The organism is Amycolatopsis sp. ATCC 39116 (assembly GCF_000231075.2).
Classification (GTDB): domain Bacteria; phylum Actinomycetota; class Actinomycetes; order Mycobacteriales; family Pseudonocardiaceae; genus Amycolatopsis_E; species Amycolatopsis_E tucumanensis.
Genome location: NZ_AFWY03000005.1, coordinates 1 through 113,457 on the forward strand (window position 1 = coordinate 1; position 113,457 = coordinate 113,457).

108 protein-coding genes (1 of these 108 only partly in view) are annotated in these 113,457 nt (G+C 72.0%); 41 read left to right on the forward strand and 67 right to left on the reverse strand.

Annotated features, from left to right (window positions below):
- Positions 1-212: 212 nt before the first annotated feature.
- The 3 genes from AMY39116_RS0307630 to AMY39116_RS42370 are packed head-to-tail and all read right to left on the reverse strand — an operon-like array spanning position 213 to position 3,183.
- Positions 213-1,862 carry an amidohydrolase gene (locus tag AMY39116_RS0307630; protein WP_020417094.1) on the reverse strand — a complete coding sequence of 550 codons (1,650 nt, stop codon included), beginning with the start codon at positions 1,860-1,862 and terminating at the stop codon, positions 213-215.
- A 14-nt stretch (positions 1,863-1,876) separates the two neighbouring features.
- Positions 1,877-2,266: a hypothetical protein gene (locus AMY39116_RS47090; RefSeq protein WP_020417095.1), complete on the reverse strand. Its 390-nt coding sequence runs from the start codon at positions 2,264-2,266 to the stop codon at positions 1,877-1,879.
- A complete protein-coding gene (locus AMY39116_RS42370) occupies positions 2,266-3,183 on the reverse strand; it encodes an MFS transporter (protein WP_020417096.1) in 918 nt (305 codons plus the stop codon). The genes AMY39116_RS47090 and AMY39116_RS42370 overlap by 1 nt, the downstream gene beginning before the upstream one ends.
- Before the next feature lie 114 nt (positions 3,184-3,297).
- Here AMY39116_RS42370 and AMY39116_RS42375 point away from each other — a divergent pair, with 114 nt between their 5' ends.
- The 3 genes from AMY39116_RS42375 to AMY39116_RS0307650 all read left to right on the forward strand — a co-directional run bounded on the left by AMY39116_RS42375 (position 3,298) and on the right by AMY39116_RS0307650 (position 6,398).
- Entirely contained in the window at positions 3,298-4,209 is a 912-nt protein-coding gene (locus tag AMY39116_RS42375) for a LysR family transcriptional regulator (protein ID WP_235716086.1), read from the forward strand.
- Positions 4,210-4,298: 89 nt separating this feature from the next.
- Positions 4,299-5,441 carry an NAD(P)/FAD-dependent oxidoreductase gene (locus AMY39116_RS0307645; RefSeq protein WP_020417098.1) on the forward strand — a complete coding sequence of 381 codons (1,143 nt, stop codon included), beginning with the start codon at positions 4,299-4,301 and terminating at the stop codon, positions 5,439-5,441.
- Positions 5,442-5,522: 81 nt separating this feature from the next.
- Positions 5,523-6,398 (forward strand): DUF5829 family protein, encoded by an 876-nt coding sequence (locus AMY39116_RS0307650; RefSeq protein ID WP_020417099.1) that lies wholly within the window; start codon positions 5,523-5,525, stop codon positions 6,396-6,398.
- 15 nt (positions 6,399-6,413) lie between these two features.
- On the opposite strand, the gene AMY39116_RS0307655 is transcribed toward AMY39116_RS0307650, so the two are convergent.
- Entirely contained in the window at positions 6,414-6,995 is a 582-nt protein-coding gene (locus tag AMY39116_RS0307655; RefSeq protein ID WP_020417100.1) for a TetR/AcrR family transcriptional regulator, read from the reverse strand.
- Between the two features lie 84 nt (positions 6,996-7,079).
- On the opposite strand from AMY39116_RS0307655, the gene AMY39116_RS0307660 reads away from it, so the two are divergent.
- Positions 7,080-8,066, forward strand: coding sequence for an NADP-dependent oxidoreductase (locus AMY39116_RS0307660; RefSeq protein WP_020417101.1), 987 nt, complete (start codon positions 7,080-7,082; stop codon positions 8,064-8,066).
- Between the two features lie 47 nt (positions 8,067-8,113).
- Here AMY39116_RS0307660 and AMY39116_RS42380 read toward each other — a convergent pair whose 3' ends face one another.
- The 12 genes from AMY39116_RS42380 to AMY39116_RS0307720 form a co-directional block, all read right to left on the reverse strand.
- Positions 8,114-9,763: a DUF11 domain-containing protein gene (locus AMY39116_RS42380; protein ID WP_157358471.1), complete on the reverse strand. Its 1,650-nt coding sequence runs from the start codon at positions 9,761-9,763 to the stop codon at positions 8,114-8,116.
- Between the two features lie 196 nt (positions 9,764-9,959).
- Entirely contained in the window at positions 9,960-10,649 is a 690-nt protein-coding gene (locus tag AMY39116_RS42385; protein ID WP_020417103.1) for a class E sortase, read from the reverse strand.
- A gap of 25 nt (positions 10,650-10,674) precedes the next feature.
- Positions 10,675-12,342 (reverse strand): hypothetical protein, encoded by a 1,668-nt coding sequence (locus tag AMY39116_RS0307675; RefSeq protein WP_020417104.1) that lies wholly within the window; start codon positions 12,340-12,342, stop codon positions 10,675-10,677.
- Positions 12,339-13,178 carry a septum formation family protein gene (locus AMY39116_RS0307680; RefSeq protein ID WP_020417105.1) on the reverse strand — a complete coding sequence of 280 codons (840 nt, stop codon included), beginning with the start codon at positions 13,176-13,178 and terminating at the stop codon, positions 12,339-12,341. Before AMY39116_RS0307680 ends, AMY39116_RS0307675 begins: the two co-directional genes overlap by 4 nt.
- 53 nt (positions 13,179-13,231) lie before the next feature.
- A complete protein-coding gene (locus AMY39116_RS0307685; RefSeq protein WP_020417106.1) occupies positions 13,232-14,602 on the reverse strand; it encodes a glycosyltransferase family 2 protein in 1,371 nt (456 codons plus the stop codon).
- Positions 14,599-15,183, reverse strand: a complete 585-nt coding sequence (locus AMY39116_RS0307690) for an archaeosortase/exosortase family protein (RefSeq protein WP_020417107.1) — start codon at positions 15,181-15,183, stop codon at positions 14,599-14,601. Before AMY39116_RS0307690 ends, AMY39116_RS0307685 begins: the two co-directional genes overlap by 4 nt.
- Positions 15,184-15,331: 148 nt before the next feature.
- Positions 15,332-15,544 (reverse strand): hypothetical protein, encoded by a 213-nt coding sequence (locus AMY39116_RS0307695; RefSeq protein WP_020417108.1) that lies wholly within the window; start codon positions 15,542-15,544, stop codon positions 15,332-15,334.
- A 125-nt stretch (positions 15,545-15,669) separates the two neighbouring features.
- On the reverse strand, positions 15,670-16,518 hold the full coding sequence (locus AMY39116_RS0307700; protein WP_157358472.1) for a DUF11 domain-containing protein: 849 nt from the start codon (positions 16,516-16,518) through the stop codon (positions 15,670-15,672).
- Positions 16,519-16,720: 202 nt separating this feature from the next.
- Positions 16,721-17,851 (reverse strand): non-hydrolyzing UDP-N-acetylglucosamine 2-epimerase, encoded by a 1,131-nt coding sequence (gene wecB, locus AMY39116_RS0307705; protein WP_020417110.1) that lies wholly within the window; start codon positions 17,849-17,851, stop codon positions 16,721-16,723.
- Positions 17,852-18,011: 160 nt separating this feature from the next.
- A complete protein-coding gene (locus tag AMY39116_RS42390; protein ID WP_051123491.1) occupies positions 18,012-19,058 on the reverse strand; it encodes a lytic transglycosylase domain-containing protein in 1,047 nt (348 codons plus the stop codon).
- Between the two features lie 278 nt (positions 19,059-19,336).
- Complete coding sequence (locus AMY39116_RS0307715) at positions 19,337-20,377, reverse strand: PAS domain S-box protein (protein ID WP_020417112.1); 1,041 nt, start codon at positions 20,375-20,377, stop codon at positions 19,337-19,339.
- Between the two features lie 54 nt (positions 20,378-20,431).
- Positions 20,432-22,825, reverse strand: coding sequence for an FdhF/YdeP family oxidoreductase (locus tag AMY39116_RS0307720; RefSeq protein ID WP_051123492.1), 2,394 nt, complete (start codon positions 22,823-22,825; stop codon positions 20,432-20,434).
- Positions 22,826-23,060: 235 nt separating this feature from the next.
- Between AMY39116_RS0307720 and AMY39116_RS0307725 the strand changes: the two genes are divergently transcribed.
- Positions 23,061-23,471, forward strand: a complete 411-nt coding sequence (locus tag AMY39116_RS0307725) for a hypothetical protein (protein WP_157358473.1) — start codon at positions 23,061-23,063, stop codon at positions 23,469-23,471.
- A 22-nt stretch (positions 23,472-23,493) separates the two neighbouring features.
- Here the strand turns inward: AMY39116_RS0307725 and AMY39116_RS0307730 are convergent, their stop codons facing one another.
- From AMY39116_RS0307730 to AMY39116_RS46565, 3 genes are read right to left on the reverse strand one after another with little or no spacing between them, the layout of a single operon-like run.
- Complete coding sequence (locus AMY39116_RS0307730) at positions 23,494-23,982, reverse strand: PaaI family thioesterase (RefSeq protein ID WP_020417115.1); 489 nt, start codon at positions 23,980-23,982, stop codon at positions 23,494-23,496.
- 36 nt (positions 23,983-24,018) lie between these two features.
- Positions 24,019-25,239, reverse strand: coding sequence for a beta-ketoacyl synthase (locus AMY39116_RS0307735; protein WP_027935736.1), 1,221 nt, complete (start codon positions 25,237-25,239; stop codon positions 24,019-24,021).
- A complete protein-coding gene (locus AMY39116_RS46565; RefSeq protein WP_162146030.1) occupies positions 25,236-25,616 on the reverse strand; it encodes a helix-turn-helix domain-containing protein in 381 nt (126 codons plus the stop codon). The genes AMY39116_RS0307735 and AMY39116_RS46565 overlap by 4 nt, the downstream gene beginning before the upstream one ends.
- Before the next feature lie 88 nt (positions 25,617-25,704).
- Here AMY39116_RS46565 and AMY39116_RS0307745 point away from each other — a divergent pair, with 88 nt between their 5' ends.
- Positions 25,705-28,476 carry a LuxR family transcriptional regulator gene (locus AMY39116_RS0307745; RefSeq protein WP_020417118.1) on the forward strand — a complete coding sequence of 924 codons (2,772 nt, stop codon included), beginning with the start codon at positions 25,705-25,707 and terminating at the stop codon, positions 28,474-28,476.
- A gap of 90 nt (positions 28,477-28,566) precedes the next feature.
- Here AMY39116_RS0307745 and AMY39116_RS0307750 read toward each other — a convergent pair whose 3' ends face one another.
- A complete protein-coding gene (locus AMY39116_RS0307750; protein WP_235716079.1) occupies positions 28,567-29,769 on the reverse strand; it encodes a DUF4331 family protein in 1,203 nt (400 codons plus the stop codon).
- A gap of 98 nt (positions 29,770-29,867) precedes the next feature.
- Between AMY39116_RS0307750 and AMY39116_RS0307755 the strand changes: the two genes are divergently transcribed.
- Positions 29,868-31,085 (forward strand): MFS transporter, encoded by a 1,218-nt coding sequence (locus AMY39116_RS0307755; RefSeq protein WP_027935738.1) that lies wholly within the window; start codon positions 29,868-29,870, stop codon positions 31,083-31,085.
- 235 nt (positions 31,086-31,320) lie between these two features.
- Here the strand turns inward: AMY39116_RS0307755 and AMY39116_RS0307760 are convergent, their stop codons facing one another.
- Entirely contained in the window at positions 31,321-32,313 is a 993-nt protein-coding gene (locus AMY39116_RS0307760; protein ID WP_020417121.1) for a YafY family protein, read from the reverse strand.
- 115 nt (positions 32,314-32,428) lie between these two features.
- Between AMY39116_RS0307760 and AMY39116_RS0307765 the strand changes: the two genes are divergently transcribed.
- The 4 genes from AMY39116_RS0307765 (at position 32,429) to AMY39116_RS0307780 (ending at position 35,533) form a co-directional block, all read left to right on the forward strand.
- The gene (locus AMY39116_RS0307765; protein ID WP_020417122.1) at positions 32,429-32,890 is read left to right on the forward strand and encodes a VOC family protein; all 462 of its coding nucleotides are present in this window, start codon (positions 32,429-32,431) and stop codon (positions 32,888-32,890) included.
- Positions 32,891-32,957: 67 nt separating this feature from the next.
- Positions 32,958-34,019, forward strand: coding sequence for an aldo/keto reductase (locus AMY39116_RS0307770; RefSeq protein ID WP_020417123.1), 1,062 nt, complete (start codon positions 32,958-32,960; stop codon positions 34,017-34,019).
- Complete coding sequence (locus AMY39116_RS0307775) at positions 34,003-34,722, forward strand: hypothetical protein (RefSeq protein ID WP_157358474.1); 720 nt, start codon at positions 34,003-34,005, stop codon at positions 34,720-34,722. Before AMY39116_RS0307770 ends, AMY39116_RS0307775 begins: the two co-directional genes overlap by 17 nt.
- Positions 34,723-34,762: 40 nt before the next feature.
- Entirely contained in the window at positions 34,763-35,533 is a 771-nt protein-coding gene (locus AMY39116_RS0307780) for an alpha/beta fold hydrolase (RefSeq protein WP_020417125.1), read from the forward strand.
- On the opposite strand, the gene AMY39116_RS0307785 is transcribed toward AMY39116_RS0307780, so the two are convergent.
- The 4 genes from AMY39116_RS0307785 to AMY39116_RS0307800 form a co-directional block, all read right to left on the reverse strand.
- The gene (locus AMY39116_RS0307785; protein WP_020417126.1) at positions 35,530-36,414 is read right to left on the reverse strand and encodes an alpha/beta fold hydrolase; all 885 of its coding nucleotides are present in this window, start codon (positions 36,412-36,414) and stop codon (positions 35,530-35,532) included. The genes AMY39116_RS0307780 and AMY39116_RS0307785 overlap by 4 nt on opposite strands.
- 111 nt (positions 36,415-36,525) lie before the next feature.
- A complete protein-coding gene (locus AMY39116_RS0307790) occupies positions 36,526-37,176 on the reverse strand; it encodes a response regulator transcription factor (protein WP_020417127.1) in 651 nt (216 codons plus the stop codon).
- Complete coding sequence (locus AMY39116_RS0307795; protein WP_020417128.1) at positions 37,173-38,297, reverse strand: sensor histidine kinase; 1,125 nt, start codon at positions 38,295-38,297, stop codon at positions 37,173-37,175. Before AMY39116_RS0307795 ends, AMY39116_RS0307790 begins: the two co-directional genes overlap by 4 nt.
- 34 nt (positions 38,298-38,331) lie before the next feature.
- A complete protein-coding gene (locus AMY39116_RS0307800) occupies positions 38,332-38,559 on the reverse strand; it encodes a hypothetical protein (protein WP_020417129.1) in 228 nt (75 codons plus the stop codon).
- Positions 38,560-38,777: 218 nt separating this feature from the next.
- On the opposite strand from AMY39116_RS0307800, the gene AMY39116_RS0307805 reads away from it, so the two are divergent.
- Positions 38,778-39,638, forward strand: a complete 861-nt coding sequence (locus tag AMY39116_RS0307805; protein WP_020417130.1) for an NAD(P)-dependent oxidoreductase — start codon at positions 38,778-38,780, stop codon at positions 39,636-39,638.
- A 49-nt stretch (positions 39,639-39,687) separates the two neighbouring features.
- On the opposite strand, the gene AMY39116_RS0307810 is transcribed toward AMY39116_RS0307805, so the two are convergent.
- Positions 39,688-40,089: a nuclear transport factor 2 family protein gene (locus AMY39116_RS0307810; protein ID WP_020417131.1), complete on the reverse strand. Its 402-nt coding sequence runs from the start codon at positions 40,087-40,089 to the stop codon at positions 39,688-39,690.
- A 202-nt stretch (positions 40,090-40,291) separates the two neighbouring features.
- Here AMY39116_RS0307810 and AMY39116_RS42400 point away from each other — a divergent pair, with 202 nt between their 5' ends.
- Positions 40,292-41,971, forward strand: coding sequence for an enoyl-CoA hydratase-related protein (locus AMY39116_RS42400; protein WP_020417132.1), 1,680 nt, complete (start codon positions 40,292-40,294; stop codon positions 41,969-41,971).
- Between the two features lie 54 nt (positions 41,972-42,025).
- On the opposite strand, the gene AMY39116_RS42405 is transcribed toward AMY39116_RS42400, so the two are convergent.
- Both AMY39116_RS42405 and AMY39116_RS42410 read right to left on the reverse strand, forming a co-directional pair.
- On the reverse strand, positions 42,026-42,646 hold the full coding sequence (locus tag AMY39116_RS42405) for a 3,4-dihydroxy-2-butanone-4-phosphate synthase (RefSeq protein WP_020417133.1): 621 nt from the start codon (positions 42,644-42,646) through the stop codon (positions 42,026-42,028).
- Positions 42,643-43,158: a flavin reductase family protein gene (locus tag AMY39116_RS42410; protein WP_157358475.1), complete on the reverse strand. Its 516-nt coding sequence runs from the start codon at positions 43,156-43,158 to the stop codon at positions 42,643-42,645. The genes AMY39116_RS42405 and AMY39116_RS42410 overlap by 4 nt, the downstream gene beginning before the upstream one ends.
- 197 nt (positions 43,159-43,355) lie before the next feature.
- On the opposite strand from AMY39116_RS42410, the gene AMY39116_RS0307830 reads away from it, so the two are divergent.
- From AMY39116_RS0307830 to AMY39116_RS0307855, 6 genes are read left to right on the forward strand one after another with little or no spacing between them, the layout of a single operon-like run.
- Positions 43,356-44,279 (forward strand): alpha/beta fold hydrolase, encoded by a 924-nt coding sequence (locus AMY39116_RS0307830; protein ID WP_020417135.1) that lies wholly within the window; start codon positions 43,356-43,358, stop codon positions 44,277-44,279.
- Entirely contained in the window at positions 44,276-44,992 is a 717-nt protein-coding gene (locus AMY39116_RS0307835) for a Crp/Fnr family transcriptional regulator (RefSeq protein WP_020417136.1), read from the forward strand. Before AMY39116_RS0307830 ends, AMY39116_RS0307835 begins: the two co-directional genes overlap by 4 nt.
- The gene (locus tag AMY39116_RS42415) at positions 44,989-45,963 is read left to right on the forward strand and encodes an alpha/beta hydrolase (protein ID WP_235716080.1); all 975 of its coding nucleotides are present in this window, start codon (positions 44,989-44,991) and stop codon (positions 45,961-45,963) included. Before AMY39116_RS0307835 ends, AMY39116_RS42415 begins: the two co-directional genes overlap by 4 nt.
- Entirely contained in the window at positions 45,956-47,185 is a 1,230-nt protein-coding gene (locus AMY39116_RS0307845) for a CaiB/BaiF CoA-transferase family protein (protein ID WP_063710140.1), read from the forward strand. The genes AMY39116_RS42415 and AMY39116_RS0307845 overlap by 8 nt, the downstream gene beginning before the upstream one ends.
- Positions 47,186-47,199: 14 nt before the next feature.
- Positions 47,200-47,841 (forward strand): enoyl-CoA hydratase/isomerase family protein, encoded by a 642-nt coding sequence (locus AMY39116_RS0307850; protein ID WP_020417139.1) that lies wholly within the window; start codon positions 47,200-47,202, stop codon positions 47,839-47,841.
- 11 nt (positions 47,842-47,852) lie between these two features.
- A complete protein-coding gene (locus tag AMY39116_RS0307855; protein WP_020417140.1) occupies positions 47,853-48,656 on the forward strand; it encodes an SDR family oxidoreductase in 804 nt (267 codons plus the stop codon).
- A gap of 495 nt (positions 48,657-49,151) precedes the next feature.
- On the opposite strand, the gene AMY39116_RS0307860 is transcribed toward AMY39116_RS0307855, so the two are convergent.
- The 13 genes from AMY39116_RS0307860 to AMY39116_RS42420 all read right to left on the reverse strand — a co-directional run bounded on the left by AMY39116_RS0307860 (position 49,152) and on the right by AMY39116_RS42420 (position 61,938).
- Entirely contained in the window at positions 49,152-49,946 is a 795-nt protein-coding gene (locus AMY39116_RS0307860; RefSeq protein ID WP_020417141.1) for an MBL fold metallo-hydrolase, read from the reverse strand.
- Positions 49,947-49,968: 22 nt separating this feature from the next.
- Complete coding sequence (locus AMY39116_RS0307865) at positions 49,969-51,582, reverse strand: long-chain-fatty-acid--CoA ligase (protein WP_020417142.1); 1,614 nt, start codon at positions 51,580-51,582, stop codon at positions 49,969-49,971.
- Positions 51,583-51,597: 15 nt separating this feature from the next.
- The gene (locus AMY39116_RS0307870; RefSeq protein ID WP_027935740.1) at positions 51,598-52,575 is read right to left on the reverse strand and encodes an NADPH:quinone reductase; all 978 of its coding nucleotides are present in this window, start codon (positions 52,573-52,575) and stop codon (positions 51,598-51,600) included.
- A 19-nt stretch (positions 52,576-52,594) separates the two neighbouring features.
- On the reverse strand, positions 52,595-53,557 hold the full coding sequence (locus AMY39116_RS0307875; protein WP_020417144.1) for an NAD(P)-dependent oxidoreductase: 963 nt from the start codon (positions 53,555-53,557) through the stop codon (positions 52,595-52,597).
- A 10-nt stretch (positions 53,558-53,567) separates the two neighbouring features.
- The gene (locus tag AMY39116_RS0307880) at positions 53,568-54,380 is read right to left on the reverse strand and encodes an SDR family NAD(P)-dependent oxidoreductase (RefSeq protein WP_020417145.1); all 813 of its coding nucleotides are present in this window, start codon (positions 54,378-54,380) and stop codon (positions 53,568-53,570) included.
- 3 nt (positions 54,381-54,383) lie between these two features.
- A complete protein-coding gene (locus tag AMY39116_RS0307885) occupies positions 54,384-55,640 on the reverse strand; it encodes an MFS transporter (protein ID WP_020417146.1) in 1,257 nt (418 codons plus the stop codon).
- A gap of 100 nt (positions 55,641-55,740) precedes the next feature.
- Positions 55,741-56,928, reverse strand: coding sequence for an LLM class flavin-dependent oxidoreductase (locus tag AMY39116_RS0307890; RefSeq protein ID WP_020417147.1), 1,188 nt, complete (start codon positions 56,926-56,928; stop codon positions 55,741-55,743).
- Positions 56,929-56,957: 29 nt separating this feature from the next.
- The gene (locus AMY39116_RS0307895) at positions 56,958-57,755 is read right to left on the reverse strand and encodes an alpha/beta fold hydrolase (RefSeq protein WP_020417148.1); all 798 of its coding nucleotides are present in this window, start codon (positions 57,753-57,755) and stop codon (positions 56,958-56,960) included.
- Between the two features lie 101 nt (positions 57,756-57,856).
- Positions 57,857-59,104 carry an acyl-CoA dehydrogenase family protein gene (locus AMY39116_RS0307900; protein ID WP_020417149.1) on the reverse strand — a complete coding sequence of 416 codons (1,248 nt, stop codon included), beginning with the start codon at positions 59,102-59,104 and terminating at the stop codon, positions 57,857-57,859.
- Complete coding sequence (locus tag AMY39116_RS0307905) at positions 59,104-60,126, reverse strand: phosphotransferase family protein (RefSeq protein ID WP_020417150.1); 1,023 nt, start codon at positions 60,124-60,126, stop codon at positions 59,104-59,106. Before AMY39116_RS0307905 ends, AMY39116_RS0307900 begins: the two co-directional genes overlap by 1 nt.
- Positions 60,123-60,896 carry an SDR family oxidoreductase gene (locus AMY39116_RS0307910; protein WP_020417151.1) on the reverse strand — a complete coding sequence of 258 codons (774 nt, stop codon included), beginning with the start codon at positions 60,894-60,896 and terminating at the stop codon, positions 60,123-60,125. Before AMY39116_RS0307910 ends, AMY39116_RS0307905 begins: the two co-directional genes overlap by 4 nt.
- The gene (locus AMY39116_RS0307915) at positions 60,893-61,651 is read right to left on the reverse strand and encodes an SDR family oxidoreductase (protein ID WP_027935741.1); all 759 of its coding nucleotides are present in this window, start codon (positions 61,649-61,651) and stop codon (positions 60,893-60,895) included. The genes AMY39116_RS0307910 and AMY39116_RS0307915 overlap by 4 nt, the downstream gene beginning before the upstream one ends.
- A 2-nt stretch (positions 61,652-61,653) precedes the next feature.
- Positions 61,654-61,938 carry a hypothetical protein gene (locus AMY39116_RS42420; RefSeq protein ID WP_020417153.1) on the reverse strand — a complete coding sequence of 95 codons (285 nt, stop codon included), beginning with the start codon at positions 61,936-61,938 and terminating at the stop codon, positions 61,654-61,656.
- A gap of 233 nt (positions 61,939-62,171) precedes the next feature.
- On the opposite strand from AMY39116_RS42420, the gene AMY39116_RS0307925 reads away from it, so the two are divergent.
- Complete coding sequence (locus AMY39116_RS0307925; RefSeq protein WP_051123494.1) at positions 62,172-62,768, forward strand: QsdR family transcriptional regulator; 597 nt, start codon at positions 62,172-62,174, stop codon at positions 62,766-62,768.
- A gap of 3 nt (positions 62,769-62,771) precedes the next feature.
- On the opposite strand, the gene AMY39116_RS0307930 is transcribed toward AMY39116_RS0307925, so the two are convergent.
- Positions 62,772-63,539, reverse strand: a complete 768-nt coding sequence (locus AMY39116_RS0307930; RefSeq protein ID WP_020417155.1) for an alpha/beta fold hydrolase — start codon at positions 63,537-63,539, stop codon at positions 62,772-62,774.
- Between the two features lie 93 nt (positions 63,540-63,632).
- On the opposite strand from AMY39116_RS0307930, the gene AMY39116_RS0307935 reads away from it, so the two are divergent.
- The gene (locus AMY39116_RS0307935) at positions 63,633-64,652 is read left to right on the forward strand and encodes an NADP-dependent oxidoreductase (RefSeq protein WP_027935743.1); all 1,020 of its coding nucleotides are present in this window, start codon (positions 63,633-63,635) and stop codon (positions 64,650-64,652) included.
- A gap of 23 nt (positions 64,653-64,675) precedes the next feature.
- On the forward strand, positions 64,676-65,551 hold the full coding sequence (locus AMY39116_RS0307940) for an alpha/beta fold hydrolase (RefSeq protein ID WP_020417157.1): 876 nt from the start codon (positions 64,676-64,678) through the stop codon (positions 65,549-65,551).
- Between the two features lie 46 nt (positions 65,552-65,597).
- Here the strand turns inward: AMY39116_RS0307940 and AMY39116_RS0307945 are convergent, their stop codons facing one another.
- From AMY39116_RS0307945 to AMY39116_RS0307960, 4 genes are all read right to left on the reverse strand, one after another.
- Positions 65,598-67,136 carry a long-chain fatty acid--CoA ligase gene (locus AMY39116_RS0307945; protein WP_020417158.1) on the reverse strand — a complete coding sequence of 513 codons (1,539 nt, stop codon included), beginning with the start codon at positions 67,134-67,136 and terminating at the stop codon, positions 65,598-65,600.
- Positions 67,137-67,264: 128 nt separating this feature from the next.
- Positions 67,265-68,794, reverse strand: a complete 1,530-nt coding sequence (locus tag AMY39116_RS0307950) for an aldehyde dehydrogenase (NADP(+)) (RefSeq protein ID WP_020417159.1) — start codon at positions 68,792-68,794, stop codon at positions 67,265-67,267.
- Entirely contained in the window at positions 68,791-69,747 is a 957-nt protein-coding gene (locus AMY39116_RS0307955) for a C-terminal binding protein (protein ID WP_020417160.1), read from the reverse strand. Before AMY39116_RS0307955 ends, AMY39116_RS0307950 begins: the two co-directional genes overlap by 4 nt.
- Positions 69,744-70,937, reverse strand: a complete 1,194-nt coding sequence (locus tag AMY39116_RS0307960) for a fumarylacetoacetate hydrolase family protein (protein WP_020417161.1) — start codon at positions 70,935-70,937, stop codon at positions 69,744-69,746. Before AMY39116_RS0307960 ends, AMY39116_RS0307955 begins: the two co-directional genes overlap by 4 nt.
- Positions 70,938-71,080: 143 nt before the next feature.
- Here AMY39116_RS0307960 and AMY39116_RS0307965 point away from each other — a divergent pair, with 143 nt between their 5' ends.
- From AMY39116_RS0307965 to AMY39116_RS0307995, 7 genes are all read left to right on the forward strand, one after another.
- Positions 71,081-71,800 carry a FadR/GntR family transcriptional regulator gene (locus tag AMY39116_RS0307965; RefSeq protein ID WP_020417162.1) on the forward strand — a complete coding sequence of 240 codons (720 nt, stop codon included), beginning with the start codon at positions 71,081-71,083 and terminating at the stop codon, positions 71,798-71,800.
- A gap of 113 nt (positions 71,801-71,913) precedes the next feature.
- Complete coding sequence (locus tag AMY39116_RS0307970) at positions 71,914-73,359, forward strand: aldehyde dehydrogenase (protein ID WP_020417163.1); 1,446 nt, start codon at positions 71,914-71,916, stop codon at positions 73,357-73,359.
- Positions 73,360-73,399: 40 nt separating this feature from the next.
- Positions 73,400-74,905, forward strand: a complete 1,506-nt coding sequence (gene xylB / locus AMY39116_RS0307975; RefSeq protein ID WP_020417164.1) for a xylulokinase — start codon at positions 73,400-73,402, stop codon at positions 74,903-74,905.
- The gene (locus tag AMY39116_RS42425) at positions 74,902-75,558 is read left to right on the forward strand and encodes an HAD family hydrolase (protein ID WP_063710142.1); all 657 of its coding nucleotides are present in this window, start codon (positions 74,902-74,904) and stop codon (positions 75,556-75,558) included. Before xylB ends, AMY39116_RS42425 begins: the two co-directional genes overlap by 4 nt.
- A complete protein-coding gene (rpiA, locus tag AMY39116_RS0307985) occupies positions 75,542-76,303 on the forward strand; it encodes a ribose-5-phosphate isomerase RpiA (RefSeq protein ID WP_020417166.1) in 762 nt (253 codons plus the stop codon). Before AMY39116_RS42425 ends, rpiA begins: the two co-directional genes overlap by 17 nt.
- The gene (locus AMY39116_RS0307990; protein WP_020417167.1) at positions 76,300-77,073 is read left to right on the forward strand and encodes an SDR family NAD(P)-dependent oxidoreductase; all 774 of its coding nucleotides are present in this window, start codon (positions 76,300-76,302) and stop codon (positions 77,071-77,073) included. The genes rpiA and AMY39116_RS0307990 overlap by 4 nt, the downstream gene beginning before the upstream one ends.
- Before the next feature lie 101 nt (positions 77,074-77,174).
- Positions 77,175-77,903: an MIP/aquaporin family protein gene (locus tag AMY39116_RS0307995; protein ID WP_020417168.1), complete on the forward strand. Its 729-nt coding sequence runs from the start codon at positions 77,175-77,177 to the stop codon at positions 77,901-77,903.
- Between the two features lie 293 nt (positions 77,904-78,196).
- On the opposite strand, the gene AMY39116_RS0308000 is transcribed toward AMY39116_RS0307995, so the two are convergent.
- Positions 78,197-79,141 carry an MBL fold metallo-hydrolase gene (locus AMY39116_RS0308000; protein WP_020417169.1) on the reverse strand — a complete coding sequence of 315 codons (945 nt, stop codon included), beginning with the start codon at positions 79,139-79,141 and terminating at the stop codon, positions 78,197-78,199.
- A gap of 96 nt (positions 79,142-79,237) precedes the next feature.
- Here AMY39116_RS0308000 and AMY39116_RS0308005 point away from each other — a divergent pair, with 96 nt between their 5' ends.
- A complete protein-coding gene (locus tag AMY39116_RS0308005; protein ID WP_020417170.1) occupies positions 79,238-80,143 on the forward strand; it encodes an AraC family transcriptional regulator in 906 nt (301 codons plus the stop codon).
- On the opposite strand, the gene AMY39116_RS0308010 is transcribed toward AMY39116_RS0308005, so the two are convergent.
- Positions 80,144-82,525 (reverse strand): bifunctional salicylyl-CoA 5-hydroxylase/oxidoreductase, encoded by a 2,382-nt coding sequence (locus tag AMY39116_RS0308010; protein WP_020417171.1) that lies wholly within the window; start codon positions 82,523-82,525, stop codon positions 80,144-80,146. It abuts the gene before it with no gap.
- Between the two features lie 10 nt (positions 82,526-82,535).
- On the reverse strand, positions 82,536-84,167 hold the full coding sequence (locus tag AMY39116_RS0308015) for an AMP-binding protein (protein ID WP_020417172.1): 1,632 nt from the start codon (positions 84,165-84,167) through the stop codon (positions 82,536-82,538).
- A gap of 74 nt (positions 84,168-84,241) precedes the next feature.
- Between AMY39116_RS0308015 and AMY39116_RS0308020 the strand changes: the two genes are divergently transcribed.
- Positions 84,242-85,075, forward strand: coding sequence for a PaaX family transcriptional regulator C-terminal domain-containing protein (locus AMY39116_RS0308020; protein ID WP_020417173.1), 834 nt, complete (start codon positions 84,242-84,244; stop codon positions 85,073-85,075).
- Between the two features lie 5 nt (positions 85,076-85,080).
- Here the strand turns inward: AMY39116_RS0308020 and AMY39116_RS0308025 are convergent, their stop codons facing one another.
- The 5 genes from AMY39116_RS0308025 to AMY39116_RS0308045 all read right to left on the reverse strand — a co-directional run bounded on the left by AMY39116_RS0308025 (position 85,081) and on the right by AMY39116_RS0308045 (position 88,965).
- Positions 85,081-85,467, reverse strand: a complete 387-nt coding sequence (locus AMY39116_RS0308025) for a RidA family protein (RefSeq protein WP_026153142.1) — start codon at positions 85,465-85,467, stop codon at positions 85,081-85,083.
- A 2-nt stretch (positions 85,468-85,469) separates the two neighbouring features.
- A complete protein-coding gene (locus tag AMY39116_RS0308030) occupies positions 85,470-86,216 on the reverse strand; it encodes an SDR family NAD(P)-dependent oxidoreductase (RefSeq protein WP_020417174.1) in 747 nt (248 codons plus the stop codon).
- On the reverse strand, positions 86,213-87,043 hold the full coding sequence (locus tag AMY39116_RS0308035) for an enoyl-CoA hydratase family protein (protein ID WP_020417175.1): 831 nt from the start codon (positions 87,041-87,043) through the stop codon (positions 86,213-86,215). The genes AMY39116_RS0308030 and AMY39116_RS0308035 overlap by 4 nt, the downstream gene beginning before the upstream one ends.
- Positions 87,040-88,188, reverse strand: coding sequence for an acyl-CoA dehydrogenase family protein (locus tag AMY39116_RS0308040; protein ID WP_020417176.1), 1,149 nt, complete (start codon positions 88,186-88,188; stop codon positions 87,040-87,042). Before AMY39116_RS0308040 ends, AMY39116_RS0308035 begins: the two co-directional genes overlap by 4 nt.
- A gap of 255 nt (positions 88,189-88,443) precedes the next feature.
- Positions 88,444-88,965, reverse strand: coding sequence for a MarR family winged helix-turn-helix transcriptional regulator (locus tag AMY39116_RS0308045; RefSeq protein WP_157358478.1), 522 nt, complete (start codon positions 88,963-88,965; stop codon positions 88,444-88,446).
- 78 nt (positions 88,966-89,043) lie between these two features.
- On the opposite strand from AMY39116_RS0308045, the gene AMY39116_RS42430 reads away from it, so the two are divergent.
- From AMY39116_RS42430 to AMY39116_RS0308090, 9 genes are read left to right on the forward strand one after another with little or no spacing between them, the layout of a single operon-like run.
- On the forward strand, positions 89,044-89,532 hold the full coding sequence (locus tag AMY39116_RS42430) for a flavin reductase family protein (protein WP_020417178.1): 489 nt from the start codon (positions 89,044-89,046) through the stop codon (positions 89,530-89,532).
- 36 nt (positions 89,533-89,568) lie between these two features.
- Entirely contained in the window at positions 89,569-90,855 is a 1,287-nt protein-coding gene (locus tag AMY39116_RS0308055; protein WP_020417179.1) for an MFS transporter, read from the forward strand.
- Complete coding sequence (locus tag AMY39116_RS0308060; RefSeq protein ID WP_020417180.1) at positions 90,852-91,847, forward strand: Ldh family oxidoreductase; 996 nt, start codon at positions 90,852-90,854, stop codon at positions 91,845-91,847. The genes AMY39116_RS0308055 and AMY39116_RS0308060 overlap by 4 nt, the downstream gene beginning before the upstream one ends.
- On the forward strand, positions 91,837-92,304 hold the full coding sequence (locus tag AMY39116_RS0308065; protein WP_020417181.1) for a PaaI family thioesterase: 468 nt from the start codon (positions 91,837-91,839) through the stop codon (positions 92,302-92,304). The genes AMY39116_RS0308060 and AMY39116_RS0308065 overlap by 11 nt, the downstream gene beginning before the upstream one ends.
- A complete protein-coding gene (locus AMY39116_RS0308070; protein ID WP_020417182.1) occupies positions 92,304-93,326 on the forward strand; it encodes an LLM class flavin-dependent oxidoreductase in 1,023 nt (340 codons plus the stop codon). The genes AMY39116_RS0308065 and AMY39116_RS0308070 overlap by 1 nt, the downstream gene beginning before the upstream one ends.
- Positions 93,323-94,945 carry an AMP-binding protein gene (locus AMY39116_RS0308075; RefSeq protein ID WP_020417183.1) on the forward strand — a complete coding sequence of 541 codons (1,623 nt, stop codon included), beginning with the start codon at positions 93,323-93,325 and terminating at the stop codon, positions 94,943-94,945. The genes AMY39116_RS0308070 and AMY39116_RS0308075 overlap by 4 nt, the downstream gene beginning before the upstream one ends.
- Positions 94,938-95,867: a pyruvate carboxyltransferase gene (locus tag AMY39116_RS0308080; RefSeq protein WP_039791302.1), complete on the forward strand. Its 930-nt coding sequence runs from the start codon at positions 94,938-94,940 to the stop codon at positions 95,865-95,867. Before AMY39116_RS0308075 ends, AMY39116_RS0308080 begins: the two co-directional genes overlap by 8 nt.
- Positions 95,868-95,881: 14 nt before the next feature.
- Complete coding sequence (tcuA, locus tag AMY39116_RS0308085; RefSeq protein WP_020417185.1) at positions 95,882-97,327, forward strand: FAD-dependent tricarballylate dehydrogenase TcuA; 1,446 nt, start codon at positions 95,882-95,884, stop codon at positions 97,325-97,327.
- On the forward strand, positions 97,317-97,931 hold the full coding sequence (locus AMY39116_RS0308090; protein WP_020417186.1) for an NIPSNAP family protein: 615 nt from the start codon (positions 97,317-97,319) through the stop codon (positions 97,929-97,931). Before tcuA ends, AMY39116_RS0308090 begins: the two co-directional genes overlap by 11 nt.
- Positions 97,932-97,965: 34 nt before the next feature.
- On the opposite strand, the gene AMY39116_RS0308095 is transcribed toward AMY39116_RS0308090, so the two are convergent.
- The 13 genes from AMY39116_RS0308095 to AMY39116_RS0308155 all read right to left on the reverse strand — a co-directional run bounded on the left by AMY39116_RS0308095 (position 97,966) and on the right by AMY39116_RS0308155 (position 112,397).
- Positions 97,966-98,373, reverse strand: coding sequence for an aconitase X swivel domain-containing protein (locus AMY39116_RS0308095; RefSeq protein WP_020417187.1), 408 nt, complete (start codon positions 98,371-98,373; stop codon positions 97,966-97,968).
- A complete protein-coding gene (locus AMY39116_RS0308100; protein WP_020417188.1) occupies positions 98,370-99,647 on the reverse strand; it encodes an aconitase X catalytic domain-containing protein in 1,278 nt (425 codons plus the stop codon). The genes AMY39116_RS0308095 and AMY39116_RS0308100 overlap by 4 nt, the downstream gene beginning before the upstream one ends.
- Positions 99,644-100,981, reverse strand: a complete 1,338-nt coding sequence (locus tag AMY39116_RS0308105) for an MFS transporter (RefSeq protein ID WP_020417189.1) — start codon at positions 100,979-100,981, stop codon at positions 99,644-99,646. Before AMY39116_RS0308105 ends, AMY39116_RS0308100 begins: the two co-directional genes overlap by 4 nt.
- A gap of 23 nt (positions 100,982-101,004) precedes the next feature.
- Positions 101,005-102,651 carry a dihydroxy-acid dehydratase gene (locus AMY39116_RS0308110; RefSeq protein WP_027935748.1) on the reverse strand — a complete coding sequence of 549 codons (1,647 nt, stop codon included), beginning with the start codon at positions 102,649-102,651 and terminating at the stop codon, positions 101,005-101,007.
- A gap of 9 nt (positions 102,652-102,660) precedes the next feature.
- Positions 102,661-103,950 carry an FAD-dependent oxidoreductase gene (locus AMY39116_RS0308115; protein WP_020417191.1) on the reverse strand — a complete coding sequence of 430 codons (1,290 nt, stop codon included), beginning with the start codon at positions 103,948-103,950 and terminating at the stop codon, positions 102,661-102,663.
- Positions 103,951-104,031: 81 nt separating this feature from the next.
- Positions 104,032-104,976 (reverse strand): LysR family transcriptional regulator, encoded by a 945-nt coding sequence (locus AMY39116_RS0308120; protein WP_020417192.1) that lies wholly within the window; start codon positions 104,974-104,976, stop codon positions 104,032-104,034.
- Positions 104,977-105,036: 60 nt separating this feature from the next.
- Positions 105,037-106,014, reverse strand: a complete 978-nt coding sequence (locus tag AMY39116_RS0308125; protein ID WP_020417193.1) for an L-threonylcarbamoyladenylate synthase — start codon at positions 106,012-106,014, stop codon at positions 105,037-105,039.
- 96 nt (positions 106,015-106,110) lie between these two features.
- Positions 106,111-106,350, reverse strand: a complete 240-nt coding sequence (locus AMY39116_RS0308130) for a plasmid stabilization protein (RefSeq protein ID WP_027935750.1) — start codon at positions 106,348-106,350, stop codon at positions 106,111-106,113.
- Between the two features lie 50 nt (positions 106,351-106,400).
- Positions 106,401-107,396, reverse strand: coding sequence for a lipoyl synthase (gene lipA / locus AMY39116_RS0308135; RefSeq protein ID WP_020417195.1), 996 nt, complete (start codon positions 107,394-107,396; stop codon positions 106,401-106,403).
- A 76-nt stretch (positions 107,397-107,472) separates the two neighbouring features.
- On the reverse strand, positions 107,473-108,870 hold the full coding sequence (gene lpdA, locus AMY39116_RS0308140; RefSeq protein WP_020417196.1) for a dihydrolipoyl dehydrogenase: 1,398 nt from the start codon (positions 108,868-108,870) through the stop codon (positions 107,473-107,475).
- 10 nt (positions 108,871-108,880) lie between these two features.
- A complete protein-coding gene (locus AMY39116_RS0308145; protein WP_020417197.1) occupies positions 108,881-110,383 on the reverse strand; it encodes a 2-oxo acid dehydrogenase subunit E2 in 1,503 nt (500 codons plus the stop codon).
- Positions 110,384-110,385: 2 nt separating this feature from the next.
- Positions 110,386-111,417 carry an alpha-ketoacid dehydrogenase subunit beta gene (locus AMY39116_RS0308150; RefSeq protein WP_020417198.1) on the reverse strand — a complete coding sequence of 344 codons (1,032 nt, stop codon included), beginning with the start codon at positions 111,415-111,417 and terminating at the stop codon, positions 110,386-110,388.
- Positions 111,418-111,431: 14 nt separating this feature from the next.
- Positions 111,432-112,397 (reverse strand): thiamine pyrophosphate-dependent dehydrogenase E1 component subunit alpha, encoded by a 966-nt coding sequence (locus AMY39116_RS0308155; RefSeq protein WP_027935751.1) that lies wholly within the window; start codon positions 112,395-112,397, stop codon positions 111,432-111,434.
- Between the two features lie 187 nt (positions 112,398-112,584).
- On the opposite strand from AMY39116_RS0308155, the gene AMY39116_RS0308160 reads away from it, so the two are divergent.
- A protein-coding gene (locus AMY39116_RS0308160) for a helix-turn-helix domain-containing protein (RefSeq protein ID WP_020417200.1) crosses the window boundary here: on the forward strand, positions 112,585-113,457 show its 5' portion. Its footprint extends 318 nt past the window's final position; only the first 873 of its 1,191 coding nucleotides appear in the window; its start codon is at positions 112,585-112,587; its stop codon lies off the right edge, out of view.

The following is a 113,457-nucleotide window of genomic DNA, read 5'->3' on the forward strand; positions in this document are numbered from 1 at the left end:
CTGCTTGCGGTCGGCGGGCCATCACATCCCGGAGGGCGAACCGCCACCCGCCTCGGCCCCCGCAGTCCTGACCCGCCGCCACAACCGGCGGACGGGCCAACACCTCCCGGAGGGCGAACCGCCACCCGCCTCGGCCCCCGGGAAGGCCACGCTCCGCGAGCGTTCAGGATGGCGCTCGGGCGAGTGCGTACCTCCCCTGAGCCATCGTCGCGTCAGGACGGGGCCAGCTCGCCCTCCGCGTCATAACCGAACACGCCACCCACCATCGTCGCGCGGATTTGCAGCTCTCGGATGCGCTCGGGCGCCACCTGGAGCAGGTCGTCCGACAGCACGGTGAGGTCGGCCAGGTTGCCCCGCCGCAACGCGCCCTTGCGCGACTCCTCGTGCACGGCGTGCGCCGAGCCGATCGTGTACGCCCGCAGGGCCTGCGCCGGGGTGAGCGCTTCGCCCAGGGCGATCGGCGCGCCGGACGCCGAGCGGCGGTTGACCATGTCGTGGATGCTGATCAACGGCTCCCCCGGCACCACCGGCGCGTCGGTCGACCCGGGCAGCTCGACACCGGCCTCGACGAAACTGCGCATCCGGTACGCGCGCTCCGCGCGATCCGCGCCCAGCGCGGCCAGGAAACCGTCGCCCAGCGCGGAGATGAACCGCCCCTGCGGCACCGGAATCACCCCCGCCGACACGATCCGCGCGACCTGCTCGTCGGAGGCGACCCCGACGTGCTCGATGCGGTGCCGGGCATCGGGCCGCGGCAGGCGTTTCTGGGCCTCCTCGTACGCGCCGAGCACGACGTCCAGCGCGTGATCGCCGATGGCGTGCGTCGCGATCTGCCACCCGTTCTCGTGGCCGCGCAGGATGTTCTCCCGCAACGCCTCGGCTTCGGCGAGCAGGAACCCGCGGTTGCCGGGGCTGTCGCGGTAGTCGCAGCACATCGCCGCGGTCCGGCCGATCAACGACCCGTCGGACACGATCTTCACCGGCCCCAGCCGGAACCACTCGTCGCCGATCCCGCTGCGCAGCCCGAGGTCCAGCCCCCAGCCGTCCAGGCCGTCGTCGACCCGCCCCAGGTCGTGCACCGCGTCGATGAACGGCATCGCCGTGACGCGCGTGCGGACGTTCCCGCGCTCGTACGCGGTCTGGAACGCCCGGGCGTCGGCGGGACCGTGGCCGATCAGCCGTCCGCCGATCCCCGGCTCGGTCACGCTGGTCAGGCCGTGGCGCAACGCCCACGCCGACGCGGCTTCCAGCGCCGCCACCAGATCCTCCTGCGGCACCGGCTTGAGCACGTGGCTGACCAGCGTCATGGCCTGCTCCTGCAGCAGACCCGTGTGCACGCCGTCGCGGAACACGACGCTGCAGCCGGGCGGCGCCGCCACCACGTCCGGATCGGGGTGCCCGGCCCGGCGGAACGCCTCGGTGTTCGCCACCGCCATGTGGTTCGAGGTGTGCACCAGGTAGACCGGCCTGCCGCCGGCGATCCGGTCGAGCACCTGCCGCGTGGGGTGCTCGCCGATCTTGTTCTGGTCGTAGCCGTTGCCGATCACCCACGCGCCTTCGGGTTTGGCCGCCGCCCACTCCTCGACGCGGCGGTAGAGCGCGTCGAGCGTCGGGGCGGCCTCGGCGGAGAGGTCGAGCTGCGTCATCTCCTTGCCCAGCATGGAGAAGTGCAGGTGGGCGTCGTTGAACCCGGGCACGACCGGCGCCCCGCCGAGGTCGTGGCGCGCGTCCGCGGTGACGCCGTCGAGCTCCTCGTCGAAGCCGACGATCCGGCCGTGCAGCACGCCGGCCGAGTGCGCGTGCGGACGCGCCGGGTCGAGCGTGGTGATGCGGGCGTTGGTGATGATCGTGTCGATGCGCATGAGGAACGTCCTGTTCAGACCGAAGCGGTGACGGTTGCCGTGGCGGACCTGCGGACGAGCGCGGACAGCACGGTCACGCCGCCCGCGGTCACTCCGATGAGGACGAGGTAGAACACCGCCACCCCCGCCCAGTGGCCATCGCCGAGTGTGAGGAAGAGCTGCGCGAGCAACGGCGTCGTGCCGCCGATGACCGTCGAGCAGAGCTGGTAGGAGAACGAGATGCCGGTGTAGCGCACGCCCACGGGGAACGCCTGGGCGAGGAACCCGGCGAGCACCGCGTAGTAGCCCGTCCCGGTGATCGTGCTCAGCCCGATGCCGAGCAGGATGAGCGCGGGTTTCCCGGTGCCGGCGAGCAGGAACATCGGCACGGCCAGAGCCGCGGTGGCCGCCAGCGTGCCGACCATCAACCGGCCGCGCCGATCCGCTCCGCGAGCCGGGTGGCCGCCGGCTGCCACAGGAACTGCAGGACCGCGTTGGCCAGCAGCAGGTTCAGCATGACCTGGCGGCTGACCCCGAGCTGCGAGGTCGCGTAGGCGAGCATGAACGTGCTGAGGAAGTAGGCCATCCCGATGCCGAGCGCGCTGGCGAACACGGCGGCGACGACCCGCCGCCAGTGGTGGGCGAGCAGCTCGGCGATCGGCAGCTTCACCGGCGGCGCCTGCTCGACGCGCTGGGTGAACTCCCGCGACTCCTCCAGTTTCAGGCGGGTCACCAGCCCGATGACGACGAGCAGGGCCGACAGCAGGAACGGGATCCGCCAGCCCCACGTCGCGAAGGCGTCGCCGGGCAGCGCCGCGACCAGCGCCATGACGAGGGTCGCGAGGATGTTGCCCGCGGGCGAGCCCTGCTGCACGAACATCCCGCCCCGCAGCGCGCGGCCGCCCGGCCCGCTCTCGGTGGCCAGCAGGACGGCGCCGCCCCACTCCCCGCCGACGGCGAAGCCCTGGAGCGCGCGCAGCAGCACGAGCAGGATCGGCGCGGCGACCCCGATGGTCGCGTACCCCGGCAGCACGCCGATCGCGAACGTCGCCACGCCCATGATCAACAGGGTCGCGACCAGCGTGTTCTTCCGGCCCAGCCGGTCGCCGAGGTGCCCGAACACGATGCCGCCGATCGGGCGCGCGAAAAAACCCGCCCAGAACGTCGCGAACGACGCCAGCAGCGCCGAGGACGTGTCGAACGTCGGGAAGAACACCGGCCCGAAGGCGATCGCCGCGGCGGTGCCGAAGATGTAGAAGTCGTACCACTCGACCGCGGTGCCCACGAAGGCCGCGATGCGGGCACGCCTGCCCTGACGTGCGGCCGTCTCGTCCTCGGACATGTCGCCTCCGGTGTGATGCGGGTGAACGTGCCAGGAATTCTCAGTGGCCACGTGCCATGCTGTCGAATACTGATTCCGCAAGAAGTTGATGCTCGGGAGGCATGCGCCGTGGAGATGCGGGTGGTGAAGTACTTCCTCGCGGTCGCGGAGGCGGGTTCGATCACCGAGGGGTCACGGCGCCTGCACGTCACGCAACCGTCGGTGTCCCGGCAGCTGCGCGCGCTGGAGCAGGAGCTCGGCGTCACCCTGTTCCAGCGGGGCCACGGCGCGCTGAGCCTGACGCACGCCGGCAGGCGATTCCTCGACGCGGCGCGGGACCTGGTGCTGCGCGAGCAGATGGCCCGCGACGCCGTCGGGCTGGACCAGATCCGCGGCGCGCGGTGGCGGGTGGTCGCGCCGTTCACCACGATCGTCCGGTCGCTGGCGCCGTTCACCGCCGAACGCGGGGCGCGCCACCCGGTGATCGACGCGCTCGAATGCGAGCCGGTCGCGGTGTTCGAGCGCACGCGGGTGCTGGGCGCGGACCTGGGGGTGTCCACCGTGGCGCCGCCCGCCGAGTGGGCCTCCCGGCGGCTCGTCGACCTGGGGATCACCGTCCACGTCGCGGGCGACCACCCGCTGGCCGGCCGCTCCGACGTGGAGATCCGCGAGCTGGCGCGGCACCCGCTGGTGCTGATGGACCGGACGAACGTGGCGCGGCTGGCGTTCGACGAGGCGGTCGCTACCGCGGGCGTCGATGTGCCGGAGGCGATCGAGATGAGCTCGGCCTTCATGGCGCAAGGCCTCGCGGCGAGCGGCCGCGGCGCCGCGGTGATGACCAACGCCCCGGCGTTCGGCCTGCACGCGGTGCGGATCATGCTGGACGGGCGCCAGATCCGGCTCGGCCTGCACGCCGGCTGGGACCCGAGCCACTACGCCGCCGAGTCGATCTCCCGCTGGGTCGAGGAGTTCGCGGAATGGCACGCGGACGTCCCGGAAGCGGTGCACGTCGACGACCCGCCCGCCGCACCGGAAGGCGGCGCCTGACAGGCCGCTGTCAGCGTGCTGTGCGCCCGGTGCCAGCGAACCCCGCCAGTGTCGGCAGCGACGACGTTCCCGACACTGGAGGAATCCCGATGCGCAGCCCAGTCACGATCATCGGCGCCGGCCTCGGCGGGCTCACCCTCGCCCGCGTGCTGCACGTCCACGGCATCCCGGCCGACGTCTACGAGGCGGAGCCGTCGCCGATGGCGCGCACGCAGGGCGGGATGCTCGACATCCACGACTACAACGGTCAGCTCGCCGTGGCGGCCGCCGGCCTGATGGCGGAGTTCCGCGGCCTCGTGCTGGAGGGCCGCCAGGCGATGCGGATCCTCGACCGGACCGGCGCCGTGCTGTTCGAGAAGTCCGACGACGGCACCGGCGGCCGTCCCGAGGTGCAGCGCGGCGAGCTGCGCCGGATGCTGCTCGACGCGCTGCCCGCCGGCACCGTCCACTGGGGACACAAGGCGAGCGGCGCCCGCACCCTCGGCGACGGGCGGCACGAGGTGACCTTCACCGACGGCCGCATCGTCGTCACGGACCTGCTGGTCGGCGCCGACGGCGCGTGGTCCCGGGTCCGGCCGCTGCTGACCGGCGTCACACCCGAGTACACCGGCACCGCGTTCGTCGAGACGTACCTGTTCGACGCCGACACGCGGCACCCCGCCACGGCGAAGGCGGTCGGCGGCGGATCGATGATCGCGCACGGCCCCACCCCGGACGCGGCGATCTTCGCCCACCGCGAGCGTGGCGACACCCTGCACGGCTACCTCGAACTCACCCGGCCGCTGGACTGGTTCGCCGCCGTGGACTTCGCCGACCCCGCGGCGGCCACCGCGCGGATCGCGCGGGAGTTCGACGGCTGGGCCCCGGAACTGACCGCGCTGATCACCGACAGCGACACCGCCCCGGTCCTGCGCCCGCACCACACCCTGCCCACCGGGCACCGCTGGGAGCGCGTGCCGGGAGCGACGCTCGTCGGCGACGCCGCGCACCTCGCCGCACCCAACGGCGAAGGCGCGAACCTGGCCATGCTGGACGGCGCCGAACTCGCCCAAGCGCTCGCCGCCCACGACGACGCCGAAACCGCACTGGCCGAGTACGAACAGGCGATGTTCACGCGGGCCGCCAACCCACCCGACGAGAGCGCCGTCCTGGAAAGCGTTTTCGGCGACAGCGTCCCGCAGAGCCTGGCCGCCCTGTTCGAGGACCGGACCGGTACTGCGCAAAACGGGTGACGGCCGGAACAATTCCGGCAACACGGTTCTACTGTCGTCGGCATGGGGAGACATCGAAGAATTCTCAGCATGCTTTGCGCGATGGTCGTGGGATTCGCCGGAACCGCCGGCGCCACGGCGACCGCCGCCGGGGACAGGCAGTTGCTGTACTTCAACCACGCGTACGGGGTGATCGACCGCGAGACGGCGGACGCGGTCGAAAATTCGCAGTTCCTGCGCGAATTCGCCAACTTCCAGGTCCGGACCACCACCGGCGGTGAGCAGACGTGGACCGCCCGTTACGTGCTGGGCCGGGAAACGTACCTGGAGCTGTTCGGGGTCGGCGACCTGGCCGGCCAGAACGGTGTCCTCGGCGCAGGCGGGCTGGCGGTGTCGGCCGAGCGGGACGGCGACCTGTCGGCGGCGGCCGAGCGGCTGCGGGCACTGGGCGACGGACCGGTCCTGTCCCTGCAGACGCGCGACTTCGGCGACGGCGTCCCGGTCCCGTGGTTCGACGTGGTCTTCACCAGCGGCATCACCAGCTACGACGCCTTCGGCGCGTGGGGCATGGAGTACCGGCCGGAGTTCTTCGCCGACCCGCGGAGCAACACCGAGCCGGCCTCGTACCCGGGCGACGTGGGACGGGAACGCGTCCTGCCGGACGACTACGCCGGCCACCTGATGCGCGAAGTCACCGCGATCCGGATCGGGATCACCGCGGGCGACCACGCCGACACGGTGCCGCTGCTGCGGGCCGGCGGTTTCGCGGTCCGGACCACCCCGCACGGCACGGTGGCCACGCGCGGCGGCACCACGATCCGGCTGGATGTCGTGCCACTGGCCGAAATCGGGTTGCGCAGTGTCGAGTTTTCGCTCAGCGAGGCGGTGAATCACCGCCACGTGGAGCGGATCGGCGACTCCGAACTGGTGGTCGGGCCGGGACCGCGTGCGCACTGGACGTTCGAGTTCCGGGACTAGGGATCCGCATGTGGATCAACGCCGCCGCGAGGAAGGCCGGAGCCCGTCCATCAGGAGGTTCAGCAGCCGGTCTGCCATCGCCTTGTGCCCGGGCGAACCGGCCACGGTGAAGATGCCGATCAGTGCGGCGGCGATGTCTTCGGCGGGGACGTCGCCACGGAGTTGCCCGCTCGCGCGACCGGCGTCCAGGATCTCGTCGATGGCCCCGAGCAGCTCGGTCCGGGTGTGGGCGTGCCCGATCTCCCCCGATTCGATCATTGCGAGCAGCGTGTCGAGCATCCCGTTCTTGGTGGCGATCCACTCGCCGAACAGGTCCATCCAGCGTCGCAGCGCCGCGGGCGGGTCGAGTTCGGCGAGCAGCTCGCGGGCGCCGGTGGTGAGCCGCGTGACCTGGTCCCGGTAGACCGCGTCGACCAGCGACTCCCGGGTGGGGAAGTGCCGGTAGAGCGTGGCGATGCCGACCCCGGCCGCACTGGCGATCGCGCGCATCGACGGCTCGGTCTCCGACGAGGCGAACAAGCGGGTCGCGACCTCCAGCAGCTGCTGCCGGTTGCGCGCCGCGTCCGCGCGCGGTCTGCGGGTCTCCTCGGCGGCCAAAACGGATCACGCTCCACTTGTGCTAGCCTGGTGTTGAAACGGAGCATAGTCTGCTTGCTGAGCCGCGACAGGAGACAGGTGAGCATGGCAGAACCGAACGTCACCACGCCGGTGACGACGAGCCGGGCGGTTCAGTTCGAGTCGTTCGGCGGACCGGAGGCGCTGACCGTCCGCGAGGTGCCCGTGCCGGTGGCCGGTCCGGGACAGATCCGCGTGCGGGTCGTCGCGGCCGGCCTGAACCCGATGGACTGGTTCATGACCTCGGACGCGGAGACCGCGGCGCGATTCGGCTTGAGCCTGCCGTGCGGGTTCGGCACCGACTACGCCGGGGTCGTGGACCAGGTCGGCGACGGCGTGCGCGAGTTCGCGGTCGGCGACCGGGTGTTCGGCGGCGCCCTGTCCCGCGCGGTCGCCGACCACGTCGTGGTGGACGAGGCGGGGACCATCGCGGTGGGCGGCGAGGCGCACCGCACCCCGGAGGGCGTCGACGACCGCACCGCCGCCACCCTCGCCATCGCGGGCCGGACGGCGGCCGCGGCGCTGGCCGTGGTCGGCCCCGGCCCGGGTGACACGGTGCTCGTCGGTGGCGCGGGAGGCGGGGTCGGCGTGTTCGCTGTCCAGCTCGCGCGCCGAGCGGGTGCGCGGGTGATCGGGACGGGGTCGGCGTCCTCGGCCGAGGCCCTGCGAGCCCTGGGAGCCGAGCCGGTGACCTATGGCGACGGCCTGGCCGACCGGGTCCGCGCCCTGGCTCCGGCCGGGGTCACCGCGGCCATGGACCTGCACGGGACGGACACCGCGCAGGCGGCACGCGAACTCGGCGTGCCCGACGCACGCATCACCACCATCGCCGCCCAGATCGACGGGATCACGCCGGCGAACGGCGCCAACGCGCCCCAGGGCGCCCTCGAGGAGATCGCCGGCCTGGTCGCGGCGGGCCGGCTCCGGGTGCCGATCGCGGCGACCTTCCCGGTCGAGCAGATCCGCGCCGCGTTCGAGCTCCAGGCGGGGCGGCACGTGCACGGGAAGGTCGTCATCGACTGTGGACCGAAGGCCGCGAATTTCCGGCCGTAGCCGGTGAAGGCGGCTCGCCGCGGTGCGACGAGCCGCCTTCTCCCCTGTCAGTTGAGGGTCGACCGCCGGCGCAGGAACCACGCGCCGGCGCCGGCCAGGGCGCCGAGACCACCGATGGCGAGGCTCACCACCGGCACGACCCGCACCGTCTTGGAACCGGTGTTGTTGCCCGGGTCGCTGTCCGGGTCGTTCCCGGTGACCTGGGCGGCGTTGGTCAGGTACTTCGCCGCCCCGTCCCCGTTGACCGCGTCCACCGTGCCGGAGATCTCGTAGCTCACCGAGTCACCGGCGGCCAGCGGGCCACCGGTGCAGGTGATCACGCTGTCCGAGCCGATCGAGCAGCCCGCGGGCACCCGCACGTCGACCAGGCCGGCCGGGATCGGGTCGGTCACGGTGTGACCGGAGGACTCCGCCGGGCCGAGGTTCATCACCGTGAGCGTGTAGGTGATGCGGTCGCCGGGCTGCACCTCGTCCTGCGGTGCGGTCTTGCTCAGCGCCAGGTCGGCGCTCGGGTCCGGCTCCACGAACGTGACCGTCGTGTTCGCGGGCGGGTTGAGCCCCACCAGCGACATGTTGCCGGGACCGTTGGTGTAGCTGCCTGCCGTGCCGGAGGTCACCGGCACGCTCACGGTGCACGACGCCATCCCCGCGGTCAGGTTGCCGGTCACGCTGACCGACGTGGCGCCGGCCGCCGCGGTCACCGCACCGCTCGGGCAGTTCGTCGTCCCGGCGCCTGCCACCGTCAGCCCGGCGGGCAGCGCGTCGGTGAACGACCAGCCGTTCTTCGCCGCCAGCTCGCTGGTGTTGGTGATGGTGAACGTCAGCGTCGACGTCCCGCCGGTGTTCACCTCCACCGGGCTGAACGACTTGTCCAGCTGCGGCGTAACGTCCAGGATCTTGATGTTGTCGAAGGCGTGGTCGTTGCCGGTGCCGCTGGGCTGGTTGTTGACCATCTGCACGCCGATCGAGCTGCCGTTGACCAGCACCGCGCCGTTGGAGGTGTAGGTGCCGACGTTGGCGGTCCTAGCCGGCGTGACCCCGATCTGCGGCACGTTGACCGTCCGCCTGGCGGCGCAGCCGTCGATCTGGGAACCGACCGGGATCGCCGCGCCCGCCTGGTCCAGCAGCGAGAACTGCAGCAGCGGGTGCGTGGCCTGGCAGTTGATCGCCGCCACGTCCACGCTGAACGTGACGAACCGGTTGCTGCCGCTGAACGGGATGTTCGAGGCGGTCTTGAACTCGACGTGCGGAGCATCCGGGTTGCCCGAGGTCATGGCCGACACCGCGTAGTTGCTGCCCGGGGCGACGCCAGTGTAGGCGCCCAGCGCGTAGGCCATCTGCTGCACCGCGTTCCAGGTTCCCTGGTTCCCGCAGTCGTTGACCTGGGCGGTGGGCGCCACCGGCTGGGCCGACGAGGCGATCCAGCCGTTGCACTGCCGCAGCCACGGCGCGTCGGCGGTGTATCGCTGGCCGCTGGCCCCGGCGTACTGGTTCAGCCGGACGATCGGGGTCGCGGCCGGACGGTTCTGGAAGTTCTCGGCGTAGATCGTCGTCGGCGCCTGTGGTGTGCCGGGCGACCCGGGGGTGGTGGCCATCGCGAACGACGCGCCGGCCGCCGCGACGACCGCCGCCACCCCGGCCACCGCGCCGGCCCGGCGCACCATGGACGACTTCCACCATTGTCGTGGTCGCGTCATGTCTCCTCCTCCATCGCAAAAGCTCCAATCCGATCGAGACGGTGCGAGCGGAACCGCCCGCGCAGACAAGACGGGGCGAACTCACGCCGACATGACGCGCCCGGTGTCCGGTCGCCCCACCGTGGTGCCGTGCACCTGCGGAACTCCGCGCGGCGCCTCGTCCGATTGGAGGAGGTGTCGCATGTGGACATCCGGCTCAGCCCGCCTCGATCGGCACGGTCCGGACGCCGGACAGGCTCGCGTGGACGATCAGCCGCTGGTAGCTGGCCCACTTCGGGTTGCACGTCGTCAGCGTGAGAACCGGTTCGACCGGCTGCGCGCCCGGATCGCCGGGCACCGGCGCGATCACGCCGACGTCATCGGGCCGGACGATCTCGGTGCCGGTGACCGTGTAGGTGTACTCGGTCGCGCCGGCCTGAACCTGGATCGCGTCGCCCGCGGCGAGCCGGTCCAGATCCCAGAACACGCGCGGCGCGCGGTGCCCGGCCACGGCGAAGTTGCCCGGCTGGCCGGGAAAAGCGGTGCCGGGATAGTGGCCCGGACCGCGCCGCAGGTCGGCCAGTGTCACACCCTCCACGACCACCCAGCGCGCGCCCAGCCGCGGGATGGACAACCGCACCAGGGGCTGGCCCTGGGCCGGCACCGCCGCGTCCCACGGGTTGCCGACCACCGGCGCGGGCAGACCGGACGGGTCCGGCTGCTCCCACTGCTGGATCAGTTCCTGCTCCAGCGTGCGTTGTTCCGCGCCGGTGCGGGCCGGCACGACATACAGCTGGTAGACCACGAACAGCAGGGCGACGAAGCCGAGCGTGAGGCAGGTGCTCCCGAGGGCGCCGTAGACCCGTGGTTTCCACCCGATCCGCGGCCTCGCGGCGGCTGTGCTCACCGAACCTCCCATCCGGAACCCCCGCTCACACCGGTTCCAGTTCCCTTTCCCGCTCGCCACCCCGCACCGCGGCGACCGGCCGCGCGCGCTTGCGCTGCCAGGGCCACGGCACGCCGGTGTTCGGCAGCTTCTGGCCGGGCAGGAACTGGTCGGGCCGGCCGATCTTGTCGATCGCGCCGAGTGCCGCCACCAGCGCGGGGAACAACAGGAACGTGCTGTAGACCACGAAGACCGAGTGCTTGACGATGTCGTTCAGCCCGTCCGACAGCAGCACGGACGCCAGCTGCGCCATGGTGTTGAGCGAGAGCGCCACCAGCAGCCAGCCGATGCTGCGCCCCGCGGCGCCCAGCCGCCGGTGCAGGGCGAGCCACGCGCCGAGCGCGAGCGAACCCAGCCACAGCACGGGGAACACCACCCAGCGGACCGGCCGGAACAGGGTGAACAGCGCTCCCCCGGCGAACACCCGGTTTTCCTGGCTGTAGGCCGGTTTCCCGCTGTCCGGCAGGTAGTTGCCGAGGTAACCGGGCCGGGCCTGGGTCACCGCGTCCAGCCCGCGGTCGAGCACCGCGAAGATCCGCGCCGGATGGGTGGCGTAGAACTCGACGATCCTGGTCATGCTCATGTCGTCGAGGAACTCGCGGTAGCCCTGCGGCACCTCTCCCGGCCCGGACAGCGCCAGGATCGACTCGCCGTCGTACCGGGCCAGGCTCTCGTCCACGCCGAGGTCACGCAGGTCCTGCCGCGGGTCCGAACCCAGGGGCAGGATCGTCCCGAACACCTGGTGGAAGTGGTAGATCTCGGTGAGCCATCGCGACTGCGAGCTCGCGAACTGGACACACCCGAACACGAGCAACCCGCAGATCACGACCGCGGGCGCCCGCCGAAGCGCACCCACCAGCGCCCGCCGCCCCAGCCCGCGCGGCGGTTCCGGGCCGAGTTCGCGGCGCGTCCTGCGCAGTTTCTCCAGCCACGGGAAGCGCACCGGCCGGACCAGCATGGCGGGCAGCACCCCGGCGAACATGGTGATCGTCTGGGTCTTCGCCATCACCGTCCACAACACCGCGGCCGACACCAGCAGCAGGTCGGCGACGGTCACGAAGTTCCGGCGCAACAGGCGGAGCAGCGCGGCGACGATCAGCAGCATCCCGATGAGCGCGGCCGGCTCGCTCAGCGGCGAGACGAAGTAGGGGGCGATCGTGGAGTCGGCGGTGAACAGGCCGATCAGGGACACCACCAGCACCCGCACCCACACCGGCAGCGGGAGCGCGGCGCAGATCAGCCCGATGGCCAGGCCGAAGAACACCGACACGACCACCCCGAGCACGCGCAGGTCGAGCGCGTGGTCGAAGCCGAACACCGGGGTGAGCAGCTTCGCCAGCCACAGGAAGTACCACTGGCTGCTCAGGTACGGCTCGCCGGTGCCACCCGCGCTGCACGCTTCGCCGTACCAGACGTGGGTGTCGTACATCGGGTTCAGGTAGGCCCAGGTGTCGTGGCCGTTGGGCACCGCGGCGACCTGGAGCTGGCACATCAGACGGTGGCCGTCGAAGTTGTCCGCGAGCCCCACCGCGCCGCCGACGAACAGGCGGGCCAGCATGATCACGGTCCACAGCACGCCCAGCGCGGTGGAGACCACGGGGATGCGCCGTCCCGGCTCGGTGAGCCAGGACCAGGTGCGCCGCACGGTGGTCACGCGCTCGCCCCCGCCGGGTAGGCCCGGACGCTCCGGTCGAGGGTCACCGCCGGGTCCGACGGCGCCAGCCAGCACCGGCCCACCCGGCTGTCCTGCCGGATCGACGGGTCGCCGGGCACCTCGACCACCACCGTGAGATCCGGCCGCGACGCGGGCGGCGCGCCCAGGTAGGCCTCCGCCTCGGGACCGCACAGCTGGTGCGCCACGCCGACCATGAAGTCACGGCCCTTCTCCACCTGGTCCGGGCCGAACAGCAGCCACGGATTGACCAGCTCGCGGTTGTGCGGCTGGTCGCACGTCACCTCGCTGCCGTCGAGACGGCAGGTGCGGAAGCGGGACCCGTCCGGGGTCTTCAGGGAGTCCTTGATGGGGAACGACACCGTCACCGGTGTCAGCTGCCCACGGGGCACGTTCATCACGTCGCACCGCATCCGCCGCTCGCCGCCGCGCCACTCCTCCTCGGTCGGGAAGAAGGCGACGGTCGTGAGGTCGCGGACGGCGTCGCGCTCGTCCGCGCCCACGTAGGCGTTCAGCACGTCGCCGCCGCACAGCGGGGGTCCTTCCTTCTGCAGCAGCACCGGGCTGGGACGCTCCGGCTGCGCGGACAGGTCGGCGGGCAGCTCCACCACCTGGTAGGTCTCGGTGGTGTGCTCGCTGTCGCACGGCACCACCGGTTTGGTGTCGGTGAGGAACGCCCACGAGGTCTCCACCGGCTGGTCGAGCCGGTGGCAGGCCCCGACGTCCCACTTGGTGCGCAGCTCTCCCGCGCCGAGGCCGGGCGGGCTCTGGATGAAGCCCGCGGCGGCCAGCGCGACCCCGCCCAGCGTGACGATCACCAACAAGCTTGCCCAGGCGCCCCGGGCGATTGCGCGTCGCACTGTTCCCGACCTCATTTCGTGACGGCGCCGACGGCCGGCGCCCGCGCCCCGGCCAGCTCGCTGTTGCGCTGTGTCTTCTTCCAGCTGCCCCGGCCACTGACGAACCTGCCGAAGGCCCGCCAGGCGATGACGTAGTTCAGGACCGAGTACAGCGCGACCGACAGTCCGTAGTAGACGGCGGAGCGGCGGGTCACCCCGGGTTCGCAGCGGGACCGGTAGAACCAGCCCCAGATCGCGAACTCCGCGATCCCCACGACGCCGTAGGCGAACATGAGCAGCAGGCCGCCGTTGGCCAGGAAGCCGGCCATGAAGTCGCGGTAGGCCGCGGCGTTGAAGGCGAAGACCGCCAGCGGGATGACGTACACGATCGAGCCGACGACCTGGACCCACGGCCGCAGCATGAAGTAGAGGATCTCCAGGAAGCCCGCGGTGGAGAAGCACGGCGATCCCCACACCCTGGGGAGGTACCGGAGGCACTGCATGGATCCCTGCGCCCACCGGGTGCGTTGCACGACCAGCGGCGGCAGGCTCCACAACGCCTCCTGGTCCACCCAGGACCCGCGGCTGTACGCCGTCCGCCAGCCCGCGAGCATCAGCCGCAGCCCCAGCTCGAAGTCCTCCAGGAGCGCGTTGCCCCAGGGTTCCGCCGACTCCCCCGCGATGCTGTCCAGCGCGGTGAGCCGGTTCATCTGGCCGTTGCCGCCCATGTTCACAGTGCCCGTCCGGCGACGGATGATCTGCATGGCCGAGATCGGGCCGCGGAACTCGATGTCCTGCATGCGCGCCAGCATCGCCGCGAACTTGTTCGCCAGCGGGCCCTTGCCCGGCAGCGGCCGCGCGACGTCCCGGTTGACCATCCGGACCTCGACCTGCACGGCGCCGACAGTCTCGTCGGCGAACGCGTCCGGTCCCGCGCACAGCTCGAGCATGTTGGCCGACGGCCTGCCGTCCGCGTCCACCACCACGACGATCGTGCGGGCCCGCAACTCCGAATCCCCGACGTGCCGGCTGATCTCGCGGTAGCCGTGGTTCAGCGCGGCGCCCTTCCCCTTGCGGGCGTCCGGCAGTTTCCGCGCCAGCAGGTGGATGTGGGGGTTGCCCGCCGCCCGCTCGGCGACGATGGCCGCGGTGCCGTCGCTGGAGGCGTCGTCGATCACCCACAGGTGCGCCTCGGGGAAGGTGCTCTCCAGGTACGCGAGCGTGCCGCCGATGACGGCCTGTTCGTCGCGGCAGGGGATGACGAAGTGCCAGTCCAGCTCGCCGGGGTCGCCCGGCCGCTCCGGCTTCGCCTTGACGAACCCGCGCACCAGGATGCACACATAGGCCAGGAAGACCAGTCCGAGGAAGAACGACAGGCTGATCGAGACTTCCAGCAGGCTCATCGGCCGTCCGCCTCCCGCCGCCGTCCGGTCGTGATCCTGATGTAGAGCAGGATCGCGACACCGCCCGCGGTGAGCATCACCAGCGACCCGATGAGCACGTGGCCCCAGTCGAGCCCGGTCTCGCCGAAGCGGCCTCCGAGCATCACGATCAGCATCAGCCGGATGTTGTTGGCGACCGCGATGATGAGGAAGCCGAGCAGCGTCGCGAGGACGAGCCGCACCCGGGAGCGGGCCCTGGACAGGAACAGCGCGCCGGAGGTCAGGAACAACGGGGCCACGAGCAGGGCGCTGCTGCAGGCCAGGGAGACGTTGATGCCCATGACGCCGGGCGAGGCCGACGTCCGGAAGTACAGCACCGGATGCCCGGGCACGGCGAAGGTGAACTGCCCGGAGACAGCGGTCACCAGTTCGCCGGCGAGCCACGTCTCGAAGATCCGGTAGCTGTCCTGGAAGGCGATCAGGGCCACCGCGACGCCGAAGCACAGCGCCGCGGCCAGCCATCCCAGCCAGGACCGGTGCGTGTGCCCGGACGGGTTCGCCGGGATCCCGGACCAGGGAACGGCGGCGCTCTCGCTCGTCACGCGCCCTCCCTCGTCGGCGCCGGCCGGTTCGCCGGGCCACTTTCAGCTGTGCACATCGCTGATCCCACAGTCCTCTCGCTCTCTCAGCCGTGCCTGCGATCCGCGTTCATCCCGGTGCCGGGACCGGGATGAACGCGGGACCGCGGCGTCAGACGGCGCCGCCGAACGGCCGGGGCGCGGTGCCGCCGAGCGCGGCGAGGTTGCGGGCCACGACGTTCTTCCGCACGAGGGTCATCCCCGCGAACAGCAGCACCGCCCCCAGCCCCACGAGCAACCCCAGCACCGGCGACCCGGTGGCCGCCAGCGCCCCCATCCCGCCGGCCGTGCCACCGGTGTGGGGACCGATTCCACCTGCGTACATCTCGATTCGTCCTTTCGCTGTCGCGACTCCACCCTGAAGACCGGGCGAGCCGCGTGAACATGTCGCGATTCCGGGAACGGGCGGCCGCGGTGCCGCGGCCGCCCGTCGGTCCGCGGTGCGGGAGGTCAGGCCGCCACCCGACGGCGGACCAGCCAGAACGCGGCACCGCCCAGGCCCAGCGCGGCGCCCACACCCCCGGCGATCATCGGGACGTTCACCGTCACGATCGCGGCCGAGGTGTTGTTGGCCGTGTCCGGATCGGTCTCGTTCCCACTGACCCGTGCCGTGTTGGTCACCGTCACCGCGTCGGTGCCCGCGGGCACGTCCGCCGCGGTCGCCGTGACGAGGTAGGTCCGGCTCTCCCCCGCGGCGAGCGGTCCACCCGTGCAGGTGACCACACCCCCGGCGAGGGAGCAGTCCTCCGGAACCTGCACGTCGACCAGACCGGCCGGGACCGGGTCGGTCATGGTGTGCCCGGTCGAGTTCCCCGGGCCGTGGTTCGTCACCACGATCGCGTAGCTGATGCGCTCACCCTGCTGCACCTGATCCACCGAGGGCTCGGTGCTCTTGGTAACCCCCAGGTCCGCCCACGTCGACGTGTCGTAGGTGTAGGTGTAGGTGGCGGAGAAGTCGCTGATCTCCCACGCCTTGGAGCCGCCGTGGTAGGTCTCTAGGATCATCCAGTACTTGACGTTCCCGGCGGTGAGGTCCGCCGCCGGGACCTCGACGGTGGTCTCCAAGGTCTGGGTGCCGCCGACGGGCATGTCGGGTGTGGTGTTCGTGCCCGGGGCCGTGTCGAAGTCGGTGCCCAGTTTGGCGAACCCGTTCTGCCCGAACCCGGCATTGGGGCCGAGGAGGTGCACCGTCGACCGCACGGTGACGGTCGCCGTGCCGTCGTCGCAGCCGGGCCGGGGAGCCTGGAGCTTCGCGGCGATCGTGTAGTAGGTCTGGCCGTCCTGGTACGGCTGCGACACCGGGCCCACGCGGGGGCGCCCGCCGCGGCGGCGGGCATCGCCCCGCCCAGCAGCGCGGCGGCGATCACCCCGCCGGTCAGGGCCATGGCCCAACTTCTTCGTGCCTCCTGTCGAGTTTCGAAACTGCACCAGGAGGACCGTCCGCGATGAGGCGACCTGTCGCGAATGTCGCCGCCCTACTCCATTTGAAGGGGGCAGCCGCTCAGGAGGCGAACCGGCGGGCGATCTCCGCGACGATGCGTTCGGAGGCGCGGCCGTCGCCGAACGGGGACTCCGCACGGGCGAGCTGGGCGTGCAGGCCGGGCAGGTCGTCGAGCCACTTGCCCGCGGTCTTGCTGATCAGCGGTCCCGGCGAGACGAGCACCGCGAAATCGCGCATCGCCTCCGGCCGCTCGGTGGAGCGGCGCACCACGATCAAGGGTCGCTTGAGGACAGTGCATTCCTCCTGCAGGCCACCGGAATCCGACACCAGGAGCGCGGCGTGGGCGGCCAGCCCGAGGAACTCCGACGGGCCCAGCGGTCCGGTGACGTCGAATCCGTCGAGGAGGTGCGCCAGCCCGTGCTGTTCGACCGCCCGCAGAGTACGGGGGTGCAGGGGCAGCACGACGCGGCACGGGATGCGGTTCAGCTCGGCCAGGATGGTGGCCAGCGCGGCCGGGTCGTCGGTGTTCTCCGGCCGGTGGATGGTGGCGAGGACGTACCGGTCGGCGACCAGCCCCCGTTCGGCCAGGAGCCGCTCGCGCCGCGCGGGATGGGGCAGCTGCGAGAGGACGGCTTCGACGACGGTGTTGCCGGTGCGGATCACCGAGCTGCCGGCGATTCCCTCCCTGGCCAGGTTGCCGACGTTGTCGTCGGTGGCCGCGCAGAGTAGATCGGACACGTGGTCGGTGACGATCCGGTTGTGCTCCTCGGGCATGGTCCGGTCGAAGCTGCGCAGCCCCGCTTCGACGTGGACCACGGGGACGGACCGGGCGTTGCCGGCCAGTGCTCCGGCGACGGTGGCGTTGGTGTCGCCCTGCACGACGACCGCGGCCGGGGTGACGTCGGCGAACAGGAGGTCGAGCGCCTCCAGCGCCGCGGCGATCTGCCCCGCCCTGGTGGCTCCGCCGACCGCGAACCGGACGTCCGGCAGCGGCAACCCGAGCTCGGTGAAGAACACGTCGGACATGGCTTCGTCGTAGTGCTGTCCGGTGTGGACGATCCGCGCCTTCGGGCCGAGGTGACGAATGATCCCCGCCAGCTTGACGATCTCGGGCCGGGTGCCGAGCACCACCGCCACCCCGCCGTCGGGGAGGGCCGCGATCTCCGCGCTGACTCTGTCCGTTGTGGTCACTGGGGTTTCCTTCCGCCGGGAATCTGTCGCGTTCACCCGGAAGACCTCTCCCGGTGCCCGAACTTCACGGCAGGAGCGGAATTTTCCGGTGATCTCCCCCACCGCGAGGAGGAAACACCGCGGCGCCGGAGGTTCTGCCCTCCGGCGCCGCGGTCCCCCCTCATCCGGTGGTGGTGGTCGTTGTCGTGCTGGACCTGGTCCTGCTGGGAGCCGAGCTCGACGACGGGCGCGACGAGGAGGTCGGCGACCGCGTGGAGCTGGTGGTGCTGGAGCTGGACATGGTCGGACTGGTGGGTGTCGTGCTCGTGCTGGGTGTGGTGCTCGTGGCCGGCGCCGTCGTGCTCGGCGCGGGCGCCTCGGTCACCTGCGGAGGAGGCGGCGGGGTGCTCACCGGGGGCGGCGCGGGCACGACGGCCGGCACCGCGATGGCCGCCACCGTGCCGCGCGCATACGCGTCGGCGAGGGCGAGCACGAGGTCCACGTAGGCGTCGGAGTGGTTGTACCGGAACACCGCCGCCCGCAACTGCGCCGGATCGGCGAGGTTCCCGCCACCCGCGCACAGGTACCGCCCGGCCGCCAGCGCCGCGTCGAAGATGTTGTCCGGATCAGCCTTGCGGTCACCGTTGCCGTCCGCGGCGTAGGCCCGCCACGTCGACGGGATGAACTGCATCGGCCCGACCGCGCGGTCCAGCACGGGGTCGCCGTCGAGGGTGCCGCGATCGGTGTCCGGAATGGACGCGGTGCCGCCCGTGCCGTCCAGTGCCAGACCACGGATCCGCGGCAGCACCGAGCCGTCCTCGTACACCTGGGAGCCGCCGTGGCGGCCGTGGTTGGACTCCACGCGCCCGATCGCGGCAAGCACCGTCCAGCTGAGACCGCACCCGGCGAGCTTGTCCCCGGCCCGGTGGTAGGCGGCCAGCGCGGCGGCGGGAATCCCGGCCCCGAGCGAAACCGGCGACGCCTTGACCCGCGGGCCGGGAAGCGGCAGCGAGGTCGGCGGCGGCAACGACGGCGGCGCGGCCAGGCGCGGCTGCTGCGCAAGGACCTCGTGCGGCCGCCCGACGTCGCCGATCCGGGGCGGTTCGCGCAGGGCCAACGCCTGCGGCACGGTCGTCCCGGTGCCGGAACCGTCCACCGGCAGGGCCGTCACGCCCACCAGTGCCAGCCCGGCGCCCAGCAGCCCGGCGGCGCGGGTCACGTGTTTCATTCCGATGCTCGCCCCTCGTGCGTCCGCTTGCCGCGGTGCCCCGCGGCATCCCCCGGCAGCGGTGCTCTCGCTCCGGCTTTCGATGAGAGGACCGGACCACTCGCCGCGGCATAACGCGCACCACCTCCAATCGGGTGAGTCCGGCCGATCACGGGCCGCTCGAGACGACCGCGAGCCGTGGGAGCTGCGGCGCCGAGCACAGCAAGCACCAGGTCAACGCACCTGCACGCCGGTGCGTCCGCGGAACGGGGCCGCCCACGGCACGCCCACCCTGGCGGTCATAGTGGAATTTCCGCGGCGACGACGGTGCCGCCCCCGACCGGGGACTCCAGCCGGAACCTCCCGTCGAGTGTGGTCACCCGATCCGCGAGACCGACAAGCCCCGTGCCGGTGCCGCACACGGCGGCGCCGCCAACGCCATCGTCGGTGACCTCGACGAACAGGGTCCCGTCCCGGACCCCGAGCTGGATCGCGACGCGTGTCGCCGCCGCGTGCTTGATCGCGTTGGCGAGAGCTTCGGACACGAAGAAGTACACGTTGGCCTCGACACTCTCTGCCAGCCGCGACGGTGTCGAGCAACGCACCGACACCGGCAGGGGACTGCGCGCGGCGAGCGCGTGCAGGGCCGCGCACAAGCCCCGGGAGGTGAGGATCATCGGATGAATCCCGGCCGCCGCAGCGCGGATGTCCTCGACGGCTGCCACGGCCTCCGCCACGGCCTCGTCCGCCAGCCCGGCCAGCGCCTCGGGCAACGCATCCTTGAGCAGCTGCAGGTGAATGAGCAACGCGACGAGGCGTTGTTGCACGCCGTCGTGAAGATCCCGCGCGGTCCGGCGGCGGATCGCGACGGTCTCCTCCACGATCCGCCGTTGCGCGGCCCGTGACTCCTCGGCACGGATCCGCGCGGTTTCGTGCTCGCGTGAGGCGAGTTCGGCGATCCGGTACTCGGTCATGTCCGTGAACGCGGTCACCACGCCACGGCCGTGTTCGAGCTCCAGCGGTGCCGACCACCACGCGACCGGGAACATCGAACCGTCACGGCGGACCAGCCAGTCGCGATCGGACTGTGTCGGGGCGCCGGTAGCGCGCGGCGCGAGCATCGTGCACTCGTCCGCGGGATAGGGTTTCCCGTCCACCCGCTTGTAGTGCATCGTGTGATGGCTTGACTTCCCCCTGAGCTGCGCGAGATCGTCGTAGCCGACCGCACGGACAGCCGCCGGATTGGCGTAGAGGATCCGGCCGGCCTCGTCACACACCCAGACCGGCTGCGGCACGCACTCGAGGATCGAGGCGAGCAACTGTTCGGTGGAAGCCGTCACGCACCCCAGTCTGCGTCCGCTTCGCGCTGGGGTGCGATGGGTCATTCGACCTGTTCACTCAGCGAATGCGGTTCCCAACGGCAGCTCTCCTGCCCGCGCGTCCCCGCCCCGGGCGGGGACCACCTCCACGATCTGGTGCTTCATCAGGGGCTGCCCGCTGGCGACCGAGAAGTCGCCGAGCGCGCAGAGCACGTTGAGCTCCGGCATGTACCCGCTCACGTTGCCACGCGGGAGGTCGTAGGGCACCGCCCGGTACCCGAAGACCGAGCGGGTGCTGCCGTCCCGGGCGAAGCTCGTGATGTCGACCAGGTCGAACTTGGCCAGGCCGCGCTCGGCCATGTCCTCCGGGTTCATGAAGAGCAGCGTCCGCAGGTTGCGCACCCCGCGGTACCGGTCGTTGTCCGAATAGATCGTCGTGTTCCACTGGTCGTGGGAACGCATCGTGGACAACATCAGCCGGCCCGGCGGCAACACGACATCGGGCAGCGGCGCCGCACCGAACTCGGCCCGCCCGCTCCCCGTCAGGAACACCCGCTCCCGCGCGGGTTGCCGGATGCGGAAGCCCAAGGGCATCCGGACCCGGCGGTTGAAGTCCTCGAAGCCCGGCAGGACCTTCGCCATCGTGTCGCGGATCCGGTCGTAGTCCTCGACGTAGCGCTCCCACGGTGTCGCCGAATCCGGCAGGGTCGCTCTCGCCATCCCGGCCAGGATCGCGCATTCCGAGCGGAGCTCCGGGGAGGGCGGCCGGCGTGTGCCGTACGAGAGGTGGACCATGCTCATCGAGTCTTCGACGGTGACGCCCTGCTCGCCGCAGCGCTGCACATCCCGCTCGGTCCTTCCCAGGCACGGCAGGATCAGCGCTCGTTTGCCGTGCGCGAGGTGACTGCGGTTGAGTTTCGTGCTGACCTGGACGGTCAGGTCGGTGTTGCGCAGAGCGGCGATCGTGGTGGCGGTGTCGGGCGCGGCCAGCGCGAAGTTCCCGCCCAGCGCGACGAAGACCTTCACCCTGCCCTCCAGCATGGCCTGGACGGTGCCCACCGTGTCCAGCCCGTGCTCGCGCGGCGCCTGGATGCCGCACACCTCGTCCAGGCGGGCCAGCAGCTCCTCGTCCGGCCGGTGATCGATTCCGCACGTCCGGTTTCCCTGCACATTGCTGTGTCCCCGCACGGGCGAAACCCCCGTGCCCTCGCGACCCAGGTTGCCCCGGAGCAGCAACAGGTTGACTATCTCACGCACCGTGTCGCAGCCGTGCTCTTGCTGGGTGAGGCCGAGGCACCAGGCGACGATCGTGCGGTGGGCGGTGAGGTAGCGCTCCGCGAGGTCGCGAATCTCCCGCTCCGGCACCCCCGACTGGTGGACCAGCTCGGACCATTCCTGCGCCCGTACCGTCTCCCGGTAAGCGTCGAAGCCATGGGTGTAGCGCTCGATGAACTGCTCGTCGATCGCCGAGGGATCGGTTTCGGCACGCTCCAGCACGGCTTTGGCGACACCCCGCAGGAGGGCCAGGTCTCCGCCGATCCGCGGCTGCACCGTCATCGTGGCGGTCTCGGTGGTCCGGAACGTGCCCATGGCCAGGAACTCGTGCGGCACGATGGTGCGCCGCGACGCCGCTTCCACCATGGGGTTGACGTGGACGATCTGCGCGCCGCGGCGATGCGCCTCGGCCAGCGAGGTCAGCATCCTGGGCGCGTTGGAGGCGGCGTTGACGCCCATCACGATCAGCAGATCCGCCACGTCCCAGTCGGTGATGTCGCACGTGCCCTTGCCGGTGCCGAGCGCTGCGGTCAGGGCGCGCCCGGAAGCCTCGTGGCACATGTTCGAGCAATCCGGCAGGTTGTTCGTCCCGAACTCGCGCACCCAGAGCTGGTACAGGAAAGTGGCCTCGTTCGACAACCGGCCCGACGTGTAGAACGACGCCTCGTGGGGGCTGTCCAGCCCGCGCAGTGCGGTTCCGACGAGTGTGAAGGCGTCGCTCCAGGAGATCGGGACGTACCGATCGGTTTCGGAGTCGTAGCTGAGCGGCTCTGTCAGCCGGCCCTGGTCCTCCAGCGCGAAATCCGTCCATCCGGCCAGTTCCGTGACGGTGTGCTCGGCGAAGAACGACCGGTCGACCCGCTTGCGGGTCATCTCCCACGTGACGTGCTTGATGCCGTTCTCGCAGATGTCCAGGTGCAGGCCGTTGCGGTCGTCGGGCCAGGCGCAGCCCGGACAGTCGAACCCGCCGTTCTCGTGGTTCATCCGGAGAATCGCGCGAGGAGCGCGCAGGAACTCGCGCGAGCGGACCACGTTCCTGGCGACACTGCGAGCGGCGCCCCAGCCGGCAGTGGGGGCACGGTCATCCGTCTGCGAGAACCCGCCGCCACGGTTCGGTCCGCGTCCGCGCGCCGGTGTTCCCGGCGCCCCGCGGCCCAGTTCGTCCGCGGGAACGGCATCCGGTTCTGGCGTCATCGTCTCGTCTCCTCCGGCCCGGCCGTGGTGGGATCGGCACTTCCTCGATCATCGAGGCCGGCGGGCCCGGGCACCATCGCGCGCACCCGACATCGCGCCGTGGGGTTTTCCCGACGCACGGCGGGGCCGGCCCGCTGACGAACGTCGAGCCCGCTCGCTGGAGAACCGCACGGGAGACGCCGGAAGATGGGTTGCCCACCTGAGGCGCAGCCTCCCGAGACCAACCGGTGAAGTCATGTGCGAACAGAATCAGAACGTACTGCTCTTCGCGTTTCACGATGCCCGCCGCGCTGCCGACGTGCTGGCGGCCGCGCACCGGCTCCCCGGCCTGCGTGAGGTCGCCGTCGTCGCCTGCACCCGGGCCGGGCAGCTTCGCATCGAACCGCACTGCCCGGACACCGGCCGCAGCGCCGTCCTTGCCCGGGTGCTGGACGCGCTCGCCGCGGCACTCGCCGCGCTGCACGGCGCGGCTGAGCCGCGGACGTTTCCCAGCACAGCGCGGGGAATCGCGGCGTTCGCCGAGCTGGTCCGCCCCGGCTGCCCGGTCCTGCTCGTCGCCGCGTGCGACGAGCTTCGGACGGAGATGGCGAGGATCGCCGAACGGTTCCAGGCCGCCCTCTACCACCTCCCGGCCGGCGCTGCCTGATCTGCTCACGCGCGGCGGCGGGTCACCAGACGAGCAGGGAACTCGATCCGGTCGCCACCAGCTTCGCGGACCGGTCCCGGATCTCCGCGTCGGCGAAGATCACCCGGCTGCCCGCCTTGGTGACGACCCCGGTCGCCGTGAGGGGGCCGGTGTCGAGAGTGATCGGCCGCAGGTACTTGACCGTGATCTCGATGGAGGTGTAGCGCTGCCCGGCTTTCAAGGTGGTGTGGGCGGCGCAGCCGGCGACGGTGTCCAGCAGGGTGCACGCGAGCCCGCCGTGCACCACCCCGAGCGGGTTGTAGTGCTCGGCGCCGGGGGTGCAGGTGAAGACCACGCGTCCGTGGTCGACCTCGACCGGTGTGAAGTTCATGGTGTGCGCGATCGGCGGCGCGGGCAGCTCACCGTCGCGGAGCGCGCGCATCGCGTCGATCCCGTCGAGCTCGGCGATACCCGCGACGACTTCGGCGGGATCGGTCCAGGTGAGGACGCGGCTGGTTCGGTTGTCGTTCACGTTCTCTACTTTCACGTCGAGGGTGCCGGTGCCCGGCTAGGTGGTGAAGACCAGGGCGGTGTTGTGGCCACCGAACCCGAAGGAGTTGCTCAGGGCCGCGCCGAACGCGCCGGGCCTGGGCCTCTCGCGCGTGATGTCGAGGCCGAGCCCGGGTTCGGCGTCGGCCAGCGTCGGGGTCGGCGGCGCGGTCTGGTGGGCGATGGCCAGCACGGTGGCCACCGCTTCGAACGAGCCGGCGCCGCCGAGCAGGTGTCCCGTCATCGACTTCACCGCGGAAACGACGGGCGCGTGTCCGCCGAACACGGACCGGATCGCGCACGCCTCGACGATGTCGCCCGCCGGTGTCGAGGTGGCGTGGGCGTTGACGTGGCCGACGTCCTCCGGGGACAGCCCGGCGTCCCGGATGGCCGTCCGCATGGCACGGATCTGCCCGTCCCCCTGCGGCTCCGGAGCGACCATGTCGTGCGCGTCAGAGGTGATGGCGGCGCCGGCGAGGGTGGCGTGCGGAACACGACCGCGGGCACGGGCGTGTTCCTCGCTCTCGATCACGAGCACGGCCGCGCCCTCCCCCAGGACGAACCCGTCCCGGGCCCGGTCGAACGGGCTCGAGGCGAGGCGCGGTTCGTCGTTCCGGGTGGACATCGCGCGGGCTTGCGCGAAGCCGGCCATCGTCAGCTCGTTGACGCAAGCCTCGGTGCTCCCGGCGATCACGACGTCCGCACGGCCGAGCCGGATCAGGTCCAGGGCGTGGGCGACGGCCTCACCACCGGTGGCGCACGCACTCGCCGGCGTGATGGCACCCGCTCGCGCGTCGAGATCGATGCTGACGGCCGCGGCGGCGCCGTTGGGCATCATCATCGGGACCATGCGCGGGCTCAGCCGGCGCGGGCCGTGGTCCCGCAGGGCGTTGTGGTTGTCGAGCAGGGTGTTCACCCCGCCGATCCCCGTACCCATGACGACAGCGACACGTTCGGGATCGACGGACGACGCCGACAGCTTCGCGTCCTCCCACGCCTCCCGCGCGGCCACCAGGGCCGCCTGCTCCGCGCGGTCGAGGCGGCGCGCGGCGACGCGATCCATCTTGGCCGCGGGGTCGACGGCCATGCGGGCGGCGATCCGGGTCGGCAGCGCTGCGGCCCAGTCGTCGTCGAGAAGCGCGATGCCGGAACGTCCGGCCAGAAGCGCGTCCCAGCTGTCCGCGGCGGTCCCGCCCACCGGGCTGATGGCGCCGACTCCGGTGACAACCGCTGCCCTCACGACCGGGCCGCCTTCCGCCGAGCCTCGGCGCCGAAACGCCTCCCCCACACGTCCATCGCCTGCAGGACCGGCACGAGGGCTTCGGCCGCCTCGGTCGGCAGGTACCGCTCACGCACGCGCGAGCCGGGTTCGCGGTAGCTCTCCCGCCGGAGGATGAGGCGTTGCACCAGCGTTTGCAGGCGGTCGCTCAGCACGTCGTGGCTCAACCCGAGCGCCTCCCGGATCTCGGAGAACTTCGTGTTGCCGTTGAGCACCTCCCGGACGATGAGAAGCGACCACTTCTCTCCGATCTGGGCGATGCAGGCGTCCGCACCTCGGTAGAGGTCCGGGGCGGGTTCGGCAGGCTCACCGCCGGCTGGGGTAGCGCGAGAAGTCATGGCGCAACTATAGTCCATCTGAATCCTGGATCCGGATTCAGGAGTGAACCGGGTTCGACGCACCCGCAACCACCCGGAGGTACAGGAGATGAGCGCTTCCGGTGCTGACACGCCGTCCGGCCTCATCGGCCGCGACGCGCTCCTGAACGGTCTCCGCGACTTCGTCCGGCGCAGCGCCCAGGATGGCGAGGCACGGGCGATCGTGGGCGAGGCGGGCATCGGGAAGACCGCGCTCCTCAAGACCGCCTGCGCGTACGCCGAGGAAGCCGGGATGCGGACACTCCGGGTGACCGGCGCCGAGTTCGAAGCGGAGATCGGCTACGCGGGGCTCCACGCACTGCTCCTGCCGCTCCGGGATGTGGCGGACGATTGTGCGCCTCCGCTGCGGGAAGCGCTGGGGGTGGCGCTCGGGCGGCAAGAGGGACCCGCTCCGCGACAGCTGATGGTGTTCAACGCGGTCTTCGAACTGGTCTCCCTGGCGGCCCGGACCAGGCCGGTCCTGTTGTGCGTCGACGACCTCCAGTGGCTCGACCAGGCCACCATCACCGCCATCGGTTTCCTCGCCCGGCGAGTACGGGGCACGTCCGTCGGCGTGCTTGCCGCGTCCCGGTCGGCCCACGTCTTGGCACGCAGTGGCATCCCCGTGGTGCACATCGGGCGGTTGTCGCCGGACCACGCGCGAGAACTGCTTTCTCGTCGTCGTCCGCCCCTTCCGCCGCGGCTGGAGCAACGGGTGCTGTCGGAGGCCGACGGCAACCCGCTCGCACTCCTGGAGCTCGCCCGGTCGGTCTCCGACCTGGCGGATCCCCTGGGCCACCTGCCCGCGGTGCTGCCACTGACGACCAAGTTGGAACGCGCCTTCGCCGTCCGGACCGCCACGCTCCCCGAGCAGGCACGGCAAGCGCTGCTCCGAGTCGCGGTGGACGGCCGCGCGGATCTCCGGCACCTCCTGCACGACGGGTTGACAGTCGATGACCTCGCACCCGCGGAGGCGGCGGACCTCATCGCCGTGGATCGAAGAGCCATGACGGTGGCGTTCAGCCATCCCCTCATCCGGTCCGCGGTCGTCGGGTCCGCCGCGCCGGCGGATCTGCGGCGCGCGCACGCGGCGATCGCGGACCGGCTGGACGACGATCCGGCACGACAGGCGTGGCACCTGTCCGAGGCGACGATCACCCCGGATGAGGACGTCGCCGCGCGCCTCGAAGCGGCAGCACACGCCTTTCTCGCCCGAGGCGACGCGCCGATGGCCGTCACGCTGCTCATCCGCGCCGCGCGGTTGAGCCCGCTCGGTTCGTCCGCGGCCCGACGGCTCGCCGAGGCGGCATCGCTCGCCGCGCAGGTCACCGGTGACCTGGACGATGCCGCCCGCCTCCTCGACGAGGCACGGCGTCTGAACCCGCGGGTGACGAACTCGCTTCACGCGGCCGCCGCGGCCGCCTACATCACGGTCAACCGTGAGGGCGACGTGGACACCGCGTTCCGGCTCCTCCTCGGAGCGATCGAGTCGGCTTCCTCCGACGCTCCCGGTGACGAACACGGTGAAGCGCTGACGACTCTGCTTTACCTGAGCTGGTGGGCCGGGCGGGAGGATTACTGGACCTCGTTCCACCGGGCACTCGCGCGGCTCGGGGACCGCGTTCCGCCTCTGCTCCGGATGCTGAGCCTGGCATTCGCCGACCCCGTCCGGCACGGTCCGGCGATCCGGCCCCAGGTGGCGCAGCTCGTCGAACGCAACATCGACGAATACGAGCCCACGCAGATCGTCCGCGTGATGACCTCGGCCATCTACCTCGACATGCTGACCGGGTGCCGGGGAGTGGCGTGGCGGCTGGTCGAAGGCGGCCGTCAGGGCAACGCGGTGCGATCGAGTCTGGGCGCCCTGATGCTTCTCTGCCTCGACGACTTCGCCTCCGGCCGGTGGGACGCAGCCGAGCGACTGGCCGACGAAGGCATCGACCGGTGCCGCGCCCACGGCTACGACTTCCTCGCGTGGTACTTCCTCTACAACAAGGCATTGCTGGCCGCCGTCCGGGGCGAGCCCGCCACCACGCACGAGCGGACTACCGAGCTCAGCCGTCTGGCCGCCTCCCGCAAGGCCGCCACTCCCGCGCAGTACGGCGCACACCCCCGGACGCTGGCTGCCATCGGGGCGGGCGACTGGGAGTCCGCGTTCCGCCATGCGAGCACGCTGAGTGCCGCCGGAACCTTCGCGCCGCACCGGCCGATCGCGATGTGGGTGGCGTTCGACCTCGTCGAGTCCGCCCTCCGGACAGGACGCGAGGACGCGGCCCGCGCCCACGTCGCAGCGATAGTCGCGAACGACATCGGCGCCCTCTCGCCGCGCATGGCGGTCATCGCCCTCGGTGCGCGGGCGTTGGTCGCCGAGGGCGCCGACGGCGAACAGCTCTTCGAGGAAGCCCTCGCTGTCGACGATGCCGGCAGATTCCCCTTCGACCTCGCCCGTGTCCAGCTCGCCTACGGGGAGCGGCTGCGCCGGAACCTGCGGTTCGTGCGAGCGAGAGAAGTCCTGCACTTCGCCCTCGAGACTTTCGAACGCCTCGGCGCCGAACCGTGGGCGGCGCGGACGAGACAAGAGCTGCGGGCTGCCCGCGACCCGGAGACGAAAGTGCCCGTCACCGCGCCGGAGAAGGCACTGACCGCGCAGGAAAGAGCGATCGCCGAACTCGCCGCAGCCGGCTTCAGCAACAAGGAGATCGCGCGGCGGCTGTACCTCTCCCCCCGCACCGTGGGTGGCCACCTTTACCGCACCTTCCCCAAGCTCGGAATCTCGACGCGCGCCGCTCTGCGAGATGCGCTCGAGCGCATCGACGACCGGGAAACGGCTCCGGCAGGCTGATCGGAACGGGTTGCGCGGCGGCTGCCGCGCAACCCGTTCCACAGCCCGATCCCGCCGGCCGGTCCCGTTGGGACACCCCCGCGAGGCGGGTCAGCCGACGGCGGGAACAGCAGGAACGTACGGGAACGAGGCCGACGGAGGCTCGACGACCGATTCCTTCCCGATACCGAGGGCGACCGGCGTGTTGGCCGCGATCGAGAACATCACGTCGGGAGCGTTGTCGGTCAGGGCGCGACCGTTCCACTCGGCGAATCCGAAGGAAGCGGGCGTACCGACGAAGTAGGGCAGGACGTTCGGCAGGAGGCGGCTCACCAGCCGCCGCGCGTACCCGTCCGGGTCTTCCGACGTGCCGTGTGCCGCCACGATCCCGGTGATCTTCTTGACCAGAGCACTGCCGAACATCGCTCGGTCGTCCCTCGGACGACCGGTGTTCATGTCGCCACCGAGCCGCTCGTCGAACTGGGCGAAAAGGGGATGGATCATGGGCAAACCGGCGCGGTTGATCGACTGCCAGCCACCGGCGTCCGTGCGCAGGCTCGAGAGAGCCCAGACACCGATCCGGCGGGACACCGGAAGCTCACCGTCCGGCAGCTCGAGCACGATCGAGTACACCGTGCGACCGGCACAGGCGTTGACCGCCGTCCGGGGAGCCCAGCCGTCGACCGTGATCGTCGTGCCGTACTGCACCGCGCGGCCGACAGCGCGCAGCACGGTCGGTTCGATCCAGAACGGGTCACCGGCCTTTCCTGCCCAGATCCGCTCGCCGTTCCGTCCGGGCAACCTCTCGCCGGTGCCACCCTCGCCGGCCAGGATGCCGACCGCGAATGCGTCCGCGGCGTCGGTTCCCGCGATCCGGCGCACCGTGTAGTGCTGCCCGCCGGTGCCGTCCTGCTCCCCGAATGTGAAGCGATAGGTGATCTCCTCGACCGCGTCGCCGTCCAGGTCGATCTTCAGCTCGTACATCCCTTCCGGATGGAATCCGGGGATCGCCGGCCCGTTCAGCGAGTGCGACACGTTGAGAACGAAAGCCGTACCGATAACCCCGCGGAAAACGTACAAATCGGTGATGTCGAGGCGAACGTCCTGGCGGGCGGCGGGCGAATCAAGGTGGTGTGACAACGCTTGCTCACCTTCGGTCGAGTGCTGCGGCCGGAAGACCGCGATCGTCAGTGTGGACGGGGAACCGCAGCACCACCACGTGAATTCGGCCCTATTCGCGCACGAAGGTCTACTCGAGACAAGCAAGGTGGAGTCGTTCGACTCAGGCGAACGGAATGCCGGCAGGGACATCATCGGTACCACCCGACAAAGGAGGAAACACTGATGTCATCTGATCGGAAGTGGGTGCACGCACAGTCGCGCCCCGGAGCCGAGCACGGCGGGGAACAGATTTGAGCAGGCCGACGTTCTCCCGCCGCGGGACGTTCTGGTCCGCGGCTGCCGTTCTCGCCCTCTGCCTGTGGGCCAGCGGCGCACCCAGCGTGCTCTACCCGGTTTACGCCGCAGATTGGGGGCTGCCCTCGGTGGTCACCACGTCGGTGTTCGCGACGTATCCCCTCACCCTGCTCCTCATGCTGCTCTTCGCGGGAGGACTGTCCGATGTGATCGGACGTCGCCGGGCGATGCTGATCGGCATTGTGCTCATCGGCCTCGGCGCCGGGCTCTTCGCGATCGCGACGAACGTCGGAGTCCTCTTCGCCGGACGGGCCGTGCAGGGAATCGGCGTGGGGTTCGCCTTCTCCGCCGCCAGCGCCTCGCTCGTGGAGAACACGGTGTTCACCAGCCCGCGCGCTGCTGGAGCGGTGACGACACTGTCCACCTCGGGCGGGCTGACCCTCTCACTCGTGGTCGGCGGCGCACTCGCCCAGCTGCTGCCGTGGCCGCTGGTGCTCGCCCACGTCGTGCTCGCCGTCGTCGCACTCCTTTCCTTCCTGCTCGTGTACTGCACACCGGACGACCGGCCCGCGGGCTCCCGGTTCCTGCCCGAACTGCCCCGGGCGGCTCCCGGAACCCTGGGCGCGGTCACGACGGCCACTCTCGGGGTCGTTGTCGCCTATGCCGTCGGCGCGGTGTTCATGTCCCTTGGTGCGCAAATGGCCCGCCAGCTCGCCGGAACTGGCGACCTGTTCATCACGGGGCTGCTGCTCGGGCTGTCGAGCGCGGTGATCGGGACGACGGCGTTGCTGATCGGCCGTGTTCCGTCGGTGGTCGCGACCCTGATCGGTGCCGTGGTCTCGCTCATCGGCCTGATCCCCATGGTCGTGACCGCCGCGACCGGCTCCTTCGTCCAGTTCCTTCTCTGGTGCGTGATCTCCGGCGCCGGGTACTCGTTCTCGTTCAGCGGCGGGATCAGCCTCGCCGCGAAGGAGTCGCCACCCTCGCACCGCGCACGAACGTTCTCGCTGGTGTACCTGATCGCGTATCTCCTTCAGACTGTGGTGGCGGTGGGCGCGGGCGCGCTGGCGACGGCGCTGGGACTCGCCGCTGCCATCGACTGGATCGCACCCGTCATCGCCGTGCTGTCCGCCGCGCTCCTGGTCGGCTCGCTGGCGGGCATCCGGAAGGCTCGCCAGGGCAAGCTCCAACGCGTTCCAGCACTGACGTCGTGACCGCCGCCGGCAACCCGATCAGGTGCACACGGCGGACCCCGTCCGCGAGGAGCTGGTGACGCCGGCCCGGTGCCGCGCCTGGACCAGGAAAGCACTGGAGCGCCTGAACCGGCTCATTCGCCGCCCGCACCGGCGCCCGCCAAAGGAGTCGCGCCGTTGCGGGTGCCCGCTGAGAACACCCGCGGCTCCGGATGGAGACACGTTCTGCTGGTCGACCGCTTTCAGCCGGTCGCGCTCAGTCCGGTGTCCGTTCGCGGTCGCCGGATGCGCGGGCGGCACGCGCCGCCAGGTCGGCGAACGCCGCACGCAGCTGCGGTGGGCCGATCACCTCGATCTCGGCGTCGAACCGCGCCAGCCCGGCCGCGAGCGCGGCCCAGGACCACGCTCCGCTCAGCAGCCTGGTCCGTCCCGGCGCGACCTCCTCGACGACGCCGTCACCGGCGAACGGTGCCACGTCGGCGACGGGCAGGTCGAGGATCACCGCACCCCGGCACGGCCACACGTCGGCGGTGGCGGAGCCCTTGAACCGGGCGGCGAGGAACGTCGCGACGTCACCGCCGGGAACCTTCTGCGGGGTGAACCGCGGCCCGTTCGGCACGCGCAACTCCATCCGGTCGGCCCGGTAGATCCGCCAGTCCGCACGCGCGGCGTCCCAGCCGACCAGGTACCACCGTCCGTTCCGCACGACCAGGTGGTGCGGCTGCACCCGCCGCACCGGACGCGACTCGGCCACGCGGGACGGCGACGCGTAGTCGAACCGCACCTCCTCGGTCGCCCGGATCGCCGAGCTCAGCGCGAGCAGCACGTCCGTGCCGACCTGGGTGGGGCTCCCGGCCGGGGTGATCTCGAGCAGGTCGGCGCGCTGCCGCAGACGCGCGGGCATCACCTGGCGCACGGTGGCGAGCGCACGGGCCGCGGCCTCCTCGATGCCGGCGCCGGTCCCGACGGCGATCCGCAGCGCCACCGCGAGCGCCACCGCCTGCTCCTCGTCGAACAGCAACGGCGGCATCTGACTACCGCCTTCGAGCCGGTAACCGCCTTCGGGCCCCTTGATCGCCTTGACGGGGTAACCGAGTTCACGCAACCGGTCGACGTCGCGGCGCACGGTCCGTTCGCTGACGCCCAGGCGGCCGGCGAGCAGAGCGCCCGGCCAGTCCCGGCGGACCTGCAGCAGGGACAGCAGCGAAAGGAGGCGACCCGAGGTCGCCGCCGCGGAAGCGGTCGGCATGAATTCGATGATGCCACCAGAAGAGGACGATCCCTGGCCGCTACCGCTGAGACAGTGGTTCTCGTCGCCGGAAACTCCCGACGACGAGAACCACTCACAAAGGACCGGAAAAGCCATGTCGCTCAACGCTGTCGCCCACCTGAACTTCACCGGCCAGGCCCGCGCCGCACTGGAGTTCTATCAGTCGGTCTTCGGTGGACAGACCACCGTCGTCACCTACGGCGACTTCGGCATGCCCGCCGGGCTGCCCGATGCCACCAAGGTCGTCTTCGGCCAGCTCACCGCCGACAACGGCTTCCGGGTGATGGCCTACGACGTGCCCGGCACCGACGGGCCCGCCGTTCCGGCCACCCCGGCCACCCGACGCGAAAACGGCACCACCCTCACCACGGAGCGCTTTTTCCTGTCCGTCCGCGGCGAGACCGTCGACGAGGTCTCGCCCGTGTGGAAGGGCCTCGCCGAAGGCGCCGCGATCGTCGAAGAATTCGGGCCCTCCCAGTGGGCGCCCGCCTTCGGCATGCTGACCGACCGGTTCGGCGTCACCTGGATCATCGACGTCGCGACCGCGCACGCCTGACTCACCACCCGCTCGCCGCGGGGGACGGCCGGTCCGGCCGTTCCCCGCGACCTGAAGGAGAAGCTCTTTGCAGACCCGTCCCCTCGGCCGCACCGGCATCCAGGTCAGCACCTACACCCTGGGCACGATGATGTTCGGCCCGTACGGCAACCCCGACCCCGAAGCGTGCGTCCGCATCGTCCACCGCGCGCTCGACGGCGGCATCAACACCATCGACACCGCCGACGTCTACGGCGACGGCGAAACCGAGCGGATCGTCGGGAAGGCCCTGCGCGGCCGTCGCGACGACGTCGTCCTCGCCACCAAGGGCAACGGGGCGATGGGCCCCGGCGCGAACCAGCGTGGCAACTCCCGCCGCTGGATCATCTCGGCCGTCGAAGGGTCGTTGCGCCGGCTCGGCGTCGACCACCTCGACCTCTACCAGCTCCACCACCCCGAGCCCGGCACCGACATCGAGGAGCCGATGAGCGCGCTGACCGATCTGCTGCGGGCGGGCAAGGTGCGGGCGATCGGCCACTCCAACCTGCCGGCCTCGGAGATCGTCGAAGCCCAATGGGTGGCGCAGCGGCGGGGGCTGGCCCGGTTCCGCACCGAGCAGCTGCACTACTCCATCCTCAACCGCGGTGTGGAGAACGAGATCCTGCCGGTGTGCCGGCGCTACGAGATGGGTGTCCTCGTCTGGAGCCCCTTGTCGATGGGACTGCTCACCGGCCGGTACCGCAAGAACGGTACAGCGGAGGTTTCGGCAGGCCGGATGCACTGGGTGCCCAGGCACATGACCGACGAACGCAAGATCGACGCCGTCGAAGCCCTCCTCCCCATCGCCGGCCAGGCCGGAATCCCGTTGCGGCACATGGCGATGGCGTTCACCACGGCCCACCCCGCGGTCACCTCGGCGATCATCGGCCCGCGCACGGAGGAACAACTGGACGACCTGCTCGCCGGAGCCGGCACCCAGCTCGGCGACGACCTCCTGGACCGGATCGACGAGATCGTCCCGCCCGGCACCGACCTCGGACCGGTGGACGTGGCCTACGAGCCGCCGCACCTCAGGCAGCCGCAACTCCGTCGCCGCGGCGCCGCGGCCCCGGGGCAGCCGTACACTGTCGCTGATGAGCGGAAACGCTGAACCTGGCTCTCTACTGTCCCGCTTCACCCCGCCGCGGCGGCGGACGTTCGCCCCCTGGTACGTGACACGCCTGCGTTCGCATTTTCTGCTGGTCGACCGCTTTCAGCCGGTCGCGGTCAGCATGAGCACGAACGGGCGCGTGGTGGATGTCGTGTCCTGGGCGTCGTCGGCCGCCGCGCCGGAGAAGCTGGGCTGGCCCAATCGCCGGGTCGTGCCGGGTGAAGACCGGTTGCTGGTGCAGGATCTGCCGGACGGTGCAGGTGTCGTGTTCGAGGTGACCGCCGACGGCCGGCTGGACCTGCCCGAGCACATCCCGGCCGCCATGGGCGACGAACTGGCGTTCGTCTGCGTGCAGCGCGCCGACAAGCGCCCCTGGAACTTCGAGCCGGAAACGCAGCCGTGGATGGTGCAGGCCCGGAACACGCTCTGCGCAGGCAAGTGGAGCTCTCGTCGTACCTGTCGTACTCGCTGTCAGGCCTTCCTGCAGGAGTTCCAAGCGGTGAATCCCGAGTTGACCATTCACGGCGACGTGGCCGCCGGGGACGTGACCGTCGGCCTGACTTTCGGGCTTCCCCACTTGCCTGACGTCCGGTTCCGGCGCCGCGACCACCCCTTCGACGAAGGAAGACCTCCTCAGCGGGCTGATCGACGCCCTGGCGCCACACGCACCCGGCCTCACGGACGTCTAGTGGGCGGTGCGTAGGGTCACCACTGGCGGCACCATTCAGCGAGAACGGAGAGGTATGGACGACCGGGTGATCGCGCCGGATGGCACTCCGCTCGCGGTGCAGCGCCGGGGCAGCGGGCCGCCCCTCGTGCTGCTCGCCGGGCAGGCCAACAATCACACCTGGTGGGACTCCGCCCGCGCCGACTTCGCCCGCACCACCATCACGATGGACTACCGCGGCACCGGCGCCAGCGGCAAACCCGACGTGCCCTACTCGACCCCGCTGTTCGCCGACGACGTCATCGCCGTGCTGGACGGGCTCGGCATCGAGCAGGCCGACGTGTACGGCACCTCGATGGGCGGCCGGGTGGCGCAGTGGCTGGCGATCCGCCACCCCCACCGGGTGCGCCGGCTCGTGCTCGGCTGCGCCTCCCCGGGCGGACCGCACGCCGTCGAGCGGTCGGCCGAGGTGCGCCGCGCCCTGCTGCGCCCGGACGCCCGCGAGACGCTGGCCGACCTGATGTACACGCCGGGATGGCGGGCGACCCACCCCGGCCCGTACCGCACGCTCGGCGACCCGTCGATGCCCCCGCACGCCCGCAAACACCACCTGCGGGCCAGCGACCAGCACGACGCCTGGGACGCCCTCCCCCAGATCACCGCCCCGACGCTCGTCCTGCACGGCGAAGACGACCGGCTCACCCCCGCCACCAACGCCACCCTGCTCGCCCAGCGCATCCCCGGCGCCCGCCTGCACGTCTTCCCCGGCGCGCGCCACGCCTACTTCGAGGAATGCCGCCCTCAAGCCAGCACCCTCGTCACCGACTTCCTCACCGCAGAAGACTAGGCATCAGCCGCAACGCGCTCGATAGCCTGCACCGCGACCTCGGGCTGGTCGACGTAGATGTAGTGGCCGCTGTCCGGCGCCGTGACCGGGTTGCTGTCGCTGGACAGCTTCAGCCACTTGTCCTGCCCCGCGGCCCACGCCTGCTCCAGCGCGGCGCCGTACTCGGGGACGGCGCCGAGGTAGGGCTGCCCGTGCCGGATCACCTCCACCGGGATGTCCCCGGCGTCACCCACCTCCCCGTCCTGCATGGTCAGCAGCTCCGGGTTCTCGCCGCCGTAGACCGCCAGGCTCTGCGCGCGCAGCTCGGCCGCCGGGCCGGTGGCCGACTCCGGAATCGCCGCCGTGGTGTCGCCGATGATGGTCGACGGCGTGGCGTCCATCAGCACGAGCCCCGCGACCCGGTCGCGGTGGGCGGGCGCGTAGCGGGCGGCGATCAGCCCGCCCAGCGAGTGCCCGGCCAGCACCACGGGACTGTCGCCGGCGACCCGGTCCAGCACCCCGGTGAGGATCCGGCCCGCGCTGTCGAACGTCTGCGGCCCGCCCGGCTGGTCACTCGCGCCCTCGCCGAGCCGGTCGTAGGAACAGACCCGGCCCTTCGCGCTCAGCGTCTGCTGGAACCCGGCCAGCTTGTCCAGACCATCGCCGAGCCCCGCCAGCAGGACGACGACCGGCCGGTCTTCCATCTCGGTACCGGAACAGGACACGTTCACCGAACGGCCGTCGACGGTGATCTTCGTCGTGCCGGAGATCGGCTCCGGACCGGCGGCCGCCGACGTCGGGGCGTCCGACGACTCGGCGGCCTCGTCGCACCCGGCCAGCACCGGCCCGGCGAGGGCGCACAGCAGCGCGGCGACAGCGGTTGACTTGATGTTGCGGAACATTCAGTTCTCCAGTGGGAATCTTCGATCAGCGCCACGCACGCTAGAGGTGCGGAGGGGTCCGAAAGATCCCCGCGGAGTGGACATTCGCGGGTAGCTCGCGCGGGGGACAGATCAGTCCGCCAGGCCGTGGCGAAAGGCGTAGACCACGGCCTGCACACGGTCCCGCAGGTCGAGCTTGGTGAGAATCCGCGAAACGTAGGTCTTCACGGTCTCCTGGCTGAGCACCAGCGCCGCGGCGATCTCGCTGTTGGACCGGCCATCGGCGATCAGACGCAGAACCTCCAGCTCACGCGGGGTCAGCGGGGTCTCCTCGGCGGTGTCCTGCGGCGGGCGGATCCGCGCGGCGAACCGGCCGATGAGCCGGCGGGTCACCTCCGGAGCCACCAAAGCGGCTCCCGTCGCGACCGTGCGGATGCCGTGCAGCAGCTGCGCCGGCGGCGCGTCTTTCAGGAGGAACCCGCTGGCGCCCGCGCGCAGCGCCTCGTAGACGTATTCGTCGAGGTTGAACGTGGTCACCACGAGCACCTTGACCGGCTGAGCCACCCCGGCGCCGGCCAGCAGACGGGTCGCCTCGATGCCGTCGAGGACCGGCATCCGCACGTCCATCACCACGACGTCCGGCCGCAGCCGGGCGGCGAGGTCGACGGCGGTGCGGCCGTCGCCGCACTCACCGGCCACCTCGAGATCGGGCTGGGCGTCGATGATCGTGGTGAACCCGGCGCGGATCAGCGCCTGGTCGTCACACACCAGGACGCGAGTCATGACGCGCTGCCGACCGGAATCCGGGCCTGCACCACGAACCCGCCGTCGTCCTGCCGCGCGGTCCGGAATTCACCGCCGAGCACGCCAACCCGTTCGCGGAGCCCGGCCAGTCCCCGCCCGCTGCCACCGACCGGCGCCGTGGGCGAACCCGCGCTGTCGGTGGCGACCTCGACCGTGATCTCCCGCTTCCCGTGCCGCACCAGGACGCTGGTGCGGCTGCCATGGGCGTACTTGAGCGCGTTGGTCAACGCCTCTTGCACGACGCGGTAGGCCGTCGCTCCCGCGGCGCCGGTGGGCGGGCCGCCTTCCTCGGTGTACTCCACCGGCTGGCCGGCTTGCCGGGCCTGCTCCACGAGCGCGCGCACATCGCTCCGCGGCTCGTGCTGGGGGTCGAGCACGTCGAGCAGCTGCCGCAGATCGGTGATGGCCTGCCGGCCGGAACCGGTGACGGCGGACAGCGCCTGGTCGAGGCGATCACCGGTCAGGTACCGCGCCGCCTCGGTCTGCACGACCATCGCCGTCACGTGGTGGGTGACGACATCGTGCAGTTCCCGGGCGATCCGGGTGCGTTCGGCGAGGCGGGCGGTCTCGGCGGCGTGCAGACGGCGTTCCGCTTCCGCGGCCCGGGACTGGCGCAGCCTGCTCCCGATACCCCACAGCAGAACCAGCGCCAGGTAGAACGACACGAACCCGGCCACGCCTTCGGCCGGCTCGGGACCGGAGAGGGCGATGGCCAGCGGGACGTAGGCCACCGAGGCCACGATCGCGGCCGTCCACCGCCACCGGTCCAGGTGCGCCCCGGCGCTGATCAGGGCGATCGGCAGCGCGGTCCCCGCGACCGTGTCGTACCCGTGCAACTGGTCGAGCGCGAACCCCGTCGAGACCAATGCGAGGCAGGCGACCGGGAGGCGCCTGCGGATGATCAGCGGAAGGCATTCGAGGGCGACCACCGCGACGCCCAGCGCGTCCAGGGGACGGTCCGGGACGTCGCCGAGCCGCGTGCCGTTGTTCTGCAGCGCGGGGATCAGCGACGGCAGGAGCAGCACCAGCGCGAGCGGCGCGTCGCGGACCGTGACGTCGAAGCGCCACCACCAATCCGCACTGCGTCGGACGACGATCACGGGAGGAGAGTAGTGGCCCCTGGGACGACGTCGTTCAGTGCCTGCCGTCAGAGTCGGCAACGGCGGTGACGTCGACCAGGCGGGCGAAGACGACCATCGCGGTGATCGAGCCGGCCACCACGCCGATCGCGAGGTTCGCGGCCATCGCGATGTCGGACACCACCGGCTCCAGCACCAGGCACAGGACCATCAGGAACACCCCGGCCGACAGCCGGGTGCGCGCGCCACCGGGCCGGACGTTGATCATCGTCTGGCCGATCATCGTCCGGCACGCCCGGGACCGGCAGCGAAGAGGGCAGCGCGCCCTTGTCCCCACGGTCGGCACCGCGATGCCGGCCGCGACGGTCCGGTCCGCTCGGCCACCTCGCCGATCTGCATCCGCTCGCCCACACCAGGTCCTTCCACCGCGATTTCCCCGTGAACACACCCCACTTCGCGATCTCTTGACCTCGACCATACTGGAGGTTGCATCGTCGTGGCATGACGACGAAAACCGATGCGGTGACAGTGCTCGGCCTCGGCGAGATGGGCTCGGCGATCGCCAGGGTGTTCCTGGAGCGCGGGTACCGCACGACGATCTGGAACCGGACCGCGAGCAAGGCGGCGCCACTGGTCGAGGCCGGAGCCACCGCGGCCCCGACGGCGGCGGAAGCCGTCGCGGCGAGCCCGCTCGTGGTGGTGTGCCTGCTCGACGGCGCGGCGGTGGACGGCGTGTTGTCGTCCATTGAGGACACCGTCGCGGGCAAGGTCCTGGTGAACGTCACAAGCGGATCTCCGGGCCAGGCCAGGGCGAACGACCGGTGGGCGCACGAGCGCGGCGCCCGCTACGTCGACGGCAAGATCATGGGCGACCCGCCGTACGTGGGCACCCAGAACGCCCGGTTCCTGTTCAGCGGCACCGCGTTCGGCGAGCACGAAGAGGCACTGCGCGAACTGGGTGCCGTCAGCTACCACGGCGAGGACCCCGGGGCGGCGGCCGTGGAGTTCCTGGCCCACGTCGCCATGGGGTACGAACTGCTCCTCGGCTTCCTGCACACGCTCAAGCTCGTGCAGGCCGAAGGCGCCGACCTGGCCGGGTTCGCCGACCGCTTCGCCGCTTCGCTGACCGCCTACCAACCGCTGCTGACCTCGATCGCCAAGGCCGTCGAGAACCGCGAGTACCCGCCGGACCTCGGCCCGCTCGACGTCCAGGCCGCGTTGATGGACGACCTGATCGGCCACCGCGAGTCGGCCGGTGTGGAAGCCGTCCGCATGCGGGAGACCAAGGAGCTGATGACGCGCCGGATCGCTGACGGCCATGGCGGGCAGGGCTTCTCGAGCGTGTTCGAACTGTTGGGCTAGCGCGGACCGGGGACCGCGGGGGCGGCGGATTCCCGTCGCCCCCGCGGAGTCAGCCCGCTTCCGTCAGATCCCGGGTGACCTGATCGATCCGCTGGATCCGGCCGTCCGCAGCGAGCCTGCCGAACAGGTACACCTCCGCGGCGAAGGTCTTGCCCTTGCGGAGCCTGGTTCGCAACGTCCACCGGGCCGCTATCCGATCGCCTTCGACGAGCGCGTCGTGGATCTCGGCTCCGGACCAGTCGCCGCCGGCAGGCCGGTCGACGTTCTTGCGCACCGGCCGCACATGGTCGATCATCCGCTGCCGGTCGATGACCAGCCCGTCGTTGCAGTACTCGAAGTCCGGCGCGAAGTAGCGGTCGAGGATCGCGCCCGGGTCCTCTGCCGACAACGCCATGTCCCGGGTGTAGGTGACGAGGAAGTCGGCGAGGTCCGCCGCGGATCTGATGGCCATCGCATCCACCTTCGTAGGAGTACGGCATACGCTAACGGTGCCAACATAGCAGCCGCCCGGAGATCACCCCCAATGCAGTAACGCGGGGTGGCGATCTTGGCGGCAGGGATTGCGCCGGTCGGCCGAACGCGTCTTCCCCGGTCGGCCGTACCGCGCCGCGGGTCCGGCAGGTACCGTCGGGCGATTGACGAGCGGAGGCCCGGTGCGAATTCTCCTTCTGTGCTCGGCCTTCAACGGCCTGAGCCAGCGAGCGTGGACCACGCTCCGGGCCCGCGGTCACCACGTCACCGTGCACGTCGTGCACGACCCGGACACCATCCCCGGCGCGGCCGCGGCCGCCGGGCCGGACCTCATCGTCTGCCCGTTCCTGCGCCACCGGGTGCCCGACGCGGTGTGGCGCGCCCACCGCACGATCATCATCCACCCCGGTCCCCCCGGCGACCGGGGCCCGTCGTCCCTGGACTGGGCGATCATGGAGGGTGAGCGCCAGTGGGGCGTCACCGCCCTGCAGGCGACCGGGGACCTGGACGCCGGCCCGGTCTGGGCGTCGCGGACGTTCGCGATGCCCGCCGAGCCGCCGCGCAAGAGCACCCTCTACAACGGCGAGGTCGCCGACGCCGCGGTGGACCTGATCGCCGAGGTGGTGACCAAGGCCGGCGACCCGGGGTTCGCGCCGCGGGACCACGACCGGGCCGGCATCGTCGGGCGGTCCCGGCCGCCCGTGCGTCAACCGGACCGCTGCTTCTCCTGGGACGACGAGACCGGGCACATCCTGCGCTGCATCCGTGCCGCGGACGGCCGCCCCGGCGTGCACACGACGCTGGCCGGTGCGCCGGTCGCGGTGTTCGACGCCCATCCCGGCACGGTCACGCCCGGCGAGCCGGGGACGATCGCGGCGCGGCGCCACGGGGCGGTGCTCGTCCGCACCGGCGATGGCGCCGTGTGGGTCGGTCACGCCCGGCGCCTGTCCCCCGGCCCGTCGGTGAAGCTGCCCGCCACGCAGGTCCTCGGGCGCGCTCTCGCGGGTGTGCCCGAGGTGCTGGAGCCATTGGAGACCGACCAGCCGTCAGGCCCGCGGGAAATCGCCTACCGGCGGCAGGACGACGTCGGCCTGCTGCGGTTCGACTTCTACAACGGCGCGATGTCCACCGCGCAGTGCCGCCGCCTCACCGCGGCCCTCCGGTACGCGGCCGCCCAGGACACCCGGGTCCTGGTGCTGGCCGGCGGCGAGGTGTTCGCCAACGGCATCCACCTCGGTGCGATCGAGGCGCACCCGAACCCGGCGGCGGAAACGTGGCGCAACATCACCGCGATCAACGACCTGTGCCGGGAGATCATCACCTGCACCGGGCAGGTCGTGGTGTCCGCGCTCGCCGGTGGCGCCGGCGCGGGTGGCGTGATGCTCGCGCTCGGCGCCGACGTCGTCCTCGCCAGGGACGGGATCGTGCTCAACCCGCACTACGAGACCATGGGCCTCTACGGCTCGGAGTACTGGACGTACGTGCTGCCCCGCCGGGTCGGGGAGGCGCAGTCGCGGCTGCTGACCAGCCGGTGCGAGCCGGTCAGCGCGGGCGAGGCGGCGGCACTCGGCATAGTCGACGAGGTCCTGCCGGCCGACCGGCAACGCTTCCCCGGCGCGGTGCTGGAGCGGGCCGCCGAACTGGCCGCCGGGTCGGAGGCGCTCCTGCAGCGCAAACGCGCCGACCGGGAGGCCGACGAGCAGCGCCGGCCACTGGAGACCTACCGGGTGCGGGAACTCGCGGAGATGAGCCTCGACATCTTCGAGGACCGGCACGGTTTCGCCGCCGCCAGACGAGCCTTCCTCCACCCGGCGGCCCCCGCCCCGGCGGCGCGCCGCCCGGCGCTGCTCACCGGCGGCTGAGCCGGCAGGCGGATCGCCACCCGGCGGAGGTGGTCCAGAACGTCGGTGCGCTGGTCACATCCGCAGCGACGCGGCAGCCAGCACGTCCACGCCTCGACGCGGGCCGGCAGCGTGGACGACGGCCAGACCGGTGCGGGCGGCGAACTCGCGGGCTTCCCGGGGACCCGCGAGCAGGACGGGATCACTGGAGCTGACGAGCGCGCAGCTCGCGACGACAGGGCGCAGTCCGGCTCGCGAGGCCAGCGCGAGGGCCGCGGGGAGCGTGCCACCCGTCGCGTCCGCCGCCGCCCGCACGGGGATGACGTGCCCCGGGCGGGTGAAGTCGCGGGGCGAGCTCGCGGGCGCGGCCAGCAGGCTGATCGTGCGGGCCCGGTCGGCCGCGGAGATACCCGTCGTCGTCCCGTGAGCGGCGTCCACGGCGACGCAGTCGCGTTCCGGGGCGCCCCGGCTGCCGGGCGGGTACATCACGGGCAGGTCGAGCCGGTCGGCGTCGTCGTCGCTCAGCGCCACGCGGAGGAAACCCGCGCCGTGACGAACGAGGAAGGCCACGGCGTGCGCGGTGGCCCGCTCGGCAGCGAGCACCAGCTCGGCGCGCGGACCGGGACCGCCGGCGGTGACCACCACGATCGGGCGGCCGAGCGCCAGCGCGCGCACGGCGGCGAGGCCGGTGCTCATCGGGCCTCCAGCGCGCGCACCGCGCTCAGGTGGAAGATCAGCGGGCCGAACCTGTCGTCGGTGCGCGCGCCCAGCACCTCGAACAGGACGATGTCGTGGTCCCCGGCGGGCACGGTCCGGTGGACCCGGCAGTCCAGCCACAGCGGGGCACCGGCCAGGAACACCGCTCCCTCGGGCGACGCCTCCCAGGTCGCGTCGGCGAAACGGTCGACACCGCGGGCGGCGAGGGCTGCGCTGAGCTCGGCGTGCTCGCCACCGAGCACGCTGATGCCGACCCGTCCGGCGGCGGCCAGCCGCGGCCACGTGGTGGAGCCGTGTCCGACGCAGACCGACACCAGTGCGGGTTCCAGCGACACCGAGGTGAACGAGCTGGCGGCCATGCCCACGGGCCCCTCGGGCCCGAGGGCGCACAATGCGGTGACCCCGCTCGGGAACCGGGCGAACGCGTTTCGCAGCGCGCGCCTGCGCTCAGCCTGATCCACGGACAACGGGGGAAGGAAGAGTGTTCTCACGTCAACTCCTCGAGCCGGATCACAGCATGCTCTCCGCACCACCCGGCCCTGTCTGTGACCCACGTCCGGGCACCGGACCCGCGGTTGACGGACGCAAGTCACAGACACGATCGTCCTTCCTGGAAAGGATCGTCCAGGTCGCGGACCGAAACCCGGCAGGAGGGCATCGACGTGGATGCAACGACACAGGAGAAGCCATGAACACGGGCCGTTCCGTGGAAACCGATGACGGTGTCCGGCTGCACGTGACCGACACCGGCAACGGCGTTCCGGTGCTCTTCCTCCACGAGTACGCCGGCGACCACCGGAGCTGGTCGCGGCAGGTGGCCGGTCTCCAGGACGACCACCGGTGCATCACCTACGCGGCGCGCGGCTACCCGCCCTCCGACGTTCCGGCAAGCCCGTCGGCCTACTCGTGGCAGCGGGCCGTCGACGACGCGCTGACGGTGCTCGACGCGCTTGAGGTCGACGCCGCCCACGTGGTCGGACTGTCGATGGGCGGCTACACCGCCGTCCAGCTCGGGCTGCGCCACCCCGGCCGGGTGCGCTCGGTCATGGCGGTCAGCGTCGGGTCCGGTTCCGACCCGGCCACCCGGGCGGGCTACCTGGCGGAGACCAGGATCGTCGCGGAGCAGCTCCGGTCGCGGGGAGCCGGGTTCGTCGGACGCAAGTTCGCCGAAGGCCCCAGCCGGGTGCAGCTCAAGCACCACAACGAGCCCGCGTGGCACGAGTTCGTCGAACAGTTCGCGGAACACTCCGCGGAGGGGCTGGCGCTCACCGTCCTCGAGATCCAGGGCCGCCGGCCGTCCCTGCACGACCTGGCCGGCGAGTTCCGGAGTTTCCCGGTCCCCCTCCTGGTCGTCAACGGTGACGAGGACGAGGCGTGCTTGTCCACGGGCTTGATGCTGAAGCGGACCGCGCCCGCGTGCGGCATGCTGGTCCTGCCCAACAGCGGGCACGTCCCCAACCTGGAGAACCCGCAGCGGTTCAACGACATCGCCCGCGGCTTCTTCCAGTCGGTCGAATCGGGCAGCTGGCCGGAACGGGACCCGCGCTCGCGCTTCACCTCCCAGTTCGGACTCGACCAGCTCGATTCCGGGGAACCGGCGGCGGTGGAATGAACCGCGCACACATCCCGGCCGCGGCGCTCCAGGCGTGGTCGAAGAGCTTCCTGTCCGGACAGGATCCGGAGATCCGCGACGCGCTCCTCGCGGACAGCCGGGTGGTGACCTACTCCGCGGGCACCGTCATCTGCCGCGGGAACTCCGACTACCGGGTGACGCTCGTCCACAAAGGACGGATTCGCGCGAAGGTGACGTCCTGGGACGGGCGGGAGGTCACCACGCGGTACGCGACGGCCGGGCACTTCACCGCCCTGCCCGCGATGTTGACCGACGGTGCACCGTCGTCGCTGGAAGCGGTGACGATGTGCGAGGTCTCGGTGCTGAACCCGAACACCTTCCGCCGCCTCATGCGGACCCGGGCGGAACTCGCCTACCAGGTCGCCGTGTACCTGGCGGAGTCCACCTACGAAACCGTGGCCTACCTCGAGGACAACCTGTTCAACTCCGTCCAGCAGCGGCTGAGCCGGCACCTGCTCGAGATGGCCACCCCCACCGTGAACGGGCTGCTGGTGCAGACGGACCAGACCGATCTCGCGCACACCATCGGGTCGGTGCGCGAGGTCGTCGCCCGCGCGCTCAAGAAGCTGGACGACATCGGGGCGATCCGCCGTTACCGGCGGCAGATCTGGATCGAGGACCCGGCGCTGCTGAGGTCGTTCGCGTCGACGGACCTGCGGGGCCGTCGCCTGCCCGAAGCGAGGGACAGTTGAGCCAGTACCGGATGGACGAGGAGCTGGTGCCGTCGATCGCCGCCCTGCCCACGGTCGACCGAACCGACGTCGCGGAAGCCCGCCGGATCGCGTCGAGCCGGTACACCAGGTCCGGCCCGGTCGAGGGTGTGAGTGTTCGTGATTACTCGTGCGCCGCCGCGGACGGGCACGTCATCGCACTCCGCGCGTACCGGCCGTCCCGCCGGACGAACAGCGGTGCGATCTACCACGTCCACGGCGGCGGATTCATCCTGGGCGATCTGGACATGAGCCACCTCCGCAACGCCGAGATCGCGCGGGAAACCGGCGCGGTCGTCCTCGCCGTGGACTACCGGCTGGCTCCGGAGTGGCCCTTCCCGACACCGTTGGACGATGTCTACAGCGGACTTCTCTGGTTGCGCGAACACGCCGGCGAGCTCGGGATCGACCCCTCCCTGATCGTCCTGCACGGGGTGAGCGCGGGCGGCGCGCTCGCGGCCGCGGCCGCCCTGCTGGCCCGCGACCGGAACGGGCCCCCGGTCCGCTTCCAGTTCCTCAAATCGCCGGCGCTGGACGACCGGCTCCGGACGGCGAGCAGCAGGCGGTTCACCGACACGCCCGCGCTCACCCGCCGGGACGCCGAGATCAGCTGGTCCGCCTACCTCGGCCGGGCAGCCGGCGCGGTGTCGCCCTACGCCGCGCCCGCCCGCGCCACCGATCTGACCAACCTGCCCCCGGCGTACGTCTCCGTCGCCGAGTTCGATCCGCTGCGCGACGAAGGAATCGACTTCGCGCGATCACTGCTGGCGGCCGGGGTGCCCGTCGAACTGCACCTGTTCCCCGGCACCTACCACGGCTCCGGCTCGGTACGGGAAGCGGCGGTGAGCCGGCGGGAGCTGTCCGAGGAGGTAGCGGTGCTGCGCAAGGTCCTGGAGCGGCCGGGACAACCGGCCACACCGCGAGACGACGAGGGGAACCGGGCACATGTCTGAGGCGAGCGTGACGACGGAGCAGCACTTCCTCAGCGGCGTGCGGGTCCTGGACATCACCGGCGCACTGGCCGGGCCGTACTGCACCACCATCCTGTCCGACCTCGGCGCCGAGGTCATCAAGGTCGAACCCGTCGACGGGGACTCGCTCCGGCGGCGTCTGGTCGGGCCGGAACAGCGCCCGCTGCCGTTCGACCTGATCCACCGCAACAAGCGGAGCTTCGCGGTCGACATCAAGACCGAGCGCGGGCAGAACCTGGTCAGGGCTCTGGCTCGCCGGTCGGACGTGCTGGTGGAGAACTTCCGGGTCGGCGCGCTCGCGCGGCAGGGACTGTCCTACGAAGACCTGAAGGACGACTTCCCGGACCTCGTGTACTGCTCGATCTCCGGCTTCGGCCAGTACGGGCCGATGCGGAGCGCGAAAGGCATCGACCTGGTCGCCCAGGCCTACGGCGGGCTGCTCAGCGTGACCGGAAGCACGAGCGGGGAGCTGGCGAAGGCGGGCTACCCCATCGGGGACCTGGGCACCGGGATGTGGGGCGCCATCGGCGTGCTGGCGGCGCTGCACCGCGTCCGGGCGGGGCTCGGCGGCTCCCACATCGACGTGTCCCTCGCGGACACGATCGCCGGATGGTCGTTGTGGGAGGTCGCCGATTACGCCGGGACGGGCGAGCCGCCGGGTCCGCTGGGCACCGCGCACCGGCTCACCGCGCCGTACGAGGCGTTCACCTGCGGCGACGACGCTGTGCTCGTGATCGGCGTGACCGAGCGCTCGTGGCGTGACTTCTGCGCGGTGCTCGACCTCGACCTCTCCGGCGACGAGCGCTTCCGCGGCGAGTACAGCCGCTTCGTCCACCGCGAGCAACTCGCCGGGCTGCTCCAGGCCCGGTTCCGGACGGCGCCGAGGGATCACTGGATCGAGCGGCTCCGTGAAGCGGGCGTGCCGTGCGGGCCCGTCCACACCGTCCCCGAGATGCTGGACGACGCCCAGTACGCGGCCCGCGAGATGTTCCCGGGCGACGTCGAGCGGTTCGGGCACCGCCGCGTGGTGAACACGCCGCTCATCGCCGACGGTGCGCCCCGCGCGCGGCGGAAGGCGCCCGGGATCGGGCAGGACACGGTCGACCTGCTGACCGAGCTGGGAATCGATGACCACGAGGTCCGGGCCCTGGTGCGAAACGGCGTGGTCGCCGCGGCTCCGGCCCCGGACGCGAAGGCCGGCTGAGGATGAGCGGTTCGATGCGCCTGGACATCGCAGACCGGGTCGCCCGGCTCACGATCAGCAGGCCCGAGAAGCGGAACGCGATGTCCGGCGACATGTGGCAGGAACTGGTCCGGCATGTCAGGAGGATCGACGAGACACCGGGAATCGCGGCCGTCGTGCTGCGGGGCTCCGGCGGGAGTTTCTCCGCGGGCGGGGACCTCGCGGAGTTGAGTTCGTCCGATCCGGACCACGTCGCCGCCTACCGGCACCTGGCCGAGACCGCTGTCCTGGCGCTGACGGAGCTCGCACCGCCCAAGATCGCGGAGATCGACGGGACATGTTTCGGCGCGGGTTGCAGCCTCGCGCTCGCCTGCGACGTCCGGATCTGTTCGCCGGCGGCAAACTTCCGGATACCGGCGCTCGGTCACGGCCTGACCTACGAGCCGGTTTTCGTGCGCCGGCTGGTGCAGGCGGTCGGCACCGGCCCGGCGGGGCTGCTGCTGTACGGCGGGGAACGCTGGAACGCTGAGCAGGCCGCCGCTCATGGCCTGGTCGACAAGTGCGCGCAGGACGCGACGGCCGCGGTCGGGGAGATCGTGGCCTGGCTGCGCGGCGCGGACGTCGAAGACATCGTCTCGACGGCGATGTCCATCAGGACCGCCACGCGGTCCCGGTAGGAAGGGTCACCATGGATCTGCAGTTGAAGGGTGCCCGGGCGGTCGTCACGGGAGGATCCCGTGGGCTCGGGCTGGCCATCGCGCGCGGGCTCCTCGCCGAGGGCGCCCGGGTGGCGCTCGTCGCCAGGGACGCGCGGCGGCTCGGCGCCGCCGCGGACGGCCTCCGCTCCGGCGCCACGGCAGCGGAGGTCCTCGCCGTCCCGGCGGACACCACCGACGACTCCTCGGTCCGGGCCATGGCCGAGCAGGTCGTGACCGCCTGGGGCGGTGTCGACGTGCTGGTGAACGCCGCCGCCCAGCCGTCCTTCGCCTCCGCTCCCCCACCGCTGGCCGATCTCACCGACGGCGAGGTGCTGGCGGACTTCGACACCAAGGTCCTCGGTTACCTCCGGTGCGCCCGCGCCCTCGCGCCGCACATGATCCGGCAGGGGCAGGGACGGATCGTGAACATCTCCGGTCTCAACGCCCGCCGCACCGGCTCCGTCTCCGGGACGATCCGCAACGTGGCGGTCGCCGCCCTCACCGCGAACCTCGCCGACGAACTCGGCCCGCACGGTGTCGGGGTCACGGTCGTGCACCCGGGTCTGGTGGAGACCGAACGCACCCCACGGCTCGTCGCGGACCGGGCGGCGGCCGGCGGGCTCACCGAGGAGCAGGTCCGCGCCCAGCTGGCCGCGACGACGAGCCTCCGGCGTCTCGTCACCGCGGAGGAGGTCGCGGACGTGGTCGTGTTCCTGTGCTCGCCCCGGGCGGCCGCCGTGACGGGAGACGCGGTGTCCGTGGCGGGCGGCAACCGCGGAGCGGTGCACTACTGAAGCGAGATCACGGCTGTGGTGCCAGGGCGTGCTCGACAGAGGTTCTGGCGGGTAGCTGGGATGGCGCTGGTCGCGTCGGGGGTTTGTGGGCATTGCTCAGAGATGTGCTGCCGGCACGGGATCCCGTGGCGGGATGCGCCGGCGGTGTTCGGGCCCTGGCAAACGATGTGGACCTGGCACCCTGGCCGCCCAGGCGCCTGGGATGTGGTGCTCCACCATCGGCCGCCCCCGGGCGCCCGCACACCAAGATCCACCGGCTGGCCGACTGCAACGGCCGCTCCCCTGGTCACCCTGTTCACCGAGGGCCAGGCCGGGGACCCCGACGTTCGAGCCGCTGATGGCCACCTGAAAAGTCCCCGCCCCGGCGGCGGCCTGCCCCGCGGGCACCAACGCGCCGCCATCCTCATCCACGACGTCATCACCTGAACAGAAGAGCCCTGTCGGACGCGCCCTGGCTGGTTGTGCCGCCCATGACCGTGGGCGGCACAACCAGCACTACGCCCAGGAGAACCGGCGCAGTCCGTCGGCCGTGATCAGGCGGCCGAAGGACAGCTCGGGGAAGTGCGCGGGGGCGAACGGGTCGCCCGTAGCGGCCAGCTCGTCGGCGATGCGTTCGCGGATGGCGTTGGCCGCGGCCCGGTCCACGTCGAACATCCCTTCCCATTCCGGGTCGGTGAGCTCCACGACCGTGTGCACCACGTCGCCGAGCAGGAGCGCGCGCTCGCCGGAGTCGCTGACCACGAACACGGTCGAGCCCGGGGTGTGCCCCGGCGCGGGCCGCGCGAGGAGACCGGGCACCAGCTCGGTCTCCTCGTCGAACGTCTCCAGCCGCCCCTCGATCGGGGCCAGGGTTTCCTGCAGGACGGGATCGGCCGTGGAGTCGGTCATGAAGTACGCCCAGTCCGCCTCGTGCACCCGGAACGTCGCGCGCGGGAACGTCACCTCGCCGCGGACCGTCGCCCAGCCGACGTGATCCGGGTGCAGATGCGTGAAGACCACGTCGGTGACGTCCTCGGGCGCGACCCCGGCCCGGCGCAGGTTCGCCGGCAGCCGGCCTGTCACGAACCCCTCGTGCACGAAGTCGTCACCCGCTCCGGCGTCGACCAGGATCGTCCGGTCCCCCAGCCGCACGAGGAACGCCCCGATGTCCATGTGGATCCGGCCGCGCTCGTCCAGCGGCTGGTGCGCACAATCCCACCGCGCGTCCCGCCGGTGGGTCACGGTGTTCCCGATCGGCAACCTCGCGGTGCCGTCGAGGATCGGGACGATGTCGACGTTTCCTACCTTCATCGGTTCCTTCCAGTCACTCCGGTCAGCCGCGGACGCGCAGGGCCTCCCCCGACCATTCCTGTTCGCGCAGTTCGTACTTCCGCACCTTCCCGGTGGAGGTCTTGGGCAGTTCGGCGACGATCTCGACCTCGCGCGGCGCCTTGTAGCGGGCGATGAGCGACCGCACGTGCGCGATCAGCTCGCTCTCCGAAGGGTTCCTCCCCGGCCGTGGCACCACGAAGGCCTTGGGCCGCTCACCCCACCGCGGGTCCGGCACACCGATCACGGCGACCTCGAGGACGTCGGGGTGCGCGGCGATGGCGTGCTCGACCTCGATGGTCGAGATGTTCTCGCCGCCGGAGATGATCACGTCCTTGGCCCGGTCCCGAAGCTCCACGTACCCGTCCGGGTGCATCACGCCGAGGTCCCCGGAGTGGAACCAGCCACCGGCGAACGCCCGTTCCGTGCCCTCGGGATCGTTGAAGTAGCCCTGCATCACGTTGTTGCCGCGCATGACGATCTCACCCATGGTCCGCCCGTCCCGGGGAACGTCGCGCAAGTTCCCATCCACCACCCGGACCTCGTCCGCCTGCAGCATCCCCACCCCCTGCCTGGCCCGCAGCTTCGCGCGCTCCTCCGGCGCCAGGTCGTCCCACGCCCGCTGGTACTCGTTCACCGCGTACGGGCCGTAGGTTTCGGTCAGGCCGTACACGTGCACGATCCGGAAGCCCATCCGCTCCATCTGCAGGATCGTGGTGGGGCTCGGCGGCGCACCCGCGGTGGTGACGACGAGCCGGTGGTCGAGCTGGTGGGCCGGCTCGGCCCGCATGATCGTGGTGACGACCGTGGGCGCCCCGTTGAGGTGGGTGACCCGGTGGCGGTCGATGAGCTCCCACACCCGGTCCCCGCGCACCTCACGCAGGCAGATCTGGGTCCCGCCCGCCGCGACCAGCGCCCACGTCGTGCACCAGCCGTTGCAGTGGAACATCGGCAGCGTCCACAGGTAGACGCTGTCCGCGTCGTGTCCGGAGTGGAAGATCTCGCCGAAGGAGTTCAGGTACGCGCCGCGGTGGGTGTAGACCACGCCCTTGGGCCGTCCCGTCGTGCCCGAGGTGTAGTTGATCGAAATGGGCGATCGCTCGTCGTCGACCGCCCACACCAGCTCGTCCTCCTCGTCCGCGGCGGCGAGGAGGTCGGCGAACGCGACCGCGCCGGGGACCTCGACGGTCGCCTCGGGACCGATCGGGTCGGCCGCCACGGCGATCGTCCGCACCGTGTCCAGCGACCCGGCGATCGGCGCGATCGTGGCGGCGTACTCGGCGTCGACGACGAGCACGGTCGCGCCCGAGTGATCGAGGATGTAGCGGACCTCCTCAGGCGCCAGCCGGGTGTTGATCGCGACCAGCACCGCACCGGCCAGCGGCACGGCGAAGTGGGCGGCCAGCATCTCCGGCACGTTGGGCATGAGGTAGGCGACGCGGTCGCCCGGCCGCACTCCGGCGGCGCGCAGCATCCGCGCCCGCCGCTCCACGCGCGCGGCGAACTCCCGGTAGGTCCAGGCCTCGTCGCCGTGCACGACGGCGACCTTGCCGGCGTGCACGTTCGCCGACCGCCGCAGGAACGACAGCGGCGTCAGCTGGGTGATCCCGGTGTCCATCCGTGTGCTCCCCTTTCAGTGCTCGCCCACGCGCAGGATGACTTTCCCCGTCGGCGCCTGCTCGGCCACCTCGTGCGCCCGAACCACCTCGTCCAGGCCGTGCGGCAGCACCGGCAGAGCGGACAGCGCGCCGTGCGCGAGTGCGTCGGAAGTCCACCGGATCGCGGCCGCCAGCCGCTCCGGGGACACCCCGTAGAGCAGCACGAACTCCAGCGTCGTGTTCGCCTTCATGAACTCGCCCACGGGCAGGGACAGCTCCCCCTCCGCGGCGTAGACGGCGATGGTGCCGGGGGCGCCGAGCACGGCCACGTCGAGGTCCAGGTTCGCCCCGAGCGCGACCTCGACGACCCGGTCGACGGGCCCGGCGAAGTCGCGGATGCGCCGGGCCGCGTCCGCGTCGGTGTAGCGGACGACGAAGTCGGCCCCGGCCTTCTCCGCCAATGCGCGCTTCTCGTCGGAGCTCACCGTGGCCACCACCCGCGCGCCGGCGTGCTTGGCTAGCTCGATGGCGAAATGCCCCACCGCGCCCGCTCCCCCGGCGACGAGGACCGTCCGCCCCGCCAGCGCCGCGGGATTCCCGCCCAGGCAGTGCGCGGCGGTCAGCGCCGGAACCCCGAGGCACGCCCCGAGGTCGTCGGATGCGCCGTCGGGCAACGGCACCGCCCGCTCCGCGGGGACGACCGCGAACTCGGCCGCCGTCCCGTAGCGGTTGTGGAACGCCGCCAGGTACAGCCAAACCCGTTGCCCCACTTGGAGGCCGGTGACGCCGTCGCCGACCGCGTCGACCACACCGGCGCCATCGTGGTGGGGCACCTGGAACCAGTCGGGCGTGCGCCCGGCGAATCCCGCCCGGGTCTTCCAGTCGGTGGGGTTGACACCCGAGGTGGCGATCCGGACCCGGACCTGGCCCGGACCGGGCTCGGGCACCTCGAGCTCGACGACTTCGAGCACCTCCGCCGCGGGACCGGGACGACGGTAGACCGCTGCTCTCATGCCCGCACCACCTGCCTGTTCACGCGAGCCGGGTTCGAACGAGCTCGTGGTAGTGCCGGATCGCGCGGTCCGGGTCGTAGCGGGGACGCCATCCAAACTCCTCTTCCATCCGGGTTCCATCCAGCGCCATGTAGTAGCTGTCGGCCATCTGCATCGGGTTCAGCCCGGGCCCCACGTCGAGTGCCGCACCGGGAATGACGCGGCGGATCGCGTCCGCGAAGTCGTGCATCGACACCGGGTGCCCCGCGGCCACGTTGTAGGCCTGGTGGCGCAGCGGCCCGGGAGCCAGCGCGACACACGCGATGGCGTCGGCGACGTCGAGGACGTAGATGATGTCATCCCGCTCGTCCCCGCCCTGCTCGATCGTGAAACCGCGGCCCGAGGCCGGCAGCTCGACCATCGAGCTGTAGGTGTTGATCGGGCCGGCGTGCCGCTGCAGCCTGCCCGGGCCGAAGATCGTGGCGAACCGCAGGCTGACGCACTCCACTTCGGAGTTGCGCCCGTACCACGCCACCACGTTCTCCGCGGCCGCCTTGGTGATGCCGTACATGCCGGTCGGCCGCAGCTCGTCGTCTTCGCGCACGGCCTCGTAGGTGGGAAACCCGCGCTTGCCCGTCGCCGGCGCGTACACCGCCTTCGAGCTGGTGTAGACGACCCGCCGCGCACCCGCCGCCACCGCGGCGGCGCACACCGCGGCGGTGCCGCCGACGTTCACCGCGATCGCGGTGTGCGGATCCCGTTCGCAGTCGACGAAAGCCGCGAGATGGATGACGCAGTCCGGCCGCAGGCGCAGGGCGGCGTCGGTGAAACCGTCCGCGTCGCGGATGTCGCCGACGACGAGCTCGACCCGGTCCGCCACATCCTCGATCAGCGACGTGTCGTCCCGGCTTTCGAACACGGCCACCTCGTGGCCGCGGCCCAGCAGCTCCCGCACCACCCAGGCGCCGTTGACGCCCAGCCCGCCCGTCACCAGGAAACGCATGCCGGCTCCTTCACTGTCCGGCCAGGCGCCGGAACGACGGGACCATGGGCGCGTAGGCGGACATGCCGCCGTCCACGACCAGCACCTGCCCGTTGATGAACGACGACTCGGGCGAGGCCAGGAACAGGGCGGCCATCGCGACGTCGTCCGGCCTGCCCAGCCGCGGCGTCGCGACGTGATCCAGCAGCACCTCGGTCTGTGCCGCGGAGAACATCTTCTCGGTCGCGGGCGAGACGATGTGGCCCGGCGCGAGGACGTTGCATCGGATCCCCTGCTTGCCGTACTCGACGGCCAGCGACTTCGACAACCCGATCACCCCGGCCTTCGCGGTCGCGTAGGCCGGGCGGCCTTCGAGGGAAAGCCAGGCGGCCAGGGAAGAAGCGTTGGTGATGCTGCCCCCTCCCGCGCGGACCATGTGCGGCAGGACGTGTTTGGCGGTCAGGACGCAGCCCAGCAGGTCCACGCGCAGCTGCCCCAGCCACACCGACAGGTCTGCCTCGGCGACGAAGACGTCCTCGGCCACCAGACTTCGCTCGGAGGCGTAGTTCTGGAGCACGTCCACCCCGCCGAAGCGCTCGACCGCGAACTCGACGGCGCCTGCGACCTGAACCTCGTCCGAGACGTCCGCGGCGAACGGCTCGGCGACACCACCGTCCTCCCGGATCCGGTCCACCGTCGCCGACGCCTTGGACTTGTCCACGTCCACGACGAGGACCTTCGCGCCTTCGCGGGCGAACACCTCGGCCGTCGCCGCTCCGATACCCGAACCCGCACCCGTCACCAGCGCTGACTTGCCCGTCAGCCGCCCCGCGGCAGACCCCATGCTTCAACTCCTCCCGTACGCCCGGCGATCCACCGACGCGATCACGACGACCAAGGTGATGACGCCTGCCGCGACCATGTACCAGGCCGGCGACGTCTTGTTCCCGGAAAGCTCGATCAGCAGGGTCGCCACGAACGGCGCGGTGCCGGCGAAGATCGCCGAACCGAATCCGTAGGCGATCCCGAACCCGGACGCCCTGACCTTCGTCGGGAACAGCTCCGCGAACAGCGCCGGGATGGCGCCGCCGAACGCGGCGACCGGGATCCACAGGACGAGCTGTCCCAGCAGCGCCGGGCCGAACCCGGTCAGGCCGATGATGAGCAGACTGGGGTAGGGCAGGACCACCGCCAGGACGCACGCGAAGACCAGGACCGGCTTCCTGCCGTAGGTGTCCGAGAGGCGCCCGAACGCGACCACCAGGAAGATCCCGGCCGTGGTGGCGATGATGACCGTGCTCAGCGCCTGCACCGCGGACAGTCCCACGACGCTGCGGATGTAGGTGAGCGCGAACACCTGGACCGTGGACGAGGCGATGTTGAAGCCGACGCAGATCCCGATCACGATCAGGAACGCCCGCCAGTGCTGGGTGAACAACGTGCGCAGCGGGCTGCGCTCCTGGGCGTTGCCTGCCTTGAGCTCCTCGAACTCCGGCGACTCCGCGATGCGGTAGCGCAGGTAGAGGCCGATGACCAGCAGCGGGAACCCGAGCAGGAACGGGATCCGCCAGCCCCAGCTGTCGAGGTCGCCCGGGGACAGCGACACCGTCATGATCAGGACCACGACGGCGCCGAGCACGCTGCCGAGCGTCGAGGAGAAGAAGGCGAAGGAGCCGTACAGCCCACGGCGGTGCGGGGGCGCGTGCTCGACGAGGAAGCTGGCCGACGTCCCGAACTCCCCGCCGACGGACAACCCCTGGAGCAGCCGCGCGACACACAGGAGCACCGGTGCGACGATCCCCGCCTGCGGATAGGTCGGCATGACGCCGATGAGCACGGTGGTCACGCCCATGATCAGCACCGCGATCGCCAGGGACACCTTGCGCCCGCGCCGGTCCGCGAGCCGCCCGAACACGACGGCGCCCACCGGCCGCATGACGAAGCCGACCGCGAACACCGCCAACGTCGACAGGATCGCGGCGAGCGGCTCACCCGAGGGGAAGAACAGCTTCGAGATGACCGGTGTGAGCGACGCGAAAATCGCGAAATCGTAGAACTCGAGAGCGTTTCCCGAGCCGGCGGCGATGATCGACCGGCGCGCCACAGCGCTGTGCCGCGGCGTTCCCGTTCCCGGGGAAACCCTGTCTTCCGAATCCAGCGGGGATGGTTGGGACATCGTTGTCCTCCGATAGGCAGCAGTTACCCTACTTCGACTGAACGGCGAGCCCGCCCGTCACGCGGTCGACCAAGGGCGCGACACCCTCGGCGAAGTTGGCGATCCCCCGGACCGTGTCCTCGTGCCCGAGGTGACCGGCCTGGCCCATGAGCAGCAGGTGCCCGAACCCGCCGACGTGCTCGTAGAAGCGCTCGATCTGCCCGGCGACGGTGGCGGCGCTGCCGGCGAACACGATTCCGCGTTCGATGAGCTCGGCGAGCGACATCGCGGTCACGTCGGGGATCGGCGAGGACGCCGGGGAGCCGGGCATCGACGTCAACGGTCCCCGCAGGCCCACGGCCCGGACGTGGTAGGGCAGGTATCCCGGGGGGTAGGCGAACTGCTTGGCCACCTTGTTGCTGTGCAGGTACCAGAGCAGTTCGCGAGCCCCTTCGAAGCCCTCTTCGTCGGTCCGTCCGGTGTAGACCAGCGCCGCGTAGCCGAACATCTCGTCGCCCGGCGCGGGCTTGCCCGTCGCGGCGCAGTGGTCGCGGTAGGCCTGGAACACCGCCCTGGTCCCGTCGAACCCCGACAGGAAGGTGCCGACCCGGTAGCCGTGGTCGGCGATCCTCGGCACGCTGGCCGGGTTCACCGCGGTGACCCACACGGGCGGGCCGGGCTGCTGGTGGGGCCTCGGCCAGATGTTGACCTGGCGGTGGTGGAAGAACTCGCCCTCCCAGTTGAACGGGCCGTCGTGCGCCGACCAGGCTCGCGTGATGAGCTCGACCGCCTCCCACATGCGCTCGGACATCCGCACCGGCCGGGAATTGGTGGCGGCGACCTCGTACTGCACGCCCCGCACGAATCCGGCCTCGAGACGGCCGTGGCTGAGCAGGTCCAGCAGGGCCATTTCCTCGGCGATGCGCACGGGGTCGGTGCGGTTCGCGACGGGGTTGCCCAGGATCAGGATCCGCGCGTTGGTGGTGAGCCGCGCGAGCGCTCCGGCGATCACGGGAGCGGCGGAGTTCATGCAGGTCGCGGTCGAGTGGTGTTCGTTGACCATCACGTTCAGCCCGCATTCGTCCGCAACCTGCCACTCGCGGATGTAGCGGTCCCACAGCGCCGCGGCGCGAGCGGGGTCGATGACGCCGTTGGGCAGGGTGACCCGCACCGATTCGTAGGTCTCGGGGTCCGGCAGGTACGGGTAGGCCGCTTCGCTGAAATGCCAGTACTGCACGGGAACGCTCCCTTTCTGGTTGGTCGGGGTCAGGCGGCGGAGGCGGAGATCAGCTCGGCGATCTCCGCCGGGCATTCCACCTGTGCGCGGTGCCCGGCCCGGTCGAGGCACTCGAAACGCGCGCCGGGGATCCGCGCGGCCAGCTCGCGGCCGTAGCCGGGCGCGACGATGCCGTCCTGCCCGCCCCAGATCACCAGGGACGGCACGCGGATGCGCCACAGCCAGTGGCGCAGCCGCGGGTTGTGCAGGTAGGGCTCCCAGCCGTACAACGCGAGAGCCTCTTCGTTGCGCGCCACCTCGAGAACGTCCTCGTCCCGCGCGTGCGCGAGGTCGCCCAGCGCGAAGCTCGTGTCCGCGTAGAGGCGCTTGTCCAGCTCGGTCCGCGGCATCGCGAAGAGGTCGGCGATCTCGCGGTCGAGCGGTCCGCCGAGCTTGACCCCCACCGAGTCGACGAGCACGAGACGGCCGATCCGCGCGCAGCTCCGCACCGCCATCTCCATGGCGACCCAGCCGCCGAACTGGAGGCCGACGACGGTGACGTCGGTCAGCCCGGACCGGTCCAGCCAGTCGAGGTAGAGGTAGGCCAGGTCGTCGACGGACGTGCACCAGTCCGGCCGGGGCGAACGGCCGAAGCCCGGGTGACTCGGCGCGACCACGGAGTAGTCCTTCGCGAGCGCCGCCACGAACGCGGCGTTCTCCTCGGCCCGCTCTGCGCCGGGCAGGACCAGGGCGACCCGGCTGCCGTTGCCCGCGCGGCGAGCGTCGAGGTGCACGCCGGCCCCGAACTCGACGCCGGCCTCGGCGCCGACAAGATCGAGCGTCTGCACAATGCCTCCCAACAATGCCCCCGGCGGGGCCTGGTAGCTGAAGCTTGCCGCCCGGCGGCGGCGAAGACTGTGACCTGGGTCCGGGACTTCGGCCGGGCTCCCTACCGCTGCGCCGCGGGTGCCGGTCGCCGAGCCGAGGCGGCCTTGCGCAGTTCGCGGCGGGCGAGGGCGTCCTTGTGGACCTCGTCCGGCCCGTCGACGAATCGGAGCATGCGGGCGAGCGCGTAGCCGTAGGCGAGCGGGAAGTCCTGCGACAACCCACCCCCGCCGTGCACCTGGATCGCCTTGTCGAGCACCCACTGGACGGTCACCGGGGTCGCGATCTTGATCGCCTGGATCTCGGTGTGCGCGGCCTTGTTGCCCCGCGTGTCCATCAGCCAGGCCGCCTTGAGGGTGAGCAGGCGCAGCTGCTCGATCCGGACGCGGGATTCGGCGATCCAGTCGCGGACGACTCCCTGGCCGGACAGCGGCTTGCCGAACGCGACCCGCTCCTCCGCGCGGGCGCACATCAGCTCGAGCGCGCGTTCGGCCACCCCGATCGCCCGCATGCAGTGGTGGATGCGGCCAGGGCCGAGCCGGGCCTGTGCGATCGCGAAGCCGTCGCCTTCGCCACCGATGAGGTTTCCGGCGGGCACCCGGACGTCGTCGAAACGCAGTTCGGCGTGCCCACCGTGTTCGCGGTCGTCGTAGTCCAGAACGCGCATCGCCCGGGTCACGCGGACGCCGGGGGTGTCCCGCGGGACGAGGATCATGGACTGCTGGCGGTGCCGCTCGGCGTGCGGATCGGTCTTGCCCATGACGACGAAGATCGCGGCGTTCGGGTTCATCGCCCCGGTGATCCACCACTTGCGCCCGTTGATCACGTAGTGGTCGCCGTCGCGCTCGATGCGGGTGGCGACGTTGGTGGCGTCGGAGGACGCGACATCGGGTTCGGTCATCGCGAACGACGACCGGATCCGCCCGGACAGCAGCGGTTCCAGCCACTGGCGTTTCTGCGCGTCGGTGCCGAACTGCGAGAGCAGTTCCATGTTCCCGGTGTCCGGTGCGGCGCAGTTGAGCGCGGCGGGCGCCAGGTGCGGGCTCCGGCCGGTGATCTCGGCCAGCGGCGCGTACTGCTGGTTGGTGAGGCCGGCGCCGTCCGCCCCGGGGAGGAACAGGTTCCACAGCCCCCGGTTGCGCGCCTCCGCCCGCAGTTCGGACAGCACGGGCGCGGAGTCCCACGCCCACGGATCGTCCAGCTCGGACAGTTGCCGTTCGAACACCGGCTCCGCCGGGTGGACGTGCGTCTCCATGAACTCCAGGAGCCGCCCGCGCAGGTCCTCGGTGCGATCGTCGTAGCCGAAGTGCATCAGCCGTCCTCCTTCAGGGCAGCCAGCCCGATCTCCAGCAGGGGCCCGGTCAGCGCGCCGATCCCGTCGAACCCGGCGCCCACGGTCTGCCCGTGCAGGTGCCGGTGGCGGATCCCCTCGACGATCGCCGCCAGCTTGTAGCAGGCGAGGCCGAGGTGGAAGCCGAAGTGCGCCGGGTCGCGGCCACTGCGCGAGCGGTACCGCTCTCGCACTTCGTCCTCGGTGAGGTGTCCCGGCGCCGAGGCGGCGTCGGTGAGGAGGTCCCCGCCCGGGAGCCGGCTCAGTTTCTGGTAGGCGATCAGCAGTGCGAGGTCCGTCAGCGGATCGCCGATCGTGGCCATCTCCCAGTCGATCACGGCCGCCGGGCGGTCGGCGGAGTCGACGAGCACGTTGTCGAGGCGGTAGTCACCGTGCACGATGCCGACCCCGGAATGGGCAGGGACGTTCGACGCCAGCCCGGAGCGCAGTTCCCCGGCCGACCGCAGGTCGCCGCTGCCGGCTGCCGCCAGCTGCGCGCTCCAGCGCCGCACCTGCCGGTCCAGGTACCCGTCGGCGCGACCGAAGTCCGCCAGCCCCACCTCGGCCGGGTCGACGTCGTGCAGCGCCACCAGCGTGTCGACGACGCGGAGCGAGATCCGGCGGACCCGGTCCGGCCCGAGCCGCGCCAGCGCCGCCGCGCTCCGGAACGGGGTCCCGCCGACCTTCTCCATGAGGTAGAAGGGCGCCCCGATCACCGAGTCGTCCGTGCACAGCGCGTACATCGCGGGCACCGGCACGGCGGTGCCCGCCAGCGCGGCCATGACCCGGTATTCGCGCGCCACGTCGTGAGCGGTGGCGGGCACGGGTCCGACCGGCGGTCTGCGCAGCACCCAGGCGCGCTCGCCGTCACCGACCTCGTACGTCAGGTTCGACCGGCCGCCCGCGAGGAGGCGCGCCGACAGCGTGGGCCCGGCCTGCCCCGGCCGCTCGGCCGCGAGCCAGCCGGCCAGCCTGGTCAGGTCCAGGCCCGGAAGGCGACTCACCGGGCCGCCCGTTCCAGGTGCCGTTGCAGCTTGTTCATCCCGCCGAGCCAGCGGTCGGTGTCGGCGGCCCGGTTTCGGTAGTGGTCTCCTGCTTCGGGGTGCGGGAGGATCAGGAAGCGGTCGTCGTGCAGCGCCTGCCACGTCACCTCGGCCACGTCCTCGGCGGTCACCGCGCCGTCGGCCAGCACCGACCGCATGGGACCGCTGGCCGCGAGCATGCCGGTCCGCACCCCCTGGGGACAGATCGCCTGGACCACGATTCCGCGGTGCCGGTAGGTCGCGGACAGCCACTCGGCGAAGGCGACCACAGCGTGTTTGCTCACCGAGTAGGTAGCGGTCCCGAGCGCGGTCAGCAGCCCCGCCGCCGACGCGGTCACCACGAACCGCCCGCGACCACGCTCCAGCCACTCCGGCACCAGCAGCCGGGCGGCGCGGACGTGCGCCATCGTGTTGACCTCCCAGCTCGCCGCCCAGGCTGCCTCGCTGGCGTCCAGGCCGTAGCCGCGGACGACGCCGGCGTTGGCGAACCAGGCGTCGACCTGGCCGAGGTGACCGCGCGCGGCCGACACGAGGGCCACGGCCCCGGCCACGGACGCGGCGTCGCCCGGCACGGCGAGCGCACCGATCTCCGCGGCCGCCGCCTCCGTCGCGACGGGATCCAGGTCGTTCACCACGACGCGCGCTCCCCCGGCGGCGAGCCGCGCGGCCAGCGCCTTGCCGATCCCGCCCGCGGCGCCGGTGACGACGACGCCCTGACCCGCGACCGTCATGCGGTCGCCCCGGCCAGGGTCACGCCGCCGTCGACGACGAGGAGGTGGCCGGTCAGCAACGACGCGTCCGCCGACAGCAGGAACGCGACGGCCCCGCCGATGTCGTCCGGCTCGCCCAGGCGCTTGAGCGGGTAGGCCGCGGCCAGCTGTTCCTCCCGGCCTTCGTACAGGGCCGCGGCGAACTTGGTCTTCACCACCGCGGGCGCGACGGCGTTCACCCGGATGCGCGGGCCCAGCTCGACGGCCAGCAGCCTGGTCATCGCGACGAGCATGGCCTTGCTGGCGCCGTAGAAGCCGACGCCCGGCGCGGGCGAGATCGCCGAATGGGACGCGACGTTCACGACCGCCCCGCCGTGCTCCCCCATCCACGCGCGGTGCGCGTGCTGCACCCAGGACAACGCCGCGATGCAGTTGACCTCGACGACCTTGCGGGCCACATCGAGGTCGAGCTCGACCATCGGCCCGTACCACGGGTTGACGCCCGCGTTGTTCACCAACATGTCGAGGCTGCCGAACCGTTCCACGGCCTGACCGGCCGCCTCCGCCTGGTGCGCGGTGTCGTCGGCCTTGCCCGCCACGGCGATCGCCACCTCCGGGCCACCGAGGCGAGCGACGGCCTCCTCCAGCGCCTCCTTCTTGCGCGCGGTGATCACCACCCGCGCTCCTTCGGCGACCAGTCGTTCGGCGATGGCGAACCCGATGCCGCGGCTGGCGCCGGTGACGATCGCGGTCCTGCCGTCGAACTTCCCGGGCACGGTCACCGCCCCCAGGAGACGTGCGCCCGGACCCGGCCACCGTCGGCGCTGACCCAGCCCTGGCGTGCGGCGTGGGCGAGCATGCGGGTGAACCCGTCGTGCCAGTCCTGATCACGATCACCAGCGGCGGAGCGCAGCCAGGAGACGTCGAGCCAGACGTGGTCACCGGCGACCTCGCCCGCACCGGCGGCTTCCAGTGCCCGCGACAGGAGCTCCCACCGCGGCGAGTCCGCCGCGGCACGGACCGACAACGCGCCCAGGTCTTCGGCCCTGTCCAGCTGTGGCACCCCTGGTCCACCGTCGGGTACGTACACCACCATCTCCGCTCACCCTCGCCGTTCCGGTCCAGTTCCGTGAGCAGGAGTCTGGTGTGGTGCCGGGCAGCTGACTGTGACCTGGATCCGGGAGTTGGGGCGGGAAGGCCCGCGTCCTCAGCGCACGGGCCGACGGCACCGGCGCCGCTTCGGCGGCCGGACCAGGATGCCGCCTGGTGTCCCACGCACCGGCTAGGCTGCGGTTCATGCCTGCCGCGCGACGCCAGACCGCAACCCCGCCGCACCGGGACGAGGCGGCGCCGGCTTCCCAGGGGCGGGAAGCGGCGATCCGGCTGGCGCGGCGGCAGTTCCGCAGCGGAACGCGGATCGAAATGCAGGCACTGGCCAACGAGCTCGGCGTGAGCCGGATGACGCTGAACCGCTGGGTCGGGAGCCGGGACCGCCTGCTGGGCGAGGTGAACTGGTCCCTGGCGAAACCCACCCTCGACCGCTGCAGGCTCCAGTCCAGGGCGACCGGGATCGACGCCGTGGCCCAGACCCTCGAGGGGTTCATCGCCAGTGTCCTGGATGCGCCGTTCATGAAGACGTTCCTGCAGCAGGAAGGTGAGATCGCGCTGCGGATCCTCACCACCCGCAGCAGCGAACTCCAGCACAACTTCATCGGGTACGTGGCCGACCTGCTGCGCGACGAGCTGCCTGATCCGCCCGGCGGGCTCCCGGTCGAGGATCTCGCCTACCTCGTGGTCCGCATCGCCGAGTCGTTCTGCTACGTCGACATGATCACCGGCGGCGAGCCGGACGCCGCCAAGGTCGGCGCGGCGATCCGGCGGCTGCTGTCCTGATCGTCAGACGCCCGCGACCGCGCGGGCGTCGAGGAACTGGCGCATTTCCCGTGCCACGGCTTCGGGTGTCTCGTAGCAGGCGAGGTGACCGGCGTCGGCGAGCAGCACCAGGCGCCCGCCGGGGACCCGCCGCACGTCCGAAATCTGCTTGTCCAGGTCGACCACGGTGTCCTTGCCGCCGACGAGGTACAGCAGCGGGACCCGCAACCCGGGCAGCTCGTCGGCCATGCTGGTGAAGACCCCGCCGCCGAGCCAGCCACGCCACATCCGCTCGGTGACCGTGGGCATCGTGCGCACCAGATCCGCCGTCTTCGCGGGATCCTGCGAGATACTCGCGATGCCCGCGGTGATCGTGTCCAGGTCGCCGAAGGCGCTGTGGAAGCCTTCGATGACGGGGTCACCGGGGGAAGTACCGCCCGCGTTCCACGGCATCACGCCCACGACCGCCTCGACCTCGCCGGGATGGTCCAGCGCGATGCGCACGGCGATGGCGCCACCCAGCGACAGCCCGGCCACGACGAAGCCGGTGAGCCTGATTTCCCGGCAGGCCTCGGCAACGGTCTCCGCGAGAGCCGCCAGGTCACCGTCGGCCCGCGCACCGGCCGACCCCGCGTGCCCCGGGAGATCCATCAGGACGGCGCGGTACCCGTCGAGCAGGGGCACCACCCCGGCCCAGCACTCGATCGAACACCCGAAGCCCGGCAGGAGGACGATCGTCCGCGGCCCGTCACCGCGCACTTCGTAGTGGATTCCGTTGGTGGTGATGGGCAACGTTGCCCCTCCCTCACGCGACATGTCCGCAAGCCTATGTTACGTTTCTACAATTGTAACACCGCTGGGGGAAGTGAGCGGAGGACAGGATCGATGAGCACGACCAGCCGCGAGGTTCATCTGGTGGCACGCCCGGCCGGAATGCCGTCCCCGTCGGACTTCGCCTTGGTGGAAACCGTCGTGCCCGAGCCGGCGCCGGGAGAGGTGCTGGTGCGCAACGACTGGATGTCCGTCGACCCCTCCATGCGCGGGCGCATGCGGGACGTGCCGTCCTACCTCCCGCCGTTCGCCCTCGGCGCACCCCTGGAAGGCGCGGCCGTCGGCACGGTCGTCAAGTCGCGGAGCGGGACGCTGCGCGACGGAGACGTCGTGTGGCACCACTTCGGCTGGCGGGACTACGCCGTGGTCCGGGCGGACGAAACCCATCGCCTGGACACGACGGGCGTCCGCGGCTCGGACTACCTCGGCGCACTCGGCATGCCCGGCCTCACCGCCTACCTGGCGCTGAGCGAGTTCGCGCCCGTGCACCCCGGCGACGTCGTCTTCGTTTCGGCGGCCGCCGGCGCCGTCGGCGTGGTGGCCGCCCGGGTCGCCCGTCACCTCGGGGCCGCCGCGGTGATCGGGTCCGCAGGCGGACCGGAAAAGGCACGTCGGCTGGTGGAACAGCTCGGCTACGACCGGGCCGTCGACTACAAGTCGGGACCGATCGGGCCCGCTCTGCGCGCCGCGGCCCCCGGCGGGATCGACGTCTACCTGGACAGCGTCGGCGGGGACCAGCTGGAAGCCGCCCTCGACGCGCTGCGCACCGGCGGACGAGTGGCGGTCTGCGGCTCCGTCTCCGAGGCGAACGCCGCCGGACCCGTGCCCGGCCCAGCCAACCTCGCGCTGATCACGAAGAAGCGACTGACCTTGCGCGGCCTCATCGTGCTGGACCACCTGGAGCGCTGGCCGGAATGGATCGCCCTCGCCCGGGGCTGGCTCACCGACGGCTCGTTCGTCCCGGCCACCACCGTCGTGGACGGCCTCGAAAACGCCGTCGGGGCGCTGCTGGGGATGCTGTCCGGCGCCAACGTCGGCAAGATGCTGGTGCGTCTCAACCGGGCTGCGGCATGAGGACATCGTCCGAGCTGCGGCGAGTGAACGGTGTCGAGCTCGCCGTGACCGCGGCCGGCGAAGGGCCGCTCGTCGTGCTCGCGCACGGATTTCCCGACCTGGCCGTCACCTGGCGGCTGCAGATCCCCGCGCTGGTCGAGGCCGGCTATCGGGTGCTGGCTCCGGACATGCGCGGCTACGGCCGCAGCTCGCGCCCCGGCGAACGATCGGCGTACGCCCTGCGCACGGTCGGGCTGGACCTGATCGGCCTGCTCGAGCACGAGGGTGCCGACGCGGCACATTTCATCGGCCACGACTGGGGCGCCGCGTGCGTCTGGCAGCTCGGCCTCGACCACCCGGCCGCCGTTCTCTCGCTGGCCGGTCTCAGCGTGCCGTATGCCCCGCCGGCACCCGCCCCGCCGACGCAGATCCTGCGCGCACGCTGGGGCGAGCAGTTCTACCAGCTCCGGTTCCAGGAAGCCGGGCGCGCGGAGGCACTGCTGATGCGCGATGCCGGCCGCTCGCTTGCCGTCATCTTCGGCGATCGCTACGACCTCCTCGACGGCGACGAGCCCGTCCGCCCGCCCGAGTGGCTGCCGCCGGACCTGTTCCGCCGGCTCGTCGAGCGCTTCCGCGAGACAGGCTTCGCGGGCGGGCTGAACTACTACCGCAACATCGACGACAACTGGCGCGAAACGAAGGCGGCACCGGAACGGGTCATCCAGCAGCCCTCGCTGTTCCTCACGGGCAGCGCGGACCCGGTGACCACCTTCATGCGGCCCGAATCGGGCGCGCGGGCGTTCGAGGATCTCCGCACCCTCGTCGTGGACGGAGCCGGGCACTGGGTGCACCAGCAGGCCCCGGACACGGTGAACGAAGCGCTCCTGGCCCACCTGCGCCGTGCCGGCGCGGCTCGATGAGCAGCTCGGCCGGGGCCAATCCGCTTCTCCGGACGCCCCGGGGCGTTCAGGAAATCTCCCGTTTGAGGATCTTGCCGGTCGACGTCATCGGCAGCTCGTCCCTCAGCTCGACGATCCTCGGGTATTTGTAGGCCGCCAGCTGCCGCCGGCCCCAGTCCACCAGGTCCTCGGGCCGGAGGGCCTCGTGGCCCTCGGCGGGCACGACGACGGCCTTGATCTCCTGGCCGTGCGAGGGGTGCGGGACCCCGATCACCGCGACGAGCGACACGGCCGGGTGCTCCATGAAGACCTCCTCGATCTCGCGCGGGTAGACGTTGTAGCCGCCGCGGATGATGAGGTCCTTGGAGCGCCCGACGATGTGGTAGAAGCCGTCGGAGTCCTTGCGTGCCAGGTCTCCCGTGCGGAACCAGCCGTCGCGAACGGCATCGGCCGTCGCCTCGGGCCGCTTGTAGTAGCCCTTCATGACGTTGTGCCCGCGGATGGCGATCTCCCCGACCACCTCCGGGTCGTCGGGGAGCGTCGTCCAGTCCTCCGCGATCAGCTTCATCTCGACGCCGTCGACGGGGCGTCCGATCGACCCGGCCCGGACCGGCTCGCCGAGCCGGGTGTGACTGGCCATCGGGGAAGTCTCGGACAAGCCGTAGCCCTCCAGGATCGACGTCCCGAAACGGGTTTCGAACTCCTTGTGCAGCTCGACCGGCAGGGCCGACCCGCCCGAGGCGGCGACCCGAAGCCGCCCGTACAGGCGGTCCCGGCCCGGCAAATCGTCGAGGGCCTGCAGCAGTGCCCAGAACATCGTCGGGACCCCGGCGAAGATCGTGACGTGCTCGTCGAGCATGAGCCGCAGCGCCTCGACGGCGTCGAACCTGGGCACCATGACGATGGTGCAGCCGAACAGCGTCGAGGCGTTCTGGACGCAGGTCTGCCCGAGCGAATGGAACAGCGGGGCGACCAGCAGGTGGGTGTCCGGCCGGGCGGGGTCGAGCTCGTACACCGAGGCGGCGGCCCGTGCGTTGAGCAGCAGGTTGCGATGGGTGAGCTCGGCGCCCTTGGGGCGCCCGGTGGTCCCGGAGGTGTAGAGGATGACGGCGGTGTCGCCGTCCTCGCGCGCGACAGTGCCGAACGACGCGGGACCGGTCAGCGGCTCGCCGCACCACGTCGTCTCCCCCGCCTCGTCGACCCCGATGGTCCAGAAGCGGTCGCACTCCGCGGCCTTCGCGAAGCCCTCCCGCGCGGTATCGGCGAGACGGGGGTCAGCGGGATCTTCGTGCACCAGGTAGGCGACCGCGTCCGAGTCGTCGAGGTGGTAGGCGATCTCCCGGGCGCGCAGCAGCACGTTGAGCGGCACCACCACCCCGCCCGCGCGCAGCACCGCCCAGTACGCGATGGTGAACTCCGGGACGTTCGGGCACGACAGCGCGACCTTGTCGCCCGGCGCGACCCCGGAGTCCACCAGGCGCCGCGCCATCGCCGCGGATCGCCGCGAGACCTCCGCGAACGTCAGCCGGCGCGCTCCGGCGACGAGGAACTCCCGTTCACCGAAGCGCCCGGCGGAGACGTCGAGCACGGTGGCCAGGTTCGACATGACCGTTCTCCTGCCTGTGCGTTTCGCCAGGGACGACGCCGACTCGAGACCGATGTTACTGATTCAGAAACGTAACGGCATGCGGGCCTGGGAGTCAACGATCACGGTCACACCGCCGGACGGCGGGATCAGCCGGCCCGGCCGCCATTCGGGCCCGGGGTGAGCACGCCGTCGACGCGGCGCGGGATGCCCAGCGGGTTGCCGTCGCGGAGTGCGGCGGGTAGCAGCGGCTCGGGCACGTCCTGGTAGGTGATGGGGCGCAAGAACCGCCGGATCGCCGTGGCGCCCACCGACGTGTGCAGGACCGCCGTCGTCGCGGGCCAGGGGCCGCCGTGGTGCTGCGACCAGGTCACCGCCACCCCGGTGGGCCAGCCGTTGTGGATGAGGCGCCCCACCCTGGCTCCGAGCGCCGCCACGACGGAAGCGGCGGCGGGGTCGTCCGGCTCGGCGTGCACCGTGCCCGTCAGCGAACCCGGGACCCGGGCGAGCGCGGCCGCGAGTTCCTCCTCGGCCGAGTAGGTGACGAGCACCGTCACCGGGCCGAAGCACTCCTCGGTCAGGACGGCGGCGTTGGCCAGGAACGTCCGCGCGTCGGCCGTCACCACCTGCGGGGCCACCCGGTGCCCGCCGCCGTCCGGGTCCGGCCCGTCCAGCAGGGCGCGCACTCCCGGGACCTTCAGCAGCCGCCGCAGGCCCTCGCGGAATCCGGATTCGATCCGCGCCGTGAGCAGCGGACCGGCTTCCGCCGCGGCCACCCGCTCCGCCACCCGGGCGGGCAGGCCCGCCGCCTCGGGCACGAACACCAGACCGGGCTTGGTGCAGAACTGCCCGCTGCCGAGCATCGCGCTGCCCGCCAGACCGTCCGCGATCTCGTCCGGCCGGGCCGCGCCCGCGGCGGCCGTCACGACGACCGGGTTGATGCTGCCCAGCTCGCCGTAGAACGGGATCGGATCAGGACGCGACATCGCGACGTCGAACAGGGCCCGGCCACCGCCGGGCGAGCCGGTGAACGCGACGGCGGTGACCGCCGGATCCGCCACCAGGGCCCGGCCCGCCGCCTCGCCGTGCACCAGGGTCAGCACGCCCTCGGGGGCGCCGGCGGCGGACAGGGCGCCGGCCAGGATCTCCGCGGTGCGCACCGACAGCCCCGGATGCCCGGGGTGCGCCTTGACGACGACCGGGCAGCCGGCGGCGAGGGAGCTCGCTGTGTCGCCGCCGGCCACGGAAAAGGCGAACGGGAAGTTGGACGCGGCGAAGACCGCCACCGGCCCCAGCGGGACGAGCATGCGGCGCAGATCGGTGTGCGGGGGCACCGCCTCCGGGTTCGGCCTGTCGATGGTGGCCTCGCAGAACGCGCCGTCCCGGAGCACCTCCGCGAACAGGTCGAACTGCGCGGCGGTGCGGGCGAGCTCGCCGGTCAGGCGCGGCGGGCCGAGCGCGGTTTCGGCGTCGGCCAGTTCCACGAGCTCGCCGGAGTGGTCGCGCAGCGCCTGGCCGAGAGCCGCGAGCAGCGCGGCGCGCTCCGGGAACGAGAGCCCAGCCAGCCACGGCGCGGCCTGCGCCGCCCGCGAACACACCTCGCGGATGTCCTCGGGTGTGGTGTCGGCGATCTCCGGGCCGATCGGGGCTCCGGTGCGGGGATCGACAGCGCGGCTCATCGGCCACCTCCTCCGGTCACGGGACAGCGCAACGGTTTCCCGGCCAGCGCCCGTTCGGCCTCCTCCGCGGCCAGCCGTTGCAGCGCGGCCAGGGAACTGTCCGAATAGAACGCGGCGTGCGGGGTGAACAGGACCTGCGGCAACTCGCGCAGCGGCGAGTCCGCGGCGAGCGGTTCGGGGTCGAAGACGTCCAGCGCGGCCGCGGCGACCCGGCCCGCCCGCACCGCCTCGGCGAGCGCGTCGTGGTCGACCAGCCCGCCACGCGAGGTGTTGACCAGCACCGCGCCCTCGCGCATCCGGGCGAACGCCGCCGAGCCGAGCAGGTGCCGCGTCTGCGGGGTGAGCGGCGCGTGCAGCGAGGCGGCGTGCGACTCGCACAGCAGCGTGTCCAGGTCGGTGAGGGTGATCCCGTCGGCGGGCTCGGCGTAGGGGTCGTGGGCGAGCACGCGGAACCCGAACGCGGCGAGCCTGCGGCGCACGGCGAGCCCGATCCGGCCCAGGCCGACCAGTCCGACCGTGGTGTCGGCGAAGCCGGGAATCGAGCCGAGATCACTCGGGGCGCACCAGCCGGTCTCGCGGATGCGGCGGTCGTACGCCGGGATCTTGCGCAGCAGGGTCAGCAGCAGGGCGACGGTGTGGTCGGCGACGGTGTCGCTGCCGTAGTCCGGCACCGTGGCCACCGAGATCCCCCGCGCCTCGGCCGCGGCGACGTCCACGTTGTCGTAGCCGATGCCGTAGCGGATCACCGTCGCGCCGGGCGCCATCGCCGCGAGCACCGCGTCGGTCACCGGGGCGAAGTTCACGAACGCCACGTCGGCGCCGGCCACCGCGCGGATCGTCTCGTCCTCGCCGCGGCAGGCGTGCACCGAGAACTCCGCGCCGAAGCGCTCGGCGACGGCCGCCTCCGCCGCCACCCCGCCGAAGGCGTGATCGGTGACGACCACCCGGGTCACGAGACCACCTCCGCCGCACTCCTCAGCAGGCCGCGCTCGGCGAGGTTGGCCATCAGCGCCCGGATGCCGAAAGTCCAGTCCTCGGCCGCTTCCGCGGTGGTGACGACGTTGACCAGGGTGCCCAGCGCGGGCGAGCTGATCGCGACGACGTCGCCCTGCCGGTGGGTGAAGCCCTGCCCCGGCTCGTCGCGGTCCTCGGTCGGCGCGAACATCGTGCCGGTGAACAGGACGAACCCGTCGGGGTAGCTGTGGTGGGCGCCGTGCGCGTGCCGGATCAGGTCGGTGAGGTCCCGGCTGATCTCGCTCACCGGGTTCACGCCGTGCAGGGTGAACCCGTCGCCGCCGGTGATGTCCAGCGCGACCTCGGTGGCCCGCGCGTCGTCCAGCGTGAAGCCGTCGTCGAACAGCCGCAGGAACGGGCCGATCGCGCAGGATGCGTTGTTGTCCTTGGCCTCGGTGAGCAACAGCGCGCTGCGTCCCTCGAAGTCGCGCAGGTTCACGTCGTTGCCCAGGGTCGCGGCCACCGGCGTGCCGGACGAGCTGACCGCGAGCACGAGCTCGGGCTCCGGGTTGTTCCAGGTCGAGCGGGCCAGCACGCCGATCTCCGCGCCGGTGCCGACCGCGGACAGCACGGGCGCCTTGGTGAAGATCTCCGGATCCTCACCGATGCCGACCTCCAGGTACTGCGACCACAGGCCCTCCTCGACCAGCACCTCCTTGACCCGGGCCGCCTCCGGCGATCCGGGCCGCAGCTGGGCGATCCGGCCGCGGACCACCTCGGCGATCCGGGACCTGATCTCCTCGGCCCGGCCGGGGTCCCCCTTCGCGCGCTCTTCGATCACGCGCTCGAGCATGCTGCGCACGAACGTCACGCCCGCCGCCTTGACGACCTGCAGGTCGACCGGGGCCAGCAGGTGCGGGGCGGTCCGGTCGCGCCGAAGGGTGGCGTCGATCAGCGCGGACAGCTCCCAGTGACCGCCGCCCTCGCGCGTGCGGACGATCGAGACCGCGTCCGGCCGGTCCAGCAGCTCGGAGACCGTCGGAACGACGTGGGTGAGGTCCACGGCGCGGTCACCCCGGATCGCCGCGACGCACGGTCCGCCGACCGCGGGGTCGAACACACGGGCCACCAGGGTGGCTCGCTCGGCGTCGGCGGGGAGCACGGCCCCGGCGTAGGCGTGCAGGTTCATGGATCGACAGCCCTCCTCGTCGCGCCCACCCGGGCGCCATCAATGTCCTATCATCGTACAAAGTGCCGTCAATCCGGCCGCCGCGTCGCCCACCAGACGGCACAGCACGAGGCAACCGGCCTGCTTTGTCGTACGATCGCCGAATGGCCGAAGCACTCCACAAGCGCCTGTCGGAAACCCTCGCGGACAAGCTGCAGGACGAGATCGTCCGGCTGGCGCCCGGCGAGCGCCTCCCGACGGAAGCCGAACTCGCCCGCCGCTTCGACGTCTCGCGCACCGTGGTGCGGGAAACGGCCCGGCTGCTGATCCAGCGTGGGCTGGTCACGGTGAAGCCCGGCCGCGGCATGACCGTCGCGGAACTGGACGGGCGGCTCATCGCCGAGCAGTACGGCCTGCTGATGCGCCGCAGCGAGGGCTCCTTCGCCCAGCTCCTCGAACTGCGCCTGGTGCTCGAGGTCGAGATGGCGCAGCTGGCCGCGGCCCGGCGGACCGAGCAGCACCTCGCCGACCTCGAAGACGCGAACCGGCGACTGGCCGACGCGCTCGACCGGCCCGAGGCCCGCGACGAATTCCTGGACGCCGATCTCCGGTTCCACGAAATCGTGGCGCAGGCGAGCGGAAACCCGTTCTTCTCACTGGTGATCGGCCCGCTCAACGGGTTCCTGCGCGACACCTACCGCACCGGCCCCGGCTATCCCTCCGAAGCGGCCAACACGCTGGAGGAGCACGTCCAGATCGCCGAGGCCATCGCCGCCGGCGACCCGTCCCGCGCGCGCTTCGCCACCGAGAACCACCTGCGCCGCGTCATGCGCCACCGCGACCGCCTGCTGGCCGAGAACGAGGCGATCCCGACCCGCGCCTGACCCGGCGCGATCACCCTCTTGCGCGACACGCAACTCCCGCTCTAAGGTCCGATTATCATACAAAGATCGCACCGCTGCCGCGGCCAGTCCGCGCGCACCAGGGAGTTGAGGCAATGCAGCCCGATGAGCCCGTGCTCGTCTGCCGGAACTTCGTCGCGGGAACCTGGCGGGACACCGCGGAACCGGGAATCGAGCGGGCCAACCCCGCCACCGGCCGGATCGTCGCGGTAGCCCCGCGTTCCACCGCCGCCGAGGTCGACGCGGCCGTCCGCGCCGCCGCCGACGCCTTCCGCGGCTGGCGCCGCACCGTCCCGGCCGACCGCGCCGCGCACCTGCACCGGCTCGCGGAATCCTGCGCCGACCGGGTGGACGACCTCGCCACCGCGATCACGCGCGAGCAGGGCAAGCCCCTGGACGAGGCGCGCGGCGAAGTCCGCAAGTTCATCGCCGCGCTGCACTACTACGCCGAAGAGGCCACCCGCGTCTACGGCCGCACGATCCCGAACGACGCGCCCGGGTTCACCAGCATCGTGGAGAAGGAACCCCTCGGCGTCGTCGCGGGGATCGTGCCGTGGAACTACCCGATCGAACTGATCGGCTGGAAGCTCGGCGGCGCCGTCGCCGCAGGTTGCACGATCGTGTTCAAGCCGTCCGAGTACACCCCCGGCTGTGCCCAGGTGCTGTCCGAGTGCCTCGCCGAGACTCTGCCCCCGGGCGTGGCCAACATCGTCTTCGGGGACGGCTCCACCGGGCAGGCGCTCGTGGCGCACCCCCGGATCGCGAAGGTGGCCTTCACCGGCTCGATGGCCACCGGACAGGCGCTGTACCGGGCGGTCACCGGAATCACCGGGCTGTCCCTGGAACTCGGCGGAAGCTGCCCGATGATCGTCACCGGCACGGCCGACGTGCCCGGCGCGGTGCGCGGCGCCACCCGCCGCGCGTTCCGCAACGCCGGCCAGATCTGCATCGCGATCAACCGGATCTACGTGCACGACTCGGTCTACGACGAGTTCGTCGACGGGCTCGCGGCCGCGGCGGACGCGCTCACCGTCGCCGACGGGCTGGCCGAGCCGTCCGCCGACGTCGGCTCGCTGACCATGGACGAGACCTACCGGCGCACCCTCGACCACATCGCCGACGCCGACAAGCGCGGCGCGCGGATCGTGGCAGGCGGCGGACCGCTGGACGGTCCCGGATTGTTCCTGCGCCCCACCGTGATCGCCGAGGCGCCCGACGACGCGCTCGTCATGACCGAGGAAACGTTCGGCCCGGCCGTCGGCGTCGCCCGCTTCACCGGCCTCGCCGACGCGATCGACCGGGCCAACCGCGTGCCCGGCGGCCTCGCCGCGTACGCCTACACCAACGACACCCGCGAAACCTTCACGCTCGCGGGCGACCTGGACTTCGGCAACGTCGCCATCAACAACGTCGACGCCGGGATCATCAACGCACCCTACGGAGGCCGCCGCGAGAGCGGGTTCGGGTCCGAGCACGGCCCCGAAGGCCTCGAGTCCTACCTCCAGCTCAAGCACGTGAGACTCCGCCACGGCGCGCGATGACGCGCGGGAAAGCGCAACGACGCGCGGGAAGGACAACAACATGCTGATCGGCATCGACCTGGGCACTTCGGCGTGCAAGGTCATCGCGGTGTCGCGCTCGGGTGAAGTGGTCGCCAAGGTGCTGCGCCACTACCCCGTGCACACCACCAATCCCGGCTGGGCCGAGCAGGAACCCGCCGACTGGTGGGCGGCCACCGACGAGGCACTCGCCGCCGTCACCGCGAGCCTTCCCGACCGCGGCCGGGAAGTGACCGGAATCGGCCTGTGCGGGCAGATGCACGGGCTGACCGCGCTCGACGGCGCGGGCGAACCGCTGCGCCGGGCCATCCTGTGGAACGACCAGCGCGCCGCGCGGGAATGCGAGTGGATCACCGACCGCGCCGGCGGTCTGGACGAGCTGCTGCGCATGACCCGCAACCGGATGCTGCCCGGCTTCACCGGGTGCAAGATCGTGTGGTTCCGCGAGCACGAACCGGAACTGTTCGCCCGGACCCGCCGCATCCTCAACCCCAAGGACTACCTGCGGCTCCGGCTGACCGGGGAGTACGCCACCGACGTGTCCGACGCCTCGGGCACCGGCCTGTTCGACGTCGCGAACCGCCGCTGGTCCGACGAGCTGCTGGGGCTCCTCGGCATCGACCGCGCACTGCTGCCCGACGTCGTCGAATCCGTCGAGCCCACCGGCACCGTGCTGCCCGGCCTCGCCGCCCGGTGGAACATCCCCGAAGGCACACCGGTGTTCGGGGGCGGCGGCGACGCGGTCATCCAGACCACCGCGATGGGCCTGCTCGACACCGGACCAGTCGGGTTCACGATCGGCACCGCGGGCATCGTCGCCGGCGGCGCGTCCCGGTGCCCGGACAACCCCGGCGGACGGGTGCAGGTCTCCTGCGGCAACGAACCGGGACGCTGGCACGTGATGGGGGTGTCGCTCAGCGCGGGCGGCGCCTTCCAGTGGCTGCGCGACGCGCTGGCCCCCGCCACCGCCGCCGACCCGGTCACCCTGGAACGACTGTCCAAACTGGCCCGCGACATCGGCCCCGGCTCGGAAGGCCTGCTGTTCCTGCCGTACCTGCTCGGCGAACGGTCCCCGCACGTCGCGCCCGAGGCGTCGGCGAGCTGGGTGGGACTCACCCCGATGCACCACCTGGGCCACATCGCGCGCAGTGTGATGGAGGGCGTCGTGCTGAACATGCGGGAGATCCTCGAGGTCTACCGGCAGGCCGGGCTGCCGTGCGACCGGGTCGTGGCCTCCGGTGGCGCGACCAAGGAACCGCTGTGGCTGCAGATCCTCGCCGACGTCCTGAACCGGGAAACCGTCACCGTCACCGGGGTGGCCGAGGGCGGCGCCTACGGTGCCGCATTGGCCGCCGGGGTGGGGATCGGCTGGTGGCGGGATCTCACCGAGGCCGTCGGCATGCTGGCCGTGGAGCAGACCTTCACCCCCGACCCCGCCGCCGTCGCGACCTACGACCGGATCTTCCAGCGCCACCGGCACCTGTACGAGGGCCTGCGCCCGCTGTTCGCCGAAACGGTGCCGGCGTGAGGCGTGCGGTGGTGCTCGACCTGGACGGCACTCTCGTCGACAGCGCCCCGGACATCGCCAGGGCACTCACCTCCGCGCTGACCGCGCACGGGCTGCCCGGGATCGACGCCGACCGGGTCCGCGGTCTGCTGGGCGGCGGCGCCGCGGAACTCGTCCGCGGCACGCTCGACGCCGTCGGCGGTGATCCCGCGCTCGCGGGTCCGGTGCTGGCGGCCTACTCCAGCGCCTACCGGGCCGAACCGGCCGCGGCGACCACCGTGCACGCCGACGCACACGAAGCACTCCAGGCGTTGCGGGACAGGGGAATCCGGATCGGGGTGTGCACCAACAAGCGCACCGGCCTGTCCCACGACGTCCTCGCCGCCACCGGGCTCGCCCCGCTGGTCGACGTCGTCGTCGGCATCGACGCGGTGCCCGCGGGCAAACCCGACCCGGGGCACCTGGAAGCCGCGCTCACCGCGCTGGACGTCTCCCCCGCCGACGCGCTCTACGTCGGCGACACCGGCATCGACGCGCTCACCGCACAGCGCGCCGGAGTGCCCTACCGGCACGTGTCCTGGGGGCACCCGCTCCCGGGCGTGACCACCATCGACACCTTCGGCGCACTGGCCGAGGGCTTGGCGGACAAGGAGTTCCATGCGACCGAGCAGTGACCAGGACCGGGCGAAGTGGGCGGCCGGTGTCGGCGCCATCGAGACCTACGTGCACGACGGGATGAAGCTGGGCCTGGGTTCGGGGACGACCTCGCACTGGTTCGTGCGCGCGCTCGGCAAGGCGGTGGCCGACGGACTCGACGTCGTCGGGGTGCCGACCTCCACCGCCACCCGCGATCTCGCGATCGAGGTCGGGGTGCCGCTGACCACCCTCGCCGAGGCGGTCCGGCTGGACCTCACGATCGACGGCGCCGACGAGATCGACCACGACGGCGCCATGATCAAGGGCGGCGGCGCCTGCCTGCTGTGGGAACGCATCGTGGCCGACGCGTCCGACCGGATGGTCGCGGTGGTGGACGACAGCAAGGTCGTCCCGGCGCTGGGCGCGTTCCCGCTGCCGATCGAGGTCATCCCCTACGAGTGGGAGTCCACGAAGCGCTCGATCGCCCGGTTGCTGGACAAACTCGGCCATCCCGCCGCCGAACTGACGCTGCGCACCCACGACGGGGCACCGGTCGTCACCGACAGCGGCAACTACCTGATCGACGCCCACCTGAAGTCCATCGCCGACCCGCTGGCGATCGACGCCCAGCTGAACTGGATCCCCGGCGTGGTGGAGAACGGCCTGTTCACCGGGATCGCGGACGAGATGGTCGTCGGCCGCGCCGACGGCACCTACGACGTCCGCGACTGCGGCAGCGCACCGACCGCACGCCCGTCCACGACCCCGCGAGGTGACCGTTGACCAGCACCACCACCCCGACCCTGCCGGTGTTCTCCCTGGCCGGCCGCACGGCGATCGTGACCGGCGGCGCCCAGGGCATCGGCGAAGCCATCGTCACCGGGCTGCGCGACTCCGGCGCCCGGGTGTTCATCTGCGACATCAACGGCGAGGCCGGCAAGGCCACCGCCGAGCGGCTCGGCGTCGAGTTCGTCGCCGCGGACGTCACCGACTCCGCCGCCGTGGAAGCCGCGTTCGACCACGTCGTCAGCACCGCCGGGCGGATCGACATCGCCGTGAACAACGCCGGCATCGTGCACAACCACCCCAGCGAGTCGCTGTCCGACCACGACTGGCGCAAGGTGCTCGCCGTCAACCTGGACGGGGTGTTCCACTGTTGCCGCGCCGCGGGTTCGCGGATGCTCGCCCAGGGCGGCGGGAGCATCGTCAACACCGGCAGCATGAGCGGCCACATCAGCAACTTCCCGCAGCCGCAGGCCGCCTACAACGCGGCGAAGGCGGGGGTCATCCACCTCACCAAGTCGCTGGCGGGCGAATGGTCCGGCCGCGGCGTGCGCGTCAACTCCGTCTCCCCCGGCTACGTCGGCACCGAGCTGACCCAGCGCGGGATGGACAACGAGGAGTGGCGCCGCGCCTGGCTCGCGGGCACCCCGATGAACCGGGTCGCCACGCCCGCCGAGATCGCACCCGCGGTCGTCTTCCTGGCCTCCGACGCGGCCGCCTTCTGCACCGGCACCGACCTCGTCGTCGACGGCGGCTACACCGTCTGGTGACCCGCCACTGATCCAGTCCGCGCCACCGCCCGGCGGCACGTCCGCCGGGCGGGGCTGCGCCCTGCCCGGAAAACCGGCACGAACCACCTCAGGAGAACTCGATGGGGAGCATCTTCCTTTCCGAGCTGATCGGCACGGCGCTGCTCGTGCTGCTCGGCTGCGGGGTTGTCGCCAACGTCGCCCTCACCGGATCGAAGGGACACGGCGGGGGCTGGCTGCTGGTCAGTTTCGGCTGGGGCCTCGCCGTGTTCGCGGGCGTCTACACCGCCGCCCGGTCCGGGGCCCACCTCAACCCCGCCGTCACGCTCGGGCTGTGGATCGCCGGGCAGGACTTCGCCCCCGGTGTCGCCGCCGGCCTCCCGCACGCCGCCGTCTACATGGCGGGGCAGCTCACCGGCGCGATGGCCGGCGCCGTCCTCGTCTACCTGTGCTACAAGAAGCACTTCGACGCCGAGACCGACGACGGCGCCGTGCTGGGCGTGTTCGTGACCGGGTCGGCGATCCGCACCCCCGCCTGGAACGTCCTCACCGAAACGATCGCCACCTTCGTCCTGGTCTACGTGGTCCTGCTCCTCGGCGGAACACCGTCCGGCCTCGGCCCGCTCGCCGTCGCCCTGCTGGTCGTCGGGATCGGCGCCTCCCTCGGCGGCCCGACCGGCTACGCCCTCAATCCCGCGCGCGATCTCGGCCCGCGCATCGTCCACGCCCTCCTGCGGCTCGGCCGCAAGACCGGATCCGACTGGGCCTACGCGTGGATCCCCGTGGCCGGGCCGTTCCTGGGCGGTCTCGTGGCCGGCTTGGCCTACCACGTCAGCCCGCTGCCGCTCTGAGGCCCGGCCGACAGGCGTCCGGGCGCGCAGGTCGAGTTCGACCGCGGCCGGCGGTGGCACCCGCGCGACGACCTCGCGCGGATCGGCGCCGAAGCCGGCCTGCGGATCACCGGCGAGGTCGCGCTCACCGGCGCTACGGCGGTCGTGGCCCGTCCCGGCGGGATCGTGCGGCGCATCCTCGACGGCGCTCGCCGCACGGACCGGTGTGACCGGACTGCTTCGTGCGGCGGCGCGGAACCGCGCCGCCGGGCGGCTTCCCATCCGACGCAGCCGTCTCGGGCATCAGGATGTGGTCACCGGCGCACGTCGGCTGGTGCGCGGTCCGCCTCGTCCGCGCCGACCCACCGGTCGATGCGGAACCGGCTGCCGTCGCGCTTCACCTCGGCCGCTCCGGCGCCGGCGAAGTGCGCGGGGATCACGATCTCCACCTCGTCCGCGGCTTGTTCGAGCACGCGCCTGCGGGTCGCTGCCGCCTGCTCGCGGTCCTCGCAGAAGCAGCTGTTGCAGGACGGCTCCAGGATCTGCACGGGGCTGTGCAGGATGTCGCCGACGAAGACGGCCTTGTCGCCGCCCGAACGAACGCGCAGCACGGAGGATCCCGGGGTGTGCCCGGGCGCCGGTTCCAGGGTGAGGTTCCCGTCTACCCGGTAGCTGTCCTCCCACAGCGTGGCGCGGCCGAGCACCGGCGCGATGCTGTCGGCGTAGACGAGGAGACTTCCCTTGCGCCGCAAGCGATCGTAGTCGTCGCGGGGCGCAGGGCGCCGTCCGGCGTTCTCGGGCGCGAAGTAACGCGCGTCGACGGCCGGGATGAGGTAGGTCGCGTTCGGGAACGCCGGCTCCCAGCCCCGGGCGCCGCCGAGGGTGTTCCAGCCGACGTGGTCGTAGTGGATGTGGGTGTTGACGACGACGTCCACATCGTCCGGCCGGACACCGGCGGCGGCGAGCCGGTCGAGGAAATCGGTGTCGAGGTGGTCGAACAGCGGGATCTGCGGCCGGTCGCGGCCGTTGCCCACCCCGGTGTCCACGAGCACGGTCTTGCCTTCGCTGCGCAGGACCCAGGTCTGCACAGCGCCGTGGTAGGCGCCGGTGTCCGGGTTCCAGTGCTCGGGCGCCAGCCAGTCGTTGTCCCGCCAGATCTCCGGGGTGCTGTCGGGGATGATGAAGCGGGCCGGTGCGATCTCGCCGGTCCACTCGGGCACCTTGGTCACTTCGACCGCGCCGATGGTGAAATCAGCCATGAGCCCAGGCTAGGCGCGGCAGGTGAGCCGGTGAATGATCGATCGGCCCGTTTGCATACGAGTCCGGCCCAGTGCGTGAGCGGTACAGTCGACCGCGTGGATCTGCTCAGCGACATCATCGGGGTGATGCGCACCGGGCGGCCCGCGGCCAACCGGATGCGGGTCGGTTTCCCGTGGTCGTACCGGTTCGCGCCGTACGACGGCGCGGGCTTCCACGTGGTGCTCCGTGGTTCCGGCTGGCTGCTGATGCACGGCCGGGAGCCGGTTCAGCTCGGTCCCGGGGATGTCGTGCTCCTGCCCGCCGGTGACGGGCACGTGCTGTCCGGCTCGCGCGACGGGGCCGGCGCCGTGCCGTTCGAAACCGCCGTGGCCGATCCGTCGGGCGGCGTCGAATTCCTGTGCGGCAAGTACCGGCTGGACCGGCGGCACACGCACCCGCTGCTGGCCGCGCTGCCGGACCTCGTGCACCTGCCGGCCCACCTCGGCGACCACAGCCACCTGCGCGGGGCGCTGGACCTGCTGGCCGCCGAGACGACGACCCGGCGCCCGGGGCGGGACGCGGCGCTCGCCGGCCTGCTCGATCTCCTGCTCGTCTACATGATCCGCGCCTGGTTCGACGATCACGGGCACCTCGGCTGGCCCCGGGCGCTCCGCGATCCCGCCATCACCGCGGTGCTCGAAGCGATGCACAGCGCGCCCGGCAGGCCGTGGCGGATCGAGGACCTGGCCGCGGAAGCGGGCCTGTCCCGCACCACGCTCACCCGCAAGTTCACGGACCTGGTCGGGCAGGCCCCGATGACCTACCTGACGCACTGGCGGATGACGCTCGCGGCGCGGCTGCTGCGGGAAACCGACCTGGGGCTGGCAGCCATCGCGCGGCGCGTCGGGTATGCCTCGCCGTTCGCGTTCTCGCACGCGTTCAAACGGGAATTCGGCGTGGCGCCGGGGCATTACCGCGACGCCCTGGCCGGATCCGCGCCGGTGGCAGCGCTTCCCGGGTAGTCACGCGTCCAGAGCGCCCGGTCCGGGCCGCCACCTGCGGTCCGCCGTCCCGGGTTCGCCGTGGCGGATGAGTTCCAGGCGTGGCTTCGGGCCTTCCGTGCGGCCCGTTTGGGGGCGGCGGGAACCCGCGCGCCACGGCAGCGGCCAGTCGACGCCCGGGCCGGTGTAGGACTGTTCCGCGGCCGCGTGCAGGGTCCAGTTCGGGTCGTAGAGGTGGGCACGGCCCAGCAGGCACAGGTCCGCGCGGCCGGCCAGCAGGATCGAGTTCACGTCGTCGTGCGAGGAGATCGCGCCCACGGCCATCGTGGCGACGCCGGTGCGGTTGCGGATCCGGTCGGCGAACGGGGTCTGGTACGACCGGCCGAACGCGGGCTTCTCGTCGGGGTGGACCTGGCCCGTGGAGACGTCCACCAGATCCACACCCGCCTCGGCGAAGGCGGCCGCGATCTCCACCGCGTCGTCGGCCGTGATCCCGTCGTCGCACCAGTCCGTGGCCGAAATCCGCACGCTCATCGGCCGATCGGACGGCCACACCTCGCGCATCGAGGCGAACACCTCCAGCGGGAACCGCAGTCGCGCCCGCAGGGAACCGCCGTAGCGATCCGTGCGCTGGTTCGTCAGCGGCGAGATGAACGACGACAGCAGGTACCCGTGCGCACAGTGCAGTTCCAGCAAGTCGAACCCGGCCTCGACGGCGCGCGCCGCCGCGTCGGTGAACTGCTGCCGGATCTCGCCGAGGTCCCGCACCGTCAGTTCCCGCGGCACCTGGTTCACCCCCGGCCGGTACGGCAGCGGCGACGGCGCGACGACCGGCCAGTTGCCCTCCGGCAGCGGCTGGTCGATCCCCTCCCACATCAGCCGCGTGGAGCCCTTGCGGCCGGAGTGCCCGATCTGGATGCCGATCTTCGCCGTGGTCTCGGTGTGCACGAAATCGGTGATCCGCCGCCACGCCCGCGTTTGCTCGGGGGTGTAGATCCCGGTGCAGCCGGGGGTGATGCGGCCGGTGGCGGACACGCACACCATCTCCGTCATCACCAGGCCCGCGCCGCCGAGCGCCTTGCCGCCGAGGTGGACGAGGTGGAAGTCCCCGGGCAGGCCGTCGGTCGCCCGGTACATGTCCATCGGGGACACCACGACCCGGTTCTTCAGCTCCAGCCCGCGCACCCGCAGCGGCTGGAACATCGGCGGCCGCACGTCGCCGTCGCCGTTGCCGCGCCACTGCTCGTGCCGGGCGAACCACTCGTCCACCCGCTCGACGAACTCCGGGTCCCGCACGCGCAGGTTGTCGTAGGTGACCCGGCGGCTGCGGGTCATGATGTTGAAGGCGAACTGCACCGGCTCCTGGTGGACGTACTGCCCCAGGTTCTCGAACCACTCCAGACTCGCCTGCGCGGCCCGCTGCGTCGACTCGACCACCGGCCGCCGCTCGGCTTCGTAGGCGGCCAGCGCCCGCTCGACGTCCGGTTGCTCGTGCAGCGCCGCGGCGAGCGCGAGGGCGTCCTCCATGGCGAGTTTGGTGCCGGAGCCGATCGAGAAGTGCGCGGTGTGCGCGGCGTCGCCGAGCAGGATGACGTTGCCGTGGCGCCACCGCTGGTTGCGCACGGTGGTGAAGGTGATCCAGCGGGAGTTGTTCGCCAGCAGCTGGGCGTCGCCGAGCACGTCGGCGAACAGTTCCCGCACCAGCGCGATGGACTTCTCGTCGGAGTCGCCGGGCGCGAACTCGCGGTCGGCGAAGGCCTTGAACCCGGCGCGCTGCCACACCTCGTCCGCCATCTCGACGATGAAGGTGCTGCCGGTCGCGTCGAACGGGTAGCCGTGGATCTGCATGACCCCGTAGGGGGTGTCGACGATGTAGAACTTGAACGCGTCGAACACCTTGTCCGTGCCGAGCCACATGTAGGCGCAGCGGCGGGACTCCAGCGACGGGCGGAACACGCCGGCGTGGCGAGCGCGCACCGCGGAGTTCACCCCGTCGGCGGCGACCACGAGGTCGTAGTCCGCGGCGAGCCGGCCGACGTCCGGGGCGAGCGTGCGGAAGTGCAGCCGCACACCGAGTTCCGCGCACCGCTGCTGGAGGATCTGCAGCAGCCGTTTCCGGCTCATCGCGGCGAACCCGTGCCCGCCGCTGGTCAGCACCTGGCCCCGGTAGTGGACGTCGATGTCGTCCCAGCGGGCGAACTCGCGCTCCATCTGCCGGTAGACCGACTCGTCGGCGTGCTCGATGCCGCCGAGCGTCTCGTCGGAGAACACCACGCCGAAGCCGAAGGTGTCGTCGGCGGCGTTGCGCTCCCAGACGTCGATCTCGTCGCCCGGGCTCAGCTGCTGGGCGAGCGCGGCGAAGTACAGCCCGCCCGGGCCACCGCCGACGACCGCGATCCGCATCCTCGTCTCCTCACCCGGCCTGCGCGGCGCGCTGCCGCAGCTTGAACCGCTGGAGCTTCCCGGTCGCGCTGCGCGGCAGGCTGTCCACGAACTCCACCGCCCGCGGGTACTTGAACGGGGCGATGCGCTGCTTGACGAAGGCCTGGAGCTCGGCCACCAGATCCAGGTCGCCCGCGACGCCCGGCTGCAGGACCACGAACGCCTTCACGATCTGCCCGCGTTCGGTGTCCGGGGCGCCGACCACTCCGCATTCCTGCACGGCGTCGTGCGCGAGCAACGCTTCCTCCACCTCCGGGCCGGCGATGTTGTAGCCGGCGGAGACGATCATGTCGTCGTTGCGCGCCAGGTAGTGGAAGTAGCCGTCGGAGTCGGCGACGAACGTGTCGCCGGTGATGTTCCAGCCGTTCTGCACGTAGGCGGCCTGCCGGTCGTCGGCGAGGTAGCGGCAGCCGGTCGGGCCCTTCACGGCGAGACGGCCGGGCGTGCCGGGCGGCAGCGGCTCGCCGTGGTCGTCGAGGATCGCGGCCCGGTAGCCGGGGACGGCGCGGCCGGTCGCGCCCGGCCGGATGTCGTCGTCGGCGGCGGACACGAAGATGTGCAGCATCTCGGTGGAGCCGATGCCGTCGATGAGCGCCAGTCCGGTCGCCTCGTGCACGGCACGCCAGGTCGACTCCGGCAGGTGCTCCCCCGCCGACACCGCGCGCCGCAACCGGCCCAGCGCCTGCACCCGGCCCGAGCGGAGCATCGAGCGGTAGGCCGTCGGGGCGGTGAAGCAGACCGTGACGTCGTGGGCCTCGATCGCGTCCGCGAGCTGGTCGGGGGTCGCCTTTTCGATCAGGAGCGTGGCCGCGCCGGCGCGCAGCGGGAAGACCAGCAGCCCGCCGAGGCCGAAGGTGAAGGCCAGCGGCGGCGTCCCGGTGAACAGGTCGTCCGGGCGCGGTTTGAGGACGTGCCGGGAGAAGGTGTCGGCGATCGCGAGGATGTCGCGGTGGAAGTGCATGGTGGCCTTCGGCCGTCCGGTGGTGCCCGAGGTGAAGGCCAGCAGGGCGACGTCGTCGGCCGCGGTGTCGACGGCGGTGAACTCCACCGGCGCGCCGCGGGTCCGCGCGTCCAGATCGTCCGGGGCCGCCGATCCGTAGGTGACCACCGGCGCGCCGCGCAGGTCCGCGGCGCGCAGTTCGTCGGTGAAGCGCGCATCGCACAGGGCGAGGCCGACCTGGGCGATCTCGGCGATGGTGGTGAGCTCGGCCGCCCGCAACAGGGGCATGGTGGGCACGGCGACCGCGCCGGCCTTCATCACGGCGAGCCAGCACGCGGCCAGCGCCGGGGTGTTGGGGCCGCGCAGCAGCACGCGCCGGCCGGGGACGACGCCGAGCTGCTCGGTGAGCACCCACGCGGTGCGGTTCACCTGGTCGCGCAGCTCGCCGTAGGTCCAGGCCCGGCCGTCCGTGGTGAGCAGGCACCGGCGGTCCGGCCCGTGCTCGGCGATCACCGCGTCGAGCAGTTCGGCCCCGCAGTTCAGTCGTCGCGGGTAGGGCAGGTCGAGGAGGAGTTCGGGCCACAACCGCGCCGGCGGGAGGTGGTCCCGGCAGAAGGTGTCGACATGAGCGGAGGGGCTGAGCCCCGGACCCACGGTGGTCATAGGCCAAGTATTCTCTCTTCGTGACGACAGTCAAGCAATCGTCAGAAAGCAGGGCACCCGATAAGCTGCGCCGCGTGCCTGCCGATCCCGAAGACCGCGCGCCGAAACCACGCGCGCTGATCGTCACCGTCTACGGCCTCTACGCCCGGGAGGCGGGCGGCTGGATGAGCGTCGCCTCGCTCATCCAGTTGCTGGCGCAGTGCGGGGTCGACGAGCCCTCGGTGCGCTCGTCGATCTTCCGCCTCAAGCGCCGGGGACTGCTCACCGCGGCGAAGGTCGGCGGCGTCGCCGGGTACGAACTGTCCGACACCGCACGGGAAATCCTCGACGAAGGCGACCGCCGCATCTTCGAACGCCGCCGCGCGAGCGCCGGCGAGGGCTGGCTGATGGTGGTGTTCAGCGTGCCGGAGTCCGAACGCGACAAACGCCACCAGCTGCGCTCCCGGCTGTCCTGGCTCGGGTTCGGGACCGTCTCCGCGGGCGTGTGGATCGCCCCGGCGCACCTGCTCGACGAGACCCGCGAAACCCTGGCCCGGCAAGGGCTGCAGGGTTACGTCGAGCTGTTCCGGGCCGATCACGCCGGCTTCGCCGCGACCGCGGACCGCGTGCGCGACTGGTGGGACCTGGACCGCCTGCACGAGCTCTACGACGCGTTCCTGGCCCAGCACGGGCCGGTCCTGGCCGGTTACCGGCGGCGCCGCCGCATCGACGGCGCCCGCGCCTTCGCCGACTACGTCAGCGCGCTCACCGACTGGCGCCGCCTGCCCTACCTGGAGCCCGGGCTACCGCTGGACGTGCTGCCGCCGGACTGGATCGGCATCCGGGCGGCGGACACGTTCTTCGAGCTGCGGCGCAGGCTGGCCGGCCCGGCGCACGACTACGTCGAATCGCTGCGCGCGGCGGCCTGACCGCCTCACACCACGGCGAAACCCTGCACCTCCACCAGCGCCTCGGCGTCCCACAACCGGGACACGCCGATCGCGGCCATGGCCGGATAGTCGGTGCCCGCCAGGCGCCGCCACACCTCGCCGATCTCGCGGGCGTGCGCGCGGTAGCCGGCCAGATCGGTGGCGTAGACGGTGAGGCTGACCAGCCGGTCCGGCGCGCCACCGGCGGCGCGCAGCGCGCCGAGCAGGTTCGACAGCGCCCGCTCGAACTGCTCGACCACGGTGCCGCCGACGATCCGGCCGTCGGCGTCGAGCGCGGTCTGCCCGGCCAGGAAGACCGTCGTGCCGGTCGCGACCACCGCGTGGGAAAACCCCCGCGGCGGCGCCAGCTCCGGCGGATTCACCCGCTGCACGCTCACTGCACCGCACCTCCGTCCACCTGGAGCGCCTGCCCGGTCACCGCGCCGGACCGCACGCAGAACAACACCGCGTCGGCCACCTCGTCCGGCTGGATCAGCCGGCCGATCGGCTGCTTGCGCGCCAACGTCTCCCGCGCCTCCTCGGCGCTGCGCCCGGTCGTGGACACGATGGTGGCGATCGTCTGCTCGGTCATCGGCGTGTCCACGTAGCCGGGGCACACGGCGTTCACCGTCACGCCGGTGCGGGCCAGTTCCGCGGCCGCGGCGCGCACCAGGCCCAGCACACCGTGCTTGCTGGCGGTGTAGGCGGCGATGTAGGGCTCGCCGATCCGCGCGGCCGTGGACGCCATGACCACGATCCGCCCCCACCCCGCCGCGCGCATCGACGGCACCGACCGCCGCACGAACCGGAACGGCGCGGTCAGGTTGAGGTCCAGCATCCGCTGCCAGTCGGCGTCGGTGGTGCGTTCCAGGCGGGCGGAATGGCCCGCGCCGGCGTTGGCGACGAGGATCTCCACGGGACCCCACTGCTGTTCGACCTCGCCGTGGACGCGGTCGGCGGCGTCCGGGTCGGTGACGTCCGCGGGAATCACGCGCACCGACCCCGCGCACCCGGCGGCGGTTTCGTCGAGCTGCTCGCGGTTGCGCGCCACGAGCGCGACCCGGCAGCCTTCGGCGCTGAGCCGCCGCGCGATCGCGCGACCGATGCCCCGGCCGGCCCCTGTCACGAGCGCGACCCTCACCGCCCCTCCCAGCGCGGCGGGCGGCGTTCGGTGAAGGCGGCGTGGAACTCGGCGTGGTCGCGGGTGGTCATCAGCAGGGCCTGGGTCATCGCGTCCAGTTCCATCGACGCCGAGATCGACATGTCCAGCTCGGCGGTCAGCAGCGACTTGGTCTGCGCGAGGGCGAGTGCCGGCCCGTCGGCGAGCCTGCGGGCCAGTTCGGTGACCGTGGTGTCCAGGTCGGCGTCGGCGACCAGCCGCGACACCAGGCCGTAGCGGTCGGCCGTCTCGGCGTCGATCGTGTCGCCGAGCATCAGCAGTTCGGTGGCGCGGCCCAGCCCGACCACGCGCGGCAGCAGGTAGGCCGCGCCCATGTCGCCACCGGACAGGCCGACCTTGGTGAACAGGAACGCGAACCGCCCGGAGGTGCTCACGACGCGGAAGTCCGAAGCCAGCGCGACGACAGCGCCCGCTCCGGCCGCGATGCCGTGGACGGCGGTGATGATCGGGATCGGGCACTCCCGCATCGCCCGGATCACCGCGCCGGTCATCTTGGTGAACCGCATCAGGTCACGTGGTTCCATCTTGATCAGCTCGCCGATGATCTCCTCGACGTCGCCGCCGCCGCAGAAACCCCGGCCCTCGCCGCGGATCACCAGCACCCGCACGTCCTGGTGGTGCGGCAGCTCGGCCAGCAGGTCGCGCAGGTCGGCGTAGCTTTCGAAGGTCAGCGGGTTGAGCTTCTCCGGCCGGTCCAGCGTCACCGTGGCCACCCCGTCGGCCTTGCCGAACCGGAAGTGCCGCCAGTCCTCGGTGAGCCGCGGCGAGGCGTGGAAGCGGTAGGTCATCGGGTGTACTCCCTGCCGATCAGGTTGCGCGCGATGATGGAACGCTGGACCTCGGAAGCGCCTTCGTAGATGCGCAGCGCCCGGACGTCGCGGTAGAGGTGTTCGAGCGGGTGCCCGTGCCGCAGAGCGGCCGCGCCGTGCAGCTGCACGCAGCCGTCGATGATCTTGTGCGCGGCTTCGGTGGCGTACAGCTTCGCCATCGCCGACCGCCGGGACTGCTGCTCCGGCTCGCCGCCGTCGTCGTAGGCGGCGGCCGCGGCGTAGACGAGCAGGCGGGCCGCTTCGAGTTCGGTGGCCAGGTCGGCGATGCGGTGCGCGACGGCCTGCTGGCTCGCCAGCGGCGCGCCGTACACCCGGCGCTCGCGGACGTGGGCCACGGTCGCGTCGAGCGCCGCCTGCGCCATCCCCACCGCGAACGCGCCGACGCTGGGCCGGAACAGGTCCAGCGTGCGCATGGCGACGGCGAACCCGCGGTCGACCTCGCCGAGCACGGCGTCCGCGGGCACCCGCACCCCGTCGAACACCAGGCGTCCGATCGGATGCGGCGACAGCATCTCCAGGGGCTCGCCGGACAGCCCCGCGCTGTCACCGGGAACGGCGAAGGCAGTGACCCCGCGCGCGCCGGCGTCGGGGGTGGTGCGGGCGAACACCGTGTAGATGTCGGCGTCGGGAGCGTTGGAAATCCAGAGCTTTTCGCCGGTCAGCACCCAGCCGTCGCCGTCGCGCTCGGCGCGCAGTTGCAGGGCCGCGGCGTCCGATCCCGCGCCGGCTTCGGTCAGCGCGAACGCGGCGACGGCTTCCCCGGAGATCACCGCGGGGATCCAGCGCTTCCGCAGCTCGGCCGAGCCGGACTGCAGGATCGGGTAGCTGCCCAGCCCCTGGAGGGCCAGCGCGGTCTCCGCCTCGGTGCTGATCTGGGCGATCGTCTCCCGCAGCAGGCACAACTGCACGGCGGCCGCGTCCGAAGGTTCCGCGCCCCCGCCGAACAGCCCGCGGAGCAGCCCGAGCTCGCCCAGGGTGCGGACGAGCTCCCGGTCCACCCGCCCGGTTCCGCGCGGGGTGAGCTTGCCGGTGGCGACGTCGCGCACCCAGCGCTGGTACTCCTGCTGCTCGTCGCTGAGCCGGAACGCGGCAACCCCGGACATGCTCCGAGACTAGCGCACTGGTGACGCTCGTCAAGGATGCGCAACATGGCGCGACCCGATGCAGGTTCACTCGTCCAGTTCCACCAGGCAGGGGATCCCCGGTGTGCGGGTCATCCTGCTGCCGCTCGGAGGCTCAAGTACTGAATCGCCGCGAGCGAGACGGGGGAATCCGGCGCGTGCCGCCCAGCAGCTCGCGCAGGCCACGCGAGGATCACCACCGCCACCCCGGCGAGAGCCTGACCGGTCCCCCGGAGTTCACTTCTCGGCGCGTTCCATGCCCTTCAGCTCGCCCTCCACGACGACCGCGGCTTTGCGGAGCTGCCGGTCGGCGGCGACGATGTCCTCCCGGCCGAGCACGGAGTTCAGCGTCTCGCTGATCTTGAGCACCTCCGTGCCCATCTCCGCCAGCGCGGCGCGGCCGGCGTCGGTCACCGCGAGCGACAGGGCGCGCTCGCTCTCCGGGTGGGCGCTGCGCGCGACGAAACCGCGGTTTTCCAGCTGTGTGACGATCCTGGTCATCGTCTGCGGCCGCGCGTAACAACGCCGCGCCAGCTGGGCGAGGGTCAGGTTCGGGCGGTTGGCCAGGATCCGCAGCGCCGAGTAGCTCGACAACGTCATGTTCCACGGCCGCAGCCGGGCGTTGCCGATCCGGGACACGGCGCGCTCGAACCGGAACGCCGCGTCGATCAGCGACGAGGCCTCGTCCATGTCGGTCACGGCCCGGGCGGGCGCGCGGCCGTCGTCGAACGGGTCGATGTAGGGCAGCTGACCAGTCACCCCTGCAGCGTAGTGGTCGACCACGAACAAGGCGTAAGCATGCTTGCATTCGACTTCGCACGCTTATATTGTTTAAGCATGCTTACATCCCCGATCGACCCGGCGCGGCTCCGGTCCGTCCTGGGTCACTTCCCCAGCGGCATCGCAGCGATCACCGCGCTGGACGGCGACGGGCGCCCGGTGGGCATGGCGGTCTCGTCCTTCACCTCGGTCTCCCTGTCCCCGCCACTGGTGGGATTCCTGCCTGCCAAGACGTCCTCGACGTTCCCGCGCATCGCCGAGCGCGGCACGTTCTGCGTCAACGTGCTCGCCGCCGACCAGGAGGACGTGTGCCGCGCGCTCGCCACCTCCGGCGGGGACAAGTTCGCCGGCCTGTCGTGGCGGCCCGGACCGCACGGCGATCCCGTGCTCGACGGCGTCGCCGCCTGGATCGCCTGCACCGTCCAGTCCGTCCACGACGCGGGCGATCACCACATCGTGCTCGGCCGCGTCGACGACCTCGCCGCGGACGACGCCGCAGAGCCCCTGTTGTTCTTCCGCAGCCGCTACCACCACCTCGCGGCCTGACACCCCCGCACACCCACCTCAACGGAGAGGCTTGTCATGACCACACCTGCGACGGTCAGGCGCACCACGCTCGCGGCGTCGGTCGGGAACACGGTGGAGACCTACGACTACGCGGTCTACGGCTTCCTCGCCACGGTGCTGGCCACCGTCTTCTTCCCGGCCGCGAGCCCCGGCACGGCTCTGCTGTCGTCGTTCGCGGTGTTCGGCTCGGCGTTCCTCGCCCGGCCCGCGGGCGCCCTGGTCTTCGGGCCGCTGGCCGACCGGCTGGGCAGACGCCCCGCGCTGGTGGCGTCGCTGCTGCTGATGGCCGTGGCCAGCACGCTCATCGGCGTCCTGCCCACCACCGCGGCCGTCGGGATCGCGGCGCCGATCCTGCTGGTGCTGCTGCGGTTCGCGCAGGGCCTGGCCGCGGGCGGCGAGTTCACCACCGCGATCATCTACGTCGCCGAGTTCGCCCCGCCGCACCGCCGCGGCGCGTTGTCCAGCCGGGTGCAGGTCGGCAGCCTCGCCGGTTTCCTGCTGGGCGCGGTCGTCGTGCTGTCGCTGAGCACGGCGCTCAGCCGCCAGCAGATGCTCGACTGGGGCTGGCGGGTCCCGTTCCTCCTCGCGCTGCCCATCGGCGTCATCGGGCTCTACCTGCGCAGCCGCTTCGGCGAAACGCCGGAATTCCTGGCCACCCGCGGCCGGCCCGTCACACCGCCGTCCTCCCGCCAGTGGTCCCGGGTCTTCCTGCTCATCGGCGTGTCCGTGCTGCACATCGTCGGGATCTACATGGTCTACACCTACGTGCAGAGCTACCTCATCCAGCTGCGCCTGTCCCCCGCCACCGCGACCGCGGTGATCGCTTTCGCGCTGCTCGCCGGTGTGTTCCTGGTGGTCGCGGGCGGCCGGGCCGCGGACCGGCTGGGCAAGTCCCGCGCGCTGCTCGTGGCCTCGGTCGCCGTGCTGGTGGTGACCTATCCCCTGTTCGCCGTCCTCGCCACCGCACCACCGCTGTGGCTGGCCGTGCTCTGCACGCTGCTGCTGTCGGCGGGGCCGGCGTTCTACTCCGGCGCCGCACCGATCGCCTACGTGCAGCTCGTCCCGGTGCGGATGCGCGGCAGCGTCGTCGGCCTCACCTACAACATCGCCGTCGCCGTCCTGGGCGGCTCGGCGGTCTTCATCTGCCAGGCCCTGGTCGAGCTGACCGGTGACCGGCGCTCACCCGCCTACCTGCTGCTGGCCGCGGCGGCGGTCAGCGCGATCGCCGCGCTCGCACTGGCCAGGACACGCGAGCCGGAGCCCGCCCCCACTTCCCCACTCGCCGCGGAGGCCGGTTCATGACCACCCTGCCCCTGACCGAGGCCCGCGCCCTCGTGACCGCCGTGATGGTCCGCGCCGGGCACTCCCCCGCCGACGCCGGGATCATCGTCGACCACCTGCTCGACTGCGAGCTGCGCGGCCTGGCCTTCGGCGGCCTGGCCCGCGCACTGTCCATCGTGGAGCGGATCCGCGCGACCCCGGCGCCGCCGCGGCCCATGCGGGTGGTGGCCGAGACGCCGGTGTCGGCCACTGTGGACGCCGGCGACCAGGTGGGCTACCTCGCCGGGATGCGCGCCCTCGAACTCGCGATGGACAAGGCGCGAGCCCACGGCATCGCCGTCGCCGGCGCCCGCAACACCTGGTACACCGGCATGTTCTCCTACTACCTCGAAAAGGCCGCCGACGCCGGGTTCGCCGGAATGATCGCGGGCAGCGGGCCCGCCGTGGTCGCCCCGCACGGCGGCACCGAGGGCCGCTTCGGCACCAACCCGATCGCGTTCGGGTTCCCCGCCGAACCGAGCCCGGTCATCTGGGACATCGGCACCTCCGCCGTCATGCACGGCGAGGTGGTGCTCAAGGCCCGGCTCGGGGAGAAACTCGACCCCGGCCAGGCCTACGACTCCGGCGGCCTGCCCACCCTCGACCCGGAAGCGGCGCTGGCGGGCGCGCTGGGCGTGTGGGGCGGACACAAGGGCTCCGGCCTGGCGCTGGTCGTCCAGCTGCTGGGCATGATGGCCGGCGCGGCCGCCGCGCCGCCCGGGATCTCGGACTGCGGGTTCTTCGTCCTGCTCGTCGATCCCGGCTCCCTCACCGACTCCGCCGACTACCGCCGCCGGGCCACCGAGTTCGCCGCCTCGATCAGGGCGACCAGGCCCGTCACCGGCGGGGATCCGGTCCGGGTGCCCTTCGACCGGTCCGTGGCCCGCCGCGCCGAAACACTGCGGCGGGGCGCGATCGACGTGCCCGGCACGGTGGTCGCCGCCCTGCGCAGGGAGGCCGGGCATGCCGGATGACCCCGACGCCTTCGCGATCTCCCCGTCGCCCTCCGGCCGCCTGCTGTGCGGCGGTTGCGCCGCCGAGGACCGGTGCCGTCTGGGCATCGACGCCGTCGACGCGACCCGCTTCGACGTCGTCTGCCCCGCGCACTGGCAGGGCGGGCCCGGGGTGGCGCACGGCGGCTGGACGGCCGCGGTGTTCGACGAAGTGCTCAACCTGGCCGCCCTGTCCACCGAGCCCCGCCTGGTGACCAAGTCCCTGACCGTGTCCTACCTGCGTCCCGTCCCGGTCGAGCGCCCACTGCTGGTCACCGCGCGCATCGACCACCACGCCGGTCGGGACTGGACGGTCTCGGCGCGGATGTCCCTGGCCGGGACACCGCTGGCCACCGCGCACGCCGAACTGCGCACCCGCCGCCCCGATCACTACGCCCGCCACGAAGGGTGGCTGGCCTCGCACAACCAGGAGGAATGATGGTCGAGTTCTTCACGGGCCTGCAGCCCCTCGAAACCGGCGAAACCGACCCGGACCGGATGCTCGCCCGGGTCCGCGAGCTGGACCGCTCCGAGGTCGTCGACCGCGTCCTCGTCGGCTACTCCTCGACCTGGCCGCACAACCACGCCACGGCGCCGTTCGCCCTCGCGGCGAGCGAGAAGTTCTCGCCGATCGTCGCGCACCGGCCCGGGGTCATGCCGCCGGTGGCCGCCGCTCGCTACTTCGCCACGCTCGACGTGCTGGCCCGCGGCCGGCTCGCGATCAACGTGGTCGTCGGCGGGTCGGACAAGGACCTCCGGCGCGAATCCGACGCCCTGCCCAAGAGCGAGCGCTACCGCCGCGCCACCGAGTACCTCGACGTGGTACGCCGCACCTGGACCTCGGCCGAGCCGTTCGACCACCACGGCGAGTACTACACGGCCGAGGCGGTGAAGATCCTGACCAAACCCGCGCAGGGCCAGGTGCCGATCTTCATGGGCGGCGAGAGCGACGACGCCGTCGAGTTCGGCGCCCGCCACGCCGACCTGTACATGCTGTGGGGCGAACCGTTCGCCGGCACCAAGGAACGCATCGACCGGGTCCGGGCGGCGGCCGCGCGCCACGACCGCGACATGCGGTTCTCGCTGAGCCTGCGGTTGTTCCTCGGCGACACCGACGACGACGCCTGGGCCCTGGCCCGCTCCGTGGAACGGCAGATCGCCGAGGCTTCCGGCAAGTTCCTGCGCTCGTCCTCGGCCGACACCTCGGTGGGCCGCCAGCGGGCGCTCGCGCTGACCGAGGAGGAACTGCACGACAACTGCTTCTGGACCGGGCTGACGAAACTGCTGGGTGGTTTCGCCAACTCGCAGGCGCTGGTCGGCACCGAGGAGCGCATCCTGAACACGTTGGGCACCTACCGCGACCTCGGCATCGGCGCGTTCCTCGTGACGACGGGCGCCGAGGCGAGCTGGGACCCGGCCCTGGAGTCCTTCCTGGCCCGGGCCAAGAAGGAGCTGGCATGACCGGAACACTCGCGCGCGGCAGCTCGGCGGACCTGGCGGACACCACGGTCGGCGCGCTCGTCGCCGAGCGCGCCCGGGCCCATCCCGGCCGGACCGCGCTGGTGTGCGGGGACATCGAGCTGACCTACGCCGAGCTGGACGAGACCGTGACGACGGTGGCCCGCGGTCTGCTCGCACTCGGCGCCGCGCCGGGCGAGTCGGTCGGCATCCTCCTGCCCAACCGCGCCGAGTACGTGCTCACCTGGCTGGGTGCGGCACGCGCCGGACTGGTCGAGGTCCCGGTCAACACCGCCTACAAGGGACAGTTCCTGGACCACGCGCTGCGCGGCACGGACGTGCGGATCCTGGTCACCGAGGCGGCTCTGCTGGACCTGGTCGCCGACCTGCCGGAGCAGCCCGGCACGCTGGACACCGTCGTCCTGGTCGACGCCGCCGCGCCACGCCGCGTGCCGCCCGGGGTGCGGGTGCTGACCTGGCGCGACCTGCTCGGCGGCGGTGATCCGGCCGTCCCGCTCCCCCGCGTCGGCCCCGCCGATCCGGTCGCCATCATGCTGACCTCCGGCACCACCGGGCGCAGCAAGGGTGTCGTGATGCCGCACCGGATGCAGGTGGTGGCCGGGCGGGAGTGCGCCGAGCAGATGGGCACCACCTCCGACGAACGCCTCTACACCTGCCTGCCGCTGTTCCACGGCGCCGCGCAGGTGAACATCACCATGCACGGCCTCCACGCCGGCGCGACGGTGGTGATCGGGCGGCGGTTCAGCGCGAGCCGGTTCTGGGAGGAGCTGCGCGCGCAGCGCATCACTCAGTTCAACGCGCTCGGCTCGATCCTGCCGATGCTGCTCGCGCAGCCACCGTCGCCACGGGACCGCGACCACGAGGCGCGCAAGGTCTTCGCCGCGCCCGCGCCGCCGCAGGTGCTGCACCCGTTCGAGGAGCGGTTCGGGGTGCACGTGGTGGAGGGTTACGGGCTCACCGAGATCAAGAACGTCCTCTACAACCCGTTGCGGGAGCGCAAGGTCGGCTCGATCGGGCTGCCGACCGCGTCGTCCGTCGTGGAGGTGCACGACGAGACCGGCCGGCCCGCCGCGCCCGGCCAGGCCGGGGAGATCGTGTACCGGCCGCGCGAGCCGCACGTGATGTTCTCCGGCTACCACCGCGATCCGGAAGCGACGCTCGCGACGATGCGGGACCTGTGGTGGCACACCGGCGACCTCGGCTACCGCGACGACGAGGGCTACTTCCACTTCATCGACCGCAAGAAGGACGCGTTGCGCCGCCGCGGGGAGAACATTTCCTCGCACGAGGTCGAGTCGGTGCTGCTCGCCTTCCCCGGCGTGGTCGCCGCGGCCGCGGTCGGCACCCCCTCCGAGTTGGGCGAGGACGAGGTGCTGGCGGTGGTGCAGCCGGAGCCGGGGCAGCGCCTGGACCTGGCCGGGTTGTTCGCGCACTGCGACCGGTCCATGCCGCACTTCATGGTGCCCCGCTACTACCGGGTGGTCGACCGGCTGCCGGTCACGCCGACCGGCAAGGTACGCAAGACCGACCTGCGCGACCACGGCCACCGCGACGCCTGGGACGCCCACGCCGCCGGACTGACCCCCACCCGCCATGCCTGAGCCCGGCGTGTTCATCCGCGAGATCTCGCCGCGGCTGACCTTCCAGGACCACCTCGTGCCCACGGAGGTGAAGATCGAGCTGGTGCGGCGGCTGGCCGAGGCCGGGGTGCGTGCGTTCGAGCTGTCCTCCTTCGTGCGCCCCGATCTCGTCCCCGGTCTCGCCGACGCCGGCGAGGTGTTCGCGCAGGCTCGCCGGAGCGGGCTCACACTCGGCTGCTGTGTGGGCAACACGCGCGGCCTGGCCCGCGCGATCGAGGCCGGCGCGGACACCGCGGCGTTCCTGCTGTCGGCCGACGAGGAGTTCGCCCGCGCCAACACCGGACGCTCCACTTCGGACTCGCTGGCCGAGCTGGAGCGGATGGCCGCCTTCGCCGACGGCCACGACATCGAGCTCGCCACCTACGTCATCTTCGCCTGGGGCGGCCCGACCGGGCCCGCGCGCGGCGCGGACGACCTCGCCCGGCTGGCCCGGCGGCTGCTCGACACCGGGGTCGACCGGTGGATCCTCGCCGACTCCGCCGGTTACGCGGCGCCGCCGCAGATCCGCGAGGTCGTCTCCGCCGCGCTCGCGCACGTGCCCGCCGACAACCTGACGGTGCAGATCCACGACGACCGCGGGATGGGCCTGGCCGCCCTGCTCCCGCTGGTCGAACTCGGCGTCCGCCGCATCGACACCGCGCTCGCCGGCAGCGGCGGGCATCCCGCGGTCCCCGGCGGCCGCGGCGGCGGGCTGTGCACGGAGGACGCGGTCCAGCTGCTCGAACTGTCCGGCGTGACCACCGGGATCGACCTGCCGCGGCTGATCGGAACGGCCAACTGGCTGGTCGACGAGATCGGCGTGCGCGGCCGCGGTTTCGTCCGGCACACCGGCCCGGTGCCGCGCGCCGGGCAGGCCGCCGAACCCCTTGCCTTCACCTGGTGACCGAGGAGGAACCAGTGACGAATGTCGTTGTCGCCGGAGCCGGCCTGTCCGGGCTGTCCGCCGCGATCGCCGCGCGCGAGGCCGGCGCGCGGGTCGTACTGCTGGAGAAGGGCGGGCGCGAGGACGTCGGCGGGAACGCCGCGTTCTCCGGAGGACTCTTCCTGTTCCGCTACGACGGACCGGAGGACCTCACGTCCATCACGAAGGACGTCGAGCCCGGGCTGGAACACGACCGCATCGAGGCCGCGCCCTACACCGCCGAGGCCTACACGGCCGAACTCATGGCGATGAGCGGCGGCCGCGCGGACCCGGCGCTGGTCGGCACGCTCGCCCAGCGGTCCCTGGACACCGTGCGCTGGCTGGCCGGCCGGGGCGTGCGGTTCGTGTTCAACCGGACGCTCGGCGCGCAGGTGCGCGACGGCGTGCTGCACGTACCGCCCGGGCAGGTCCTGACCTGTGCCGGCGAGGGGATGTCGCGCGGGTTCGCGGTGATCGAACCGCTGCTGCGGCGCGCCGAACGCATCGGCGTCGAGATCCGGTGGTCCACGCCGCTGGCCGACCTCGCCAGGGAGAACGGCCGGGTGACGGGCGCGGTGACCGGTGCGGGTGTCGTGCCGGGCGCCGTGGTGATCGCCACCGGCGGGTTCCAGGCCTCCGCCGAGCTGCGGCTGCGCCACCTGGGGCCGGACTGGGCGACCACGCGGCTACGCGGCACCCGGCTGGCCACCGGGGACGGGATCACCGCCGCGATTCAGGCGGGTGCGACGCCCGCGGGTGACTGGTCGCGCTGTCATTCGGCCGCGGTCGACCCGTCCCAGCCCTCACCCGGCAGTAGCGCCGCGCCGCCACCGTTCCCGCTGCACGGGTTCTGGCTCGGCGTGCTCGTCAACACCGACGGCGAACGGTTCGTCGACGAGGGGCCCGGACCGTGGGTGCGGAACTACTCGAAGATGGGTGCGGCGATCAGGCGGCAGCCCGGGAGCGAGGCGTTCGAGATCTTCGACCAGCGGACCGCGACCCGGGTGGCCGACGAGTTCGCCGGGGCGGCCGTGCCGGTCACCGCGCCCACCCTGCCCGCCCTCGCCGAGCGCATCGGGGTCCCCGCCGACCGGCTGGCACGCACCGTCGAGGAGTTCAACCGCGCCTGCCGCGACGGGCGCACCGTTGGTCTCACCCCGCCCAAATCCCAGTGGGCCACGCCGCTGGACACACCACCATTCGTCGCCTACCACGCCGTCACCGGCCTGACCTTCACCTTCGGCGGGGTGGGCATCGACCCGGACGGGCGGGCGCTCGACGCCGGCGGCGCACCGGTGCCCGGGCTCTACGCGGCCGGGGAAGCCACGGGCGGGTTGTTCTTCGGCGACTACCCGGGCGGGGCGGCGCTGATGCGCGCCGCGGTCTTCGGCCGGGCGGCCGGGCGGACCGCGGCGACGGAGAGGATCGACGATGCTGTATGAGCTGACCGAGCTGGCGCTCAAGCTCCGTGCGGTGCCGGAAGCGCTGCCGGCGCTGGAGTCCTACACCACGGACGGCGCCGCGGGCGGGACGCTGCTGGGCTGCTGGGAGACCGAGCACGGCGTCATCGTCGGCCGGTTGCTGCTGCTGCGGGAGTTCGCCGACCCCGGGAGCCTCGCCGCGGAACGGCAGCGGATCCTCACCAGCGCCGACCCGTTCGGCATCGGCGAGCACCTGGAATCGTTCCGCGTCTGCAGCTACGCGCCGTTCCCGTTCCTGCCGCCCGTGCGGACCGGACAGTTCGGCAGCGTCTACGAGTTCCGCACCTACCGGCTCAAGGTCGGCGGCCTCGGCCCGACGATGGCGGGCTGGGAGGCGGCCCTGCCCGAACGGACGAAGCTCTACCCGCTCACCACCGCGATGTACGCCCTCGACGGCGCACCCCGCATCACCCACATCTGGCCGTTCCCCACCCTCGACGAGCGGCTGGCCATCCGCCGCGAGTCCTACGAACGCGGGATCTGGCCGCCGGAGAACGGCCCGGAGAACATCGCCCACGCCACGTCGGCCATCGCGATCCCGGTGCCGTTCTCCCCACTGCGGTGACCACCTGCCACACCACCGGCCGGGAGCCGCGCCCTCACCTGCGCGTGATCTCCACGATCCCGCGGTCCGCGTCGAGGCGGAGGTGGTCGCCGGTGCGGATCACCGCGACCGGGTCCTGGTCGAGGTCGCTCAGCGTGGGGACCCGGGTGACGACGGCACCCAGCGCGGCCTTCGTCGTGGTCACGGTGAAGATCATGCCCAGCGGGGCGGTGCCCAGCAGCCGGGTGGACTGGAAGAAACCCGACCAGCCGGACGAGCCCTTCGCGCCCGGGAACACCAGGATCTTCCCGGTGAAGCACACCCCGCACAGCTCGTGCCTGCGCTCGATGATCGTGCCGGTCGCCGGGTCGATGCCGCCCCAGCCGGAGATCGTCTCGTGCGACACCAGCGCCTCACCCTCGGCCACCCCGGGCACGACCGTGCGGCCACGCAACGTGATCATCGCAGCCCTCCCCGCCAGCACCCGGTGACCGCCGCGTCCACGCAGTCCTCCAGCGACCCGAACCAGGCCTCGATGCCCAGGATCGCGGGCAGGTAGTGGGCCTGCTTGGCCGAGTCGGTGGCGAAGACCTTCGTGCCCGGCGGCGCCACCCGCGACATCGCCGGGCACGAGTCGGCCAGCAGCTTGCCGCCCGCTTTTTCGATCACTGCGGTGTAGCCGCTGCGATCGGCCACGGCCTTGAGCGCCCGCGGTGCCATGATCCACAGCTGGGTGCCCGAGTGCAGGCGCCTGCCGTCCAGCGCCCGCGCCGCGGCGCGGATCTGGTCGATCGAGGCGTGCGGGCAGCCGAGCAGGACGAAGTCGACGTCGGTGGACCGGCCCTGGTCGTTCAGCTTCTCGTAGATCGCCCGCCGCTCGCGGGGACCGTAGACGACGGCGTCCGGGACGGGGCCGTCGAAAGCCGCTTCCACGGTCGGCGCCTCGGGGGTGATCCCGGGCAGGTGGTAGAGCTCCACGCCGCCGGAGGACGCCGCCGCCGCGCCGAAGTGCTTGAGGTCCACCAGATCCGGCCGCGTGAACTCGCCCGTGATCACCGGCCGCTGGTCCTGCACCAGCTCTCCGGCGAAGTACCCGAGCATGCCCCAGTCGAGGAAGTCGCGCACCCCGGATTCGACGCGGACGTGGTGGGTGCCGAACCGGTTCTCCGCGAGGTGGTTGCCCCAGCACGGGATCTTCCCGGTCAGCGACGCCGCGCCGGTGGACGTGCCGCCCTCGCAGTTCGTCCGGGCGCCGAGCACCGAGTTGCAGTAGACCACCGCGGAGGACTCCATCCACGCGCAGTGCTCGCCGCGCACCGGCAGGTTGCCCACCTGGTAGGGCGTGCAGGTGGCCAGGATGTTCACGCCCCGCCGGCCGTAGAACGCTTCGGCGTCGCTCTGCAGCTCCACGAACTCCTTCGGATACGGCACCACACCGGCGGAGTCCGGCCCGAAGCCCTGCTGCAGCTGGCAGGTCGGCACCCGCATGTCCGGGATCTCGATGGCGTCGTCGCAGTCCAGGTTGAGCACGGCGAACGCCTTGTGCCAGCCGCCCTCGGCCACCAGCTTCGCCTTCAGCGGCGAGGGCTGGGTGCTGGTGCCAGCCACGTTGCGGGTGTCGCACAGCCGCTGCGCGCCCAGCGCGTCGCCGTACCGGATGAGCAGGTCCATCGCGGCCGCGACGGCCGGGCCCTCGGCGCCGTCGCGCATGGCCTTCTCCTCGTCGGTGAGGATCACCGGACCACCTCGCTCGCGACGACGGGCACGTGCTGCCCCACCGGGTTCGTCTCCGGCCCGCGGCGCACCGCCGCGAACATCAGCAGCCCGCCGAACACGATCAGCACGATCGGGGTGAACTCGTAGGGCATGATCGCCGACAGCGCGAGCAGCCACACGGTGTAGAGGCCCGGCAGGATCAGGCCGAACATGTAGCCGATCCCGTACCCGCTGGCCCGCACCGAGGCGGGGAACCGCTCGTTGAGGTAGACCAGGATGACGCCCAGCGGCGCCGACGGCAGCACCTTCGCCACCACCGCGATGAGCGCGATCAGCCACACCGGGGCGCCCGCCCGCGCGGCGACGACCAGCAGCGCGAACGCGCCGCCGACCACGAACGCCAGCACCAGCGCCCACCGCATCAGCAGCGCCCGCCGCCCGAACCGCTGCCCGGCCGCGGCCAGCACCATGATCAGCACGATCGAGCAGACCGATCCGATGATCTCCACGGCCGACGACAGCCGCGGGCTCTGGTCGAGCACCTGCACGAGCAGCGTCGGCAGGAACGACACCGACATCTGGCTGGCGAACCAGTAGCCGCAGGTGAACAGGAACACGCTGAAGATCAGCGCCCGGTGCGCGGTGAACAGCTCGACCACCGGCTGACGGGCGCCCTGGCGAGCGGTGCGCGCCGAGTCGTCCTCGACGACGTGGCGGTAGTGCATCAGGTACGCCACCCCGAGCGCGAAGCCGAGGAAGAACGGGATCCGCCAGCCCCAGGAGAGAAAGCCGCTGTGCGGGAGCACGTCGAGCATGCCGAGCAAGAGCGTGTTGATCACCAGGAACGAGGCGGGGGCGCCGACGCCGATGAGACCGCCGACGCGGCCGCGTCGGCCGGGTGGCGCCTGTTCCAGCGCGAGCGGGATCGGCGCGGCGTACCCGCCGGCGAGGAAGATCCCGCCGATCAGCCGGAGCACCGCGAACACGGCGATCGCGCCGTAGCCCCACGACCCGTAGCCGGGCAGCAGGCCGATCAGCAGGGTGACGATGGTGAAACCCCAGCCGCTGATCATGGTGACCGGTTTGCGGCCGATGCGGTCGGAGAGGTTGCCGAAGATCACGCTGCCGATCGGACGGGCGACCAGCCCGACCGTGAACAGCAGGGTGGTGAAGGTGGCGCGCACCGACGCGGGCAGGTCGGGCGGCATGAAGTAGGCCATCGCGGCGGGCAGGACCAGCGCGGGCAGGTACACGTCGAAACTGTCGACGAACATCGAGAACGCCCCGCCGCGGGCGGACCGCCGCTGGTCGGCTTCGCCGATCGCGGTGGACGGGGGAACTTCGGGCAGCGCCATTGCGGCCTCCTGTCGGGGAGAGGTCAGGGACGGAGCACGGCGCCGTCGTCGAGGGGACGCACGGTCCGGCGGTAGACGGACAGCCAGCCGGTCTCCTCGTGGTCCCGGGCCGGCTGGGGGTTTCGGGTGCCGAGTTCGGCCGGGCCGACCCGCAGGTCGCAGACCCGGGCGGGCAGGTCGATGTGGACGGTGTCGCCGTCGCGGGCGAGCGCGAGCGGCCCGCCGTCGGCGGCCTCGGGGCGCACCTCGCCGACCACGATGCCGCGGTTGACCAGGCCGGAGAGCTGGCCGTCGGTGACGACCGCGACCCGGCCGGTGAGCCCGGCGCGGTCCAGCGCGAACACGATCTGGGAGGCCATGCCCATGCCGGGGCGGCCGCGCGGGCCCAGGCCGCGGACGATCACGACGTCGCCGGGGGCGATCCGTCCATCGGCGAGCGCGGCCACGGCGTCCTCCTGCGACTCGAAGCAGCGGGCGGGGCCGATGAAGGCGGCCGGCCGCTCGTCGCCGACGGCGAGCTTGACGATGCCGCCGGCCGGGGCGAGGGAACCACGCAGGACCACGATCAGCGGCTGGTCGGTGAACGGCTGGTCGCGGGTACGGATGATCTCCGGGTCGGCCACGGTGACCGGGGCCAAGTTCTCACCCACGGTGGCGCCGGTCGCGGTCAGCGGCGACGGGTCGATCAGGTCGCCGAGCGCGTGCATCACCGCCGCCGCGCCGCCCGCGGCCTCGAACCGCTCGATCGTGTGCGGGCCGTTCGGCCGCACGGCGGACAGGACCGGCGTGGTGGAGCCGAGTTCGGCGTAGAGGCCGAGAACATCGAGGTCCACTCCGGACTCGGTCGCGACGGCCTGGAGGTGCTTGACGGTGTTGATCGACGCGCCGACCGACAGCGCCACCCGGACCGCGTTGCGGAAGGCCGCCTCGGTGAGGACGGCGCGCGGGCGCAAGTCCTCGCGGACCATCTCGACGATCCGGGCGGCGGCCGCGTCGGCGGCGGCCCACATCGCGGGCGAGTTCGCGGCCACCGGTGTGGTCCCGGGCAGCGCCATGCCGAGTGCCTCGGCGACGATGTGCATCGAGTTCGCGGTGCCCATGCCCGGGCACACCCCCGGCCCGCCGACGGCGACGTCGCTCATCTCGGTCAGCTCGTCCACTGTGGACTGGCCGCAGGCGTGCAGGAACACCTCCTCGATGTCGCAGTGCCCGCCGCGGAAGCACCCGCTGGGCTGGTAGCCGCACGCGACCAGCAGCGTGGGGATGTCGAGCCGCCCGGCGGCCATCAGCTGCGCCGGCGCGGTCTTGTCGCAGCTGGCCAGGCAGATCATGCCGTCCAGCTGGGCGCCCTCGACGGCGACCTCGATGTCGTTGACGATGAGGTCGCGGGCGGACAGGATGTAGCCGCCGCCGTGGCCCGCGGAGTGGATGAAGTCGCTGGGCGCGGTGGTGCGCACCTCGAACGCGAGACCGCCCGCCGCGGCGATGCCCTTCTTGATCCGCGCGGCGATCTCGTCCAGGTGGCTGAAGCAGATGGCCAGGTCCGACGAGGAGTTGACCACGGCGATCTTGGGTTTGCGGAGGTCGTCGTCGGTGAGGCCGAGCGCGCGCCACTGCGCCCGCCGGGTCGCCCAGCGCACGGTTCCGGGCGGGAAGTCGCTGCGTACCAAGGGTCCTCCTCAGCCGTCGAGGTTGGCGGACAACCGGGCGGCGAGGTCGCCGTGGTCGATGTCGTGCACGCTGTCCTTGCCCGCGAGGTCCAGCGCGTGCGCGGCCGCCATGCCCATCGCCCCGCACGGGCCCATTACCCGGATGCTCGACAGGGCGGCCGCGTCGCCGTCGACGCAGCGGCCGGCGACCAGGACGTTGTGCGCCTCCGGCGGCGTCATCGCGCGCAGCGGCACGTAGTGCACGTGGTCCGGCCCGAAAGTCTCCCACACGTAGCCCTCCGGGCTGTCGTGCAGCTCGACCGGCCACGCGGTGCGCGCGACCGCGTCCGGGAAGCGCTTCCCGGACCGCACCTCGTCCAGCGTCAGCTGGTGGGCGCCCTGCGCCCAGCGGGTCTGGCGCCGTCCGGGGAACCCGTAGGCCCGCACCCGGGCGCGGCCGAACGCGGCCGGGAACTCGGCACGCAGGAACGCCACGACCCGGTCGGCCTGCGCCTTGCCGTCGAGCTGGGCGCGCGCGGCGGCGATCGGGTCCAGCGGCGCTTCGATGTGGGTCATGTTGAGCACGGCGGTGCCGCGGCCGGGGAAGTAGAACGCGAGCCCGTCGTGGCGGCGCAGGCCGTACTCCGCGGCCTTGGCGCCGACCCGCTCGGCCAGCACGTCCGGGTCGGGCTTGCCGTCCTCGTCGACGTGCTCGACGACCAGCTGCTGGGAGCCGTAGATCTCCCGTTCCGGCAGCCGGCACGGCAGCCCAGCCTCCCACACCAGGGAGGCGTCGCCGCTGGCGTCGACGAAGCCGACCGCGCCGACCTCGACGGAGCCGTACCGGGTCGCGAAGGTGACCGACTCGATCCGTTCCCCGTCGCGGACCACCCCGGTGATCGACGCACCGGTGATCACCTGGATGCCGTGCTCGCGCACGGTGTTCTCCACCCACCGGCCGAGCGCGACCTCGTCGTAGCCGACGGTGATCGTGTGCCGTCGCGTGTAGAACAGGTCGCCCGTGGCGTCCAGGTCGCGGAAGATGTCGTCGAAGATCCCGTGGGTGAGCCGGCGGTAGCCGGGCGCGTTGCCGAACACGCCGCAGAACAGGCCGATCAGCGAGTTGACCATCTGGCCGCCGAGCACCGGCAGCGCGTCGACGAGGACCACCGAGCGGCCCAGGCGGGCGGATTCGACGGCGGCGGACAGGCCGGCGATCCCGGCTCCGACGACGCAGACGTCGGCGGTGACGTGGTGTCTGGCAGGGCCGGGGGGTTTGCGGACCGTGTGGACCTTGAGCTCGGTGAGGGGGTGCGGCATGGATCACACGCTAAGCGGGTGCGCCGGGCGGCCGGAAATAGAAGATCGTGCTGCGCGGGCATAAACCGCATTGATGGTGGTTCAGATGCCGGCGGCCAGGGACACCAGGACCTCGCGGAACCAGCGGTGCGCGGGGTCGCCGTCGTAGTCGGTGTGCCACCAGAACCGCTCCACGATCGGTTCCGGATCGCCAGGGCACGGCAGGATCCGCAGGCCGAGCCGGGGCGCGACGCGCCGGGCGAGCCGTTCCTGCAGCAGCGCCACGCGGTCGGTGCCTGCCACGAAGTGCGGCACCGCCTGGTAGCTCTCCACGCGGACGCGGATGCGCGGCTGGATGCCGAACAACACCAGCTGGCGGCTCATCGGCGCGGCCGGGGCGAACCCGCGGTCGGGCTGGAACGGGGCGACCCAGGTCATCTCCGCCAGCTGCGCCAGGCTCAGCTCGTCCCCGGTGACGTGCGGGTTCGCGGCGTCGACGACGCACACCCACCGCTCGGTGAACAGCTCCACCGAGCGCACGTCGGGCAGGTCGAAGCGGCTGGCCGGGGGCGCGACGAGGCCGTCGATCAGGCGGATCGTGCCCCCGATGTCCCTGGCGAACGCCTCGCGGACCAGCCGGACGTGCAGCTGCACACCGGGCGCCTGCTCGGCCAGGAGGGCGGACAGCCGGGAGCCCAGCACCTCGATCGTGTAGTCGGCCATGAACACCGTGAACTCGCGGCCGGAGACGCCCGGATCGAAGTCGTGGCCGGTGCCGAAGAGGCGTTCGGTGGCGCCGCAGATCGCCTCGACCTGCTCGGTCAGCTGCGCGGCCAGCGGGGACAGCACGTAGCCGTTGCCGCTGCGGACCAGCAGGTCGTCGTCGAAGTGGCGGCGCAACCGCGCCAGCGACGCGCTCACCGCCGGCTGCGTCACGCCGAGCCGCGCCGCCGCGCGGGTGACGTTGCGTTCCCGCAGGAGCTCGCGCAGCACGACGAGCAGGTTGAGGTCCAGGTTGACCAGATGGACGGCGGAGGGCCTTGCCACCGCGGGACTATAAATCGGACTGCTGGCCCCGGCAAGCTCCCGGGTCCCTGGTGCTTCGTGTCAGTCGCGGGGGCCGGCGGCGCGGCGCAGCCGGTTGGCGATCGCGAGCCCGAGCCCCTCCTCCGGCGGCAGGGACGCCACGACGAGGTCGCACCCCCGCTGATCGAATTCACGCAGGAATCCGTAGAGGTTGCGTGCGTAGTCGGCCATCGAGCCGGGGACCGGCACCACCGCGTGCGCCGTCGTGGGTTCGCCGGACGACGGCGGCAGCAGGACGCCCACCTGGTGCCCCTGCTCCTGCGCGAGTTCCGCCTCGACGACGACCTTCTCGGGCTCGACCAGCACGACCCGCGCGCGCGGCGCGTAGTGCGACGGGTGCTGCCCCGGCACCCGGACGTGGCTCGTGGCAGGGACCGTGACCGGCCGCCCCAGCACCGCCTCGAGGTCCTCGCGCGTCACCCCGCCGGGCCGCAGGACGCTCGGGGTCTCGCCCGTGAGGTCGACGATGGTCGATTCCACGCCGACGTCACAGGGGCCGCCGTCCAGCACGAAGTCGACCACGTCGCCGAGCTCCGCCCGCACGTGCTCGGCGGTCGTGGGGCTGACGGAACCGAACCGGTTGGCGGAGGGGGCCACGACCCCGCCGCCGAACGCCGAGAGCAGCGCGAGCGCGACGGGATGGCCGGGCACCCGGATGGCCACGGTCTCCAGGCCGCCGGTCGCTTCGAGCGGCACCCGGGGCGCGCGCCGGAGGACCAGCGTCAGCGGGCCGGGCCAGAAGCGCTCGGCCAGCAGGCGCGCCGTCTCCGGGACGTCCTCGACCCACTCCCCCAGCAGGTCCGCACCGCCGATGTGCACGATGAGCGGATGCGACGGCGGGCGCCCCTTGGCCTGGAACACCCCCGTCACGGCGGCCGCGTCCTCGGCGTTGGCGCCCAGGCCGTAGACCGTCTCGGTGGGGAAGGCCACCAAGCGCCCGGCGCGCAGCAGGCCGGCCGCCTTGTCGATGTCGTCGGTACTCGCCGTCACGGACCCCATCTTCCCATCGGCCCCGCTTGCCCCTCGCGGCCCCGGCCCCTCTGCCAGCGGTGACAACGGCTGTCGGGCAGCCTCGGGGCGTCGATGGCGAGCAGGTCACTCGTCGAACACCGCGGCCCCTGCCGGTTCACCGCGAGCGGGCGGCTCGATCTCGACGCCGCCGGCGAAGCGGCGCCGGATCCTGGTCGCCATGCCCGCACCGCCGGAGGGCCTGGTCAGCACCGAGTGGAGAATGTCACGCACCTCAGCCTCCACTGACCGGCCGTGTTCGGCTGCACGCACCCGCAGCGCCGCCACCAGGTCGTCGTCGAGGTCCCGGATCGTCAAGGTCGCCATCACACCCCCATTGCAGGCAGTGCGTGCAATGCTCGCACGTCGGGGGACTTTCAGCGCGTGAGGAGGCTGCTGGCTTCCTGGGCGGCGGGTCCGGCTTCGGCCAGGTGCGCGAGGTTGGCGGGCAGTTCCTCGCCGCGGTGGCGCTTGGTCTGGGCGTAGAGCCGGCCGGCGCGGTAGGAGGAGCGGACCAGCGGCCCGGCCATCACCCCGGCGAACCCGAGGCCCTCGGCGACCTTGGCGTGCTCGACGAACTCCTCCGGCTTGACCCAGCGGTCCACCGGGTGGTGGCGCACCGACGGGCGCAGGTACTGGGTGATCGTCAGGATCTCGCAGCCGGCCTCGACCAGGTCGCGCATCGCCGGCTCGACCTCCTCCGGGGTTTCCCCCATGCCCAGGATCAGGTTCGACTTGGTGACCAGCCCGGCCTCACGGGCGCGGGTGATGACCTCCAGCGACCGGGCGTAGCGGAAGCCGGGGCGGATGCGCTTGAAGATCCGCGGCACGGTCTCCACGTTGTGCGCCAGCACCTCCGGCGCCGAGCCGAACACCTCGGCCAGCTGGGCCGGGTCGGCGTTGAAGTCCGGGATCAGCAGCTCCACCCCGGTGCCCGGGTTGAGCGCGTGGATCTGGCGGACGGTCTCGGCGTACAGCCACGCCCCGCCGTCGTCCAGGTCGTCACGGGCGACCCCGGTGACCGTCGAGTAACGCAGGCCCATCGCCTGCACGCTCTCGGCCACCCGGCGCGGCTCCTCCCGGTCCAGCGCGGCCGGCTTGCCGGTGTCGATCTGGCAGAAGTCGCAGCGGCGGGTGCACTGGTCACCACCGATGAGGAAGGTCGCCTCGCGGTCCTCCCAGCACTCGTAGATGTTGGGACAGCCCGCCTCTTCACAGACCGTGTGCAGGCCCTCCCGCCGCACCAGGCCCTTGAGCTCGGTGAACTCCGGCCCCATCTTCGCGCGGGTCTTGATCCAGGACGGCTTCTTCTCGATCGGCGTCTCACTGTTGCGGACCTCGAGCCGCAGCAGCTTCCGGCTGGGTCGGTCCATCGGGCACCTCCGGGACGTGGACGGTTCCCCTGCCGCGCGGGAGCCGGGTCGCGGCGCGGCAGGGGAACCGGGCTGGTCAGCTGTTGAGCGAGCGTCCCAGAGCGGACAGGACCGATTCGTGCATCGCTTCGGACAGCGTCGGGTGGGCGAACACGACCTCGGCGAGATCCTCGGTGGTCGCTTCGAGGGACTGGGCGATCCCGAACCCCTGGATCTGCTCGGTCACCTCCGGGCCCACCATGTGCGCGCCGAGCAGTTCCCCGGTGTCGGCGTCGAACACGGTCTTGACGAACCCGTCGCCCTCGCCGATCGCCAGCGCCTTGCCCGAAGCGGTGTAGTCGAACCTGCCGACCCGCAGGCTCCGCCCGGTGGCGCGGGCCTGCTCCTCGGTCAGGCCCAGGTGCGCGACCTGCGGCCGCGCGTAGGTGCAGGCCGGCACCCGCCGCCGGTCGAGCGGCCGGACGTGCTCGACCCCGGCCAGCTTCTCCACGCACAGCACGCCTTCGTGACTGGCCTTGTGGGCCAGGCACGGTGCGCCCGCGACGTCACCGATCGCGTAGACGCCGAACGCGGTGGTCCGGCACCACTCGTCGGTCCGGACGAACCCGCGGTCCACCTCGACCCCGGCCTCCTCCAGCCCGAGATCCTCGACGTTGCCCTGGATGCCCGCCGCGACCAGGACCCGTTCGGTGGTGATCTTCTCCTCCGACCCGTCGGCGAGGGTGAGGGTCGTGGTGACCGCGTCGATCCCGGCGTCCACACCGGACACCGCCGCTCCCTGGTGGACGGTGATGCCGCGCTCCGTGAACCGCTTGCGGACGTGCTCGGCGACCGCGGCGTCCTCGGCCGGCATGATGCGCGGCATCGCCTCGACGAGCGTCACCGCCGTCCCCAGGTCCCGGTAGAGGCTGGCGAACTCCACGCCGATCGCACCGGAGCCCACGACCAGCAGCGAACTCGGCAGCGACGGCGGCGTCAGCGCCTGGAAGTAGGTCCACACGCGGTCACCGTCGGGCTCCACCCCGGGGATCGAGCGCGGCCGGGCCCCGGTCGCGAGGATCGTGTGGTCCGCCCGGTAGCGGGTGAGCGCACCGTCGGCGGCGACGTCGATCTCGCCCCGGCCCGCCAACCGGGCCGTTCCGGTGATCACGTCCGCGCCGTTCTTCTTCAGCAGGTAGCCGATCCCGTTCGACAACCGCTCCGACACCGAGCGGCTGAACTCCACCAGCCCGGCCATGTCGAAGGTGACCCCGGTGGCGCGGAACCCGAGCGGCTCGAGGTTGGCCAGGGTGTGCGCGACGTCCGCCCCGTGCAGCATCGCCTTGGTGGGGATGCACCCCCAGTTCAGGCAGATGCCGCCGAGCCGGTCGCGCTCGACGACCGCGGTGCGCAGCCCCAGCTGGGCGGCGCGGATCGCGGCGACGTAACCACCCGGGCCGCTGCCGATGACGAGGACGTCGTACTTCTCGCTCATGGCAGGCCTCCTAGACGAGCATCAGGGCGGGCGACTCGACGAGACGCTTGAGCTCCCGCAGGAACTCCGCGCCCAGCGCGCCGTCGATCACGCGGTGGTCGCAGGACAACGTCGCGGTCAGCACCGTGCGCACCACCACCTCCCCGCCGGCGACGACCGGGCACGGCCGGCCGGCGCCGACGGCGAGGATCGCGCCCTGCGGCGGGTTGATGATCGCGTCGAACTCCGTCACCCCGTACATGCCCAGGTTGGAGATCGTGAAGGTGCCGCCCTGGAACTCCTCGGGCCGCAGCCTGCCTGTCTTGGCCTTGGTGACCAGGCCGTGCACCTCGGCCGAGATCTCGGCGAGCGACTTGCCCTCCGCCGCCCGGACGATCGGGGTGACCAGGCCGCCGGGGAGCGCGACGGCGACCGAGATGTCGGCCGCGGAGTGCCGGAGCACGGCCTGCGTGCTCTCGTCGAACTGCACGTTGACGTCGGGCACCCGCCGCAACGCGGCCGCGCAGGCCTTGATCAGGAAGTCGTTGACCGACAGCTTCACCTTCGGCACGGTCGCGTTGATCCGCTCGCGCAACGCCAGCAGCTCGTCGATCTCCAGGTCGACGCTCACCCGGAAGTGCGGCGCGGTCTGCTTCGAGGTCTGCAGGCGCCGCCCGATCTCCTTGCGCATCGGCGACAACGGCACGGTTTCGACCTGCGCGCCGCTCTCGGCGGGAGCGGTCGGCTCGGACGCGGCTGTCAGGCCGAACCTGCGCTCGGCCTCCCGGACATCCGCCTCGCACACCCGGCCGCGGGAGCCGGTGGCGCGGCAGTCGTGCAGGTTGATGCCCAGTCGCGCGGCCAGACGACGAGCCACCGGGGTGGCGGGCACAGTGCTGTCGTCCTGGCTGGACCGTCCCGGCACGGTGGGACGCGGCGGCGCGGGCGTGGACGCGACCCGCCCACCCGCCGCGCCGATCGCGGCGTGGACGTCGGCGACCGAGATCCGGCCGTCACGCCCGCTGCCCGGCACCTTCGCCAGGTCGATGCCCAGCTCCCGGGCGAGCCGGTGGGCGTGGGGCGTGGCGAAGACGTCCTCGCCGGTCCGCCCCCGCAACTCCGCGGGCACGACCGTGTCCCCCGCCGGACCCGGCTCGGGAGCGGCGGGCCGCACCGGAACCGGATCGGCGAGGCTCGCACCGTCACCGTTGGCCACGACCGGCGCGGTGTCCCCCGGCGCGCTGGTCCCGTGCTGGGCGAGGAACCGCTCGATCTCGTCGTCACTCACGCTTTCCGGGGCCGAGACCGCGATCGGCGCGCCGACCGGCAGCGTCTGACCGGGCCGCGCGAGGACGCGCCGGAGCACGCCGTCGAACGGCGCCTCCATCTCGTTGGTGATCTTGCTCGTCTCGACCTCGCACAGCAGGTCGCCCTTGCGGAAGCCGGCCCCCTCCGCCAGCCGCCACGCGGTCACGGTGCCTTCCTCCATGGACAGGCCCCACTTCGGGATCTCGATCAGCTTGATGTCGCTCATGATCAGACCGCCAGCGTCTTGCGGACGGCGGCTTCGATGCGCGCCGCGCTCGGCAGCCACGCCTGCTCCAGCGCCGGCGAGAACGGCACCGGCGTGTGCGGCGGGGTGACCAGCTCGATGGGCGCGCGCAGCGACCCGAACGCCTTGGTCGCGATCAACGCCGCGAGGTCGTGGCCGAAACCGCAGCGGGCGGCGGATTCGTCGACGATCACGACCCGTCCGGTGGAGGCCACCGATTCCAGCACGCCTTCCTCGTCCAGCGGGGACACCGTGCGCGGGTCGACCACCTCCACGGAGATGCCTTCGGCGGCGAGCTTGTCGGCCGCTTCGTTGGCCCGGTTCACCATGGCCGACAAGGCGATCACGGTGACGTCGTCGCCTTCGCGGGTGTAGTTGGCGACCCCGAACGGGAGGGTGTAGGCCTCGTCGGGCACCTCGGCCTTCTGGTCGTAGAGCGTCTTGTGCTCGCAGAACACCACCGGGTCGTCGTCCCGGATCGCCTGGATCAGCAATCCCTTGGCGTCGTAGGCGTTGGACGGCGCGACCACCTTCAGGCCCGGCACCGCGGCGAACACGTTGTACGGGGACTGCGAGTGCTGGGCGGCGGCGGAGAACCCGGCGCCGATCATGCCTCGCACCACCATCGGGGTGCGGGCCTTGCCGCCGAACATGTACCGGAACTTCGCGGCCTGGTTGTAGAGCGCGTCGTAGCAGACCCCGAAGAAGTCCATGAACATCAGCTCGGCGACCGGGCGGAGGCCGGTGAGCGCGGCCCCCGCCGCCATCCCGATGATCGCCGACTCGGTGATGGGGGTGTCGATCACCCGGTCGGACCCGAATTCGGTCCACAGTCCCTTGGTGACGCCCAGCACGCCGCCGAACGCCTCGATCTTCTTGGTCTCCAGGTCGGGGTTGGTGCCTGCCTGGCCGCCGCGCAGGTCCTCGCCGATCTGCACCACCGCGGCGTCGCGCGCCATCTCCTGCGCGAGAGCGTCCTTGATCGCCTCGCGGTACGTCTTCTTCGACGTGGCCATGGGATTTCCCTTTCTCAGTACGAGACGTAGACGTCGGTCAGCAGGTTCTCCGCGGGCGGGTACGCGGCCGCGCGGGCCTTCGCCACGGCCGCGTCGACCCGGGCGCGGGACTCCTCGTCGATCGCGTCGAACTCGGCCGCCTTCACCTTCCTGGCGTCCACCCGGCTGCGGAAGATCCGCAGCGGGTCCTGCGTGGCGCGCAGTTCCGCGACCTGCTCGGGCGTCCGGTACAGCTGCGCGTCCCCCTCGAAGTGGCCGAACCACCGGTGCGCCTGCGCCTCGATGGTCGTCGGGCCGCCACCAGCGCGCGCCCGTTCGACGGCCTCCCGCGCCGCGTCGTGCACGGCGAAGAAGTCCGTGCCGTCCACGGTGACCGCGGGCATGCCGAAAGACGCCGCGCGCGCGGCGATGTCGGGAGCGCCCACCGCGTAGTCGGTGCCGGTGGCCTCGCCGTACCCGTTGTTCTCGATGACGAAGACGATCGGGAGCTTCAGGACGACGGCCATGTTCATGGCCTCGAACACGGTGCCCTGGTTGGAACCGCCGTCACCGGTGAACGAGGCGGCCACCCCGCCGTTGCCGAGCGTCTTGGCGCTGAGCGCGGCTCCGATCGCGAGCGAGGGCGCGCCGCCGACGATCGCGTTGGCGCCCAGCATGCCGACCGAGAGGTCGGCGATGTGCATCGATCCGCCCTTGCCGTGGCACAGTCCGGCGTCCTTGCCGAAGATCTCCGCCATCATGCCGTCGATGTCGCAGCCCTTCGCGATGCAGTGCCCGTGCCCGCGGTGCGTCGATCCGATGTAGTCGGTCGCGGCGAGGTTCTCGCAGACGCCGACCGCGATGGCCTCCTGACCGGAGTAGAGGTGGATGAACCCCGGGATGTCGCCCGTGGCGTTCTCCTCGTGGAGGCGGTCTTCGAACGCGCGGATCTCGGACATCCTCCGATAGGCACGCAACAGTGCCTGCCTGTTCAGGGACATGGCGCTCCTCAGCTGGTCGGGTCGGTGTGAACGCCGACCGTAGGAGCGCCCGGAGCGGCGGGACCAGCGTTGCAGGGGGTTGCGGTGCGGGAACGGGACGTGCAACTCCCTGCAACCCTTGCCGCCCTGGCCGCCGGTGCGGTTCCCTGCCGGGAGCTGGGATCACCGACGCGACCGGCAGGGAGCCATGCGCCACCACCCGTTCACCGCCGACCCGCGGCAGTACGCGCGGAACGTGGCCCGGGCACAGGACCTCGTCCTGGCCGGGGGCCGGCCGGGCACCGCGCCCCGCCCGGTCATCTCGCAGTCCTGGCTTCGCGTCAGCCGTCAGGGTGTCGATCCGGACCGGGCCGCCGTGGATCCGGTGTCCCCCGGTGACCTGGAGGAGCGCCGCGCCGGCTGCGGCCTGACCAGGAAGGCGGTGCGGACGCTGCGGGACGGGCTGGTGCCGCTCGCCGGGGACACCGGGCACATCGTGGTGATCGTGGACGCCGACGGGCTGGTCCTGTGGCGCGAAGGGCATCCCGGCGTGGCCCGGCGGGCCGACCGGCTGGGTTTCGTGGACGGCGCCTGCTGGGCGGAGAACACCGTCGGCACCAACGCCATCGGCACCGCGCTCGTCGAGCGCCGCCCGATCCAGGTGCACTCGACCGAGCACTACGCGCGCAACCACCACGAATGGTCCTGCGCGGCCGCGCCGATCCGCGACCCCCGGGACGGCACCCTGCTCGGTGCGGTCGACATCAGCGGACCGGTCTCGACCGCGCACCCCGCGATCCTCGCCCTCGTCACCGCGCTCGCCGGCCTGGCCGAAGCGAGCCTCCGCGAAGACCACCGCTGCGCCCTCGACCGGCTCCGCGCCACGGCCGCGCCGCTGCTGCCGAAGGTCCCCGGGCCGGCGCTGGTGCTGGACCGGTCCGGCTGGGTCGCCGCCGCCAAGGGACTGCCCCCGGTCGACCGCGTCCCGCTCCCCCGCGCCCTCGACACCGACCGGCTCTGGCTGCCCGCGCTGGGACACTGCGCCGTCGAACTCCTGCCCGACGGCGTCCTCGTCCGGCCG

Coding starts and splice junctions, on each gene's coding strand:
- AMY39116_RS0307760 (WP_020417121.1), bottom strand. CDS start 32,313: ATGCCGACCGCTTCCGCGGCGGCGACCTCGGGTCGCCTCCTTTCGCTG.
- AMY39116_RS0307780 (WP_020417125.1), top strand. CDS start 34,763: ATGGACGACCGGGTGATCGCGCCGGATGGCACTCCGCTCGCGGTGCAG.
- lpdA (WP_020417196.1), bottom strand. CDS start 108,870: ATGAGCGAGAAGTACGACGTCCTCGTCATCGGCAGCGGCCCGGGTGGT.
- AMY39116_RS0307865 (WP_020417142.1), bottom strand. CDS start 51,582: ATGGACACCGGGATCACCCAGCTGACGCCGCTGTCGTTCCTGCGGCGG.
- AMY39116_RS0307900 (WP_020417149.1), bottom strand. CDS start 59,104: ATGCACTTCGGCTACGACGATCGCACCGAGGACCTGCGCGGGCGGCTC.
- AMY39116_RS0308065 (WP_020417181.1), top strand. CDS start 91,837: ATGCCGGATGACCCCGACGCCTTCGCGATCTCCCCGTCGCCCTCCGGC.
- AMY39116_RS0307925 (WP_051123494.1), top strand. CDS start 62,172: ATGCCTGCCGCGCGACGCCAGACCGCAACCCCGCCGCACCGGGACGAG.
- AMY39116_RS0307750 (WP_235716079.1), bottom strand. CDS start 29,769: ATGATGTCCCTGCCGGCATTCCGTTCGCCTGAGTCGAACGACTCCACC.
- AMY39116_RS42370 (WP_020417096.1), bottom strand. CDS start 3,183: ATGTCCGAGGACGAGACGGCCGCACGTCAGGGCAGGCGTGCCCGCATC.
- AMY39116_RS0308155 (WP_027935751.1), bottom strand. CDS start 112,397: ATGTCCCTGAACAGGCAGGCACTGTTGCGTGCCTATCGGAGGATGTCC.
- AMY39116_RS0307725 (WP_157358473.1), top strand. CDS start 23,061: ATGTGCGAACAGAATCAGAACGTACTGCTCTTCGCGTTTCACGATGCC.
- AMY39116_RS0307965 (WP_020417162.1), top strand. CDS start 71,081: ATGGCCGAAGCACTCCACAAGCGCCTGTCGGAAACCCTCGCGGACAAG.
- AMY39116_RS0307830 (WP_020417135.1), top strand. CDS start 43,356: ATGAACACGGGCCGTTCCGTGGAAACCGATGACGGTGTCCGGCTGCAC.
- AMY39116_RS0307870 (WP_027935740.1), bottom strand. CDS start 52,575: ATGAGAGCAGCGGTCTACCGTCGTCCCGGTCCCGCGGCGGAGGTGCTC.
- AMY39116_RS0308060 (WP_020417180.1), top strand. CDS start 90,852: ATGACCACCCTGCCCCTGACCGAGGCCCGCGCCCTCGTGACCGCCGTG.
- AMY39116_RS0307855 (WP_020417140.1), top strand. CDS start 47,853: ATGGATCTGCAGTTGAAGGGTGCCCGGGCGGTCGTCACGGGAGGATCC.
- AMY39116_RS0307790 (WP_020417127.1), bottom strand. CDS start 37,176: ATGACTCGCGTCCTGGTGTGTGACGACCAGGCGCTGATCCGCGCCGGG.
- AMY39116_RS47090 (WP_020417095.1), bottom strand. CDS start 2,266: ATGGTCGGCACGCTGGCGGCCACCGCGGCTCTGGCCGTGCCGATGTTC.
- AMY39116_RS0308090 (WP_020417186.1), top strand. CDS start 97,317: ATGCTGTATGAGCTGACCGAGCTGGCGCTCAAGCTCCGTGCGGTGCCG.
- AMY39116_RS0307945 (WP_020417158.1), bottom strand. CDS start 67,136: ATGTCGAACCTGGCCACCGTGCTCGACGTCTCCGCCGGGCGCTTCGGT.
- AMY39116_RS46565 (WP_162146030.1), bottom strand. CDS start 25,616: ATGACTTCTCGCGCTACCCCAGCCGGCGGTGAGCCTGCCGAACCCGCC.
- AMY39116_RS0308095 (WP_020417187.1), bottom strand. CDS start 98,373: ATGATCACGTTGCGTGGCCGCACGGTCGTGCCCGGGGTGGCCGAGGGT.
- AMY39116_RS0308150 (WP_020417198.1), bottom strand. CDS start 111,417: ATGGCCACGTCGAAGAAGACGTACCGCGAGGCGATCAAGGACGCTCTC.
- AMY39116_RS0308055 (WP_020417179.1), top strand. CDS start 89,569: ATGACCACACCTGCGACGGTCAGGCGCACCACGCTCGCGGCGTCGGTC.
- AMY39116_RS0308070 (WP_020417182.1), top strand. CDS start 92,304: ATGGTCGAGTTCTTCACGGGCCTGCAGCCCCTCGAAACCGGCGAAACC.
- AMY39116_RS0307785 (WP_020417126.1), bottom strand. CDS start 36,414: ATGTTCCGCAACATCAAGTCAACCGCTGTCGCCGCGCTGCTGTGCGCC.
- rpiA (WP_020417166.1), top strand. CDS start 75,542: ATGCGACCGAGCAGTGACCAGGACCGGGCGAAGTGGGCGGCCGGTGTC.
- AMY39116_RS0307650 (WP_020417099.1), top strand. CDS start 5,523: ATGGTCGTGGGATTCGCCGGAACCGCCGGCGCCACGGCGACCGCCGCC.
- AMY39116_RS0308130 (WP_027935750.1), bottom strand. CDS start 106,350: ATGGCGACCTTGACGATCCGGGACCTCGACGACGACCTGGTGGCGGCG.
- AMY39116_RS0307720 (WP_051123492.1), bottom strand. CDS start 22,825: ATGACGCCAGAACCGGATGCCGTTCCCGCGGACGAACTGGGCCGCGGG.
- AMY39116_RS0308080 (WP_039791302.1), top strand. CDS start 94,938: ATGCCTGAGCCCGGCGTGTTCATCCGCGAGATCTCGCCGCGGCTGACC.
- AMY39116_RS0307660 (WP_020417101.1), top strand. CDS start 7,080: ATGGCAGAACCGAACGTCACCACGCCGGTGACGACGAGCCGGGCGGTT.
- AMY39116_RS0307860 (WP_020417141.1), bottom strand. CDS start 49,946: ATGAAGGTAGGAAACGTCGACATCGTCCCGATCCTCGACGGCACCGCG.
- AMY39116_RS0308075 (WP_020417183.1), top strand. CDS start 93,323: ATGACCGGAACACTCGCGCGCGGCAGCTCGGCGGACCTGGCGGACACC.
- AMY39116_RS42380 (WP_157358471.1), bottom strand. CDS start 9,763: ATGACGCGACCACGACAATGGTGGAAGTCGTCCATGGTGCGCCGGGCC.
- AMY39116_RS0307630 (WP_020417094.1), bottom strand. CDS start 1,862: ATGCGCATCGACACGATCATCACCAACGCCCGCATCACCACGCTCGAC.
- AMY39116_RS0307695 (WP_020417108.1), bottom strand. CDS start 15,544: ATGTACGCAGGTGGAATCGGTCCCCACACCGGTGGCACGGCCGGCGGG.
- AMY39116_RS0307775 (WP_157358474.1), top strand. CDS start 34,003: ATGAGCGGAAACGCTGAACCTGGCTCTCTACTGTCCCGCTTCACCCCG.
- AMY39116_RS0307910 (WP_020417151.1), bottom strand. CDS start 60,896: ATGACGGTCGCGGGTCAGGGCGTCGTCGTCACCGGCGCCGCGGGCGGG.
- lipA (WP_020417195.1), bottom strand. CDS start 107,396: ATGGACCGACCCAGCCGGAAGCTGCTGCGGCTCGAGGTCCGCAACAGT.
- AMY39116_RS0307935 (WP_027935743.1), top strand. CDS start 63,633: ATGAGCACGACCAGCCGCGAGGTTCATCTGGTGGCACGCCCGGCCGGA.
- AMY39116_RS0308010 (WP_020417171.1), bottom strand. CDS start 82,525: ATGCGGATCGCGGTCGTCGGCGGTGGCCCGGGCGGGCTGTACTTCGCC.
- AMY39116_RS0307745 (WP_020417118.1), top strand. CDS start 25,705: ATGAGCGCTTCCGGTGCTGACACGCCGTCCGGCCTCATCGGCCGCGAC.
- AMY39116_RS0307995 (WP_020417168.1), top strand. CDS start 77,175: ATGGGGAGCATCTTCCTTTCCGAGCTGATCGGCACGGCGCTGCTCGTG.
- AMY39116_RS0307800 (WP_020417129.1), bottom strand. CDS start 38,559: ATGATCGGCCAGACGATGATCAACGTCCGGCCCGGTGGCGCGCGCACC.
- AMY39116_RS0307875 (WP_020417144.1), bottom strand. CDS start 53,557: ATGCGTTTCCTGGTGACGGGCGGGCTGGGCGTCAACGGCGCCTGGGTG.
- AMY39116_RS0307810 (WP_020417131.1), bottom strand. CDS start 40,089: ATGGCCATCAGATCCGCGGCGGACCTCGCCGACTTCCTCGTCACCTAC.
- AMY39116_RS0308125 (WP_020417193.1), bottom strand. CDS start 106,014: ATGGGGTCCGTGACGGCGAGTACCGACGACATCGACAAGGCGGCCGGC.
- AMY39116_RS0307880 (WP_020417145.1), bottom strand. CDS start 54,380: ATGGGGTCTGCCGCGGGGCGGCTGACGGGCAAGTCAGCGCTGGTGACG.
- AMY39116_RS42405 (WP_020417133.1), bottom strand. CDS start 42,646: ATGAGCACCGGCCTCGCCGCCGTGCGCGCGCTGGCGCTCGGCCGCCCG.
- AMY39116_RS0307685 (WP_020417106.1), bottom strand. CDS start 14,602: ATGAGCCTGCTGGAAGTCTCGATCAGCCTGTCGTTCTTCCTCGGACTG.
- AMY39116_RS0307645 (WP_020417098.1), top strand. CDS start 4,299: ATGCGCAGCCCAGTCACGATCATCGGCGCCGGCCTCGGCGGGCTCACC.
- AMY39116_RS0307850 (WP_020417139.1), top strand. CDS start 47,200: ATGCGCCTGGACATCGCAGACCGGGTCGCCCGGCTCACGATCAGCAGG.
- AMY39116_RS0308115 (WP_020417191.1), bottom strand. CDS start 103,950: ATGCCGCACCCCCTCACCGAGCTCAAGGTCCACACGGTCCGCAAACCC.
- AMY39116_RS0307845 (WP_063710140.1), top strand. CDS start 45,956: ATGTCTGAGGCGAGCGTGACGACGGAGCAGCACTTCCTCAGCGGCGTG.
- AMY39116_RS0308015 (WP_020417172.1), bottom strand. CDS start 84,167: ATGACCACCGTGGGTCCGGGGCTCAGCCCCTCCGCTCATGTCGACACC.
- AMY39116_RS42375 (WP_235716086.1), top strand. CDS start 3,298: ATGCGGGTGGTGAAGTACTTCCTCGCGGTCGCGGAGGCGGGTTCGATC.
- AMY39116_RS0308035 (WP_020417175.1), bottom strand. CDS start 87,043: ATGACCTACCGCTTCCACGCCTCGCCGCGGCTCACCGAGGACTGGCGG.
- AMY39116_RS0307835 (WP_020417136.1), top strand. CDS start 44,276: ATGAACCGCGCACACATCCCGGCCGCGGCGCTCCAGGCGTGGTCGAAG.
- xylB (WP_020417164.1), top strand. CDS start 73,400: ATGCTGATCGGCATCGACCTGGGCACTTCGGCGTGCAAGGTCATCGCG.
- AMY39116_RS0308040 (WP_020417176.1), bottom strand. CDS start 88,188: ATGTCCGGGGTTGCCGCGTTCCGGCTCAGCGACGAGCAGCAGGAGTAC.
- AMY39116_RS0307970 (WP_020417163.1), top strand. CDS start 71,914: ATGCAGCCCGATGAGCCCGTGCTCGTCTGCCGGAACTTCGTCGCGGGA.
- AMY39116_RS0307950 (WP_020417159.1), bottom strand. CDS start 68,794: ATGAGCCGCGCTGTCGATCCCCGCACCGGAGCCCCGATCGGCCCGGAG.
- AMY39116_RS0308000 (WP_020417169.1), bottom strand. CDS start 79,141: ATGGCTGATTTCACCATCGGCGCGGTCGAAGTGACCAAGGTGCCCGAG.
- AMY39116_RS0308145 (WP_020417197.1), bottom strand. CDS start 110,383: ATGAGCGACATCAAGCTGATCGAGATCCCGAAGTGGGGCCTGTCCATG.
- AMY39116_RS42430 (WP_020417178.1), top strand. CDS start 89,044: ATGCTTACATCCCCGATCGACCCGGCGCGGCTCCGGTCCGTCCTGGGT.
- AMY39116_RS0307805 (WP_020417130.1), top strand. CDS start 38,778: ATGACGACGAAAACCGATGCGGTGACAGTGCTCGGCCTCGGCGAGATG.
- AMY39116_RS42390 (WP_051123491.1), bottom strand. CDS start 19,058: ATGAAACACGTGACCCGCGCCGCCGGGCTGCTGGGCGCCGGGCTGGCA.
- AMY39116_RS0307960 (WP_020417161.1), bottom strand. CDS start 70,937: ATGAACCTGCACGCCTACGCCGGGGCCGTGCTCCCCGCCGACGCCGAG.
- AMY39116_RS0308105 (WP_020417189.1), bottom strand. CDS start 100,981: ATGGCGCTGCCCGAAGTTCCCCCGTCCACCGCGATCGGCGAAGCCGAC.
- AMY39116_RS0307765 (WP_020417122.1), top strand. CDS start 32,429: ATGTCGCTCAACGCTGTCGCCCACCTGAACTTCACCGGCCAGGCCCGC.